94 protein-coding genes and 1 tRNA gene are annotated in these 107,793 nt (G+C 64.6%); 55 read left to right on the top strand and 40 right to left on the bottom strand.

What is annotated here, in order from left to right; genetic code table 11:
* The 4 genes from LAN61_15060 to LAN61_15045 form a co-directional block, all read left to right on the top strand.
* On the top strand, nt 1-1,018 hold a 1,018-nt coding region (locus LAN61_15060), incomplete at its 5' end, for an Hsp70 family protein (GenBank protein ID MBZ5541835.1).
* Between the two features lie 17 nt (nt 1,019-1,035).
* Nucleotides 1,036-1,446 (top strand): 2Fe-2S iron-sulfur cluster binding domain-containing protein, encoded by a 411-nt coding sequence (locus LAN61_15055; protein ID MBZ5541834.1) that lies wholly within the window; start codon nt 1,036-1,038, stop codon nt 1,444-1,446.
* Nucleotides 1,447-1,594: 148 nt separating this feature from the next.
* Nucleotides 1,595-1,813, top strand: coding sequence for a Fe-S cluster assembly protein IscX (gene iscX, locus LAN61_15050; GenBank protein ID MBZ5541833.1), 219 nt, complete (start codon nt 1,595-1,597; stop codon nt 1,811-1,813).
* Between the two features lie 234 nt (nt 1,814-2,047).
* Nucleotides 2,048-2,122: transfer RNA gene (locus tag LAN61_15045), tRNA-Glu, on the top strand.
* Nucleotides 2,123-2,713: 591 nt separating this feature from the next.
* On the opposite strand, the gene LAN61_15040 is transcribed toward LAN61_15045, so the two are convergent.
* From LAN61_15040 to LAN61_15010, 7 genes are all read right to left on the bottom strand, one after another.
* Nucleotides 2,714-3,940 carry a glycosyltransferase gene (locus LAN61_15040; GenBank protein MBZ5541832.1) on the bottom strand — a complete coding sequence of 409 codons (1,227 nt, stop codon included), beginning with the start codon at nt 3,938-3,940 and terminating at the stop codon, nt 2,714-2,716.
* A complete protein-coding gene (locus tag LAN61_15035) occupies nt 3,937-4,596 on the bottom strand; it encodes a DUF5752 family protein (GenBank protein MBZ5541831.1) in 660 nt (219 codons plus the stop codon). Before LAN61_15035 ends, LAN61_15040 begins: the two co-directional genes overlap by 4 nt.
* Nucleotides 4,593-5,393, bottom strand: coding sequence for a trehalose-phosphatase (otsB, locus tag LAN61_15030; GenBank protein MBZ5541830.1), 801 nt, complete (start codon nt 5,391-5,393; stop codon nt 4,593-4,595). The genes LAN61_15035 and otsB overlap by 4 nt, the downstream gene beginning before the upstream one ends.
* Before the next feature lie 38 nt (nt 5,394-5,431).
* Entirely contained in the window at nt 5,432-7,684 is a 2,253-nt protein-coding gene (locus LAN61_15025) for a trehalose-6-phosphate synthase (GenBank protein ID MBZ5541829.1), read from the bottom strand.
* A gap of 129 nt (nt 7,685-7,813) precedes the next feature.
* Complete coding sequence (locus LAN61_15020; protein MBZ5541828.1) at nt 7,814-8,161, bottom strand: hypothetical protein; 348 nt, start codon at nt 8,159-8,161, stop codon at nt 7,814-7,816.
* Between the two features lie 85 nt (nt 8,162-8,246).
* Nucleotides 8,247-8,711, bottom strand: a complete 465-nt coding sequence (locus tag LAN61_15015; protein ID MBZ5541827.1) for a transposase — start codon at nt 8,709-8,711, stop codon at nt 8,247-8,249.
* A 39-nt stretch (nt 8,712-8,750) separates the two neighbouring features.
* Entirely contained in the window at nt 8,751-9,173 is a 423-nt protein-coding gene (locus LAN61_15010; GenBank protein MBZ5541826.1) for a transposase, read from the bottom strand.
* Between the two features lie 212 nt (nt 9,174-9,385).
* Here LAN61_15010 and LAN61_15005 point away from each other — a divergent pair, with 212 nt between their 5' ends.
* Nucleotides 9,386-9,733, top strand: a complete 348-nt coding sequence (locus tag LAN61_15005; protein ID MBZ5541825.1) for a cupin domain-containing protein — start codon at nt 9,386-9,388, stop codon at nt 9,731-9,733.
* A gap of 245 nt (nt 9,734-9,978) precedes the next feature.
* The gene (locus LAN61_15000) at nt 9,979-10,683 is read left to right on the top strand and encodes a hypothetical protein (GenBank protein MBZ5541824.1); all 705 of its coding nucleotides are present in this window, start codon (nt 9,979-9,981) and stop codon (nt 10,681-10,683) included.
* 32 nt (nt 10,684-10,715) lie between these two features.
* Here the strand turns inward: LAN61_15000 and LAN61_14995 are convergent, their stop codons facing one another.
* On the bottom strand, nt 10,716-11,582 hold the full coding sequence (locus LAN61_14995; GenBank protein MBZ5541823.1) for a maleylpyruvate isomerase N-terminal domain-containing protein: 867 nt from the start codon (nt 11,580-11,582) through the stop codon (nt 10,716-10,718).
* Nucleotides 11,583-11,671: 89 nt separating this feature from the next.
* Between LAN61_14995 and LAN61_14990 the strand changes: the two genes are divergently transcribed.
* The 6 genes from LAN61_14990 to LAN61_14965 all read left to right on the top strand — a co-directional run bounded on the left by LAN61_14990 (nt 11,672) and on the right by LAN61_14965 (nt 16,859).
* Nucleotides 11,672-12,304, top strand: a complete 633-nt coding sequence (locus LAN61_14990) for an HD domain-containing protein (GenBank protein ID MBZ5541822.1) — start codon at nt 11,672-11,674, stop codon at nt 12,302-12,304.
* Between the two features lie 204 nt (nt 12,305-12,508).
* A complete protein-coding gene (locus LAN61_14985) occupies nt 12,509-13,138 on the top strand; it encodes a DUF488 domain-containing protein (protein MBZ5541821.1) in 630 nt (209 codons plus the stop codon).
* Between the two features lie 11 nt (nt 13,139-13,149).
* Nucleotides 13,150-13,647: a DUF488 domain-containing protein gene (locus LAN61_14980; protein ID MBZ5541820.1), complete on the top strand. Its 498-nt coding sequence runs from the start codon at nt 13,150-13,152 to the stop codon at nt 13,645-13,647.
* Between the two features lies 1 nt (nt 13,648).
* The gene (locus LAN61_14975; GenBank protein ID MBZ5541819.1) at nt 13,649-14,362 is read left to right on the top strand and encodes a hypothetical protein; all 714 of its coding nucleotides are present in this window, start codon (nt 13,649-13,651) and stop codon (nt 14,360-14,362) included.
* On the top strand, nt 14,362-15,666 hold the full coding sequence (locus LAN61_14970; GenBank protein ID MBZ5541818.1) for a hypothetical protein: 1,305 nt from the start codon (nt 14,362-14,364) through the stop codon (nt 15,664-15,666). The genes LAN61_14975 and LAN61_14970 overlap by 1 nt, the downstream gene beginning before the upstream one ends.
* Nucleotides 15,663-16,859, top strand: a complete 1,197-nt coding sequence (locus tag LAN61_14965; GenBank protein ID MBZ5541817.1) for a M20/M25/M40 family metallo-hydrolase — start codon at nt 15,663-15,665, stop codon at nt 16,857-16,859. Before LAN61_14970 ends, LAN61_14965 begins: the two co-directional genes overlap by 4 nt.
* Before the next feature lie 25 nt (nt 16,860-16,884).
* On the opposite strand, the gene LAN61_14960 is transcribed toward LAN61_14965, so the two are convergent.
* The 4 genes from LAN61_14960 to LAN61_14945 form a co-directional block, all read right to left on the bottom strand.
* Complete coding sequence (locus LAN61_14960) at nt 16,885-17,745, bottom strand: class I SAM-dependent methyltransferase (protein ID MBZ5541816.1); 861 nt, start codon at nt 17,743-17,745, stop codon at nt 16,885-16,887.
* A 152-nt stretch (nt 17,746-17,897) separates the two neighbouring features.
* On the bottom strand, nt 17,898-19,121 hold the full coding sequence (locus LAN61_14955; GenBank protein ID MBZ5541815.1) for a matrixin family metalloprotease: 1,224 nt from the start codon (nt 19,119-19,121) through the stop codon (nt 17,898-17,900).
* 13 nt (nt 19,122-19,134) lie between these two features.
* Nucleotides 19,135-19,698, bottom strand: a complete 564-nt coding sequence (locus LAN61_14950) for a hypothetical protein (GenBank protein MBZ5541814.1) — start codon at nt 19,696-19,698, stop codon at nt 19,135-19,137.
* Nucleotide 19,699: 1 nt separating this feature from the next.
* Nucleotides 19,700-21,868: a hypothetical protein gene (locus LAN61_14945; protein MBZ5541813.1), complete on the bottom strand. Its 2,169-nt coding sequence runs from the start codon at nt 21,866-21,868 to the stop codon at nt 19,700-19,702.
* A 490-nt stretch (nt 21,869-22,358) separates the two neighbouring features.
* Between LAN61_14945 and LAN61_14940 the strand changes: the two genes are divergently transcribed.
* Nucleotides 22,359-22,763: a hypothetical protein gene (locus tag LAN61_14940; protein ID MBZ5541812.1), complete on the top strand. Its 405-nt coding sequence runs from the start codon at nt 22,359-22,361 to the stop codon at nt 22,761-22,763.
* A 53-nt stretch (nt 22,764-22,816) separates the two neighbouring features.
* Here LAN61_14940 and LAN61_14935 read toward each other — a convergent pair whose 3' ends face one another.
* Nucleotides 22,817-23,770, bottom strand: coding sequence for a TIGR01777 family oxidoreductase (locus LAN61_14935; protein MBZ5541811.1), 954 nt, complete (start codon nt 23,768-23,770; stop codon nt 22,817-22,819).
* A gap of 159 nt (nt 23,771-23,929) precedes the next feature.
* On the opposite strand from LAN61_14935, the gene LAN61_14930 reads away from it, so the two are divergent.
* The 4 genes from LAN61_14930 (at nt 23,930) to LAN61_14915 (ending at nt 26,581) form a co-directional block, all read left to right on the top strand.
* On the top strand, nt 23,930-24,175 hold the full coding sequence (locus LAN61_14930; protein MBZ5541810.1) for a MoaD/ThiS family protein: 246 nt from the start codon (nt 23,930-23,932) through the stop codon (nt 24,173-24,175).
* A 31-nt stretch (nt 24,176-24,206) separates the two neighbouring features.
* Nucleotides 24,207-24,683: a molybdenum cofactor biosynthesis protein MoaE gene (locus LAN61_14925; protein MBZ5541809.1), complete on the top strand. Its 477-nt coding sequence runs from the start codon at nt 24,207-24,209 to the stop codon at nt 24,681-24,683.
* Entirely contained in the window at nt 24,684-25,658 is a 975-nt protein-coding gene (locus LAN61_14920; GenBank protein ID MBZ5541808.1) for a VWA domain-containing protein, read from the top strand. It begins immediately after the preceding gene.
* A gap of 116 nt (nt 25,659-25,774) precedes the next feature.
* Complete coding sequence (locus LAN61_14915) at nt 25,775-26,581, top strand: inositol monophosphatase (GenBank protein MBZ5541807.1); 807 nt, start codon at nt 25,775-25,777, stop codon at nt 26,579-26,581.
* 36 nt (nt 26,582-26,617) lie between these two features.
* Here LAN61_14915 and LAN61_14910 read toward each other — a convergent pair whose 3' ends face one another.
* Together LAN61_14910 and LAN61_14905 are read right to left on the bottom strand one after the other, a co-directional pair.
* Complete coding sequence (locus tag LAN61_14910) at nt 26,618-27,751, bottom strand: MBL fold metallo-hydrolase (GenBank protein MBZ5541806.1); 1,134 nt, start codon at nt 27,749-27,751, stop codon at nt 26,618-26,620.
* Nucleotides 27,752-27,969: 218 nt separating this feature from the next.
* A complete protein-coding gene (locus tag LAN61_14905; GenBank protein MBZ5541805.1) occupies nt 27,970-29,022 on the bottom strand; it encodes a PilZ domain-containing protein in 1,053 nt (350 codons plus the stop codon).
* 193 nt (nt 29,023-29,215) lie between these two features.
* Here LAN61_14905 and LAN61_14900 point away from each other — a divergent pair, with 193 nt between their 5' ends.
* The 6 genes from LAN61_14900 (at nt 29,216) to LAN61_14875 (ending at nt 35,680) form a co-directional block, all read left to right on the top strand.
* The gene (locus LAN61_14900) at nt 29,216-30,526 is read left to right on the top strand and encodes a thymidine phosphorylase (protein MBZ5541804.1); all 1,311 of its coding nucleotides are present in this window, start codon (nt 29,216-29,218) and stop codon (nt 30,524-30,526) included.
* 50 nt (nt 30,527-30,576) lie between these two features.
* Nucleotides 30,577-31,809 (top strand): NupC/NupG family nucleoside CNT transporter, encoded by a 1,233-nt coding sequence (locus LAN61_14895; GenBank protein MBZ5541803.1) that lies wholly within the window; start codon nt 30,577-30,579, stop codon nt 31,807-31,809.
* A complete protein-coding gene (locus tag LAN61_14890; GenBank protein ID MBZ5541802.1) occupies nt 31,806-32,663 on the top strand; it encodes a purine-nucleoside phosphorylase in 858 nt (285 codons plus the stop codon). Before LAN61_14895 ends, LAN61_14890 begins: the two co-directional genes overlap by 4 nt.
* The gene (cdd, locus tag LAN61_14885) at nt 32,660-33,052 is read left to right on the top strand and encodes a cytidine deaminase (GenBank protein MBZ5541801.1); all 393 of its coding nucleotides are present in this window, start codon (nt 32,660-32,662) and stop codon (nt 33,050-33,052) included. Before LAN61_14890 ends, cdd begins: the two co-directional genes overlap by 4 nt.
* Nucleotides 33,053-33,198: 146 nt before the next feature.
* Entirely contained in the window at nt 33,199-34,605 is a 1,407-nt protein-coding gene (locus tag LAN61_14880; GenBank protein ID MBZ5541800.1) for an amidohydrolase, read from the top strand.
* A 157-nt stretch (nt 34,606-34,762) separates the two neighbouring features.
* Nucleotides 34,763-35,680: a M23 family metallopeptidase gene (locus LAN61_14875; GenBank protein MBZ5541799.1), complete on the top strand. Its 918-nt coding sequence runs from the start codon at nt 34,763-34,765 to the stop codon at nt 35,678-35,680.
* 141 nt (nt 35,681-35,821) lie between these two features.
* On the opposite strand, the gene LAN61_14870 is transcribed toward LAN61_14875, so the two are convergent.
* The 8 genes from LAN61_14870 to LAN61_14835 all read right to left on the bottom strand — a co-directional run bounded on the left by LAN61_14870 (nt 35,822) and on the right by LAN61_14835 (nt 45,811).
* Nucleotides 35,822-36,220: a hypothetical protein gene (locus tag LAN61_14870; protein MBZ5541798.1), complete on the bottom strand. Its 399-nt coding sequence runs from the start codon at nt 36,218-36,220 to the stop codon at nt 35,822-35,824.
* A gap of 144 nt (nt 36,221-36,364) precedes the next feature.
* Nucleotides 36,365-38,599: a DPP IV N-terminal domain-containing protein gene (locus LAN61_14865; GenBank protein ID MBZ5541797.1), complete on the bottom strand. Its 2,235-nt coding sequence runs from the start codon at nt 38,597-38,599 to the stop codon at nt 36,365-36,367.
* Between the two features lie 109 nt (nt 38,600-38,708).
* Nucleotides 38,709-39,287: a hypothetical protein gene (locus tag LAN61_14860; GenBank protein ID MBZ5541796.1), complete on the bottom strand. Its 579-nt coding sequence runs from the start codon at nt 39,285-39,287 to the stop codon at nt 38,709-38,711.
* Nucleotides 39,288-39,426: 139 nt separating this feature from the next.
* Nucleotides 39,427-40,371 (bottom strand): TerC family protein, encoded by a 945-nt coding sequence (locus LAN61_14855; protein ID MBZ5541795.1) that lies wholly within the window; start codon nt 40,369-40,371, stop codon nt 39,427-39,429.
* Nucleotides 40,372-40,428: 57 nt separating this feature from the next.
* Nucleotides 40,429-41,295 (bottom strand): hypothetical protein, encoded by an 867-nt coding sequence (locus LAN61_14850; protein MBZ5541794.1) that lies wholly within the window; start codon nt 41,293-41,295, stop codon nt 40,429-40,431.
* Between the two features lie 158 nt (nt 41,296-41,453).
* Complete coding sequence (locus LAN61_14845) at nt 41,454-42,656, bottom strand: efflux RND transporter periplasmic adaptor subunit (protein ID MBZ5541793.1); 1,203 nt, start codon at nt 42,654-42,656, stop codon at nt 41,454-41,456.
* A gap of 1 nt (nt 42,657) precedes the next feature.
* Nucleotides 42,658-45,021 carry an ABC transporter permease gene (locus LAN61_14840; GenBank protein MBZ5541792.1) on the bottom strand — a complete coding sequence of 788 codons (2,364 nt, stop codon included), beginning with the start codon at nt 45,019-45,021 and terminating at the stop codon, nt 42,658-42,660.
* Between the two features lie 7 nt (nt 45,022-45,028).
* Nucleotides 45,029-45,811 (bottom strand): ABC transporter ATP-binding protein, encoded by a 783-nt coding sequence (locus tag LAN61_14835; GenBank protein ID MBZ5541791.1) that lies wholly within the window; start codon nt 45,809-45,811, stop codon nt 45,029-45,031.
* A gap of 193 nt (nt 45,812-46,004) precedes the next feature.
* Here LAN61_14835 and LAN61_14830 point away from each other — a divergent pair, with 193 nt between their 5' ends.
* Nucleotides 46,005-46,475 carry a DUF1203 domain-containing protein gene (locus tag LAN61_14830; protein MBZ5541790.1) on the top strand — a complete coding sequence of 157 codons (471 nt, stop codon included), beginning with the start codon at nt 46,005-46,007 and terminating at the stop codon, nt 46,473-46,475.
* 54 nt (nt 46,476-46,529) lie between these two features.
* Here LAN61_14830 and LAN61_14825 read toward each other — a convergent pair whose 3' ends face one another.
* Nucleotides 46,530-47,678, bottom strand: coding sequence for an energy transducer TonB (locus LAN61_14825; protein ID MBZ5541789.1), 1,149 nt, complete (start codon nt 47,676-47,678; stop codon nt 46,530-46,532).
* Between the two features lie 314 nt (nt 47,679-47,992).
* Between LAN61_14825 and ileS the strand changes: the two genes are divergently transcribed.
* From ileS to LAN61_14805, 4 genes are all read left to right on the top strand, one after another.
* Nucleotides 47,993-50,845 (top strand): isoleucine--tRNA ligase, encoded by a 2,853-nt coding sequence (ileS, locus tag LAN61_14820; protein MBZ5541788.1) that lies wholly within the window; start codon nt 47,993-47,995, stop codon nt 50,843-50,845.
* A 134-nt stretch (nt 50,846-50,979) separates the two neighbouring features.
* Nucleotides 50,980-51,495, top strand: a complete 516-nt coding sequence (lspA, locus tag LAN61_14815; protein MBZ5541787.1) for a signal peptidase II — start codon at nt 50,980-50,982, stop codon at nt 51,493-51,495.
* Nucleotides 51,492-52,481, top strand: coding sequence for an RluA family pseudouridine synthase (locus LAN61_14810; GenBank protein MBZ5541786.1), 990 nt, complete (start codon nt 51,492-51,494; stop codon nt 52,479-52,481). Before lspA ends, LAN61_14810 begins: the two co-directional genes overlap by 4 nt.
* A 44-nt stretch (nt 52,482-52,525) precedes the next feature.
* Nucleotides 52,526-53,578: a VWA domain-containing protein gene (locus tag LAN61_14805; protein MBZ5541785.1), complete on the top strand. Its 1,053-nt coding sequence runs from the start codon at nt 52,526-52,528 to the stop codon at nt 53,576-53,578.
* 218 nt (nt 53,579-53,796) lie between these two features.
* Here the strand turns inward: LAN61_14805 and LAN61_14800 are convergent, their stop codons facing one another.
* Nucleotides 53,797-54,759, bottom strand: coding sequence for a VWA domain-containing protein (locus LAN61_14800; GenBank protein MBZ5541784.1), 963 nt, complete (start codon nt 54,757-54,759; stop codon nt 53,797-53,799).
* A 130-nt stretch (nt 54,760-54,889) separates the two neighbouring features.
* On the opposite strand from LAN61_14800, the gene LAN61_14795 reads away from it, so the two are divergent.
* A complete protein-coding gene (locus tag LAN61_14795) occupies nt 54,890-55,978 on the top strand; it encodes a VWA domain-containing protein (GenBank protein MBZ5541783.1) in 1,089 nt (362 codons plus the stop codon).
* A 313-nt stretch (nt 55,979-56,291) separates the two neighbouring features.
* Here LAN61_14795 and LAN61_14790 read toward each other — a convergent pair whose 3' ends face one another.
* From LAN61_14790 to LAN61_14775, 4 genes are all read right to left on the bottom strand, one after another.
* Nucleotides 56,292-56,675 (bottom strand): metallopeptidase family protein, encoded by a 384-nt coding sequence (locus tag LAN61_14790; protein ID MBZ5541782.1) that lies wholly within the window; start codon nt 56,673-56,675, stop codon nt 56,292-56,294.
* 16 nt (nt 56,676-56,691) lie between these two features.
* Complete coding sequence (locus LAN61_14785) at nt 56,692-59,685, bottom strand: ATP-dependent helicase (GenBank protein ID MBZ5541781.1); 2,994 nt, start codon at nt 59,683-59,685, stop codon at nt 56,692-56,694.
* A gap of 205 nt (nt 59,686-59,890) precedes the next feature.
* Complete coding sequence (locus tag LAN61_14780; GenBank protein ID MBZ5541780.1) at nt 59,891-60,115, bottom strand: 2-phospho-L-lactate guanylyltransferase; 225 nt, start codon at nt 60,113-60,115, stop codon at nt 59,891-59,893.
* An 80-nt stretch (nt 60,116-60,195) separates the two neighbouring features.
* A complete protein-coding gene (locus tag LAN61_14775; GenBank protein ID MBZ5541779.1) occupies nt 60,196-60,744 on the bottom strand; it encodes a DUF1572 domain-containing protein in 549 nt (182 codons plus the stop codon).
* Between the two features lie 194 nt (nt 60,745-60,938).
* Between LAN61_14775 and LAN61_14770 the strand changes: the two genes are divergently transcribed.
* The 7 genes from LAN61_14770 to recA all read left to right on the top strand — a co-directional run bounded on the left by LAN61_14770 (nt 60,939) and on the right by recA (nt 68,032).
* Nucleotides 60,939-61,475: a DinB family protein gene (locus LAN61_14770; protein ID MBZ5541778.1), complete on the top strand. Its 537-nt coding sequence runs from the start codon at nt 60,939-60,941 to the stop codon at nt 61,473-61,475.
* Nucleotides 61,476-61,584: 109 nt separating this feature from the next.
* A complete protein-coding gene (locus tag LAN61_14765) occupies nt 61,585-62,769 on the top strand; it encodes an acetyl-CoA C-acetyltransferase (GenBank protein ID MBZ5541777.1) in 1,185 nt (394 codons plus the stop codon).
* Between the two features lie 85 nt (nt 62,770-62,854).
* Nucleotides 62,855-63,496 carry a DUF2007 domain-containing protein gene (locus LAN61_14760; GenBank protein MBZ5541776.1) on the top strand — a complete coding sequence of 214 codons (642 nt, stop codon included), beginning with the start codon at nt 62,855-62,857 and terminating at the stop codon, nt 63,494-63,496.
* A 63-nt stretch (nt 63,497-63,559) separates the two neighbouring features.
* Nucleotides 63,560-64,432, top strand: a complete 873-nt coding sequence (locus LAN61_14755) for a 3-hydroxybutyryl-CoA dehydrogenase (protein MBZ5541775.1) — start codon at nt 63,560-63,562, stop codon at nt 64,430-64,432.
* Entirely contained in the window at nt 64,429-66,255 is a 1,827-nt protein-coding gene (locus LAN61_14750) for a hypothetical protein (protein ID MBZ5541774.1), read from the top strand. Before LAN61_14755 ends, LAN61_14750 begins: the two co-directional genes overlap by 4 nt.
* 246 nt (nt 66,256-66,501) lie before the next feature.
* Nucleotides 66,502-66,693 carry a hypothetical protein gene (locus LAN61_14745; GenBank protein MBZ5541773.1) on the top strand — a complete coding sequence of 64 codons (192 nt, stop codon included), beginning with the start codon at nt 66,502-66,504 and terminating at the stop codon, nt 66,691-66,693.
* A gap of 217 nt (nt 66,694-66,910) precedes the next feature.
* Nucleotides 66,911-68,032, top strand: a complete 1,122-nt coding sequence (gene recA, locus LAN61_14740) for a recombinase RecA (GenBank protein MBZ5541772.1) — start codon at nt 66,911-66,913, stop codon at nt 68,030-68,032.
* 20 nt (nt 68,033-68,052) lie between these two features.
* Here recA and LAN61_14735 read toward each other — a convergent pair whose 3' ends face one another.
* A complete protein-coding gene (locus tag LAN61_14735; GenBank protein ID MBZ5541771.1) occupies nt 68,053-68,223 on the bottom strand; it encodes a hypothetical protein in 171 nt (56 codons plus the stop codon).
* A 159-nt stretch (nt 68,224-68,382) separates the two neighbouring features.
* Here LAN61_14735 and LAN61_14730 point away from each other — a divergent pair, with 159 nt between their 5' ends.
* The 3 genes from LAN61_14730 to LAN61_14720 all read left to right on the top strand — a co-directional run bounded on the left by LAN61_14730 (nt 68,383) and on the right by LAN61_14720 (nt 72,269).
* Nucleotides 68,383-69,471 (top strand): penicillin-binding protein, encoded by a 1,089-nt coding sequence (locus tag LAN61_14730; protein ID MBZ5541770.1) that lies wholly within the window; start codon nt 68,383-68,385, stop codon nt 69,469-69,471.
* Between the two features lie 250 nt (nt 69,472-69,721).
* Nucleotides 69,722-71,017, top strand: coding sequence for a M23 family metallopeptidase (locus LAN61_14725; GenBank protein ID MBZ5541769.1), 1,296 nt, complete (start codon nt 69,722-69,724; stop codon nt 71,015-71,017).
* A gap of 229 nt (nt 71,018-71,246) precedes the next feature.
* The gene (locus LAN61_14720; GenBank protein MBZ5541768.1) at nt 71,247-72,269 is read left to right on the top strand and encodes a c-type cytochrome; all 1,023 of its coding nucleotides are present in this window, start codon (nt 71,247-71,249) and stop codon (nt 72,267-72,269) included.
* Between the two features lie 177 nt (nt 72,270-72,446).
* Here the strand turns inward: LAN61_14720 and LAN61_14715 are convergent, their stop codons facing one another.
* Nucleotides 72,447-73,475: a 2-oxoacid:ferredoxin oxidoreductase subunit beta gene (locus LAN61_14715; GenBank protein MBZ5541767.1), complete on the bottom strand. Its 1,029-nt coding sequence runs from the start codon at nt 73,473-73,475 to the stop codon at nt 72,447-72,449.
* Nucleotides 73,476-73,585: 110 nt separating this feature from the next.
* The gene (locus LAN61_14710) at nt 73,586-75,445 is read right to left on the bottom strand and encodes a 2-oxoacid:acceptor oxidoreductase subunit alpha (protein MBZ5541766.1); all 1,860 of its coding nucleotides are present in this window, start codon (nt 75,443-75,445) and stop codon (nt 73,586-73,588) included.
* 312 nt (nt 75,446-75,757) lie between these two features.
* Here LAN61_14710 and lexA point away from each other — a divergent pair, with 312 nt between their 5' ends.
* The 4 genes from lexA (at nt 75,758) to LAN61_14690 (ending at nt 84,321) form a co-directional block, all read left to right on the top strand.
* Nucleotides 75,758-76,381 (top strand): transcriptional repressor LexA, encoded by a 624-nt coding sequence (gene lexA, locus LAN61_14705; protein MBZ5541765.1) that lies wholly within the window; start codon nt 75,758-75,760, stop codon nt 76,379-76,381.
* A gap of 211 nt (nt 76,382-76,592) precedes the next feature.
* On the top strand, nt 76,593-80,051 hold the full coding sequence (locus tag LAN61_14700) for a pyruvate carboxylase (GenBank protein MBZ5541764.1): 3,459 nt from the start codon (nt 76,593-76,595) through the stop codon (nt 80,049-80,051).
* 292 nt (nt 80,052-80,343) lie between these two features.
* Nucleotides 80,344-80,790 (top strand): polymer-forming cytoskeletal protein, encoded by a 447-nt coding sequence (locus LAN61_14695; protein MBZ5541763.1) that lies wholly within the window; start codon nt 80,344-80,346, stop codon nt 80,788-80,790.
* A gap of 204 nt (nt 80,791-80,994) precedes the next feature.
* Nucleotides 80,995-84,321, top strand: a complete 3,327-nt coding sequence (locus LAN61_14690) for an IPT/TIG domain-containing protein (protein ID MBZ5541762.1) — start codon at nt 80,995-80,997, stop codon at nt 84,319-84,321.
* Nucleotides 84,322-84,343: 22 nt separating this feature from the next.
* Here the strand turns inward: LAN61_14690 and LAN61_14685 are convergent, their stop codons facing one another.
* The 7 genes from LAN61_14685 to LAN61_14655 all read right to left on the bottom strand — a co-directional run bounded on the left by LAN61_14685 (nt 84,344) and on the right by LAN61_14655 (nt 92,537).
* Nucleotides 84,344-84,778, bottom strand: a complete 435-nt coding sequence (locus LAN61_14685) for a DUF6526 family protein (GenBank protein ID MBZ5541761.1) — start codon at nt 84,776-84,778, stop codon at nt 84,344-84,346.
* Nucleotides 84,779-84,807: 29 nt separating this feature from the next.
* Nucleotides 84,808-86,121, bottom strand: coding sequence for an amidohydrolase family protein (locus LAN61_14680; protein ID MBZ5541760.1), 1,314 nt, complete (start codon nt 86,119-86,121; stop codon nt 84,808-84,810).
* A 160-nt stretch (nt 86,122-86,281) separates the two neighbouring features.
* On the bottom strand, nt 86,282-87,604 hold the full coding sequence (locus tag LAN61_14675) for a 4-hydroxybutyrate--acetyl-CoA CoA transferase (GenBank protein MBZ5541759.1): 1,323 nt from the start codon (nt 87,602-87,604) through the stop codon (nt 86,282-86,284).
* Between the two features lie 30 nt (nt 87,605-87,634).
* The gene (locus LAN61_14670) at nt 87,635-89,353 is read right to left on the bottom strand and encodes a SpoIIE family protein phosphatase (GenBank protein MBZ5541758.1); all 1,719 of its coding nucleotides are present in this window, start codon (nt 89,351-89,353) and stop codon (nt 87,635-87,637) included.
* Between the two features lie 31 nt (nt 89,354-89,384).
* On the bottom strand, nt 89,385-90,260 hold the full coding sequence (locus LAN61_14665; GenBank protein ID MBZ5541757.1) for an aminotransferase class IV: 876 nt from the start codon (nt 90,258-90,260) through the stop codon (nt 89,385-89,387).
* 956 nt (nt 90,261-91,216) lie between these two features.
* Nucleotides 91,217-91,375 (bottom strand): hypothetical protein, encoded by a 159-nt coding sequence (locus LAN61_14660; protein ID MBZ5541756.1) that lies wholly within the window; start codon nt 91,373-91,375, stop codon nt 91,217-91,219.
* A gap of 655 nt (nt 91,376-92,030) precedes the next feature.
* On the bottom strand, nt 92,031-92,537 hold the full coding sequence (locus tag LAN61_14655; protein ID MBZ5541755.1) for a GIY-YIG nuclease family protein: 507 nt from the start codon (nt 92,535-92,537) through the stop codon (nt 92,031-92,033).
* Nucleotides 92,538-92,968: 431 nt separating this feature from the next.
* Here LAN61_14655 and rplM point away from each other — a divergent pair, with 431 nt between their 5' ends.
* From rplM to frr, 6 genes are all read left to right on the top strand, one after another.
* Nucleotides 92,969-93,418 (top strand): 50S ribosomal protein L13, encoded by a 450-nt coding sequence (gene rplM, locus LAN61_14650; GenBank protein MBZ5541754.1) that lies wholly within the window; start codon nt 92,969-92,971, stop codon nt 93,416-93,418.
* Nucleotides 93,419-93,537: 119 nt separating this feature from the next.
* A complete protein-coding gene (gene rpsI, locus LAN61_14645; protein ID MBZ5541753.1) occupies nt 93,538-93,954 on the top strand; it encodes a 30S ribosomal protein S9 in 417 nt (138 codons plus the stop codon).
* A gap of 155 nt (nt 93,955-94,109) precedes the next feature.
* Nucleotides 94,110-95,003 carry a 30S ribosomal protein S2 gene (gene rpsB / locus LAN61_14640; GenBank protein ID MBZ5541752.1) on the top strand — a complete coding sequence of 298 codons (894 nt, stop codon included), beginning with the start codon at nt 94,110-94,112 and terminating at the stop codon, nt 95,001-95,003.
* A gap of 166 nt (nt 95,004-95,169) precedes the next feature.
* Nucleotides 95,170-95,811 (top strand): translation elongation factor Ts, encoded by a 642-nt coding sequence (tsf, locus tag LAN61_14635; protein MBZ5541751.1) that lies wholly within the window; start codon nt 95,170-95,172, stop codon nt 95,809-95,811.
* A gap of 279 nt (nt 95,812-96,090) precedes the next feature.
* Entirely contained in the window at nt 96,091-96,798 is a 708-nt protein-coding gene (gene pyrH / locus LAN61_14630) for a UMP kinase (protein ID MBZ5541750.1), read from the top strand.
* A gap of 35 nt (nt 96,799-96,833) precedes the next feature.
* Complete coding sequence (gene frr, locus LAN61_14625; GenBank protein MBZ5541749.1) at nt 96,834-97,409, top strand: ribosome recycling factor; 576 nt, start codon at nt 96,834-96,836, stop codon at nt 97,407-97,409.
* Nucleotides 97,410-97,510: 101 nt separating this feature from the next.
* Here frr and LAN61_14620 read toward each other — a convergent pair whose 3' ends face one another.
* The gene (locus tag LAN61_14620; protein MBZ5541748.1) at nt 97,511-99,490 is read right to left on the bottom strand and encodes a DUF3857 domain-containing protein; all 1,980 of its coding nucleotides are present in this window, start codon (nt 99,488-99,490) and stop codon (nt 97,511-97,513) included.
* Nucleotides 99,491-99,688: 198 nt separating this feature from the next.
* Here LAN61_14620 and LAN61_14615 point away from each other — a divergent pair, with 198 nt between their 5' ends.
* The 6 genes from LAN61_14615 to tuf all read left to right on the top strand — a co-directional run.
* Nucleotides 99,689-101,218, top strand: a complete 1,530-nt coding sequence (locus tag LAN61_14615) for a M28 family peptidase (GenBank protein ID MBZ5541747.1) — start codon at nt 99,689-99,691, stop codon at nt 101,216-101,218.
* A gap of 165 nt (nt 101,219-101,383) precedes the next feature.
* Nucleotides 101,384-102,727: an amidohydrolase family protein gene (locus LAN61_14610; GenBank protein ID MBZ5541746.1), complete on the top strand. Its 1,344-nt coding sequence runs from the start codon at nt 101,384-101,386 to the stop codon at nt 102,725-102,727.
* Between the two features lie 599 nt (nt 102,728-103,326).
* Nucleotides 103,327-103,710: a 30S ribosomal protein S12 gene (rpsL, locus tag LAN61_14605; protein ID MBZ5541745.1), complete on the top strand. Its 384-nt coding sequence runs from the start codon at nt 103,327-103,329 to the stop codon at nt 103,708-103,710.
* A gap of 27 nt (nt 103,711-103,737) precedes the next feature.
* Nucleotides 103,738-104,208, top strand: coding sequence for a 30S ribosomal protein S7 (rpsG, locus tag LAN61_14600; protein ID MBZ5541744.1), 471 nt, complete (start codon nt 103,738-103,740; stop codon nt 104,206-104,208).
* Between the two features lie 90 nt (nt 104,209-104,298).
* A complete protein-coding gene (gene fusA / locus LAN61_14595; protein ID MBZ5541743.1) occupies nt 104,299-106,563 on the top strand; it encodes an elongation factor G in 2,265 nt (754 codons plus the stop codon).
* 52 nt (nt 106,564-106,615) lie between these two features.
* A partial coding sequence (gene tuf / locus LAN61_14590; GenBank protein MBZ5541742.1) for an elongation factor Tu occupies nt 106,616-107,793 on the top strand: 1,178 nt, incomplete at its 3' end.

The raw sequence follows: 107,793 nt of genomic DNA, 5'->3' as shown, positions 1-107,793 counted from the left end.
GGATAAGGCCACGCTGCGCTTCCCGCTGGCGGGCGGCGCCGTCTATGCCCGGGAATTCACGCGCGCGGCGCTCGATGCGCTCATCGCGCCGGTGGTGGAGCGCACCATGAAGCCCGTGCGCCAGGCGCTGGCCGACGCGCAGCTGCAGCCCACGGAGATGGACGAAGTGGTGCTGGTGGGCGGCACCACGCGCACGCCGCTGATTCGCAGCACGGTCGAGAAATTCTTTGGCCGCAAGCCGCACGTCGAACTGAACCCCGACGAAGTGGTGGCGCTCGGTGCGGCCGTGCAGGCGGACATCCTGGCGCGCGGGGTGAAGAACATGCTGCTGCTGGATGTTGCTCCGCTTTCGCTGGGCATCGAGACGTACGGCGGCGCGGTGGCCAAGATCATCCCGCGCAATTCGACGATTCCGGCGAGCGCGCAGGAACTCTACACCACCGGGGTGGACAACCAGACAGGGATCGACATTCACGTGGTGCAGGGCGAGCGCGAGATGGCCAAGGATTGCCGCTCGCTGGCGCGCTTTACGCTGAAGGTGCCGCCGGCGCCGGCGGGGCTGCCGCGCATCGAGGTGAAATTCCTGATCGACGCCAACGGCATCCTGCAGGTGGCCGCGAAAGATCTGCGCACCGGCGAGCAGCACACGGTGGAAGTGCAGCCGAGCTACGGGCTGAACGACGCCGAGGTCGAGCGCATGCTGGAGGAGTCCATCGAGTATGCGGAGCAGGATTTTGCGGAGCGCCAACTGATCGAAGCGCGCACCGAGGCGGAATCGATCTTGACCGCCACGGCCAAGGCGCTGGCCGCGGTTCCAGCCGCGCAGCTCGCCGGCGGCGAGCGCGAAAAGATTGACGCGAGTGTCGCGGCGCTGCAGGCCGCGGCCGCGGGCAGCGATTACAAGCTGGTGCGCGCGCGCATTGACGAGCTGAACCAGGCGACCACGCACCTGGCCGAGCTGATGATGAACAGCGCGCTTTCGACGGCCCTCGAAGGCCGGCGCCTGGCAGAGGTTTGAGGGCAGAGGAGAATCACATGGGCGGCAGCAACCCCTATATTGACGAAGTCAAATACAAAACCGCCACGAAGAAATACAAGGTTACGTTTCTTCCCAGCGGCAAGACGGTCGAGGTCGATCCGGCGCAGTTCCCTTACGGCCACAACGGGATTCCGGGAAGCATCCTGGACATCGCCGAGGGCTTCAAGATGGGCCTGGACCACGCCTGTGGCGGGGTGTGCGCCTGCTCCACTTGCCACGTCATCGTGCAGCAGGGCATGGAGACGTGCAACGAAGCTACCGACGCCGAACTCGACCAGCTCGACGAAGCGCCCGGGATCACGCCGAAGTCGCGCCTGGGCTGCCAGTGCGTACCCGACGGGACAACGGATATCACCGTGGAGATTCCGGAGTGGAACAAGAACTACGCGAAAGAATTGGATCACTGAGAGGACGCGATTTGTGACGGGGGAAGTCAAAAGTTGACAGTTGAAAGTCGACAGTAAACCCTACTGCTGGGCGTAGCTTTACAAGCTGTTGACTGTCGAACCCGCGGGCTTTCACGCGTCACGAGTCCACTTCTTGCAGGAGCCAGGCATGCCGGCGACATTCGGTTGGGACAAGATAGAAGACATCGCCATCGCGCTGGCGGACAAGTTTCCGGAGACCGACCCGCTGACCGTGCGCTTCACCGACCTGCACAAGTGGGTGTGCGAGCTGCCCGGCTTTGCGGGCGACCCGCAGGCCTCCAACGAAGCCAAGCTGGAAGCGGTGCAGATGGCCTGGCGTGAGGAGTATCAGGACCGGCAGGGGTAAGGGAAACTCGAAACTCGAAACTCGAAACTCGAAACTCGAAACTCGAAACTCGAAACTCGAAACTCGAAACTCGAAACTCGAAACTCGAAACTCGAAACTCGTCTCCTCTCGCAGGGTGTGTTTGTTAAGGGATTTCGCGTTTCGAATTTCGTCTTTTTCTTCCCGTCACCCCAGGCCGCTTTGACCAATCCTCCGTTTTCTCCTATTCTAGTAAGGTTACGGCCTCACAGCGGTGGCGCTATGGTGCAACGGTTAGCACGCGGCCCTTTCAAGGCTGAAATACGGGTTCGATTCCCGTTAGCGCTACCAACTCTTCTTTGTTGACCGGATTCGTCTCTAACTGCAGAAAAAGCAAGCTGGTTTCAGCGGTTCGATAAGTTCTGTCCCTATGCTGAACACCACGCGAAAAAAACTTGCTGCAATGTTTGTCGCTGTTCCAAAGACAACTCAGCCCAGAACCGAGGAGCATTCAGAAGTAAGGACTGGCCAAGGCTGACGACGGCTCGGCTGAAAGTTGTCGCGGATATGTCACCATTCCAGCCGTATCGGAATGTTTTCCAGTGCTTATTGGTGTGCGAAAAGGGAAGGATTTGTAGCTGCTAATAGACATTCCGGACGGGCGGGGTATGCTGCGTATGTCCCGGTTTGACAATCATCGGGCGGTTAGCAGCAAGTTGAGACGAGCGGAGGCATTTGGGCGCTGTATCAATCAACCTCGCCCCAGTGGGTAGATGGATAATAAGAGACTGCTTCCTGCGTTCGCGATTCGCAGTGAGGCGTTGTCTATGAAAACGTTACTCTGTACTTTCAACGCTACCAATCTCTTCGTTCGATATAAGTTCCCCAGGACCTTTCCGCGCGATATGTCTGGAAAAACTACGGTAGATCTGTAACCAGACATTACTTACGCAAGAGGCTCAAGAAGAGGACGATGTAGTTCTTGAGATTGTGCGTGATGAGGAAGTTTTCCTTGACATGCTGGTGGCCGTGCTCCCCGAGTTTCGCGGCGATTTCCGGATGCGACAACAGATAACGTATTTGATAGGCCGTGCCTTCCACGGAATGCGCGAGGAGGCCGGTGTGTTTATGGATGATCTGCGTGGGGATGCCGCCGACGGCTGAGGCGACGACAGGTTTCTTCTTCCAGAGCGCTTCGGTGACGGTGAGGCCAAAACCTTCGCGGAGACTTTTTTGGATGACGATAGTGGAGGCGCGCTGGAGGGCGTTGACTTCGAGCGGGGCCCAGGCGTGAAGTTCGAGGACGTGAATGTCGGGGTCGTTGCCGGCCTCGTGGAGGACTTCTTTTAGGACGGCGGAGCCTTCGGGGTCGTCGGAGGCGCTGCCCCCGGCGAGGACAAGCTGGCAATCGAAATAGCGCTTGACGATGCGATAGGCGCGAATGACGCCCACAGGGTCTTTGAGGCGATCGAAGCGGGAGATTTGGGTGAGGATGACCCGGCGGGGATCGATGTTGTAGCGCTCGAGAACGCCAGATACGAAAGTGGGATCGAGATCGCGATTCTTGTCGGAGAGAGGATCGATGGCGGGATAGAACAGATATTGCGGAATGGGAAGGTGCCGGGAAAACTCGGGCGAAGAGAAGATGGCGCCGTCATAGTGCGAGACGAACCTTTCGAGAAAAGTCCAGACAGCGTGATGAGGGTGGGAAAGATCGATGTGGCAGCGCCAGATCCAATGACCCGAGCCGCTCCGGCGCGCATCAATGAGCGCGGCGGGTTGCGGGTCGTGGATGACGGTGAATTCTGCGTCCAAGGAGAGGCGCGCACGATTTCGTTCGTTGTAGGCGAGAAAGATTTCGAAGTCTTTGGCGCAAGGATGATAAGAGCCGCCGTGCAAGGCGTTGTGGAAGGATTTGGTGACTTCGAAGAAATCTTCGCCGCCGGTCATGACATCCCAGCGAATGGGGAGTTCGAGCTCCTGTGCGAGAGGCACGAGGCGGTTGAGAATTTCCGCGACGCCGCCGCCGACGGCGGTGGAATTGACCATCTGGACCCTACGGCCCTTGAGCGGAGCGGCGAGAGCGCGGAGCTCATCGATTTCCCCGGCGCCGAGAAGCGCGGCGTAGGCATCCAGGGGGATACGCAGTGCAACGGGCGCTTCGATCATGGTTTCCTCTGTTCCCGATCGATGAGGCGGAACATTTTGCTGCGCACGGTGTCGAGCGTGTTGGTGTAGATGTCGATGCGATTGAAACTCGAGGCGAGAGTGGAAAGGCCGAGACCGCCATTCAGCCAAAGCGAAAAATCGTTGGTCTGGAGGTGCAGGCGAAGGCGAGAGGAAATGAAATGAAAGTAGAAAGCGGCGTGGCTGAGGCGTTCGAGACCGTAGCGGAATTGTTCGAGCGTGGCGGCTTTGTAGCGGAGAGGCGCGGTCACCTCGACGCTTTCGCAGAAGTAGAAAGGTTCGAGGGCGGATTGCGCGGCGAACTGCGGATGCTCGGCGCAGTAATCCCGGACGAGACGGCAGAGATCGCTGCGGAGGGCGGCGATAGAGACGTAGTCACGGATGTCGAGGGCGGCGAGCTGCTCGGCGAGCGGGTCGCGGTTCGCAGCGGCAAGCACCCACTGGGCGAAATCATTCGAAAAACCTTCCGTCAGGAAGTGGTGGGCACCGAGAGTTTGATAGGTGTGATGAAAGATGGAGTTGTCGCTGCAATGTTCGAGTCCGGAGAGCAGCTCGGAGAGCGTGCAGGCGGACTGGTTGCCGATACGTGTGAGATAAGCAACGGTGAAGAATTCGAAAGGTGTTTCGGCAATGTTCATGAAAGAGCAGCCTCCAATCGTTTGAGTGCGGCGGTGACTTCCGCGGAATTGCGAAGGAAATAGCGGGCGGACGTCGCGCGAGGCGAACCGACGTGGACGGAGACGCCATGGGGGATGGCGGCGAAGGCGGGTTCGTCGGAGAGATCATCGCCGAAATAGATGACCAAAGCGCGGCGGAAGGTTGGCTGAGCGAGAAGATCACGCACGGCGCGGCCTTTGCCTTGATTCGAGCGCGGAACAATTTCAAAGTCGCGACAGTTTTCGAAAATGTGCAGGTGGTCAAGGAATGGCCGAAGGAGCACGCGAAGGGTGCGGCGAAGATTGCGCCGCAATGCTTGAGCCGTGTCGGGAAGATGGATGGAAAGACTATGGCGCTTGTCTTCGATCCAGACGCCGGGAGACGCCGAAAGAAGATTTCTGAGCGTGTTGTGGGCACAGCGCAGGGCAGTGGTCGCTTGAATGGGAAGCTGCACTTTACCATCATGTTCCCAGCCATAAAGGCCCAGATATCGGATGCCGCGAATGCCGATGAACCGCTGGAGTTCAGCGCGGCGGCGACCGCTGATGACGATGAGAGAGAGACGAGGGTGAGGGGCGAGGCGCCGTAGGAGTCCGCGTGTCGCGGCCCGCAGCCGAACTTGCCCGGGACGCGGAGCGATGGGGACCAAGGTGCCATCAAAATCGAGGAACAGGACGATATGGGAAGCTTCGCGAATCGGAGGAGCGAGAATAGGCCACTGAGAAAAAAGATGAGTGACGCGGCCAGAGGAGAGATGTCCTGAGGCTGATTCGACCAAGTCTCCAGGTTGTATGAGGAATCGGCGTTGGGCGGGGTTCATGGCACTTCGGCGCGCTCCGGAGTATCAATGCGAATTTCGGTCAGGTCAGAGAGGAGATTTGCGGCCCAACGATAGACGTTGTGTTTCCGGACGCCGCGGCGCATGCGCTGCATCCGGGCAGTCTGTTCCTCATCCGGCATTTCCAGGGCGCGGCAAACGGTCAGAGCCAGGTGTTGCACATCATAGGGATTGACGAGGAGCGCGTCGGAGAGTTCATTCGCGGCGCCGGCGAAAGTGCTGAGGATTAAAACGCCACGCTCGTCGTCGCGCGCGGCGACAAATTCTTTGGCGACGAGGTTCATGCCGTCGTGGAGCGATGTGACGAGGCACACCGAAGCGGCATGATAAAAGCGCGCAATTTCCTCGTGTGAATGGTGGCGCTTCAATAGCACGATGGGCTTCCAGAGGGCGGTTTGGAAGCGGGCGTTGATGCGATCGGCTTCCGCGGAGACTTCCTCAAGATAATGGTGGTAACGGTCGATGTGGGTGCGGCTAGGTGCGCCGATCTGAACGAAAGTGAAGCGGTTCAGGTAGACGGGAAACAGTTCGAGGAATCTCTCGATGCCGCGGAAGCGCTCGAGAATGCCTTTGGTGTAATCAACACGGTCTACGCCGAGGCCGAGGAGAGAGGCTTCGACGCCGAGCTCGGCGAATAGATCGGCACGCTCCTTGCCCGGGGAGCGCAGCGGGACTCGCGTCTGACTGCTGTCAGGAAACGCGACGCTGATGGGATAGGGACGCACGCGAGTGACATGGCCCTGGCGGTTGACGGCGAAGCGGTCCCATTCGGTGAGAGCTTCCAAGGCGTGCTCGACGGTTTCCAGGAAATTGTTGCAGTGCGACTGAATGTGAAAGCCGATGAGGTCCGCGCCGAGAAGACCGTCAACAAGCTCGCGCTGCCAGGGACAAATGCCGAAGACTTCGGGATTGGGCCAGGGAATGTGCCAGAAAATGGCGACGCGGGCATCGGGGCGAGCTTCCTTGACCATGCGCGGCAGCAGAGCAAAGTGATAGTCCTGCGCCAGAAGTATCGGTGATTCGGTGCCCTGCATTTCCTGGAGGATGGTGTCGGCGAAGTGGCGATTGACTTCCTGGTAGCGCTCCCAATCCTGCGGGCGGAAGACCGGGCGGGTGTGCGCGATGTGGCAGAGCGGCCAGAGGCCTTCATTGGAAAAGCCGGCATAGTAGCCGCGCTCCTCTTCGGGGGTGAGCCAGACGCGGCGCAGCGTGTAACTCGGATGATCGGGCGGCACACGGAGACGGTCGTGCGCGTCCACGACTGCGCGGTCGGCGCTGCCCGAGCCGTGGGCAACCCAAGTGCCGTCGCACGCCAGGAGGACGGGTTCGAGCGCGGTGACCAGCCCACTCGCCGGGACGATGACTTCGATGGATTTTTTTCCGTTGAAGGTGTGGATGTACGGCTGGCGATTGGAAACCACAAAAAGGGGCGTGCCCTGCAGCTTGGCGCGGAAGCTGACGCGCAGGCGCTCGGCGGTCCATAGAGAAACATGGGAGTCGCGCAGGCGGGCTTCTTCTTCGGCGACGGCGCGGGCAGAGGTGAGATCGTTGGCGAGGTGCGTGACCTCTTGATTGAACTGAGCAAAGATTTCGCTCTGCGAAAGAGCCGGAGGAGCATGCGGCTGGCCGGTGCGAAGGATGCTGAGCCATTTTGCAGTTCGCGCGAGCGGGGCAATGAAATTCCAGCGGACGAGGAGAAGAGCGAGTCCGGCGATGAGCAGAGTCTGAACGCCGGCATTCACCAGTGAATCGCGAAGCGTGTGGGAGACCTGGGCATCGATGTAAGCAGTGTCATTGACGAGCGCCAGTGCCCCCACGATTTCTCCAGCCCGATGTAGCGGCAGAGCGTAGATCTGGAACGGAGCGTCGCCGATGACGACATAGTCCTCGGTGGCCGCATCTTGTTGGACGGCGTGCGCTGCGGTGGCCGGGCAGGTGCGGAGCAGCGCGGCGAGGCCGGAAGTCATGGCTAGAGCAGTGCCAGCCGTGTCATAGACGGCGATACCTTTGAATTGATCGTGCTTGCCGAACCGCTCCACGAGACGCTGCATATACCTTTCATTGTTTTTTTCATTCGCGCGTTCGAAGAGAGGCTCGATGTTTGTCTGCAGGCTTTCTGCAAGAACTTGGGAGCGTCGCGAGAGATCCCGGCGTAGATTGCGGCGCTCTGTGCGGACCTGATAACCAGCGAACAGCAGAGAGACAGCGGACACGCTGATAATGAGGGGCAGGATCATTTTCAGAGTCGTGCGCATCAGTCGCCTCGCGGTTCAAAAAATATCGCGCAGGGAGGCTGGATGCGTCGAGCGCGAATGGGTTCAGAAGGATTCGGCTAGCAAGAGAAAAATGAGCCGTTGCAATTAATGTTCGTGAAGAGATGCCACCGGCTGAACGACAACGTGCAGGGCAACGTTTTTACCATTGTCCGACGCGCGGTATTCGACCGTTGCTTGCGCACCGACTGTAAGCTTCCCTTCGAGTTTGGTGTTGTCATCAATGAGGAATTGCATGGGTTCGGCGTCTTGTGATTTCTTCACATCATTGGTGAGCGAGGCAACTCCAATCGCGGAGAGTTTTCCCGTGACTGTGGGATTTGACGATGCGAGGCCGCTGAGCAAAGGGCGGGTGTTCACGGGTAGCGACCACACAGCGACGGTAAAGCAGAGTACAAAGAGGGTGGCCAGCGAAAGAACTGTTCGGAGTCGCATAGAACTCTCCTGTGAGTTTTTTCGGCCAGGATAGAAAGAATGAGGCACATCAAGAGCCAAAGTCAACAGAAAAAGGCAGATCATTCTAAAAGTTATCTGGCTCTGTTGACATCCTCAGGAAAGGATAGCGATGCCTCAAGCGATACAGATTGAAACTCAGTCCGAGCCGCAGGGCTTGGCGCATCTGCATCCGCAGCGAGCGACCCGGTGCGCGAGCCGAGAGCTTGCGCTTCACCGAAGAGAACAGGGTTTCGATCAGGGCGCGGCGCCGGTAGAGCTTTCGCGGAAACGCCCGCCGCATCTCGGCACGCACTCCACGCACGCGCCACGTTTTCTTTCCGCGCTTGGCGGGGATCACCCTCCGCGCCCCGAGATGCTGCCGGATATACGTGCGATTTCTCCCGCTGTCGAACTCGGCGTCGGCCAGGACCAGCCCGATGCGCGTTTGCTCGGAAGCCGCTTCGACGACGGCGGGCAAATTCGCGCAGTCGTTGCACGGACCGCGTCGCGCGATCTGCGACAACAAGAACTGTTGATCCAGATCCGCCACGACCACCCACTTCAGCCAGTGGCGCCACGACAGCGGTTTTTACCCGTGATGATGCATGCGCCGCACAAAGAACGTGCTGACCGCTCCCTGCGCCAAGCCCGTCGCGTCCACGGCCACGCGAGCCCGCCTGCGCCCCCGGCATCGCGAACCGCGCAACCGGCGCACCGCCTCGCCGACCGCTCGATCGATGGTCTGGTCGTCGAGACGCTTCAGGAAGCGATACAGAGTCGTGAAATCGGGCACACTCACGAGCCCCAACGTCTGACGCAATTCGCGGTGCCCGCCCAATCGCACCTGGGCTTCGCGAAAGGTCCAGTCCTCGTAGCGCATCAGACAGAGGACGGCCAGCAACTGCGGCTGCGTGAATTGGCGCCTGCTGAAACGGCTGCGGTAACGCGGAAGCACCGCCTTGGAGACTTGCAGGGCGATGCGAGCAAAAGGCAGGAGTCCGACTTCGGCCATCGCGCCTCCTGCCTCCGTAGCAAACAACAAACTCGACCCGTCGGCTCCTGCGAATTTTCATAGTTGTCACGAGGATGTCAACAGAGCCAGATGGCTTCTAGGCCACCAACTTTTCCCGTTTTCATCCTCTGACTCCCGGTACGCTTCCGGGAAGCGCCTATTTTCAGATCGCTCGTGATACCGTCAGAGAGTCGCAGCGGAGGCGGTTAAAGATGAGTTCACCAAATGCACCAAGCAAGGGCGAGATGCCCGCGGCGGAAGCGGTTTCGCTGGCGGAGCTGGTGGCGTATCAAGATGGAGCAGTGGTCAGCCGGACGCTGGTGAAGCGCGCCACAGGGACCGTTACGCTGTTCGCTTTCGACGAGGGCCAGGGTCTCAGCGAGCATACCGCACCGTTCGACGCGCTGGCGCATGTCTTAGAGGGCGAAGTGGAAATCGTGATTTCCGGCAAACCGCTGATGGCGAGAGCCGGAGAAGCGGTCCTCATGCCGGCAAATCAACCGCACTCGCTGAAGGCGCTCACCCGATTCAAAATGCTGCTGACGATGATTCGCTCGTAGCCCGATGAAGTTGATCTGGGAGGCCCCAGTCCCTACCTAACCTACGTGTCCCGTTTTGCAGGGGGAGCACGAGAAATGCGGACTCGCTTCCTGAGTGTGCGCATTCCAGAGTGTTGTAGAAGCGGGTAAAGCGGGTGTACGATGCGGGGCTTAAGTAAATCATTCGTACAAGTTCCAAACGAGGCATTCCGAATCTCTTGAGCGTTCGGCGCATCCTAAGGCCCTCGACAATCAGGTGCGTTGTCATGGGTGTGTTCCTTGCCATCTATGCACGCCCGATTGGCGTTCTTCTTTATACGAAGTGGGAGGTTCGCAATGCGGCCGAGTTATGGGTTGTGCCGACGCCGCTGCCCGTCGTCGCGACCGAGCCATCCAAAGGAAGGACATTCTCCTATTTCGGATACGAATTCGAATCGCCATGGACCGACGTGAAGCGAGAAAGAAAATTTGAGTCGGTCGCCACGCTCAACTTCTCAGGCGGGCAATTCGTTACGATTTTTGACTCAGCGCAAAGTGCCAATGAACTGGATCTAATGAAGCAGAGCTCGACGAAGCGTGGAGTGGAGCTCCGGGCTGTGCTTGGTGACGAGGCTGTGCGTTCAAGATATGCACTGCGTTCCTGGATGTGGAACCTTACCCCCGGAGACTTACGGTTGCTTTCCTCCAGGCAGGAAATGGTGAGCAACTCGGTTTTCCTCACCCTGAAGCAAATATGGATGACGGGGATCAAAGGTGGTTTGTATTCCTTCGAGACCAGCCGGTTTCGAGGCTTCCAAAAGGGCGGTCCGGCACAAGACGATGTGGTCAACATTGAGGCATTCGATGCGCAGGATCGTAAAATTGAGATTTTGATCGGGGCGGAACGCGGCTCGAAAAACAGACCTTCCCAAGCAGATATCAATACCATCCTCTATTCACTACGTCCGGTTTCCACGACCCAAGCGAAATAGGCACCTGGCATCTGGTCCCCAACCCAATTTCACTAATGACTTTTCGGCGTGGCCATGACGGCGACGGCCTGGAAGAGCGGAGCAGTGAGGCGCGCGTCGCCGCGCGTCTGCACGGCGCGGCGCGCTTCGGCGGGGAGGCTGTTGGTGAAGAGGCGCCAGGCGAGATCTGGCGGGATGGCGGCTTCGGCGGCGAGGGAAGCCGGCTCCGTATTTGTGAGCTGCCACGCGGCGGCGCGGCGGAGGAGAAGCCAGGCGCCGCCGGCCTCGCCGGTCACGGTCACTTTCACGGTTGTGCCTTCCGGAGCGTCCACCTGCGCATACGTCCGCGGCAGCGCGCGCATGAAGGTATCCAGCACGGGATAGTAGAGCTCGCGGGTCAGGATGTCCGAGGCCGTGGAGCTGCCCGGGCGCGCCACCGCCAGGCGGATCTGCTGCTGGTGGTGCCAGCGCTCGGTGTACTCGCGGGCGATATCGAACCAGTTGAGCGATTCGCTCTCGCCGGCCCAGGCCACGGAGAACGGCGCCTTGGCGAAGGGATCGAGCGCAGCGAAGTGCGCGCAGACCTCGCGGCTGGTGATCTCCATCCAATCGGTGAGCAGGCGCGGGCTGATGCGCCGGGCGGCGCGCACCCAATCGGCATTCAAGCGGTCGAGAAAGCGCACCAGGCCCTCGTAGCTGTTCGCGTTCTCCGGCGCCTCGCCGAAAAATGCGTCGCGGGCCATAGACAGGCGGCGCAGGTTAGTATCCAGCAGGTGCGCGGCGATGTCCTTCACGGTCCAGCCGGGGCAGAGGGTCGCGCGGCGCCAGTCTTCGGGAGAAAGCGCGCGCAGCAACTCGATGAGGCGGGCTTCCACCTGCGGGTAGACCTGGGTCACCACGATGGGTTCCGCTGCATTCATAATTCGCTGCCGAGCATACAATAATTTGCGTTTCGTTCCGCCGTCCTCGTCTTCGTTCCCGTGGCATACTAGTATACGTATCAGCGCATATGTCCACGCCGAAAAAAAGAGCGCGCCGCACGCCGCCAAAGAAAGCGCCGCACGCGCCCGCCCTGACCTCCCGCTTCATCCGCGCGCTGGGCTACGCCGCGCGCATCCACGCCCGGCAGACGCGCAAGGGCAAGGAACACCCCTACGTCGGGCATCTCCTGGCCGTGGCTTCCATTGTGATCCAGTATGGCGGCGACGAGAACGCGGTCATCGCCGCGCTGCTGCACGACGCCGTGGAGGATCAGGGCGGCCTGCCGCGGTTGCGCGAGATTCGCCGCAAGTTCGGGACGCGCGTGGCGCGCATCGTCGCGGGCTGCACGGACACCGACGAAACCTTCCGCCCGCCGTGGCGCGAACGCAAGGAGCGCTACATCCGCCGCGTGCGCCGGGAATCGCCCGAGGTCCGCCTGGTTTCCGCCGCCGACAAGCTTTCCAACGTACGCGAGATTCTCGCCGACCATCGCCTGCTCGGCGACGCGGTCTTCGAGCGCTTTCACGGGCGCAAAGAAGGCACGCTGTGGTACTACCGCGCTCTGGTCGAGGAGTTCCGCGCCGCCGGAGTGACGCCGCTCGTCGAGGAGCTCGACCGCGTGGTCTCCGCGCTGGAACGCCGCGCCCGCCCTGCCGACTGACAGGTTGTTGCTGTTAGAAAAATGCATTGAACTCTGTCATACCTCGAAACTCGAAACTCGAAACTCGAAACTCGAAACTCGAAACTCGAAACTCGTTCTTCCTCATTAGGCGCTTTCGAATTTCGTCTCGTTCCCCCTGTCTTTGAAGACCGCCCTTGTTCCTGGCCGCAGAATTCGGCAGAATACGCCCGCTGGCTTCCCGTGATGCCCCCGTCACAATCCGGCGCTTTCTTCACCGTTGGTCACTCGAATCTGGAGGCCGAGGCGCTCCTCGCCGCCTTGCAGCGCCATTCCATTGGCATCCTTGGCGATGTCCGCAGCCGCCCTGCCAGTTCGCGTTTTCCCCAGTTCAACCGCGAATTCTTAGAGGAAGCGCTGGCCTCCGCCGGCATCCGCTACGAATTTCTCGGGGAGGAGCTGGGGGGCCGCCCCGGCGACCCCCGCGCGTACCGCTCTGACGGTCTCGTGGACTATGCGAAGCGCCGCAACTCCGCGGAGTTTCGCAGCGGCCTCGACCGCGGCCTCGCCCTCGCGCACGGAGGCAATATCGCCCTGCTGTGCGCGGAGGAAGACCCCCTGGAATGCCATCGCTTTCTGCTCATCTGCCCCGCGCTGGTGGCCGCCGGAGTTGCGCCGCAGCACATCCGCCGCGGCGGTGCGCTCGAATCGCAGCGCGAAGCGGAAGATCGCCTCCTCGCCCTGCACGGTTTTGCGGATGTGACCAGTGACGCGCTCTTCACTTCCGGCCGCGACGCCGCCCTCGAGGACGCCCTGCGCCTCCAGTCCGAGAAATATGCCTTCCGGGTTTCGCCCGAAGCGCTGGAATCTTTCTAGCCGCCATGCACATCCTACTCTGCACCATCGGCTTCGCGGGCAAGACGGCCGAGGAGTTTTTTTCCTTGCTGCAGGCGGCCGGCGTGAAACAAGTACTCGACATACGCCAGCACCGCGGCGGCCAGCTTTCGGGCTTCGCCAAGCATCCCGATCTGGCCTACTTTCTGGAGCGCCTCGCCGGCATCTCCTATAAGCACCAGGTGCTGCTCGCGCCCACGCCGGAGCTGTTGAAGACCTATCGCACCACGAAGGACTGGAACTGCTACGAAGCCGCCTTTCTTGCGTTGCTGAAAGAACGTGACGTGCCGCATTCTCTCGAGATGCCACCGCCCGATGCGCCCATGGCTCTGCTGTGTTCCGAACCGGGTCCCGAGAAATGCCACCGCCGCATCGCTGCTGATTGTTTGGCTGAATGGTGGCGCGGGCAGGGTCACTCCGTCGAAGTGCGCCATCTCGTCTCCGAAAAATACAAGCCTCCCCGCAAGAAACGCCCGCCCCGGAGCGCCTAGCGTGACGAAACTCCTCATTACGGAAATCACCCGGATGGGGCCGGCGTTTTGTATCATCGGCCTCGCGCGCGAAGCCGAAAAAATCCATTCCCTGCGGCCTCTGCCGCCGCGCGGCAAAGGATGGGCGTATTTTCCGCATCGCCGCGGCGACATTCTCGAAGGCAGTCTCCTGAGCCTTCCCGCGCCTCCGCCACACGTCGAGGACCGGACTTCCACAAGAGGGCTGCAGAAAGTTGGGGAAGTAGCGGAGGCGGAAATTGTCCCCTACCTGCGCAAAGCGGAAACTGCGCGTTCCCTCGCCGAACTATTCGGCTGCAAAATCCGCGAGAGCCGGCGCGGCGCGGGCTTGTACGCCGCGCCAGCCGAGGCGCAGCGCTCGATCTGCGGCTGCGAAACGCAGAACGTGCGGCTCGAGCTCTGCGGCAACGAGTTGCGCGCCTCGCTCGTTCTTCCTTCGGGTGAGGCGCTCCGCGATCTGCCCATGGTGGATCGTGACTGGAACGAGTTCATGGAAGCCGCGCTCGCCGAGCATCGCGGCGCCAACCGCCATGCCCGCCTCGAACGCTTCTTCAACTCCCGTTTTCACAACAAAGTCATCTGCTGCCCGCATCACTATATTCGCCTGGGCCTCACGCGGCCTTTCCATGACCGTTGCTGGGTGATGTTGGATACACTATTTCCTTTGCCCAGCCGGGAATGGCTCGAGGAGTTTTGATGCCCAAGACCATGGATGCCAGCCGCGCACGCCGCTTGATCGAAAGCTGTCTGCGCAGGGAGCTTGCCCCGGACGCAGCTCTTCCACGCGAAAACGTGGATCTCGTGGAAGAAGGCGTTCTCGATTCCATGGCCTGGGTGAGTTTCCTCCGCGCCCTCGAATCGTCCACCGGTGCACCCGACCTGGGCGCGCTGTTGATGGGCAGGCCGTCGAGCATCGAAAGCATCCTGGCGGCCATCGCCGCGTCGGATGGGCCAGCAGTTGCCGAACTTCCAGTGAAAACCGCTGTGATCGCGAGCGACCCCGTAGAAGGAGGCTTTCTCATCAGTTCTGGCACGGCTTTTGGGTCGCGGACCGTTCCTTCCGAGGTGGTGGACCGGGAATTCGGGATGCCTGTTGGCAAGCTGCGGAAGCGCGCGGGGATCGAGTCCATTGCGCGGGCGGGGGAAGGCGAGAGCGAGCTGACGCTGGGGGCGCAGGCGGCGCAGCAGGCGCTGCGCATAGCGGGTTGCGGCGCGGGGAAAATCGACTGGATCCTGGCCACCAGCGAGACGCAGCACTCCTATCCTTCGCTCGGCGCGCAGTTGCACTCGCGGCTGCTGGCACGGGAAAACTGCGGCGCATTGGATATCGGCGGCGCCTGCCTCGGGCTGCTCAACGCTATGGCCGCGGCGCGGGCTTATCTTGCCGCGGGGCTGGCCCGGACGATTCTGGTGGTCTCCGCCGACGTGCACAGCCGCATTCTCGCGCCGGGGCGCGTGGTTGGCGAATTCGGCGGGCTTTTCGGCGATGGCGCCAGCGCGTTTCTCCTGCAGGCACGTGCCGCCGGAGAGAACGCCTACCGGCTGGGGGAATTCCAGTTCGGCTGCGCCGGGCAATATGCGGCGGCCATTCGCGTGGCGCCCGCCGATGCCGGCGCACCGGGCGGAACGCTGGATGTGCAGTTCGATGGAGAGGCGCTCTCCCGCGCGGCCGTCTCGCGCATGGAAAAAGTGTTGCGCGCCGCCGCCCTGCGCAGCGGCTTTGCGCTGGCCGAGGCCGCGGGCTTTGCCACGCACCAGCCCAACCCGCGGCTGGTCGAGCTACTCGCGCGGCATCTCGGCGTGCCCGCGGGGAAATTCCCGCTGATCGCCAGAACCTGCGGAAATCTTGGATCGTCCACCTGTGGCGCGGCGTTGCATGCGGCGCTCGCCGCGCAGGCCTCGGTTCCGGCCGCGGAGCGCCAGCCCGTGTTCCTGGCTTCCCTCGGTCCAGGGCTGCTCTTCGGCGGCGGCTGGGTCGAGCCGGTCGCGAGCGGGGCATGAGCGCGCCGCACGAAATCGACCGCGCGCTGCTGGACGCGCTGCTGCGCGATCTGGTGGCCATCGATTCCGTCAATTCCACGCTGGTTCCGGGGGCCCAAGGCGAAAAAGCGGCCGCGGAATTTTTCTGCGCATTTTTGCGCCAGCAGGGAATTCAAGCGGAACTCGCGGAAGCCGCGCCCGGCCGCCCCAACGTCACCGCCTGGCTCGGTCCGCAGGCCCCGGCCGGGGCCGGCGGCAAACCGCGCGCCGGGTTGGCGATCCTGGCGCACATGGACACCGTCGGCGCGGGGGACATGCCCGAGGCGTTCACGCCCCGGGAGAAGGAAGGACGGCTCTACGGGCGCGGGGCGCTGGACATCAAGAGCGGCGTGGCAGCGATGGCCGCCGCGGCGGTGGCCATTGCGCGCAGCGGCCAAGCTCTGGCCCAGCCGCTCTTTTTCGCCGCCGTGGTGGATGAAGAGTGCAACAGCCTGGGGACCGCGGCACTTCTCGAGCATGTCACTGCCGGCTGCGCCGTGGTTCTCGAGCCCACCGATCTGCAGTTGGTCGTCGCGCACAAGGGCTACGCGTGGTTCGAAGTGACCACGCAGGGGCGCGCCGCGCACGGCAGCATGCCCGGCGAAGGCCGCGACGCCATCCGCGCGATGGGCCGCGTTCTGCGGGCCCTCGATGAGGTGGAAGCGCGCCTGCGTCTTCCGCCGCCGCACCCGCTGCTCGGCCAGGCCTCGCTGCACGCTTCGTTGATCGCCGGCGGGCAGGAGCTATCCAGCTATCCCGCGGAGTGCCGCCTGAAATACGAGCGCAGGCTCCTGCCGGGGGAGACGGAGCAGTCCGCGCGGGAAGAGCTGGAGCGGTGTCTCGCGGAGCTGCGCGCCGGCAATCCCGAGTTTGCGGCCACCGTCCGGCCACTCGGCGCGCGCCCCGCGTACGAAATTTCGCCAGAAGCGCCCATCGCGCGCGCCGCGGCCGCGGCCATCCGTGCGGTCACGGGCAGTGTGCGCCTGGCGGGCATGGCTCCCTGGACGGACACCGCGCTGCTGGCCGCGGCAGGCATCCCGGGAGTTGTCTTCGGTCCCGCGGGCCGGGGCCTGCATGGACGGGAAGAGTACGTGGAGCTCGCTTCGGTGGAAATCTGCGCGCGGGTCCTGGCCGAGCTGATCGCTGCGGTCTGTTCCGCGCCGGGCGCGGCGTAAAGGGGATGGCGCGAAGCGCGGCCCTTCAGGCCGCGCCGGTGGCGGAGATCAGCGTGGCCGTCAAGCCGATCTTTTCGCCGTCGTGGAAGCGGCGCAGGCCTTCCAGAACTTCGTGCATCACTTCCGGAGTTTTTTCCGGAGGAAGGGCCGCGACCAGCTTCTTGAACGGAGCTGCGCGCTCGCGGATGGACTCCCAGGCCTCTTCCGCGGGGCCCGGCCAGGGCCAGGCCACGTGGTTTTTGGCCGTGCGCACATTGCGGATTCCCGCCGCGGTGAGCGTCGCGGTGAGATGCGCCTGGTCGGCGAAGCGGAACACACCCGGCGCATCCGGAGGGGCCGGCGGCATCTGCACATGTTTCAGGAACGGTCCGAGGGTGAGGGAGAAGAGGGGGTTTTCCTCGAAGGCGCCCCAGACGACGAAGGAAACGCGCCCGGCGGGCTTCAGCACACGGCGAATTTCCGCCAGCGCCTTCTGGACCTCGGGGAAGAACATCAGGCCGAAGCGGCAAGTGACGCGGTCGAATTCACCGGCCTGGAAGGGCAGGTGCTCCGCGTCCGCCACCTGAAACTCCATCTGGGAGAGTCCCTGCGCGCGCGCGTTTTCGCGGGCCGCTTCGAGCATCTCCGGCACCAGGTCGGTGGCCACCACGCGCCCTGCGGATCCCACGGCCTTCGCCAGGCTGAGCGAGGGCTCGCCCGTGCCGCTGGCCAGATCCAGCACGTGCATCCCGGGCTGCAACTCCGCCCCCTGCACGACCAGTTGCGTGGCCGCGTGCGACTGCACGACGGACTTGTGATTCCACTTTTTCCAAAGCGGCGCGGCGCCGGTCCATTCCTGGCGCACGGTCTCTTTGATATCGGCGGGGTTGTTCGGTCGGGTGCTCATTTTCGCGCTCTCCAGACTTTACTGCGCTGCCAATCCCGGGAGGAACGACCGAATTCGGACACGTTGTCCGGAAATTCCGAGGCGAACTCCCTAGAAAAACATTTTACACCTTGGGGATTTCTCGTGCGGCATATTTGGGCGGGTTCCCGCGCTCAAGGAGATGTCCGGATGCGGGTGGTGAATTCGATATCCACCGGGGGCACGACGCACGCCGCCGCGGAGGGCCAGCCCGGGTCGGTCGAGACGTTGCGGCACAGCGCGCCCAGGGCATTGCTGACCGCCGAGGGATCCACGGCTCCGTTGAGCGGCTCCGCGTAGACCTGATAGCTTTGTGCCGCGCCCACCGCGAGGCGGTCGAAGCGATAGCTGCCGTCGAATTGCGGCGGCCCCGCTCCGCTGCAGCTCCACCCGCCCAGGACGCCGGCGATCACCGCGCCGCTGGAGGCATCCACGGCCACCACGTGCGCGCCGAAGATGCCGGTGACGCCCGCGGGCGCCGCGGGCAGGGCGAGGGCATTGGCCGGGAGAACGCGTCCGGTGATGCTCCCGATGTGTGTGGTGTCGCCCGCGCTGGGATACAGGACGCGCAGGCCGGTGCGGTCGTCTTCGCCGAGCGGCGCGTCCGGCTGCTGCGCGGTGGGGCGCGCTCCGGTGTAGTTGCCGGGCGCGGGCGCGAAAGGATTCATCATCGCGCTCCAGACGGCGGAATGGCTGAAGCCGAAAAGGTGCCCCAGTTCGTGCGTCAGCACCGATTCCAGGTCATACGCGGCGGGCGCAGCGGCGAGCGCCTGCGGCGTGGCGAAGGTGATGCGCGAATCTCCCGGATTGAAATAGAGGTCCGCGTCCAGAATTTCCCCCAGCTCCGTCGCCGGCGCGCCGCTGCCCACCTGCGCGCCGATGTGGTCCGCGGTGAGCACGCGCGTGAAGGCCAGCACGCCCGGAGTGAACGCGGCGTCGCTCTGGTCGAAGCAGATGGAGTTGAGGCCGTCCGCGGCGCAGATGTTTGCCGAGGCCGCGCGCACGAGCGGGGCGAGCACGGCGGGCTGCAGCGCGCTCCCCGAAACGCCCGTCCACACGTTCAGCGATTGCTGGATAGCCTGCTCGATTTCATTGAGCCGCCCGGACGTGGATTGGTCCTGCGTCAGGATGGTTAGCGGGTTCGTTCCCAGGATTGTGCTCCACTGCACCGTGAGGCTTCCCGCGGCCGTCAGTTGATGCGCCGGGATGGGGCACGCGGAGCTGCCCGCCACGCTGGGGGAGAGCCGCAGGTCGGGCACGACCTGGTTGAAGGCATAGCCCCGAGCCGTCTGCGCCGAAAACAGAGTCAGGCACAGCGCCAGGGCGCCCGCGGTGAATCTGTAAAGGCAACGCTGCATCTGTGCATACCTCCTATCGCGCTTCGGCCACGGCCCGCCGCAGCCGTTCGCGGAATTCCGCCAGCGGCACCCGCCGGAAACCTGCGCTGCGAAACTCGCGCCTTTGCGGGTCGAAGACGGGCATCGCCGCGGATTCCTGCGTGACCGTCTCCTGCCTGGTCCGCGGATTCTTCGCGATGCGAAACGTGCCCTGGGCCCAGCCCAGCACGCGGTAGGGCTCGCCCGCAGGCGCCCACAGAAAGAGGTAGACCTCTTCGCCCGGACGGAAGCGCGGAGCGCCGTCCACGTGCGCCTGCAGCCCGCCGACCCGGCCGCCCGGGGTGCGCACCGTGATCTGCCGCGGCAGCGTCCCTTTCTCCGCTTCCAGCACGGCGAAGCGCGTGTCCGTCCAGATCACGCCCTGCTCCCAGCGGCTCTCCGTCGCGAGGCAGCGCAGGCGCGCCACCGCCGCGGCCTGCTGCGCCAGCGCGCCGAAGGGCAGCCGGATGAAGGTCGTGGCGTTGGCCACCAGGGCGATGAGCAGCAGCCCGCCCAGAAACAGGATCCACAGAAAGCGGCGACGTTGCGCAAAGTTCATTTCACTCGACCTCCAGGGCGCCGCTGGCCGCGGTCTCGTCCAGATTGGTGTTTTGGATGAAGAGCGTGCGCGCGCCCGGCAGCGTGGTGCTCGCGAGCTGCAGCGTCAGGTGGATAATCCCCAGTCCCGCCGGCTGCTTGGCGATGACCAGGACGTCGCCCGGCCCGGAGACCGTGTAGGTCATGCTGGTGTCCAGGCCGCTCTCTGAAAACAGACAGATATCCACGGCGGCGGTTCCCGACGCGGGGCGCAGCAGCGCGACGGGATTTCCGCCGAGCGTGCAGGAGTTGTTGGCCGTCGAAAACAGGCCCAGCGCCGCCACGTTCAGGTCCACGCTGGCGCCGGGCGAGGAAACCCCCGCCGTGGTGGGCTGCACCACCACGAGGTCTTTTCCGCCGGCCTGCGGTGCGGCGGCCGTCAGCGCGATCACTTCCGCGCTGCCCGGCGCCGCCAGAACCACCAGCGAGACGCTGTTCGAGAGCGAGCCGTCCGGATTCCTGACCTGCACTGCCAGCGTGCCCGCCGCGGCCACGTCCGCGGGGGCCACCGCCGCGGTGCATTCCAGCGCCGAGTTGCACGTAGTGGTGCGCGCTGCTCCGCCAAGGAGCAGCGTCGAACCCGGCCCCGGACTCGCCGCGACAAACCCGCTGCCCTCCGTTTTCAGCGTGAATCCCGCCGTACCCCCGGCATAGATGCTCGCCGGGAGGAGCCCCAGAATGGCCGGGCCGGACGTCAAAGTGACGTTGGCCGTACCCGTCTGCGCAGTGTCCTCGGAACTGACGGCCACCACTTGCAGGGTGTTCGGCGACGGCGCGCTGACCGGCGCGGTATAGATGCCGTTGGCGTTGATCGTTCCGCAGGGCGCTCCGGCGCCGCCGCAGGCCGCGCCCTGCACTTGCCAGACGACGTTTTGGTTGTCCGTGCCCAGAACGCTGGCGGCGAATGCCTGCGCCGCCGCGGGCGCGAGCGTCACGCTGGCCGGCGCGACGGTCACCAGGATGTGGGCGATGATGGTGATCTGCGCCGCGGCGTTCTTGGTGGGATCGGCCTGGCTGACCGCCTGCACGGTCACCGGATTGGGCAGGGGCAGAGCGCCGGGCGCGAGGTAGTCCACCTGGGCGTTGCTGCTGGTGGTCACGGCCTGGCAGGGGTTTGAGCCGGCCACGCAGATTTGTCCCACGCCGGCGTTACCGCCGGCCACGCCGTTGACGTTCCAGGTGACGGTGGCATTCGCCGTTCCCCCGACCGTCACGCTCAGCGTGAGGCGGTGGTTTATCGCCCGCGTGGCGGAGGCAGGCGAGACGCCGACCGATACCACGGCTGTAATGGTCACCGTGGCCTGGACCTTTCGCGCGGGATCGGCCGCGGGGGTCACGGTGATGACCACGCTCGCCGGATTCGGCTGCGTGGCCGGCGCGGTGTACGTGGCCGAGGCGGTGGTAGCGCCGCCCGCGGACGAAGCGCTGCCGGTGCTGGTCAGGGTGCCGCAGGCGCTCCCCGTGCAGCCCGCCCCGGAGAGCGACCAACTCAGCACCGAATCCGGGTTCGAGCCGGAGACCGGCTGCAGCGTGGCCGTGAGGCTGGCCGTTCCGCCCGCGGGCTCGCTCGCCGGCGCCGCAATTGTCAGAATGAAGCTGCTGGTTATGTTGATTGTCGCCGTGGCCTGTTTGGAACTGTCCGCGGCGCTCCGCGCGGTGACGGTGACGCTTGGCGAGGAGGGCAGGATCGCTGGCGCCGTGTAGTTGCCGCTGCCATCCACCGCGCCGCAGGCCGCCGGACATGCCGCTCCGCTGAGGCTCCAGCGCACCGCGGTGTCCGGATGGCCGCTGCTTGCGAGCGTGGCGTGAAAACTCTGCACCGCGCCCAGCTCCACGCTGGCCGCGCCCGGCGCGAGGCTGAGGGCAATGTCGCTGGTGACGGTGACTTGCGCTGCGGCGTACCGGGTGCTATCGGCATGGCTGGTGGCACGCACCTCTACCGTGGCGGGAGACGGCAGATCGGCCGGGGCGGTGTACAGCCCGGCGGCGGAGATCGTTCCCAGGGTGGCATTACCTCCGGCCACGCCGTTCACCGTCCAGGAGACGGCGGCGTCGGTTGTGCCGCTGACCGTGGCCGTGAACGCTTGCGTGTTGCCCAAGAGGATGGAGGCACTCCCGGGCGTCAGGTTCACCGTTACCGCCGGGGGCGGAGAAGGGGGAGGTGAAGGCGGCGGGGGCGCTACAGGGCTTGCGCCTCCCCCGCCGCAGCCCAGCGTGCACGCACTCGCCGTGAGGAGAACAAGAAATCCGTGTGCGGCAACGATTCGTTTGCGATGCTCGGAGAGGGGCGGCATGCCCGCAAGAAAAGCAGGCGAAGGGCCAGCGAACGTCGAAGAATGGTTTTTGGCCGCAGGGCTCCATTGGAGGAGCCATGACTTATCTCTAAGCAACTGTGGAACAAAGAGTTATGGGAGATGTCTGGCTGTATTCTTGCAAACCGCAGTAAGCTTAGCGCGAATTCTCGTGGCCGAGTATGGCAGTGGAAAGTTTCGTTTTGGCACTGCACCAGGATGGCTCATTCCCACTTCGGAATTCCTTTATTGATTCTTCCATCTCCGACTACCTGCAAATCTTCGCTGGCCATCCATTGACAGACTCCACCGCACACCGAATAATCCGCCCATGCCTCGCCCCGACGCTGCCCGCCGCGTAAAAGCGTATTCCGCGGCGACCGGCTATGTCTTCCAATACTACTTTTTCGAAGTGGAGCGCGTGTGCCGCGGAGCCAAGTCCGGCACCGAATACTGCTATATGATCTCCGCCGATCGCAAAGCCACCTTCCCCCTGCGCATCTTCGTAGATGGCGCCGCGGTGGAAGCGTGGAAGAAGCGCGCCGGCCACGCCCTCACGGGGACCGAAGAGTACGCGGTGGCCAAGCTGCGTCTCTTCCAGGCCTTCGACGAGGACGAATCCCTTGCCGCACCTCCGGCCGGCGATAGAGCCGGCAGAGGGGCGCAGCTCTTTGTGGATGAGTCCAACCTCGACGTCCTGCTCGAGCGTCTCGACCCCGACCGCCCGAAGAGTTGAAAAGTAGAACGGTCGAACAGTTAAACCGTGCAATCGAAGGAGAGCCCTGCCGTTCAATCCGCGGCGAGGACGGCGGCGAGCGCCGCGCGCAGTTCCGGATGGCGGAAGCGATAGCCGCACTGCTCGAGCTTTTGCGGCAGCACGCGCTGGCTGGAGAGCAGCAGCGCGCCGGCCATCTCGCCCAGCGTCAGGCGCAGAGCCAGCGCCGGCACGGGAAAGATCGCCGGGCGATGCAGGGCCCGCGCCAGCGCCTGGGTGAACTCAGCGTTGCGCACCGGTTGAGGCGCCACCGCGTTCACGGCGCCGCTCAGCGGCATGCGGCTCAGCACGCTTCCCGCCGGGGCCTCCTCCAGCGCGAAGCGGAAGATGCCCACGACGTCTTCCAGCGTCACCCAGGGCATCCACTGCCGCCCGGAGCCGAACCGCCCGCCCACGCCCAAGCGGAAGGGCAGCAGCATCTTCGCCAGCGCCCCGCCATGCCTGGCCAGCACCATGCCCAGGCGCGCGCGCACCACGCGGATCCCCAGAACTTCCGCCTTCACCGCTTCCCCTTCCCACTGCTGTCCGATGCCCGCCAGGAAATCCGTGCCCGCGGGACTCTCCTCCGTGAGCACTTCCTCCCCGCGGTCGCCGTAGTAGCCGGTCGCCGAAGCGCACACCAGCACCCGCGGCCGCACGCTCATCTTCGCGAGCGCATTCACCAGCGCCCGCGTCGTCTCCACCCGGCTCGAACGCAGCAGCTCTTTCCGCCCCGCCGTCCAGCGTCCTTCCGCAATCGGCGCCCCCGCCAGATGCACTACCGCGTCGGCGCCGACGGCCGCTCCGCCCATCTCGCCCGTCGCAGGATTCCACGCCACATCGAAGCCGGTTCCGGCAGCGGCGCCCTTTTCGCTGGCCGTCCGGCTCCCCGGGCGCAGCAGCCGGCAGACCGTATGCCCGTCGCGCGCCAGCGCCTTGCCCAGCGCGGTCCCCACCAGCCCGCTCGCTCCCGTCACCAGAATCTTCATCGTTGATTTCCTCGTGGCCCGCGCGAAAGGGAAGTGGTCCCTCTCGAAACCTACGACCCCCTTCGCCTGCGGTCAAGCACAAACCGGCAATTCCGCCGGCCGTCTTTCTGGCAGTGGCCCGCAGCGCTCCCGGCAGGTTAGAATCATCCGGAAGGCTTTATGCAGATACGCGTACTCTTCTTCGGCCGCCTCAAGGAGATCGTGGGACGCGCGGAGGACTCCGTGAACATGGTCGAAGGCGCACGCATCGAAGATCTCTTTACCCGCTATCGCCAGCTCCACCCCGAGCTCGCCCCTTACCGGCCTTCTCTGGTTGCCTCGCGCAACCAGGAATTCGCCCCCTGGAGCGCGCCGCTGGCCTCCGGTGACGAAGTCGCCTTCCTTCCTCCCGTGAGTGGAGGCTGATAAGCATCCCGCCATGACGCCGCCCAGCCCCATGAGCAACGCCCAGGACCTCATCCGGCTCGTCCGCGAGCCCATCGAGCCGCTGGCTCTCATCGCCCACGTGCGCGCCCCCGGCGACGGGGCCGTGGCCACCTTCGACGGCTGCGTGCGCAACAACTCCCGCGGGCGCGCCACGCTCTATCTCGAATACGAGGGCTACGAGGCCATGGCCCTGGCCAAGATGCGCGAGATCGCCGCCGAGATGCACTCCCGCTTGGCCATCGACCGCGTGGCCATCGTGCACCGCCTGGGAAAGCTGGAGATCGGCGAGACCAGCGTCTTCATTGCCGTCAGTGCTCCGCACCGCGGCCCGGCCTTCGAGGCCTGCCGCTTGGCCATCGACACCCTCAAGAAAACCGTGCCCATCTGGAAAAAGGAGTTCTTCGCGGACGGCGCCGTCTGGGCCGACGGCGAAATGCCTCCCACCCCCCCGGCAACCCCGCCGCCTCCGCCGGAGTCTCACTCCTAGATGCGACTCCCGTCCCGGCGTTTTCCATTTTTCTTCGGCCTGCTGCTCCTCGCGGCCGCGGCCACGCTTCTTCCCTTGTCTCTCCTGCGCGGCGCCGAGCCCCGCGCGGCGCGGGGCCGCGCCGACGCAGCCTTGCAGCAGGAACGAGGCCGCATCCGCGTGCAGGTCGACCTGGTCAACGTCCTCGTCAGCGTCTCCGACGCCCGTCACCGCCCGGTGCCCGATCTGACCCGCGGCGCCTTTGTCATCGAAGAAGAGGGCGTGCCGCAGAAGATCGAGGTCTTCGAATCCGAAACCCAGCAGCCCCTCGATCTCGTTTTGATGATCGATTCCAGCCTCAGCGCGCAGAAGGAGATGGCTGCCGAGCGCGAAGCCGCTGCGCGCTTCATCCGCCAGGTCCTGCGCACGAGCGACCAAATGGCCCTCTACGAATTTGACGAAACGGTCACGCAGCTGGTGCCCTTCACCAACGACGTGGCGCGATTGCAGAGCGCCGTCCGCCGCGTCTCCGAGGGCGCCGGCACCTCAATCTATGACGCCGTGCTGCTCGGCGCCCGGGCCCTCGAGCGCCGCGGCGACGAGCGCCGCCGCGTCATCATCCTGGTCACCGACGCCGGGGAAACTACCAGCCACTCCGATTTCGACACCGCGCGCAAGGAGGCCGTGCGCTCCGGCGCGCTCCTCTACACCATCGTCATCCGCTCCATCCGGGGCGAGAGCGGCCGCAATACCGCCGGCGAACACGCCCTGGAGACCATTACCGACACCACCGGCGGCGCCCTGTTTTTTCCGGATTCCTCGCAGGACCTCGACGCCATCTTCGAGCGCATCGACCGCGAGCTGCGCACCCAGTACCGCCTGGCCTACTACCCGAAGCCGCGCGGCCCCGCCGGCTCCTTCCGCACCATCGAAGTCAAAGTCCAGGGCGACTACGAAGTCCGGCACCGCAAAGGCTATTTCACCGCACCGGAATAGCGCGAGGGCGAAGCCATTGCCGCGGAACTGTTCTTCTTTGCTGCAGATGGTAAAGTGGAGAAGGGATTCGCGCAGTACGCGGAGTAAGAAGCAGACGCTGTTCCCGAGCATCCGACATGTCTAAGAACTATCTCGAAGCCGCCGTCGAAATCGCCCGGGAAGCCGGGAAGGTCCTGCGCGAGGAGTACGCGCGTCCCCCGGACATCGCCTACAAGGGCGATTTTGACCTGGTGACGCAAGCCGACCGGCGCGCCGAGGAGGTCATCGTCACGCGCCTGCACAAATATTTTCCGGAACACGGCATCGCCGCGGAAGAGGGCAGCGGGCGCGAGAGCGCTTCGGAATTCTGCTGGCACGTCGACCCGCTCGACGGCACCACGAATTTCGCCCACGGCTACCCCTGCTTCGCCGTCTCCATTGCCCTCGCGCAGGGCGACGCGCTCCTCGCCGGCGTGGTCTACAACCCCATCTACGACGAACTCTTCGCCGCCGCGCGCGGCGCAGGCGCCACCTTCAACGGCCAACCCATGCGCGTTTCCAAGAACGCCACCCTGGCCACCAGCCTGCTCTGCACGGGCTTTCCCAACCACAAGCGCCAGGCCCATCCCAACATCCACTACTACTGGGATTTCACGCTGCGCTCCCACGGCGTGCGCCGCGACGGCTCCGCCGCGCTCGATCTGGCCTGCGTGGCCGCCGGGCGCTTCGACGCGTTCTGGGAGTTCGGCCTGAAGCCCTGGGACACCGCTGCCGGAGTGCTGCTCGTCGAAGAGGCCGGCGGAAAGATCAGCGACCTCGCCGGGGAGCCCTACCGCCTCGGCGGCCGCTCCATCCTCGCCAGCAATACCCTGGTGCACGCCGAAATGCAGCGCGTCGCCGCCGACATCGCCCGCCGCTACCCCGCGGCCCCGCTCCAGCGCTGACCCGCGTTCCCTGCGGGCGAAAGCAGGCCATCCCGGTCAGGCTTTTTTGCCCTGCCACTCCTCGTACAGCTTGGTGATCGCCGGGCCGATGGTGAAGCCCCACGCAAAAATCCCCAGGCTCTTGAATTTTTCCGGCGGGGTGTAGAGGTGCGCCGCCGCTTCCGCCGGCACCCCCGCCTGGTACAGCTTCTCCGCCTGCTCCGAGAGGTCATCAAAAATGTCGCGCAACTGCTGGATCCCATCCTGCCCGCAAATCTGCCCGTGTCCCGGCACGAAGAGCGTCTCCTTGCTGTAGGACGCGAAGGTCTTCAGCGTCGCGCGCCAGCCGGAAACCGTGGCTTTTTCATCGAAGCACACCGGATACATGCCGTGGAAGAGCAGGTCGCCCGCGTACACCACGTTCTGCTCCGGCACGCTCACGATGATGTCGGTGCCCGAATGCCCCGGGAAACTCTCCAGCACGGCCCGCACTCCGCCCAGGTCCACCGTCAAGGGCAGCTTTGCGGGGTCCAGGGGGTGATTGGGCACCGCCAGCACGGCGTTCTGCAGAATATCGAAAACCGAGCCCATGGTGCGCACGTCGCTCTGCGCATGCTGCCGTTCGGTCTCCGACTTCGCTTCCTTCGCGCGCTTCTCCAGAGGAGCCAGCACCGCCGCACGGTCCGTTCCCTGCAGTGGAATGTAGCTCGAGGCGATCCGGCTGGCTGTCTGGGCGTGTCCCCAGAGCGGGATATTCTGTCCGCCGTAGAAGGCGTTGCCCAGCGAATGGTCGAAGTGATAATGGGTGTTCAGCGCCGCGTGCACCGGAGCCTGGCTCACCATGCGCAGGGCCTCCAACTGGAACGCCGCGCCCGCCGTGCTGGCATAGCCCTCGATCAGCAGCGCCCCGTCCTTCCCCGCGAGGAAGCCGCCGTTGCACATCGTTTGCGCGCCCTTGGACCCGTCGGAGATCGTCGCGTACAGTCCCTCGCCGATCTTGCGCACGGCCGCAAAGCCCTTGTCCACCAGCGGCGCCTGCGCCACCCGCGCATCCGCGGCCAGCGATGCCGCCAGCGCCGGCGTGGGGATCAGCCGCGCCAGCGCGTAGGCCGCCGCGCACCACGATGTCCCGGCCAGAAAAGTCCGCCGCGAAAACGGCTTGGCGCGCTCCCCAAGGGAAAGATCGGTCATGGCTCCTCCGGAAGTTGGCACTGCAAACGAAGTCAGGATTCTAGCAGAGTCGGCGCAGGGAAACGCAAACGGTCCCTCTCCTTGCGCCGTCCACTCACGCGAGCCCTGGTGCAGTCCAGCGGGCACAAGGCCGCCCTATGCCGGATGTTCAGGGCCAGGAGAGGCCCGGGTAGAAAAAAAACGAAAAGAAAATGCCGGAAAGAAGAAATAGCGGGCGCCTAAGGGCAGCCGGAAGCGCCCAGCAGCGCCAGCTGTTGCCGCGCTTCCTTATATTTTTTCGACGCCGCTGTGAGCAGCACCCGGGCCTGGTCGCAATTCTTCGCCACGCCCAAGCCCTGCACATACAGGTCGGCCAACAGCAGTTCCGCGCGCGTATTGCCTTTCTCGACTGCGGCCCACAGCAGCCCCACCGCCTCCGCGGGATTGCCCATCTCTTTTCCCCGGCGCAGAATCTGCTGCGCGGCCGTGACTTCCGCTTCCCCAGCGTCCGCAGGGGCAGGAGCGAAGGGAGGAGCGGGTGCCGCCGCTGCTACGATGCTTCCTGCATTCCCGGACGTGACGGGGGGCGCCACCTTTGCGGGCGGCTTATCGGTAGCGCGCTTGCTGTTTCCGGAGCTCGTGACCAGCGCCGGACGCGCTGCGCGCGCTGATGCTTTCCCCACCGTTGTTCGCAGATCCCTGGCCTTTTCGGCAATCGTTCCGCCGAGCGAGGCGAGTGCCCCGCCGAGCTCGCGGCGGCCCACGAACAGCGCCACTCCCAGTGTCGCCACCAGCGTTACCAGCAGCATGGCGCGGACCGCCCTGGCCACGTTCTCAGGATCGAGCCAGGGGTTGCTCGGCGGCCGGCTCTCCAGCAGAAATTCCGGCACCGCCAAGCGCTCGACTTCATTTCCGCGCGGTTTCTCGACGTCCTCACTTGCGGCCACCCGCGTACCGGCCGGCTGCTGCAGGTATCCCCGGATCTGCCTGCGGGCGGTGTCCGACAACTCCGTGAAGCTGAGCCCGGCGATTCTCCCGGTTTCGTCCGTCCACACCAGTTGGCCGTATCCTTCCACGTGCCGCGTCTCATCCAGGTCGACCCGGAAATGCACGCGGGCGCCTTCCTGAAGCGGGCTCACCGCCTGAAAGCGGATGCCGCCCTCGGAGACATCCAGCACCACGCCCCCGTTTTCCGGCCCCAGCTCCAGGTACAGGAGTTGCTCGCGCCTCGCCTTCTGGCGGCGCTCCCGCTCGGCCGTGATCCCTCCGTTCTTTGCGTCGTGCTGGCTCATGCGTCTCTGTCCGTCGCACCGGGCCAATTTCCCGGCGATGGGAAAAAACAGAACGCAATTTTACCTCTCCTCGCCGTGGAAGTCTCCCCCGCAGCGCGCCGCCTGGACCGCCCGGGAGAGCCGGGGCGCCGGCTCGCTGCGTTGACGCTTCTCCCGCGCAATGCTACCCTCGCGCAGCGTTGCTCCCGTTCTCATGCGTGCCGTCGACCTGATCCGCAAGAAACGCGACTCCGGGGAACATTCCCGCGAAGAGATCGGTTTTCTCATCACCGCCTATACCCGCGGCGAAATCCCCGACTATCAGATGGCCGCCTGGCTCATGGCCGCGTGGCTGCGCGGGTTGTCCCGTGCCGAAACCGCCGCGCTCACCGAAGCCATGTTGCATTCCGGCGAGGTTGTGGACTTCTCCGATCTCCCCGCCGGGAAAGTGGACAAGCATTCCACCGGCGGCGTCGGCGACAAGACCTCGCTCATCCTCGCTCCGATCGTCGCGGCCGGCGGCCTCTACGTGCCCATGATCAGCGGCCGCGGCCTGGGCCACACCGGCGGCACGCTCGACAAACTCGAATCCATTCCGGGCTTCAACGTGAATCTTTCGCTCGCCGACTTCCGCCGCGTCCTCCGCGAATGCGGCATGGCCCTGATCGGCCAGACCGCGGAGATCGCTCCAGCCGACAAAAAAATCTACGCCTTGCGCGACGTCACCGCCACCGTCGAAAATCTCGGCCTCATCTGCGCCTCCATCATGAGCAAGAAGCTTGCCGAGGGCCTGGACGCCTTGGTCCTGGACGTCAAGACCGGCTCCGGCGCTTTTCTGCGCCAGGAAGAAGATTCCGTGCGTCTGGCCGAGCTCATGGTGGAGGCCGGCCGGGGCATGGGCAAAAAAGTCGTGGCCCTCATCACCGATATGAACCAGCCGCTGGGCCGCATGGCCGGCCATTCCGTCGAAGTGATCGAGTCCCTCGAGGTCCTCAGCGGACGGGGCCCCGCCGATCTTCGGGCGCTCAGCCTTGAGCTTTCCGCCTGGATGTTTTTCCTCGGCGAACGCACCCCCAGCCTGGACGAAGGCCGCCGTCTTGCCGAAGAGATGATCGCCAGCGGGAAGGCCAAGGACAAATTCCGGGAGTGCATCCACCGGCAGGGCGGCGACGCGCGCGTCGTGGACGAGCCGGACCGCCTGCCCAAGGCCGCACTCCGCGCACAGATCCCCAGCCCCGCGTCCGGCTACCTGGTGGCCACGAAGTGCGCGCAGTTCGGCACTGCACTGGCCGTGCTCGGCGGCGGCCGCGAGAAGAAAGAAGACTCGATCGACCACGCCGTGGGCCTGGAATTTCACAAGCGCATCGGCGATCGCGTCGCCGCGGGCGACGCCCTGCTCACGATCCATTACAATGACCAGCGCCGCCTGGCCGCGGCGCAGGAACTGCTCGCGGACAGCTGCGAGATCGCCGCGCAACCGCCGCAGGAAATTCCAAAGCTGGTGAAACGCCTGATCGGCGCCTGATTGGCAATGGGCGGGCGAAGGGCCATCGCGTAGCACGCAAAAGGAGCGTCATGGGAAGACTGGCAGGGCTGTTCGGGATCGCCGCAATCCTCGCGCTTGCCTGGCTCTTTTCCACCGACCGCAAGGCCATCCGGCTGAAGACCGTGGCCTGGGGGCTCGGCCTGCAGTTCACCTTCGCCGTTTTCGTCCTGCGCTTCGAGCCGGGACGTCTCCTGTTCCAGAAAGCGGGCGACGCCGTCAACCGCCTGCTGAGCTTCGCCTTCGTGGGCTCGGAGTTCGTCTTCGGCGAACTGGGCCGCAAAGGCTCCTCGCTCGGTTTCTACTTCGCCTTCCAGGTCCTGCCCACGATCATCTTCATCGCCGCCTTCTTCGCCCTGCTCTATCATCTCGGCGTGATGCAGTTGCTCATCCGCGCTGCCGCCTGGGTCATGACCCGGGTCATGGGCGCCAGCGGCGCGGAATCCCTGAACGTCGCCGCCAGCATCTTCATGGGCCAGACCGAAGCCCCGCTCACCATCCGCCCCTTTCTCGAAAAGCTCACCAAGTCCGAGCTCATGTGCGTGATGACCAGCGGCATGGCTCACGTCTCCGGCGGCATCATGGCCGCCTACATCGCCTTCGGCATCGAGCCCAAGCACCTGCTCTCCGCCGTGATCATGACCGCGCCGGGCACGCTGCTCATGTCCAAGATGCTCGTTCCCGAAACCGAGAAGCCGCTCACCGCCGGGCGCGTGGAGATGCCGCCCATGGAAAAGGAAGCCAACTCCCTCGGCGCGCTGGCCCGCGGCACCAGCGACGGCCTGCACCTGGCCATCAACGTCGGCGCCATGCTCATCTCCTTCCTCGCCATGCTGGCCCTCGTCAATTTCCTCATCGGCGGCGCGCACACCTGGCTCGCCGGCCACGGCATGGCCTGGTTCCCCGCGAGCCTGCAGCAGATCTTCGGCTGGGTCTTTGCGCCCGTGGCCTGGCTCATCGGCATCCCCTGGCACGAGGCCGCGGCCATCGGCAATCTGCTGGGCACGCGCATGGTGGTCAACGAACTGGTGGCCTTCCAGCAGCTCAGCACGATGCGCGGCGCGCTTGATCCGCGCTCCTTCACCATCGCCACCTTCGCCCTCTGCGGCTTTGCCAACTTCAGCTCCATCGGCATCCAGATCGGCGGCATTGGCGCCCTGGCACCCGGCCAGCGCGGGCAGCTCGCCCGCTTCGGCATTCGCGCCATGCTTGCCGGAACCATGGCCAATCTCCTCTCCGCCGCCATCGTGGGGATGCTGCTGTGAGCGCGAAGAGAGCAGCCGCGAGCCGGGAGTTTGCGCGCGCCGAACGCGCCGCGAAGTTCATTCGTTCCAAGACCAGACTCCGCCCGAAAATCGCGCTGGTCCTCGGCTCCGGCCTGGGCGCATTCGCCGGCGAATTCGAGCGCGCGGTGAAAATCCCCTACGCCAAGATCCCGCATTTTCCGCGCTCCACGGCCATCGGGCATGCCGGACAGCTCGTCCTCGGCACCTTTGCGGGCCTGGCCGTCGCGGCAATGCAAGGGCGCGTGCATCTCTACGAAGGCTACTCGGCGAAAGAGGTGGCCTTTCCGGTGCGCGTCTTTGCGCGCCTGGGGGTGCGCGCGGTGATTCTCACCAACGCCGCCGGCGGCATCAACCGGGAGTTTTCACAGGGCTGCCTGGTCACTCTCAAGGACCACATCAACCTGCAGGGCGTGAACCCCCTCTCCGGCCTCAACGACGAGCGCTTCGGTCCGCGCTTTCCGGACATGTCCCACGCTTACGACCGCGAATTCCGCCGGTTCGCCGCTGAGGAAGAGAAACGTCTCGGCTTGCCGCAGCATGAAGGCGTCTATGTGGCGCTTGCCGGCCCCAATTATGAAACTCCCGCGGAGATCCGTTTCTTCCGCACCATTGGCGGGGATCTTGTCGGCATGTCCACCGTGCCGGAAGTGCTTGCCGCGCGCCACGCCGGCCTGCGCGTCCTGGGCATCTCCTGCGTCACGAACATGGCTGCGGGCATTCTGGACCAGCCCATCAACCACGAAGAAGTCCTGGAAACCGGCGAACGCGTGAAGGGCCAGTTCATCGCCCTGCTGAAGGCCCTGCTCCCGCGCATCGCGGAGGCCGTCGCATGAGCGCCTTCGATACCTTGATCGCCGCGGCCCGCGCCGCCCGCGAAAATGCCTACGCCCCCTACTCCAATTTCCGCGTTGGCGCCGCCTTGCGCGCCTCTTCCGGCCGCATCTTTGGCGGCTGCAACGTGGAAAACGCCTCCTATGGCCTCACCGTCTGCGCGGAGCGCGTGGCCATCTTCAAGGCCATCTCTGAAGGGGAGCGTGGCTTTGACGCCATCGCCGTGGTCACCGACGCCGAAAAGCTCACGCCGCCCTGCGGGGCCTGCCGCCAGTTGATCTGGGAATTCTGCGGCGACGTCCCGGTGGTCCTCGCCAACCTCCAAGGCGCCGTCGAAGTCCACCAGATGCGCGAACTCTTTCCCAGGCCCTTCGACGCTTCCAATCTATAGGTCGCCGGTGTAAGACTGCGGCAGGGGAGCGGCTGGGATTTTTCGGGCCGGCTTTGCCGGCCCCCAGGATGACACGCCTGAAATCGGGCTTGGGCATGACAAGGAGGGAGGACGTGAACAGAGGAGTGGCAACAATTGTTCTGGCGATGTTCGTTTTTTGCGCGGGAGGCGTCCGCGCGCAGACGGCGGAAAAGCAGCCCGCGCCGCCGAAGAAGCTGAAGCGCGCCGACCTGATCGTCTCCGGCGGCACCCTCGTCACCATGGATGCCTCCCGCCGCCTGATCGAGGACGGCGCCATCGTGGTGAAAGGCGACACCATCCTCGCGGTCGGCCCGCGCGCGGAGATCGAGGCGCGCTACACCGCCTCGCGCCGCATCAACGCCCTCGGCAAGCTCGTCCTCCCCGGCCTCATCAACGGCCACACCCACGTGCCCATGACGCTCTTCCGCGGCTTGAAGGACGACGTCACGCTCCAGGAATGGCTGACCAAATTTATCTTTCCCGCGGAAGCCAAAAATGTCACCGAGGAGTTCGTGCGCTGGGGTACGCGCCTCGCCGCCCTGGAGATGATCCGCAGCGGCACCACCACCTTCGCCGACATGTACTACTTCGAGGACGCCATCGCCGAAGAGACCAAGGCTGCCGGCATGCGCGCCATCCTCGGGGAAACCCTGATCGAATTTCCCGCTCCGGACAACAAGACCCCCGCCGAGACCCTCGCCTACACCGAAAAATTCCTGAAGCGCTGGCAGGGCGATCCGCTGATCCACGCCGCCGTAGCGCCGCATGCGATCTATACGAACTCGGAGCAGACCCTGCGCGACTCCGCGGCCCTGGCCCGCAAATATCACGCCCCCATCCTTATTCACCTCGCCGAAACCAAAAAGGAGCTCGAGGACAGCCGCGCCCAAAACGGCGCCACCCCCGTTGCTTATCTCGACCGCATCGGCCTGCTCGGCCCCGACGTCCTCGCCGCGCACTGCATCTGGGTGGACGAAGCCGATCGCAAGCTGCTGGCCGCGCGCCAGGCCGGCTGCGTGCACAATCCTTCAAGCAACATGATGCTGGCCAGCGGCGTTTCGCCCATCCCCGAAATGCGCGCCGCCGGAGTACGCGTGGGCCTCGGCACGGACGGCCCCGCCGGCAGCAACAACGACTTCAACCTCATGGAAGAGATGGACCTCGCCGCCAAGCTCCAGAAAATCTCCAAGATGGATCCGCAGGCGCTCGGTGCGATGGCCGCGCTGGAAATGGCCACGATCGAAGGGGCGCGGGCGCTGCACATGGAAAAGGAGATCGGTTCGCTCGAACCCGGCAAGAAGGCCGACCTCATCGTCATCGGCCTGGACGCGCCGCACGCCGTGCCCATGTATGACGTCTACTCGCAGATCGTCTACGCCCTGAAGGCCAGCGACGTGGAGACCGTGGTCATCGCCGGCCGCACCGTCCTGCAGGCCGGCCGCGTCCTCACCTTGCACGAAAGCGAAGTCATTGCCAAGGCCCGCGAATACGGTAAGAAAGTGGCCGCCTCACTGCAGGAAACAGGGAAGTAGAAAGGACAAAAAGAACGACATGGCTGGGCGCGAACCCGTGCGAATTCCATCGCGTGAAGGTGAGGATTGGGCACGGGAGGAATGTGCACCCTGCCGCCCGCCTCCATTGTGTGGTTACATGGGAGTGCGACGGAGTGAAATGCGAATCGAGATTTCCTTGCGAACAGCGGCAACACGATTTTTCCAGACGATTGCCGCCGGGTGTGCGTTGTTCTTGGTGCTGCCGCTGCTGGCGCTGGCGGCCCCGGCGATCCAGTGCGCTCCGGGCGTGCAGCTGCGCCTGAGCGCGCCGCTATCGACCCAGGGGAGCTTGTTGCTGGTCGAGGTGCGCAGCGCCAAGCCGCTGGCCGAGCTGAAAGGCGAGTGGGGCGGGCGCGCCGTGCCGTTCTGGCGAGAGGATGGGCCGCGCGACCTGCGCCGCGCACTCCTGGGCGTGGACCTCGAGAAGCCGGCGGGGGCCTATGCGCTGACGCTGACGGCGCAAACGCAGCGCGGCGCGGCGGTGAGCTGCCGCGCGCTGGTGCGGGTGAAGGCCGGGCGCTTCGCCACCGAGCGCCTGACCGTGCAGAAACAGTTCGTGGAGCCCAGCCCCGAAGAGCTCAAGCGCGCCCAGGAAGAACTCCAGCGCCTGCGCGAGCTCTTCGACCAGGTCACTCCCGAGCGCCTGTGGCAGGGCGGCTTCCGCGTCCCGCTCGACGGCGTCACCACCGGCGGCAACTTCGGCCGCCGCCGCATCCTCAACGGCCATCCCGGCTCGCCGCACAGCGGCGTGGATTTTCCGGCGGCGGCCGGCACGCCCGTGCATGCGGCGCAGCGCGGCCGCGTGGTCCTGGCCGAGCCGCTCTTCTTCTCCGGCAATACCGTGGTCATAGACCACGGCCTGGGGATTTACACTTTCTACGGCCATCTGGAATCACTCGCCGTCACCGCCGGTGAAGCAGTGGAGGCGGGCGCGCTGCTGGGGAAAGTAGGCGCCACGGGGCGTGTCACCGGACCGCACCTGCACTGGGGCCTGACCGTCAGCCGCGCCCGGGTCGACGCCCTGCAGATCGTCAAGTTGCTTGGGAAAAAATGAGCGAGCGGCAAAGAATGGATTTGCCATCGCGCAGGAGTGACGCACAAAACGCAGGGGCATGCGATTGCGCGCCCCTGCGGGAGAATACGCCGGCAAGTCGCGGCCGTTAGCGGCGAGATCCCCCGCTTCGAGGACTGCTTCTTACTTCCCCGTGTACTCCGGCGGGACCTCTTCTTCGGGCAACTCTTCCGCCTCCGCTTCCCCTTCTTTCCTCGGAAGCACCGTGGCATCTGCGTCCGGAACGTTCTCCACGGCGCTCACCATTTCGGCCTCCCGGTCCTGGCCCTCTTCCACCAGCTCTTCCACGCTCTCGGAATTGCCAATCTGCAAGCGGGAGAGTCCCTGGATATCGCCGGACTGGCCGCCCGAACGTGCTCCCAGCCCCCTCAGCTCGACCGCCGCGATTTCCACGGCCTCGTTCATGCCGCGGAGGGGCTTCTTGCGGACCGGCTTTTTGCGGACCGGCTTTTTGCGGCGTGCCGCTTTCGCGTGAAGGCTCTGCTTTTTGTTGTTTTTGCGGATCGTCTTTTTTCTTGGCATGCGGGTCGTCCATCGCCGGTATTGAGGAAGGGTAGCTCCGGCTAAAGAAAGTTTACCACTTTTCGCCGTTTGTCAACGCCCGCAGGTCTGTCCCCCACCCGCTCCGGCCGGCGCTGGCCGAGGGCAGACCGGCCCCTCGGCTTTTCAGAGATTGTCGAGGAAGAACTGCGTGACGCGGCGGAAGAGCACGATGCGCGCCGGGGGATCGCTGACCGGGTGACCGCGCCCGGGGAAGAGCGCCACCTCCACGTACTTGCCCTTGGCGATCAGTTCGTTGACGAGCGAAAGCGTATTCGCCACATGCACGTTGTCATCGCTCGTGCCGTGGGCGATGAGCAGCTTGCCCTTCAGCCCCTCCACATGGCTGATCGGCGAGGAGTCGCGGTAGCCCTCGGGGTTGTCCTGCGGCCGGGCCATGTAGCGCTCGGTGTAGATGGTGTCGTACTGCCGCCAGGCGGTCACCGGCCCGCCCGCGAAGCCCGCCTTGAAATCGTCGCCGGCCTCGAACAGGGCGTGCAGCGTCATGTGTCCGCCGTAGCTCCAGCCCCAGATGCCGATGCGCCCTGCGTCCACGTAGGGCAGCGAGCGCAGATAGGCCGCGCCGTCGCGCTGGTCGGAGAGCTCCTGCTTACCCAGGTGCAGGTGAATCGGCGTTTCGAAGGCGTGCCCGCGCCCGGCCGAGCCGCGGTTATCCACCGCAAAAATAATGTAGCCCTTCTGGGCCATCATCTGATGCCACAGAAAATTGTTGCCGCCCCAGGCGTTCAGTACCACCTGCGCGCGCGGCCCCCCGTAGGTGTAGACGAGGACCGGATACTTGCGCGCGGGATTGAACTCCGGCGGCTTGATCATCATGGCGTTGAGCTGCGCTCCGTCGCGCGCCGTGACCGTGAGGAATTCCACCGGCGAAAGCCTGTACTCCGCCAGCTCGGCTACCTTGTTTTCGTTGAGCGCAGCCACGAGCGAGCCGTCGGCGCGCAGCAGTTCCTGCCGCGGCGGCGCCTGGGTGTTCGAGTAGGTGTCCACGAAGCTGCGCCCGTCCGGCGCGAAGTTCACCGCGTGCGTGCCCTCTTCGCGGGTGACCCGCGCAAAATCCGTTCCATCCAGCCCCACGCGATAGAGATGCCGCTCCAGCGGGCTCTTTTCCGTGGCGGTGAAGTAGACCAGCCCCTTCGCTTCATCCACCGATTCGATCTGCCGGACCTCCCACTCCCCGCGGGTCAATTGCGCGAGCTGCGTGCCGTTCGTCTGGTACAGATAGAGGTGGCGGTAGCCGCTGCGCTCGCTCGACCACAGGAAGCGCTTGCCATCGCGCAGGAAATTCAGATCGTCGCTGATATTGATCCAGCAGGCATCCTTCTCCGTGAGCACGGCCTGGGTCTGCCCCGTGGCCGCGTCGGCGAAGAGCAACTCCAGCGCATTCTGCGCGCGGTTGAGCCGCTGGATCGCCAGGCGCTTGGAATCCGGCAGCCAGTTCACCCGCGCCAGGTAGATGTCCGTCTCCTTGCCGGTGTCCATCCGGCGCGCCGCGCCGCCCGCGATGCCGGCCACGTACACGTGTACGATGGGGTTGGCGCCGCCCGCCTTGGGATAGCGCATGTACGCCGTCGCGCCAGTGTAGGAGGTGAAGTCCTGGAGGGGGTAACGCGTTACCGGGCGCTCGTCCATTTCGAAATAGGCGATGGCGGAGGAGTCCGGCGCCCACCAGTACGCGGTTTTGTTCTCCAGTTCCTCGGGATAGACCCAGTCCAGCTCGCCCTTGCGCAGGTCCTCCGTGCCGCCGGTGGTGAACGCCCGCGTTTCCCCGCTGGCCACGTTCACCAGCCACAGGTTGTGCTCGCGCAGGAAACTCACCCAGCGCCCGTCGGGCGAAATCTTGGCGTCCGCGATGGCTTCTTTGCCGGTGACCAGGCTGCGCGCGCTCTGTGTCTTCAGGTCGTACCAGGCCAGCGACGTGGCCCCGGCGAAGAGCAGGGCATCGCCACGCGGCGCCCACTGCTCGCTCGCGGGAGCGCGCCGCCCCAGTCCGGTGGCCTGCGTTGGCTGCGCGGGATCCGCCGGCAGCAGGGAGGAAAGTTTTTCCGCGGAGAGCAGCAGGCTGCGCGCGCCTGTCGCCGCGTCCGTCACCCACAGCTCGGTCGCCTCCCCATCCCCCTGGAAATAGGCCAGACGCTGGCCGTCGGGACTCCACGCCAGCCCGCGCAGCAGCCGCCCGCCCAGACTGGGCTGCCCGTAGATGCGCTCCACGGTGAGCGCCTTGCCCGCCGCCGGCGCCGCCGCCGTCTGCGCGACCGCCGGCCGCGCCACCAGCGCTGGCACGCCCAACAGCGCGCACAAGACTACCCACCCAATCCTCCCGCCAATTCTCTGGGAAGCCATGCGACCCTCCTGGGATGTCATCCGTCGTGGTCCTTTGTATTGCGGGAGAACTCCGTAGCGCACCGGGATCGAGCTCGCTGGAACTGAACTCCGCGCCGCTCGCCCCTCCTCACGTCTTTTCCGGCGCCTCGTACAGCTCGATGAGCACGCGGCCGTTCTCGATCGTCGGCGCCAGAAAAAAATTGATCCGCGTTCCGTTCGCCCCGGGCCGCGTTTCCGGATAGACCGGCGGCACGCTGTAGCGCTCCTTCACGATGCGCGTCGCGCGCTCCACGTCTTCCGTGCGGTACTCCACCTGCTGGATGCCTTCGCCCAGTTTCGCCAGATAGCGCGCCACGGCTCCGCTGCCGGCCGGGTCCCGCGTCGTCAGGATGTCCAGGGAGATTCCGCCGTCGAAGTGCAGCTCGAATTCCCGGGCGTCCTGTTCCGCCGGCACCTCGGCCTGCCGCGGCGAGCCGTTGGCCGCGCTGATCCGCGCAAACGTTTCCGGCGTCACGGCGATTCCCACGGTGATCTGCGGCGTGGCTCCGCCGAGCAGCCGCGCCAGTTCCGCATCGCTGCGCCAGCGCCGCACCACCGGCTCGGACAGCGCGCGGCCCGCCTCGTACAGTTCGGCGGCGGCGGCGGCGCGAGCGGAAGCATCCGGTGCGGCAAGTGCAGCAATGGAAGCGGCGAGAGGGTTGGCCATGGTTCGGGAAAACATTCTACCGTGAATTTTCGTTTTGTGGCGCCGCGCGGAATTCATCCTGGCACGGGAGCCCGGCATTCTGCTTTTTAGTTCCTCGCCGCGAACTGCCGCAGCAGCAGGCCGCAACAGCCGCCGTCCTTTACCCTTTTTGCGCGGGAGCATCCGCCTTGCGGGGCGGGCGCAGCAGCGACGCCAGCAGCGCCGCCAGCAGAATTCCCCCGACGATGGCCAGCGAGAGGTGCACGGGAATGTGCACCCACGGCTCCGCGATCATCTTGCTTCCGATGAACAGCAGCACCAGCGCCAGCCCCGTGCTGAGATAGGAGAAATAGTCCAGCACCCCCGCCAGCAGGAAATAGAGCGCGCGCAGACCCAGGATGGCGAAAACGTTGGAGGTGAAGACGATGAACGGGTCGCGCGTGATCCCGAAGACCGCCGGGATGGAGTCCAGCGCGAAGGTTACGTCGGCGGTCTCGATCACCAGCAGCACCAGGAACAGCGGAGTGGCCAGCCAGCGCCCGCCCTCGCGGATGAAAAAGCTTGCGTCGTGGTACTTCTCGGCCACGCGCAGGTGCCTCTTCGCGAACCGAAAGATGATGTTCTGCTCCGGGTGCGCTTCTTTTTCCCGCGCCACCAGCATGTGCAGCCCCGCGTAGAGCAGAAACCCGCCGAACAGATAGGTGATCCACGCGAAGCGCGCCAGCAGCGCCACGCCCGCCGCGATCATCACCCCGCGCATCACCAGCGCACCCAGGATGCCCCAGCCCAGGATGCGATGCTGGTAGCGCGCGTCCACCCGGAACGTCCGGAAGACGATCAGGAAGACGAACAGGTTGTCCACGCTCAGCGATTTCTCGATGACGTAGCCGGTGAAATATTCCAGCGCGGGCTGTGTCCCGTACCAGCGCAGAATCCCCAGCCCGAAGAGCACGGAGATGGCGACCCACACCAGGCTCCAGGCCGCCGCCTCGCGCCAGCGCACCGGGTGTGCATTGCGGTGAAAGACGCCCAGATCCAGGGCCACCGCCAGCAGTACGAAGAGCAGGAATGCGAACCAGTGCCAGGGAGTGCCGATTCCCGCCATCGCTGCTGTGCCGGTCAGAGCTGCCAGGAGTGCCATGAAGAGTGGATGCGCCGGGAATTACGGCGTGGCCGCGTGCGCTTCCGTGCCATTCAGGTTGCTGAGTTCGGCGTGCGTGGTCTGTCCGGCGTTCACCCGCACCGCAACGTCCCAGCGCAGGCGCACGTCGCCCGCGGCGGCGTCCAGCCCCAGCGTGCTCAGCCAGTAGTCGCCCGCCGGGAGGCCGCTGAGGGCGGCCCGGCCATCGAGATCCGTATCGGCCTTGGCCGCCAGATAGCCGGTCTGGGCAAGCTCCGGAATCCGGCGCTCGAGCCGGCGGCGGTGTTCGCTGCGAATCTGGTTCCACTGCTGCGCCGGGTTGACCCCATCGAGATACGCTTCCATACCGCCGAGCGTCTGCAGGTTCGTGGTAATGAATTTGCGCAGCGCCGCCAGATACTCCTCGTGGAGCACTTTGTAGCGCTCGGGGTCCGCGGTCTTGTCGGTTTCCTTGAATTTCGGCCGCGGCAAGCCCTGGGTCACTCCGCCGCTGTTGGAGCGCAGGTAGGCTTCCAGAAATTCCGGGATGGCAATGATGTCATCCGCGGTGAGCATGTCGTCGATCTCGGAGGAGGTGAGATCCATGGCCTCGTGCTTCTTCAGCCACTCCTTCAGCTTCGCGGAGACCTTCAGCCCGTCGATAAACTGTTCGCGCGTCGGCAAGGGATCGGCCGCCTCGGCCTCCCGCGCGATTTCCGCGTAGCTCTTGCGCAGCAGATAAAACGTGAACTGCCGCACCGGCTCGGGCCGCGCTCCCGTCGGCGTGATCCGCGCCTGAAATTCAAGCGCGCCCGTGCCGCCTGGCGCCGCCTGCGCCCGCGCTCCTGGCGCCAGCGCGGCCAACGCCAGCCCCAGAAAAAACCCAGAGAACTTCATTGGAATACGCATCGAGCTCATCCTAGCAGATGCCGGGCACACAGCAGTAGGACTCTTGCGCCCGCTGTTTCTTGATCCCGCCGCCCGCTCCTGGTTCGTCGGAGCGTGGCGCCTGCCCTGAGCCCGCCGAAGGACCGCCGCGCCCGTCTTTCTTCTTCCCCCGCGGCCACTCAGCGATTTCCACGGGGCAGGGAACTCAGCGCTCGCACGCGCACGCCGTCGCGCACCTGGTTCGGCGGATGCGCGATGATCTCCGCGCCGTCTTCGATCCCGAGCAACACTTCCACTTCCGTCTCGCTGCGGTGTCCGATCTCGATCCTGCGCAGCCGCGCCCGCCCGCTTTCGACCGTGAACGCGCTCCATGTCTCGCCCTTCCGGAACACGGCGCTCGCTGGAACCTTCAACACGCCTTCGCCCGCCCACACCACAATCCGCGCTTCCACCCGGTACGCGTCACCCAGCGGTCCCGGGGCTTCCACGAAATCGCCGATCACGTGCACCCGCTTCTCCTCCACCCCCAGCGCCGAGATCTTCGTGAACCCCGCCGGCTCCACCAGGCGCACTTTCGCGCGCAGAGGGTGCTCCCCGCCCCAACCTTCCAGCAGCATCTCCGCACCCGGCGCGATTTTCACCGCATCCGTGGAGAGCACGTCCACCACCACCTCGATCTTCTTTGGATCCCCCAGCACCAGCAGCGGCATTCCCGCGCCCACCACGCGCTCGCTCTCTTCCGTGATATGCAGCACTCGCCCGGCCACCGGCGAGCGCACCGCGACCGGTTTCCGCCTGTCGCCCTGCGTTTCCAGCCCCACCAGCCCGGCGCGCGCCACTTTGATTTCCGCCGCCGCCACCTGCACGGCATATTGCGCCGCCTTCAGCTCTTCGGCCGTGGAACGCTCTGCGGTGCGCACCTGATCCAGCGCCTGCTTGGAGATCACGCCGTTGCGCGCCAGTTGTTCGCCGCGCTGCCGTTCCGTCTGCGCCATATCGTAATCGGCGCGGGCGTGCGCCAGCCGCGCTTCCGCCTGTCGCTGCGCTGCCTCCGCGGCCGCCACCCGTGCCAGCACTTCTTCCCGCTCGCGCTGGCTGAGCGGCGAAGGCTCGATCGTCGCCACCACCTGGTCTTGCTTTACCGCGTCGCCTTCTTCCAGCTGGATGCGCAGCAGCCGCCCCGGAACCGGCGCGGCCACCACGAAGCGATCTTGCGCGCGCGTCTCACCCTCTTCATCCACGGTCACCCGCAGCGCTCCGCGCTCCGCCCGCGCCGTTTCCACGGGCACCGCCGCGGGCCACAGCGCGTAAACCAGGAGCGCCGCCAGCGCCGGCGCGACCAGCCACGCATACGATTTCCGCCGTTTCTTGGGAAAGGGCACGCTATTCCCTCGTCTTCAGCACCGCGATCAGGTCCATGCGCCGCAGCCGCCGGAAGATCAGCAGCCCGGTCAGCGCCGAGGCCGCCGCCACCACGAAAAACGACACCGCGTAGGTCCGCCCGCTGATTACCAGCGGCATCCGGTACAGCTCCGTCTGCATCGCCGCCGTCAGCAGCGCGCAGAACCCATAGCCAAACAAAAACCCCGCCGGCACCGCCAGCAGCGCCAGAAGGCCCTGCTCGCCCAGCAGCATCCAGCCGATCTCCCGCTGCGTGAACCCCAGCACGCGCAGCGACCCCAGTTCCTGCCCGCGTTCGGAGAGCGCTATCCGCGCGCCATTGTAGACCATGCCCACCGCAATTACCGATGCAAACAATACCAGTGCGCCCGTGGAGATACGCAGGCTCTCGGCGATGGTCGCGTAAAAGCTTTGCAGCATTGCTTCCCGCACCGCCACCCCGCTCACCGCCGGCGTCTGCTTCAGCAGCGCGTACAGCCGCGGCGCGGCACGCGCGTCCACCGCCAGGTAGGCTCCGGAAAGCGTATCCCCCTCGCGCAGCATGCGGTTCAGCGCGCGCTTGTCCATATACGCGGAGACTCCGATCAGTTCGTCCACGGTTCCGGCCACGCGCACGCTGCGCACCGGCCGCTTGCCTTCCAGCACTTCGATGGTCAGCTCATCCCCCGGCCGCACCCCGAGAATTTCCGCCAGCTTCGCCGAGAGCACCACGCCTTCCGGAGGCAGCTGCACGGTTTCCAGCCGCCGGTTCACCAGCCGCCGCAGCTCCCCGCCGGGGTCCAGGCCCAGGATTCCCACGCGCCGCGTGCGGTGCTCGTGGCGCAGCCGCGCCGGTACCATGCGGAAAGGTTCGCTGCGCAGCACCCCGGGCAGGTGCTCGATATCGTGCCGCGCCGTGGCTCCCTGCTCGGTGGCAAACGTCAGCGTGACGTCGTCCCGCTGCGCCGTCTGAAATTCCACGCGCACCAGATAATCAATCGCGTCGTAAAAATAGAACCCCACGATCAGGATGGCTACCGCCAGCGACATTCCCAGCACCGTCAGCCCCGCCTTCCACGGCCGCCGCTCCAGGTTGCGTAGGATCATCCGCGTGTAGATCGTGAAATATTCCTGCAGCCCCAGGCGCTCCGCCAGCCCCGCGCGGAACTCCGGAGGCGATTCCGGGCGCATCGCTTCCGCCGGGGGCAGGGCCGCCGCGGCGCGCACCGCCGTCAGCGCGCCCAGCGCCGCCGCAGCGCTGCTCAGCGCAATGGCCATCAGCAGCAGCCCGCCCCCGGCCACGAAGTGCAGCTCTGGAAAACGGAAATAGCCGGCATATAGCCGCGCCAGCCCGCGTCCCAGCCAGATGCCCAGAGGCACGCCTCCCGCTGTTCCCACCAGCACGGCCGCCAGCGCGAACTGCAGGTAATGCACGCCGATCGCGGCATTGCCATAGCCGAACGCCTTCAGCAGCCCCACCGCATTACGCTGCGTGCTCACCAGCCGCGTCAGCACCACATGAATCAGAAACGCCGCCACCCCCAGGAAAATGGTGGGCACGAAAATCCCCGTCACCCGGTCCTGCGCCAGTTCGTCGCTCAGAAAGCGGTGCGAGATCTGGTCTGCCCGCCCGTAGGCCCCCAGCCCGCCGTAGGGCTCGAGCAGGGAATCGAGCCGCGTCAAAACTTCCGCTTCGCTCGCTCCCGGCGCCAGCGTCAGCGCCACGTCGTTGAACGCACCCTCCATCTGGAACGGCGGCCCCAGCGCCTCCCGGCTCATCCACAGCACGCCGAAGCGCCGGTTGTCCGGGAATACTTCCGCGCCGCGTATCTCGTAAACGTATTCCGGCGACAGCACGATCCCCGCGAGGTACAGCCGCTCCCAGCGCCCGTTGATCACCGCCCCCAGCGTGTCGCCGGGCTTCAGCCCGTTGGCATTTGCGAAAGCCTCGCTCGCCAGCACTTCGTTGCCCGCGCCCGGTTCGATCCAGCGCCCCTCGCGCAGGCACAGCGCATTCAACAGCGGCTCGCGCCGTTCCGGGATGGAGACCAGCCGCCCCAGCGCCGGCTCCGCCAGCCCCGGCACGTCCAGCGTCACCTCCTCCACCACCCGCGTCTCCACCGTGGCCACTCCGGGGATCTGGGCCACCCGCGCGGCCAGCGCCCGCGGCGCGCGCTTCACTTGCACGAAAACGTCGGCGAAGTGATACCGCGCGTAGTAGCCGCTCTGCGCCGTGGTGAGCGATTCGTAGGCCCCGCGCATCGTCACGTAGGTGGCGATGCCGCACGCCGCCACCGCGGCGATCGTCAGCACCTGGCTGCGCAGATGCCACAGGTCGCGCACCAGCTTTTTCTGCAGCGCCGTCATGACCGCCTCACCACGCCAGCTCCGCCGGCGTAGCCTTCTTCTCGTTGCGCCGGATCTCCACGATGCGCCCGCTGCTGATGCGGATCACGCGGTCGGCCATCGCCGCGATGGCGGCGTTGTGCGTGATCACCACGGTGATCGTGTGCAACTCGCGGTTCACGCGCTCCAGCACGTCCAGCACCAGCTTGCCCGTGGCGTAGTCCAGCGCCCCGGTGGGCTCGTCGCACAGCAGTACCTCCGGCCGCTTCACCACTGCCCGCGCAATGGCCACGCGCTGCTGTTCCCCGCCGGAAAGCTGCGCCGGAAAGTGCTGCAACCGGTCGCCCAACCCCACCATCCGCAGACACTCTTCCGGGTCCATCGGGTTTTCCGCGATCTCCGTCACCAGCGCCGTGTTCTCCAGCGCCGTCAGGCTCGGTATCAGGTTGTAGAACTGGAAGACGAAGCCGACGTGTTCGCGCCGGTAGCGCGTCAGCTCCTCGGTGTCCGCGGTGGTGAGATTGTGGTCGCGGTAGAAGACTTCGCCGCTGCTCGGCACGTCCAGTCCGCCCAGGATATTCAGCAGTGTCGATTTCCCGCTCCCCGACGGCCCCAGCAGCACCACGAACTCCCCGGGATAAAGGTCCAGGTCCACGCCGCACAGCGCCGGCACTTCCACTTCGCCCATGCGGTAGATCTTGGTGATCCCGTGTACGTGAAAGACGGAATCGGCGCTCTTTTCTTCGGGAGAGTTGACCGCTTCGCGGTCACAGAAAGAGTCGTTGCGGCGGGCTTTGTGCAGGAAGGCCATGACCAGCGACTGCCCTTCGGTCCCGACCATGGTACCGCAGAAGACTCCCGGGCTGCGCTCTCCGAATTTGGGAGCAGATTCCGGATAGAACGAATACCGCCTGTGCTTCATGCTTGGCCTGGCCGGCCATGCCGAGCGGCGGCCGAGAGTTCCAAGATCAGGCGAGGGGTGCAACATGAGTTCATTCCGAGTTGTGGCCATTCCGACAAGAACGGTGAACGCCGTGCGTACGACGCTGCGCTCGCCCGGTTATGGGCACCCAGCGCATACCGAGACAGCCAGCGGACACGGGCCGTGCCGGCATTGCCTGCGCACATTCACTGTCGGTGTTGACCGCCGAATTCTGTTTACCTATGACCCTTTCGAAGAGATCGAGCGTCTTCCCCTGCCGGGGCCTGTTTTCATACATGCCGAAGCCTGCGACCGTTATCCAGAGGATGCCGGCTTTCCGGAGGACCTGCGCTCGCATCCGCTGACGCTCAACGCCTATGGCCGCGGCCGGCGGCTTCTGGCGCGGGAGTTCGTGACGGATGGCAGGCTCGAAGGGGTTGTCGAAGAGCTATTCACACGTGTGGATGTGGATTACATTCAGGTTCGTGACACAGAGGCGGGATGCTACGACTTCCGGATTGAGCGTGAGGATCGTCCGATGACCGGCCGATGATTGGCAACCGCAGTTCTTACTACTGGTTGCGTGAGAGATTCGATCCGAAGAGTGTTAGAAGAGCCGGAAGGTGACTTCGATCGGTACGATCACCGGCACGGGTTTGCCGCTCGGTCCCACGGCCGGCTTGAAGCGCCAGCCCTTCACGGCCTTGATCGCTTCTTCTTCCAGGCCCAGTCCGGGGCCCTTCACGACGGTGATGTTCGTGGCCCGGCCGTCCGCGGTGATGATCACCTGCAGCACGACGGAGCCCATATACTTGGCCTTGCGCGCCTCTTCCGAATACTGCGGGTCCGGGCAATACAGGCACACGGGAATCCCGACGCCGTTCACTCCGGCGCGAAACGCTCCGCCGCCCGTGCCGCCGCCCGAGCCGGGGCCCAGCCCCCCGCCTTCACCCGAGCCGATCCCGCCGCCTTCTCCCGTCCCGATACCGCTGCCCCCGCCCGGCCCATTCGAGAGATTCACCGTGGCCGCCAGCGGATCCCCGTAATTCGAGAGCACCGGATTCGCCACCTTCAATTCCGGCGGTCCCAGCAACGCAGGGTCCATCGGCAGCTTGGGATGCGGGTTCTTGATTGTCGCCGAGGGTGGCGTGAACTGCGTCATGGCAAAGCGCGGCGCCTTGCCCTTCGTCGGCGGCAGGTGCGAGCGGTCGCCTCCGCCACCGCCACCGCCGGCCTTGTTTGCGCCCGCGGGCAGCTTCGAAATGTAGGGAGAGATGTCCAGCGGCGTGACATCAAATTTCGTGTTGGCCTGCGTGGTTTCCGGCATCATGTTGCCGACGATCGGCACCAGCAGCAGCAGGATCACCGCGACGTGCAGCCCGATGGAAATCGCCTGGGTGCGCCCGAAATTCTCGTCCTTTGACCAGATGTCCTTGACCTTGACCGGCTGGCTGGTCACCTTCAGCGGCGGCAACTGCGGCGGGAAGAACGCTTCCTTCACCCGCTGTCCGAAGCTGCCGAAACCCGAGCCCCAGTTCACTTCCAGCCGGCTCGTGCCCGCCGTCCGCGGCAGCGCCGGCTTGCTGCTCAGAAAATCCTTGAGATTCTCGAAGACCCCGCCACCGAAGCTCATCTGCCGGAAGGGTGTGCCCGCGCGCGCCGGCCCTAGCTTCGCCGGACGCTCCAGCAGGAAATCGCGGAAATTGGACCAGAAGTTGTCGAGGATCAGATGGGCGGGCGGTCCGAACCGAGGCACCGCCGACGCCGGCACGGGACCATTCGTCGCGTTCGACGCGCCCGGCGAGGACACTTTCGGCCTCTTTAGATCCGGCGGCAACAGATTGGTAAAAGATTCCGGCACCGTTCTCCCTCAGTTAGACGCGCCAAGCCCCATTCGAGTGCTTGTAATTTCTTTCGATTCGCCCCAGCCGTGCTGGGTTGCACGAGCGAATCGGCTGACACCAGCCAAAGATCATTGTAACATACGCATTTACACTGCTGACCGATGTGCCCACCGTATCACTGGACCTGGGTACGGGTGACGAAGGGACTGAGAAAACACTGACGCCGATGGCCGACCCGCTCGAACTGAAAAAGACGATCAACCTGCCCAGGACCGACTTCCCCATGAAGGCCGGCCTGCCCCTCAACGAACCCAGGCAGCTGGCCGCCTGGCAGCAGGTCCATCTCTACGAGCAGATCCTTGCCGCCCGCAAGGACCGCCCCCTCTTCGTCCTGCACGACGGCCCCCCTTATCCCACCGGCACCATTCATCTCGGCACCGGTCTGAACAAGATCCTCAAGGACATGATCGTCAAGTCCAAGAACATGGCCGGCTTCCAGGCCCCCTACATCCCCGGCTGGGATTGCCACGGCCTGCCCATCGAGACCCAGGTGGAAAAGGAGCTCGGGGGCAAAGGAAAGGTTGCTCCGGCGGAATTCCGGCGCCTCTGCCGGGAATACGCCACGCGCTACGTCGATCAGCACCGCCGCGACTTCAAGCGCCTCGGCGTCTTCGGACGCTGGGAAGAACCCTACTTGACCATGAGCAATCAGTACGAGGCCACCATCGCCGGGGCCTTCCTCGACTTCATCGAAAAGGGCTACGTCTATCGCGGCCGCAAACCCGTTTACTGGTGCATCCACGACCGCACGGCGCTCGCCGAAGCCGAAGTCGAATACGAAGATCACGTCAGCCCCTCCGTGTGGGTGAAATTCGCTGTCGTCGACGGCCGCAAGGGCGGCACCGAAGCCATCGGCAAGGAAGTCAGCGCCATCATCTGGACCACTACCCCCTGGACGCTGCCCCACAACCGCGGTCTGGCCTTTCATCCCGATTTTGAATACGCCATCGTCGAGACCGAGCGCGGCGTCTTCCTCCTCGCCGCCGAGCGCGTTGCCGCTTTTCAGATCGAATGCGGCATTCGGGAAGCCAGGGTTCGCGCCACTTACAAGGGCCGCGACCTCGAAGGCGTGCATTTTCAGCATCCCTTCCTCCCCCTCGAGGTTCCCGGCGTTCTCGCCGACTACGTCACCCTCGATCAGGGCAGCGGCATCGTGCACACCGCGCCGGGCCACGGCGCCGACGACTTCTTCACCGGCCAGCGCTACGGCCTGGAGACTCACGCCCCGCTCGACGACCAGGGCGTCTTCCTCGAAGGCCTCCCCGAGTACAAGGGCAAGGATGTCTTCGCCGCCAACCCCGTTATCGTCAAGCTTCTCGGCGCGCGCGGCGCGCTGCTCGGCCATGCCGAGTACAAGCACAGCTACCCGCACTGCTGGCGCTGCCACAATCCCGTCATCTTCCGCGCCACCGAGCAGTGGTTCATCAAGATGGACCAGGCCGCGCACGGCTCTTCCAAAACCTTGCGCCAGGAAGCCCTCGAAGAGATCCATCGCGTCAAGTGGATCCCCTCCTGGGGCGAAGAGCGCATCCACGAGATGATCGCCGAGCGCCCCGACTGGTGCGTCTCCCGCCAGCGTTTCTGGGGCGTGCCCATCATCGTTTTCTTCTGCGCAGCCTGCGGCAAGCAGCTCGCGGATTTTGCCGCCCTGCGCAACGTCGTAAAGTGGTTCGAAAAAGAGGGCGCCGACGCCTGGTACCGCCACTCGCCGGAAGAGCTGCTCCCCGCCGGAACCACATGTTCCTGCGGCGCCGCCCAATGGAAAAAAGAGAACGACATCCTCGACGTGTGGTTCGATTCCGGCTCCTCGCACCTCGCCGTGCTTACCGGCAAGGGCGAATGGCCCGCCGACGTCTATCTCGAAGGCCCCGACCAGTATCGCGGCTGGTTCCACAGCTCGCTGCTCATCGGCGTCGGCGTCAAGCACCATTCGCCCTACCGCCAGGTGGTCACCCACGGCTGGACCCTCGACGAGCACGGCCGCCCCATGTCCAAATCCCTCGGCAATGTCGTCCTCCCCAGCGAGATCTGCGAGAAGTGGGGCGCCGACCTGCTGCGCCTGTGGGTCGCCTCCCAGGAATACCAGTCCGACGTGAAGATGTCCGACCGCGTCATGACCCAGCTCTCCGAGGCCTACCGCAAGATCCGCAACACCTTCCGCTTCGCTCTCGGCAATCTCGGAGGCTTCGATCCCTCGCGCGATGCTCTCCCCAACGAGCAGCTCGAGGAGATCGACCGCTGGATGCTCGAGCGCACCGCCGAGCTGGTCCAGAAGTGCCGCGAGTGGTACGACGCCTACGAATTCCACCGCGTCTATCACGCCATCCACGACTACTGCGTCGTGGACCTCAGCGCCTTCTATTTCGACGTCCTCAAGGACCGCCTGTACACCAAGGCCCCCCGGAGCGCTTCGCGGCGTTCCGCGCAGACCGCCATCTACAAGATCGCCAGCGCCCTCACGCGCCTGCTCACCCCCATCCTCGTCTTCACTGCTGAGGAGATCTGGCAATATCTGCCCAAGCAGCCCGGCGAACCCTCGAGCGTGCACATCGCCCTCTTCCCGGAAGCGGCCGCGCTGGCCTCCGGCATCAGCAAGGAAGCCGCCGAGAAGTGGGCGCAACTCGCGCGCGCCCGCGCCGCGGTGCTCGTCGCCCTCGAACAGGCCCGCGCCGCCAAGCAGATCGGCGGGTCGCTGGAAGCCAAAGTGATCCTGCACGCCGCAGGCGAAGCCGCCGCGCTGCAAAAGTTGCTCGAGGAAAAGCACGCGGAGCTCCCGGCGCTGTTCATCGTCTCCCAGGCCGTGGTCGCCGCCGCCGCGCCCGAGGGCGCGGCCGCGAGCGAACTGCTCCCTGCCCTGGCCATCAAGATCGAGCGCGCCGACGGCAAAAAATGCGAGCGCTGCTGGAACTACTCAACGCACGTGGGCGAGAACGCCCGCTACCCGGCCGTCTGCGAGCGCTGCACCGAAGCCCTCGCCGAAATCGAGGGACAGGGACCCGCAAGCGTAGCGGTAACCTGACATACTGACTTGCGCTACAACGCACCATCATTGGAGTGCCACGGCCCATCGCCCATGACTGAATTGACCCTCCATCGCCTCAGTGTCATTCCGAGCGAAGCGAGGAATCTGCTTTTCTCTTCCCCGAGAATCTCATGACGTTTACTTCCCGCCTCCGCTGGCTCTGGCTCACCCTCGCGGTGGTTCTCGCCGACCGCGCCACCAAGGCCTGGTTCGAGACCCAGACGCCCGAAGGCTACCGCCACGAGCTTTTCCCCCACTTTGTCTATCTCGTGCACAGCCGCAATCCCGGCATCGCCTTCGGCATGTTCTCCGGCACCGCCTCGCCCTGGCTGCGCGTCGCCCTCATCGCCGGCTCCCTCGTGGTCATTGGCGCGCTCGCCTGGTTTCTCGTCGCCGACCGCAGCAGCGGCCGCCTCTCCGCCGCGGGCCTGGCATTGCTCCTCGGCGGCGCCACCGGCAACCTCACCGACCGCATTGTCCATGGCGCGGTCACCGACTTCCTCGAAGTCTGGCTGGGCACCTATCACTGGCCCGCCTTCAACGTCGCCGATTCCGCCATCACCATCGGCGCCGCCCTGGTCCTCCTCGACGCCTTCTTCGGCGGCAGACGCCCCGCACCGGAAACCGCGCGGAAACATCCCGGATGAAAAAGCAATTCCTCGTCGCCTCCGAAGACGCGGGCCTCCGCCTCGACCGCTACCTTGCCGCCCGCATCCCAGAGCTCAGCCGCACCCGCATCCAGGAGCTGATTGAAGCCGGCCTGGTCCGTGTCAACGGCGCTCCCGCCAAAGGCGCTCTGCGCCTGCGCGGCGCCGAGCGCGTGGAGATCGAACCACAGCCCCGCCCCGTCCCGCACGCCGCGCCAGAATCCATCCCCCTCGAAATCCTTTACGAAGACGACGATCTGCTCGTGGTCAACAAGCCCGCGGGCATGATCGTGCACGCCGGCGCCGGCCACCCCAGCGGCACCCTCGTCAACGCCCTCCTCGGCCGCGGCCAGGCCCTCTCCAAGGGCGGCGGCATCCTTCGCCCGGGCATCGTCCATCGTCTCGACAAGGACACCTCCGGCGCCATCATTGTCGCCAAAAACGATTTCGCCCACGCCCGCCTCAGCGACATCTTCCAGCGCCGCGAAATCTCCAAGACCTACGTGGCCCTCGTCGAGGGCCAGCTCTCCCAGGAGCACGGCCGCATCGAGATGGCCATCGGCCGCGACCTCCGCCAGCGCACGCGCATGAGCGCCCGCAAGAAGACCGCCGGCCGCTCCCGCGAGGCCCGCACCGACTGGCGCGTCCTGGCCCGCGTCGGCGGCTGCACTCTAGTCGAAGTGCAACTGCACACGGGCAGAACGCATCAGATTCGGGTACACTTCTCCGCGCTGCGCCATCCCGTCGTGGGGGACACGCTGTACGGCGCGGAGCGCTGCGAGCATGTCGGCAAGACGGAGCTGCCCGCGCTGGGCCGCAATTTCCTGCACGCCGCGCGCCTGGTCTTCGCGCATCCGCGCACCGGCGAGACCCTCGACGTGCGCGCCCCGCTGCCGGAAGCGCTGCGCGGCTATCTGCGGCAGCTCGCCGCGGCCGCCGGCGAAGACCCGCGGCGGCTGGACGCACAACTGGACGCCGCGCATTGACGCTTCGTCCGCCGCGTCTCTATACTTTTCAGGTGCACAGGAACATGATGCGACGCAAAGCCCTTCCCCTGCTTCTCCTCGCGGCTCTCCTCACTGCGGCGGGCACTTCCGCCCAGCAGCCGACTCCGCCGCCTCCTCCGCCGCAGGAGCCCGCGCCGCAGCGCTCCGCCCAGGCCATCACTCGCGAGATCAACCTCGTCGACGTCCTCTTTACGGTCCTCAACCGCCGCAACAAGCTCGTCGCCGACCTCGACAAGGACAGCTTCCGCGTTTTCGACGACGGCAAGCCCCAGGACATCCGCTACTTCAGCCGCCAGACCGATCTGCCACTGCGCATCGGCATGCTGCTCGACACCTCCAACAGCATCCGCGAGCGCATCCAGTTTGAAAAGGACGCCGCCGTCGGCTTCCTCTACAACGTCCTGCGCCGCGGCAAGGACCAGTCCTTCGTCATGACCTTCGACGACCGCCCCTACGTCCTGCAGGGCTTCACCGAGGACGCCGGGCGGCTGCGCGACGAAATCATGAAGATGAAGGCCGGTGGCGGCACCGCCGTCTACGACGCCATCTACGCAGCCTGCAGCAACGAACTCAGCCACCCCCCGCGCCCCCCCGGCGACCAGCCCGACGTCGTCCGCCGCGTCATGATCCTCATCAGCGACGGCGAGGACAATCTCTCCGAACATACCCGCGCCGAAGCCATCGAAATGGCCCAGCGCACCAGCGTGGTCATCTATACCATCAGCACCAGCACGCAGTGGGTCTCCCTCAGCCAGACCGACCCCTCCAAGACCGGCGATCGCAAGTTTGCCAAGACCGACGGCGACAAAATCCTCGAGGATATCGCCGAAGAGACCGGCGGCCGCGCCTTCTTCCCCTATCACGTCGACGATCTCGACCAGTCCTTCCAGGATATCGGCGACGAGCTCCGCAACCAGTATTCGCTCGCCTACAACCCCACCAACTACGTGGCCAACGGCAAGTATCACAAGATCAAAATCGAGGTGGTGGACCGCAAGGGCCTACAGGTCCGCGCTCGCCGCGGCTACTACGCCCGCGTGATCGACACCACTCCCGGCAGGCCCGCCGCAAAATAGCGGCAGGCTTGTTTCGCCGGGATCGCCGGACCATTCGCTTGTTTTTTGGGAAATCCGCGGCCGCGCGCTTCAGGAAGGTTTTGTGCCGCCGCCCGCAAATTAACTCGGCGCCGCGGGGAGGGCGGCAACTCGTGGTTTCGCTCTCTGCGGCATCAGCCGCAATTCATCCCGTTGCTGCAATATCAGCCTAGGTAGGGGCGCAGTTTGCGGTGCCGCTCCTAGCTCTTCGGCGCGTAATATCCCTTGCGCGCCAGCACCTTCAGGTCTTTGCTGCTCATCTCGATCTTGATCTTGCGGTACTTCCCGTCATGGTTGGTGTTGCTCGGGTAGTAGCCCAGCGTGTACTGGCTGCGCAATTCTTCCGAAATCTGATCGAACGCCTCTTCCAGCCGCTTCTCGCTGTACACGTCGATCAGCCGTCCGCCCGTCTCTTCCGTGATCTTCTTCGCGATTCCCGCGCCGGTCGGATAACCCGGATCGTGCACCAGCAGAATGTGGATGACCGTATCCGTGCGCTGCGCCGCTTCGATGGCTTCCTCCACGCGCAGCTTGCTCCCCTCGTCGAACGCGTCGGTGATGATCACCAGCGCCTTGCGCCCCGCTTCCGTGGCCAGCTTGTCCGTGCATGCCAGGTACACCGCGTCATAGAAATGCGTACCCCCGGTCTGGCTTTGCGGGATCGGCCCGGGGTTGATGCCCCCGCCGCTCGGCGCGTTGATCCGGGCCCGCTGGATCCCGCGCTCCAGTTGCCCGCGGTCGTCGGTAAAGTCCGAGAGCAGGTCCACGTCCGTGTCAAAGCTGATCTCCATGGCCAGGTCGCCCTTGCGCAGCACCCGGTTCAAAAATCGCGACGCCGCTTCCTGCTCCGCGCCCAGCCGGTTGCTTTCGCTGCCGCTGGTGTCGATCAGCAGCCCCAGGGTCACCGGCAACGCCGTTTCCCGGGAGAAGAACGCGATCTTCTCTTCCTTGTTGTCCTCGAAGACCCGGAAATTGTCCTGTTTCAGGTCCGTCACGATGCGCTTGTTCTTGTCCCGCACCGTCGCAAACACGTTGACCAGGTTCACCTGTGTGCGGATCACCGGCGCCTGCGCGATGGGCTCCTGCGCCCCCGCGGTCCAGGCCAGCAGTCCTCCCCCGAGAGACAGCATCGCGATCCACATCCAGTTCTTTGCCCTGTGCATTGTATAATCGCCTCGAAAGGGAGCGTTTCTCCGGAGACATCGCCATCCACCGTCCCCGGCATCTTAGGATGCAGCTCGTGCCCGGGAAGATGCGTCACCCGGATCGCGCGGAACGTCGGACCTCACAACCATGAATTGTACACGCAAAACTCGCACCGCCGTCTGCAGCCTCGCCTTCCTGTTGTGCATTCTGCTCCTGCTCCCGGGACCTTTCCTGGCGGCCCAGACCCAGACTTCCCCGCCGCGCCCCGCCCCGGCGAGCCCGCCTCCCCCGCAGCAGGAGGATGTGCAGACGCGCATCCGCGTTACTACCAGCCTCGTCGTCGTCCCGGTCATCGTCAAGGACGCCGCAGGCCGTATCGTCCCCGATTTGACCCGCGACGAATTTCGGGTCTTGGAGGACGACGTCGAACAGCACATTGACGTCTTCTCAAGCGACCCCTTCCCGCTCTCTGTCGTCATCCTGATTGACAACGACCTCGAGAACCGCGTCGCCGAACAGGTCGCCGCCACGCTCCCCACGCTGGCCGCGGGCTTCAGCCGCAATGACGAGGTCTGCGTCGCCCGCTTCGACCAGTTTTTCTACCCGGGCAAGGGCTTCACCTCGGATCCCGACGTCCTCCTCACCCAGCTCCAGCGCGTCACCGTCAGAAGCTCCCCTGCTCCCGCTCCCGCCGGCGGGCCTCTCGGTTCCGGCCCCAAGATCAACGGTATCCCCGCGCCCGGCGCTTCGCAGATTCCGCCTTCGGCCAGGATCCTCAAGGGCCAGCCCACCAAGGCCGTGGACGACGCCGTCTATGCCGCCGCCCAGTTGCTCAAGGACCGCGGCCGCGACCGCCGCAAGCTCATCTTCCTCATCTCCGACGGCGTCAATTCCAAGCACAACTCCATGAGCTTCGACGACACGGTGCGCTCCCTGCTCACCGCGGGCATCTCCGTCTATGGCGTTGGCGTCGGCAACGCTTTCTTCAACCGCCGCCTTACCACGCTTTCGAAATTCGCCCATGCCACCGGCGGCGACGTTTTCTACGCGGCGCAGCGCGAGGAGATGGAGCGCCTGTACTCCGCCGTTTCCGAAGAGGCCCGCAACCAGTACACCCTCGCCTACACCCCTCGCGGCACCGACCGCTCCCTCGACTACCACTCCATCGAAATCCGCGTGAAGCGCCCCGGCCTCTCCATTCTCGCTCGCGACGGTTATTTTGTCGGTTTGCCATAGCGTGCCGGGCCCTTCTGCAGTAATATCCTGGACGCGGCAGGACGATGCCCGCATCGCAACTGCGGGGCGCGCGCCGCGTTCGCCCGCGGATCGCCGCATGCATCTGGAAGGAGGTTCACGATGAAGAACAAACCCAAGAGGGAAGCAAAGAAACAGCCCAAGAAAAAGGGCAAGTAAGTATCGTTCTCGGGATCCTCAGGGCGCTGGCAGCCGCACCGTCAGCGCCCTTTTCCTTTTCGCCGGCTGCGGAAAAACTCAACCCCGGCATTTCGAGGCGCCCGGGGCGCAGAAAAATCTCTCCCGCTAGCAATGCCTAGACATCCTTCAGTTGGGCCTCGTCCATCCCGAAATAATGCCCCAGTTCGTGGAGGACTGTCTGCCTGACCTCGTGACGGATTTCGGCTTCATTGGAGCAGACCTCCTCGATGTTCTTCTGGTAGAGGACGATGCGGTCTGGCCCAGCGGATGGGTCAAACACACTCCTCTTGGTAGCTGGGACGCCTTGATAGATTCCTAAGACCACACGAGCAGTCTTCTCGAAGCCAGCCTTCTGAGCACTCCCGCGTGTTTTTCTCGATGATCGTTTGGGTGGTCGGTTTTCGACTAGAACAGCGAGGTTATGTATCCGTTTACGAAACTCCGCCGGAAGTGCCTCCAGTACTTCCTCCACGAGCTTGACGAAGCATTCCCGATCCATCTTTGCCGCCTCACCGCTATGGCCTTTTTTGCAACTCCTGGACTTTTTGGCTTTCCTCCTGCGCCGGACAGATCGTCCGGTACGCGCAGCTCCGGCACTGGAACCCCAGCTTCGCCGGAAACTCCCCCGCGCGGATATCCGCCGCGACTTCTTGGACGATGCGCACCGCCTCGTCCAGTTGCTTCGCGTCCCGCGAGGTCACCTGCTTTTCGTTCGTCAGCAGGTAATGAAACGTCAGGTCCACCGGGTTCAGCTCCAGAATCTCCCGCGCCGCCAGCGCATAGATGCTCAACTGCAGGTCCTTGCGCGCTGCGGCGTCCGGTTTCGGCTTGCCCGTCTTGTAATCCACGATCTCCACGTCCCGCCCGCCCAAGGAATTGATCTGGTCGATTCGCCCCGTGATCACGATGTTGTTGTCCAGCGGCAGCTCGAAGCTCTTTTCCTGTTCCAGCACCTGCGGCGGCTCCGCCAACAGCGCCGCGTGAAACACCCGCAGCTGCTCGAGGCCATCCTTCTTGTATTCGCCTTCCTGGTAGTCGTCCTCGAAGCCCGCCGAGGTCCACTCGGTTTCGAAAATGTGCGCCACCTCTTCGAACGGCAGGCGGTTGCCCTTGCGCAGTTCCCCCACGAAACGCTTGATCGTCGTGTGCATCACGCTGCCGAAGCTCATCGCCGCCCGCGGCCCTTCCGGCAGCTGCCAGAATTTCGAAAAGAGATAGCGCTGCGGGCAGGAGCGGTAGGAATCGATCGCCGAGGCGCTCAGTTGCAGCGGCATCGGCGCCGGCGGATGAAAACTTTCCGCCCACGTCCCGATCCGCGAAAATAACCGCGGCGGCGCTCCCGAAGCAGGGAAGAGCGAACCCGGGCCCGCGGCCTCCGCGGATGCAGCCTCTGCTTCCGCCGCCGGCGGCACATTCGGCGCGCTCTGCGTCACGTCCCGCTTCTTGATCGGCGCCTCCATCAGGAAATCATCGAGAAACGGCGAGCGCTTGGACTTCTTGTCCGTCAGCGTCGTCAGCGTCAGCCGGTCCCGTGCCCGCGTCAGCGCCACATAGAATAGCCGCCGCTCCTCCTGGATGTGGAAATCGCCCTGCGGCCGCTCCTCTTTGATGAGCGCTTCCGGAAACTCAAACACGTGCGAGCGCGGCCGCACCGGAAACGCCCCCGCGTTCATCCGCAGAATGAACACGTGCGGAAACTCCAGCCCCTTGGCCCCGTGCACGGTCATCAGCCGCACCGCGTCCCGCGGCCCTTCTTCCGCCAGGCTGATCGTCCCGCCGGCCTGCTCGTAGAAGTCCAGATATTCCAGAAATTCCGGCAGCGAACGCGTCTCGCTCTTCGGCTCCCACTCCTTCAGGAAGCTCACCATCTGCTCCACGTACCGCCGGTCCTCTTCCGGAACGCGCTCCGCCAGCTCCAGCCAGTCCAGCAGCTCGCCCAGGATCTCCCGGGCCGTCTTCCGCCGCATCGTCTTGCGCTGCGCCGAGAGAAACTCCAGCAGCCCGCTCGTGTCCGGCTGCGCCGCGCCGAATGTCAGCTCCGCCTGCGGCGCCTGCAGCACGTCGTAGAGCGGCGTGCCGCGCTTCTTCGCCGCGCGTTCCGTCAGCCGCATCAGCCCCGTGGCGTCCAGACCCCACGCGGGCGCGGCCAGCACCCGCGCGCAGGAAATGTCGTCGTAGGGCCGCGCCACCAGCCGCAGGTAGGCCAGGACGTCGCGCACCAGCCCGTGCTTCAGGATCGACAGCTTGGCGATGAAAAACGGAATTCCCGCGCGCCGCAGTTCGGCCACCAGCGCGTCGCGGTGCGCATGCTGCCGGTAGAGAATCGCGAACTCCCGCCAGCGGTGCCCCGCGCCGTGCAGCCGCTGCAGCTCCCCGCGCACCCAGCGTGCTTCGTCCGCGGCCGTCCCCAGCTCCACGATGCGGATCTTCTCGCCCTCGCCCCGCGCCGTGCTCAGCACCTTCTTCGGAAAATCCTCGCTCACCTCGTTCTGCGTGATCACCTGCGTCGCCACCCGCAGAATCTTGGCCATCGACCGGTAGTTTTCCGTCAGCGTTACCCGCCACGGCCCGGAATCCGCTCCGCGCCGCCACCCCGCAAAGCGCTCCAGAAAAATCGTGAAGCTTCCGAACGACGCCCCGCGAAAGCGGTAGATGGCCTGGTCGTTGTCGCCCACCACCAGGATATTGCGCGGTTCCGCCGCCAGCAGATAGAGCAGCTCCAGCTGCGCGATGTTGGTGTCCTGGAATTCGTCCACCAGGATGTGCTGGTAGCGCTGCTGCAGCCGCGCGCGCAGCGCCGCATCGCTGCGCAGCCGCGTCGCCGTCTCCGCCAGCAGCGCCCCGAACGTCAGCCGGTTCTTTTCCCGCAGCAGCTCCTCGCTGGTGCGGTAGGCGCGCGCGATCTCCTGTTGCAGCGCCGCCTGCTCGCCCCGCTCCTTGCAGGTCTCCTCGTCCAGCGTGGCCCGCTCGGCTTCCAGTTGCGCGGCCAGCGCGTCGGCGTAGCGCTGGTACTCCGCGCTGCTCACTAGCTCGTCCTGGCAGCGCGAGAAGAATTCCACGAAGTCGCTCAAAAATTGACCGGGATCCGCCAGCCGCCGGAATTTCTCCAGCCGCAGCCGCGCCAGGTTTCGCCGCAGCAGGATCCAGTGGTCCACCTGGTCCAGCAGCACGCGTTCCGGCTCCAGCTCCGCCAGCAGCTCTTTGCAGAAGGAATGGAACGTCGCCAGCGTCACGCTCTCGGCGCGCTCTCCCGCCGCGGCCACCACGCGGTGCTTCATCTCTGCCGCGGCCTTGTCCGTGAACGTCAGCCCCAGTATGTTTTCCCCGCCCAGCTCGGGATTGGAGGCCAGCAGATGCCGGATCCGCTCGGTGATGACCTTGGTCTTGCCCGTGCCCGCACCGGCGATCACCAGCAGCGGCCCCTCGCTGTGCGTTACTGCGCGCTGCTGCGCCTCATTCAGCCCGGCCAGCGGATCGTCCTGTGGTCCCAGATCAAAGAGTGTTGCCATCAATAGAGAGCGTACCGGACTTCACACCATTGGGAAAGCGGGAGAGTGTGTTTCAGGAGATCGATTCGAGGAGGGCTTCGCGGGAAACGCCTTTATGAGTGGCAACTGATTTGAGAATGGCATGGAGTGTTCCAATTCGGAGTGCCTGGTGCGCGGGGATTGCAATGCGCTGAGCGGTGGGCTGGTCCGTTTCTAGGAGGGAGTTTCATCCGATGGCGAGCACTTCGTCGCGCACAAGATGCAGCCGGATCGTTTGAGGAGCAGGCCGGTCAAAAAAATAGGCCTGAACTGCTTCCTTCACGTTGGCGCGCAGTTCGTTCCAGGTGTCTCCTTGTGTGATGATGGCTTCGGTGAGACATTCCGCCGTAAAGCCGCCGTCGCTGTCCTGCGTGATTTCGAAAACGAGTTCGCTCTGCTGATTCGTCGCCATATGCCCTCGATCGGCTCCTCGATAGCCAAGAGCCTAGCACGCGTAGGAAACAACGGCAATTCAGCTATCACGGCGGCTCCTTAGCGCTGCGAAGTCTTCCCGGAGGCGACGTTCGCGTTGAACTCCGCCGATTTCCTGCGCGGCACGGTCAGTGCCGTCCAGCCCCCGCCCGCGAAGTGCTTCCCCAGGTACACGATCTGTCCCACGTGGTACGCGTAATGCGCGATTTGCCGCTGGACCGCCTGCAGCACGGAATGCGGCTCGGTGCGGATCAGCACCCGCCGCGTCAGATCGGCATCCGTCAGCGGCTCCAGCGCCGCAAACACTTGCTTCCAACCCGCCTCCCACAGCGCCAGCAGCTCCGCGCGCGTCTTCGGCGGCGCTTCAAACTCCGTGTCCCGGTTGCGGTCGGGCTTCTCGCCGTCGGTGGTCAGAAAATCCGTCCACCGCGAGCGCATGTTCCCCGCCAGGTGCTTCACCGTGATGGCGATGGAATTGGACTCCGCGTCCAGCGCGGCAAACAGCCCTTCCTCCGGGCACTGCTCCATCGCCCGCTCGCCCAGCCGCTTGTAATAGCGGAACAGGTCGAGTGCATCCTTCAAATACGAGGTCGTGAATTCGTGTGCCATGCCGGGATTGTCCCGCCATGGGCCGCCACAGGCAAGGGGATAGGGGTTTTGGGGTTGCAAAGAGTATTTGCTTTTTGTTCGCCTTGATGCTACTGTTTGTCGCGCCGTTTCCCCGCGGTTTTCCGTTGACCGCTCTGCGGTCACAGAGATAGAGGAAGCCTTAGCAGCCATCCGCATCGAAAGGAGCAGCAGTCATGACTATCGGCCAAATGATGCTCGGTGAATACGACCAGGAAATGCAGAACACGCGCAAAACCCTCGAGCGCGTCCCTGACGACAGATGGAATTGGAAGCCCCACGATAAGTCCGGCACCCTCGGCTGGCTCGCCGGCCACATCGCGACCATGCCCGGGTGGGCCACCGTCACCCTCAATACGGAGCAGCTCGATTATGCCCCGGTGGGCGGTCCTGCTTACGTGCCTCCCAAAACGGATTCTCGCAAAGAGCTTCTCGCTGTCTTCGATAAACAATGCGCCGAGGGGCGCGCCGCCCTCGCTTCTGCCAGCGATCAGGACATGATGAAACCTTGGACTCTTCTCGCTGGTGGAAAGACGATCTTCACCTTGCCCAAGGTCGCCGTTCTCCGCGGCATGGTGATGAACCATCTAATCCATCATCGCGCCCAGCTCACCGTCTACTTCCGCCTGCTGAATATTCCGGTGCCCGCGCTCTATGGCCCCAGCGCCGACGAAGGCCAGATGGGCTCAGCCGAAGCTGCTGCCGCAAACTAAACCCGTTCTCTGGGGGGCGGTCTTCCCACCGCCCCCAAAATTCTTTCCGGCGTCTTCTCCTCCTTTGCATCGCTGTATAATCGAGTGCGTCGCTCCCCGGAGGCTCACCATGGAAAATCCCGTTATTCTTTCCGCCGTCCGCACGGCCATCGGTAAATTCCAGGGCGGCCTCGCCGGCTTTTCCGCCCCCGAGCTCGGCGGCAAGGTTGTCGCCGAAGCTATCCGCCGCGCCGGCATTGACGCGAAGCTAGTGGACGAAGCCATTCTCGGCAACGTCGTGCAGGCCGGCCTCGGCCAGAATCCCGCGCGCCAGGCCGCCCTCAAAGGCGGCTGCGATCCCCGCGTCGCCGCCATGACCATTAATAAGGTCTGCGGCTCCGGCCTCAAGGCCGTAGCCCTCGCCGCGCAGGCCGTGCAGACCGGGGAATCCGAACTCCTCGTCGCCGGCGGCATGGAGTCCATGTCCAACTGCCCCTACTTGCTTCCCCAGGCGCGCACCGGCTACCGTCTTGGTGACGGCAAGATCATCGATTCCATGATCAACGACGGCCTGTGGGACGCTTACGAAAACTTCCACATGGGCATGACCGGCGAACTCGTCGCCGAAAAATATTCCATCACCCGCGAGGAGCAGGACCGCTTCGCTTTCGAAAGCCACCAGAAGGCCGTGCGCGCCCGCAAAGAGGGCCTCTTCACCTCGCAGATCCTGCCCATCGAGATCCCCCAGAAGAAGGGCGCTCCCCTCGTCGTCCAGCACGACGAATCGCCCCGCGAGGACACTTCCGTGGAAGCCCTCGCCCGGCTCAAGCCCGCTTTCAAAAAAGACGGCACGGTCACCGCCGGCAACGCCCCCAGCACCAACGACGGCGCCGCCGCCCTGGTGGTCACCAGCGAGCGCAAGGCCGCGCAGCTCGGCAAACAGCCCATCGCCCGCATCGTCGCCCAGGCCGTCAGCGGCCTCGAGCCCAAGTGGGTCATGATGGCTCCGGTGGACGCCGTGGAAAAACTCCTCGCCAAGACCGGTTGGAACCGCGACAAGGACGTGGACCTCTTCGAGCTGAATGAGGCCTTCTCCGTCGCCGCTCTCGCCGTCACCCGCCAACTCAAGCTGAATTCCGCAAAGGTCAACGTCAACGGCGGAGCGGTGGCCCTCGGCCACCCCATCGGCGCTTCCGGCGCGCGCATCCTCGTCACCCTGCTCTACGAGCTGCAGCGCCGCAACCTCCAGCGCGGCGTCGCCGCTCTCTGCCTCGGCGGCGGCAATGCCGTGGCCCTGGCCATCGAGCGCTTTTGAACTGTCGGGTAGCGCTGTAGCACGGGGCGACAGCCCCGCGGCTTTTCTCTTGAATCCTTCCCAGGGGCGAGGAACGAAGCAAACTATGAACTACTGCCCGCTATGCGATGCCGAATACGCCGCCGGCTACGGCCGCTGTACGATGTGCGGCGTCGAGCTGGTGCCCGAGGCCCTACGCGGCCGCCCGCTCCATGAAAAAGAGCGCAAGGAGCGCATCGACATGGTCTGGAAAAGCGGCGATCCCGTGGCCGTTAGCCAGGCTATTGCCGCTCTGCGCGAAGCCGGCATCCCGCACCACGTGAAGGCCACCCAGGACCATTTTGTTTTTGAGCTAGGCATGCCGCGGCCGAAATACGAGGTGCGCGTCTTCCGCTCCGATGCGCAACGCGCGCGCGAACTGCTCGAGCCCATCTATCAGTCTTCGCCTTTCGCCTTCAGGGAACCGGGGGAGGAAGAGGAACAAGAAACAAGGGAAGCAGAAGAGGCCGAAAAAATAGAAGAACGCCGCGCGGCTGGGTGGAACCCCCAACAAGCCACCGCGGAGATTTGGAGCGGCGAGGACGTCGGCCTCGCCCGGATCCTCGAAGATTGCCTGCGCGAAAATCGCATCGGCGTCCGCCGTGAAGGCGCCGAGCCCGGCACGCTGCGCCTCTTCGTCATGCCCGCCGACGAACCTGCCGCCCGCGAAATCCTCCGCGAAGTCCGCGAAGGCACGCCGCCTCGGTGAGGCGTGCCCGCCTGTAGTAAACTGCCCTCCATCCAAATGGAAAGCGTAGTTCGGAGGATTGCTATGACCGTGGACGCAATCAAAACCGTTGCCGTGCTGGGCGCAGGCACCATGGGCAACGGCATCGCGCATGTCTTTGCCCGCGCGGGCTTCTCCGTGATCCTGCGCGACGTCGAGCCCCGCTTCCTCGACCGCGGCCTGGAAACCATCGGCAAGAATCTCGACCGCGAGATCAAGAAGGGCAAGCTCGCCGAAGCCGACCGCGCCGCCGTCCTCGCCCGCCTCCAGCCGGTCACCGACATGCAGGCCATCGCCGCCGCCGATTTCGTGGTCGAAGCCGTCCCGGAAAAGCTGGAGATCAAGCGCGCCGTCCTGCAGGAGGCCGACGGGATCCTCCGCCCGGACGCCATCCTCGCCAGCAACACCTCCTCCATCGCCATCACCACCCTCGCCGCGCTCACCGGGCGCCCCGACCGCTTCGTGGGCATGCACTTCATGAACCCCGTGCCGGTGATGGTGCTCGTCGAAGTTATCCGCGCGCTGCAGACCTCGGACGCCACCTTCGACACCACCCTGCGCCTCGCCGAAAGGCTCGGCAAGAAGCCGGTTGCCGTCAACGACGCGCCCGGCTTCGTCTCCAACCGCGTGCTCATGCCGCTCATCAACGAAGCCGCCTACGCCGTCCTGGAAGGCGTGGCCACCGTCGAAGCCGTGGACGCCGTGATGAAGATGGGCATGAACCATCCCATGGGTCCGCTGGAGCTGGCCGATTTTATCGGCCTCGACGTCTGCGTGGATATCCTGCACGTCCTGCAGGACGGCCTAGGCGATCCCAAATACCGCGCCTGCCCGCTGCTGAAAAAATATGTCGCCGCCGGCTGGCTGGGCCGTAAATCCGGCCGCGGCTTTTACAGCTATTCCCAGGAGAAGCCATGACGCTTTCCATGCTCCCCGCACTTTTTCGCGCGCGCCGTTTCTCTGGTTGTCTCCTGGCTGCTGCCGCGCTGGGCCTCGCGGGCGTAGCGCTGGCGCAGCAAGGCGCGCCCGCCGGCGCCGAGAAAATCTATTCGCGCGCGGGCCATCGCTGGTTTGAAGATCTGGCGCCGGGCGCCGCCATCTCCAGCGACGGGAAGTGGGCGCTTCTTTCCCGCGCCGGGGGCGTGGACCTCATCTCCCTGGTCACCAAGAAGGAGGACGCCGCGCGGCTGCGCGGCCCGCTGGCCAGCGTCTCCCAGGCCTTCTTCTGCGGCGAGGAACTGCTGCGCATGGGCCAGCACGGCGCTCTCGAGGGCTGGTACGCCATGATCGAAAACAAGGGCCTCGACCGCGTCATGTTCAAGCCCGATGCCATTCCCGTTTGCTCTGCGGACGGAAAGACTTCGGCCTATTTTCGCTCCAACGTCGCCGATGCCGGGCTGTGGGTCGGCGGTTGGAAGGAAAGAAAACACATCGCCGTCCCCGGCGTGATCACCGGCGCGGTCTTTGCGCCCGATGCGCAGAGCCTCTACGCCATGGTGCGCCAGGCTGGCGGCTCGACTTCGCTGGTGCAGGTGCCTGTCGGTATGGGCAAGGTCGTGCCGCTCGCGCAGGGGCTGGATGCGGACCCCCGGCTGAGCCCGCTCAGCCTTTCGCCCGATGGCGGGCGGCTCTATCTCTCGCTCGTTGGCGAGAAGGCGCCGGAGGCCGCCGCGCGCCAGAATCCGGACGCCGAGCGCTGGCTGGACATCTACGAATTCAATCTCAGCAGCAAACGGTTGAAAAAACTGGTCTCTTCGGACGGGGACAAGACCGCTCCCGTCGAGGCCGCGGGCAATCTGTACTGGGCGCAGAACACCATTCACGATTCCATCGTGGCCCTCCCCATTGCCGGAGGCCCGGCCCATGAAGTGCTCCCCGGTGCCGAGCTCCCCGCCTGGAGCCGCGACTCCCGCCAGATCGGCTTTTTCTTCGGGCAATGGCGCCGCGCGGACTGGGCCCTCGATCTGGACGCCGGCGCGGTCAGCGTGGACGCCGAAGCGCACGCCACTTCGCCGCGCAGCGTGGTCATCGCCGGTAATCACGAGGATTTTCCTCCGGAGTGGTCGCCGGACGGGAAGTGGATCGCCTTCCACTCCCACCGTGCGCCGCAGCCCGTGGCCTACTACGACGCCCCCGGCGCCAGCGACGACATCTGGCTCAAGCGCGCCGGCGATCCGCAGGCGCCCGAAATACGCCTCACCGATTTCGGCTGGGAGACGGGCTCCCCCAGTTGGTCTCCCGACGGCCGCCGCCTGGTCTTTCCCTCGTGGGAAAAGGGCGGCAAGCCCGGCGTCTATCGCCTGTGGATCACCACCATCAACCCGGAAACCGGCAGCGTCCTCAGCAGCGCGAAGCTGCCTCTCCCGGCGGAGGTGCACAGTGCCGAGTGGCCCATGTGGTCGCCCAAGGGCGAGGAGATCGCCGTCGAGGACGAATCCGCCCCCGGCGAGCGCGCCATCTGGATTCTCGCCGCTGATGGCAGCCAAGCGCAGCGCCTCGTCACCTACAAAAGCGACACCTACAGCGGCCTGGACTGGACTCCCGACGCCCAGACCATCCTCTTTAGCGCCCTCCAGGATGGCCGCATGCAGCTCTTCGCCATCCCGCGTGCCGGCGGCACGCCCAAAAAACTCAGCGCCGCCGCCGCCAACCTCCTGCACCCGCGCGTCTCCCCCGACGGCCGTTGGATCGCCGCCACGCGCCTCGAAACCCGCCAGGAAATCTGGCGCAAGAAATTGTAGGTGTTTCCCAGTACCTCGACGCTGTCATCCTGTCACCCGATTAGGTTGACCGATCGAAGATTCCGACTCCTGTCGGAAAGGATCTCAACGTATAGTTTTTGCAAGGTGCCCTCAAAGGAAGACTAGGGCGGGAAGAGGCGCCTGCAGGGGAAGGGGCCCGGCGATGGCGAATATTAGGCGAAAATAGTGTTTGCCTTTTGTTCGCCTTTGGGATACCTTCTCCCCGATGTTGCTGGCAGGTGCCCCATGCGTGGTTTGCTCCTTTGCGGTGAACGGCAGAGACTGGAAGAAGAGCTGGTGGAAACCCGGACGCGCGGGCGGAATTTGTCGCGCTTGCGGCAACTGACGTCGCCGGAGCGGGCCGCGTGGGAGCAGCGGGAGCGTGCGGCGCAGGCCCGGCTGCGCGACCACGAGACGCAGCATGGCTGTCAGCGGTAGTATGGGTATCTCTAACTAGCAGCGATTTGCAGCAGCAGGGCAGAGCAAGACGCGGCTGCAGAGCCAGAAAGGGATGGCGCGATGGTGAACCGAGTGGTAAGCTGCACGCCTAGCCACGTCCCCAAAGGGTCTCGCGTTGTTCCCGGCGCGGCGCCCCGGCCTGCGGCCCCCAAGGTCCCGGTTACACGATTCCTACTTTCCTCTTCCGAGGTGTGAAATGGCAGACGAGAAATCGAAAATGCTGGACGCGGCGATCGCGCAGATCGAAAAGTCCTTCGGCAAGGGCTCGATCATGCGCCTTGGCAGCCGCGATGTACTGGTGCCCGTGAGCGTCATCCCCACCGGATGCCTCTCGCTGGACGCCGCGCTGGGCGTGGGCGGCTTTCCGCGCGGGCGGGTCATCGAGGTTTACGGCCCGGAATCGGGCGGTAAGACCACCATGACGCTGCACGTCATCGCCGAAGCGCAGAAGCTGGGCGGGCAGGCGGCCTTCATCGACGCCGAGCACGCGCTGGACCCCGTCTATGCGCGCAAGCTGGGCGTGGACGTGGACAACCTCTTGGTGTCGCAGCCGGATAACGGTGAGCAGGCGCTGGAAATTGCGGAAACGCTGATCCGCTCGGGCGGGGTGGACGTCGTCGTCGTGGACTCCGTGGCCGCCCTGGTGCCCAAGGCCGAGCTGGAAGGCGAAATGGGCGATCCGCAGATGGGCTTGCAGGCCCGCCTGATGTCCCAGGCCCTGCGCAAGCTCACCGGCATCGTTTCCAAGTCCAGGACCTGCCTGATCTTCATCAACCAGATCCGCGAAAAGATCGGCGTCATGTTCGGCAATCCGGAAACCACCACGGGCGGCCGCGCGCTGAAGTTCTACGCCTCCATCCGCCTGGATATCCGCCGCATTCAGGCCATCAAGGAAGGGGACAAAGTCGTCGGGTCGCGCACCCGCGGCAAGGTGGTGAAGAACAAGGTCGCCGCGCCGTTCCGCGAGGCCGAATTCGACATCCTCTACGGAGAAGGCATCTCGCGCGAAGGCGACCTGCTGGACCTGGGCGTGGATAAAGGCCTCGTCGAAAAGAGCGGCACGTGGCTCAGCTACGGCAGTGAGCGCATGGGCCAGGGCCGTGAGAATGCGCGCATTTTCCTCAAGGAAAATCCAGACATTCGCGCCAAGCTGGAAGCTGCGCTGCGCAAGAAGATGGAAATCCCCACGCCGGGAACTGTGAACGGCGCCTCGGCTCCCGCGGCAACTCCGGCCGCGGCGCCGGCGCCGAATGACCGGGCTATGGGCGCGGCAGCTTCTGCGGCGAAGGGCAGGCCAGTGAACGGGCCTACGCGCTAAGAAGTTGAAGCGTTGAAGCGTTAAAGACTGGAAAGGCCGGAAAAGGTCTGGGGGCAAGCCGCGCGACGGCGCCCCAGACCTTTTTTCCGTTCTCGCTCCATGCTTTCAGCCTTTTCAACTTTTGAACTTTTCAACCATCCAATTTTCTTCTTCCCCTCCAGACCTGCCCCTTTGGACAGAGTTGATTTCACAACACATATCCACGTACTAGAGTGCTTGGCCTATTGCCTATCCCCGTGCGCTTCCCTACAATCGCTGTTGCCTCGGCCGCTGGCATGCCATGCGGCAGGGGCCATTTCGGGGGCGTGGAAGTGGGGACTATGAAGCGGGCAGCCAGGATATCGCGAAACGTGTTGGCCATATTGTTGGCGTGGGCCTGTGCTGTTCCGGCAGTCGCCGCCCCAGCGGCGGCCGGCGGCAAGGCGGGCGTGCGAGCATCGCGGCGGAGCAAGGGCCATGCGGCGTCGCGGTTCCGCGGCGTGCCCACCTTTGCCGATTCCACCAGTGAAGACATTGCGGCTTACGACGACCCGGTCATCCGCCAGGCAGCCGTCGAGGCCCTGGGCCGCTACAACGGCACGGTGGTGGCCGTGGATCCCAATACCGGGCGCATCCTGAGCATCGTCAACCAGAAGTTGGCCTTCTCCAACGGCACGATTCCGTGCTCGACCATCAAGCCCACGATCGCCGTCGCCGCGCTCGAAGAGGACGTCATCACCCGCGACACCATGCTCAAGGTCGGGCGGCGCAAGTACATGAATCTCACCGAGGCCATGGCCCATTCCAATAACCAATTTTTTGAAGAGCTGGGCCGGCGCATGGGCTTCGCAACCGTGTCCCGCTACGCCAAGCTCCTGGGGCTCGGCGAGCTCTCCGGCTACAACATGCCGGAGGAGCATCCCGGCCTTCTCCCGGCGATAGCGCCGGCGCACGGCGGGGTGGCGCGCATGTCCAGCTTCGGCGAAGGCATCCAGATGACGCCGCTGCAGCTCGCCTCGCTGGCCTCCGCGGTGGCCAACGGCGGAACTCTCTACTATCTGCAGTACCCGCGCACGGAAGAAGAGCGCGCGAATTTCGCGCCCCGCGTGAAGCGCCAGCTGGATATCGCCCCGCTGCTGCCGCCGATCCGCGAAGGCATGCTCGCGGCGGTGCTCTACGGCACGGGCAAGGCCAGTTTCGACCAGGGCGGCGACGAACTGGCGCTGGGCAAGACCGGCACGTGCAACGACCAGAAATCGCGGGTGGGCTGGTTTGTATCCTACGCCGACGAAGCGCGGCCGAAAATTGCGCTGGTGGTTCTCCTGCGCGGCAGCAGCCACCGCGTCATGGGCCCCACGGCCGCGGTGGTTGCCGGGCGGATCTACCGCAAGCTGCGCGAGCAGAACTATTTTGCCGAGGTGCCGCACCGCAACGAGTGGATCGGCGCGTCCGGCAACTGACTCTCTGTTCCTTGCTTCGTTCCCGGCGGGGCTATGCGCATCCTATCTCGCCTGCTCCTTGCCGTATCGTTCTCCACACCTCCGCCCGTTTCTCCCTTTGACTCCGGTTCCTGCTTGAGACAAAAGAGGGGTGCAGGGTAAGCTGAGAAGCGCTTTGTCCGGGTGTTCTCTCCCAGGAAGCATCGGGGACCGGGCGCGCGGCGCGGTGGGGCCAAAAGCTGCAGGGGCAGCGAGTAACTTGGGGGAAAGCGTGAATCGTCGTTTTGGCGTGGTGCTCCTGGTGCTGTGCAGCGCCGGGATGGGTGTGCTGGGTTACGTATTTCGCCAGCGGCTGGTGGCCACGGAGGCCTTTCAGCACGAAGTGCAACTGACGCAGAAAGAGGCCGCGTGGGCCCGGCAGCAGAGCGTGCTGCCGACGGGGAAGAAAGTTCCCGCGGGCGCGAATTTCATGGCCGCGCTGGAGAAGTTCGGCCTGAGCGCCGAAGAGGCGGCCGGCGCTTCCGCGGCGGCTCAGCGGGCCTTCAATCTGCGGCAGATGCGCGCGGGAAACATGATCACCGTGGGGCGTTCGGTGGATGGCGGGCTGCGCACCATCGAATACCGCATCGACCCGGAGCGGCTGCTGCGCATCGTGCCCGCGCCGGCGGACGGCAGCTTTTCCGCGGAAGTGCGGACGATTGCCGCAAAGACGGAGATCGTGGTGGTGAGCGGGCAGGTGGACGATTCACTGTTCAACGCCGTGGAGCGCGCGGGCGAAACGGCGGACCTGGCCATGCGTCTGGCGGAGATCTTCGGGTACGACCTCGATTTCTACACCGACCCGCGGCGCGGCGACACCTTCCGCGTGGTGCTGGAGAAGAAGAAATACGCCGGGGGGCAGACCGCGGGCTACGGAAAGATTTTCGTCGCGGAATACGACAACGGCGGGCATCCCTACCAGGCATTGCTCTTCCACGACTCCAGCGGCCGGCCCGCGTATTACGCGGCCAACGGCAATTCGCTACAGAAGGCCTTTTTGCGCTCGCCGCTGAAGTTCGGCGCGCGCATCACCTCGCATTTCAGCTACGCGCGCTTTCATCCCATCCTGAAGATCCGCCGCCCGCATCTGGGCATTGACTACGGCGCGCCGGTGGGCACGCCGGTGCAGACCATCGGTAGCGGGCGGGTGCTCTTTGCCGGGCGCAAGGGCGGGGAGGGCAACCTGGTGCAGATTACGCACGCCAACGGCTACGAAACCATGTACCTGCACCTCTCCAGGATGTTCGTGCGCACGGGCGAGCACGTGGAGATCGGCAAGGTCATCGGGCTGGTCGGCAGCACCGGGCTTTCCACCGGGCCGCATCTCGATTTCCGCTTTCTGCAGCGCGGCAAGTACAAGAACTTCGAGCACCTCGGCCTGCCGCCCGCCGATCCCGTCTCCAAGCGCAACCGGCCCGAATTTGAGACCGTCCGCGACAAATGGCTGCCCTTGCTGAAAAATCCGGCGCTGCTGCAGGCCAGCGTGGTGCAGGGTGAGTTGGCAGCGGTCCCGGCGCACGGCAAGTGAGAAAAGGCAGACAGGAAAGGGCGGGCTGAACGTCCGCCCGAATACAGGCGAGAAGCAGAAAGAAGAATTGTCCGGGCGCCGAGACGTAAGAGGTCGAGGCGCCCGTATTTTTTTGATGCCGGGCGGGAGAAAACTCGCATTCGCGAAGGGCCGTGGTATCTTGCGGTCTGCAAATCGTGGAAACTGTCCGGCAGTTGGGAAGAAGAAACTATTTTTCCTAGGAGAATCCATGCCCAAGCTGGTGAAAATTGCGGCCTATGCGCTAGTCGTGCCGCTGGGGCTGGCGGCCGCGGGCATCACGGCGACGATTGGCTGGCGGCCCCTTCTCGGGCCGAGAGCACGTCCGCTCACGAACCGGAAATTCGAAGCCACGCCGGAGCGGCTGCAGCGCGGCGCGTATTTCGTGGAGCATGTTGCCGCGTGCATGCACTGCCACTCGCCGCGCGACTGGAGCAAACGTGGCGCGCCGGTGATCGAGGAGATGAAGGGTGCGGGAACGTTATTTCCGCTCAAAGGCTTGCCGGGACGCTTGGTCGCGCCGAACCTAACCCCCGATCCGGAAACCGGCGCGGGCACCTGGAGCGATGATCAATTGGCGCGCGCCATCCGCGAAGGCGTCGGCCATGACGGCCGGGCCCTCTTTCCGCTAATGCCCTACGAGCGCTTCCGCGAGATGTCGGATGAAGACCTGGCATCGGTGATCGTCTATCTCCGCTCCTTGCCGCCTGTGCGCAACCCTCTGCCGAAATCGGAGATCATCTTCCCGGTGAAATATCTGATCCGCAATGTGCCGCAGCCGGTGCTGCAGCCCGTCTCCGCACCGGGACCCAACGCCGGGGTGCTCAGCCGCGGAAGGTATCAAACGCAGATGGCGAGCTGCATCGGATGCCACACGCCGCAGGATGAGCACGGTCAGCCGATTCCCGGCCTGGAATTTGGCGGAGGCTTCATCCTCGAGGGGCCGTGGGGCCGTGTGGCCAGTGCCAACATCACCTCCGATCCGGCGGGAATTTCCTATTACACAAGGGAAATGTTTATCCAGACAATTCGAACCGGGACGGTCGGCGGCGTGCGTGAGCTGGCTCCCGTCATGCCATGGCATGTCTTCCGGGGAATGACCGACGAGGACCTGTCGCTGATCTTCACCTACCTGCAATCGGTGAAGCCCGTGCATCATAGTGTAGACAACACGGAGCAGCCGACGTATTGCCGGCTATGCCGCAAGATGCATGGGCTGGGAGAGAGAAACTGAGGCGCGGCGCCGCATCCGCGGAGATTGGAGTCCAGCGGGAGAACCTCTTCGGCAGGTTCAAGGCAAGCAGGCCCGCTTTCACAGGCAAGAAATAAGACGGGCGCCAAAACCTTTGCGGTCGCGGCGCCCGAAGTGTTTTCGGATGCCGGGCTGAAGCCCGGCGCTATACGGACTGCCCTACTTGACTTCCCAGGTGTCCCCGGCGCGGAAGAGCTTGCCCAGATCGCCGCGGCCCTTCTTGGCGATGACTTCCTTGATCTGGTCGTTCATCACGTCTTCGTAGCGCGGCAGGTCGTCCCAGGCGCGCAGCACGCCGATGGGCGTGGGGAAGCCCGGGCGGTGCTCCATGTGCGAGAGCAGGAAGGCGTAGGACGCGCGGTGGTGATGGGCGTCGTGGACGATGAGGTCCTTCTCCGTGTACTTGTCGCCCAGTTGCACGACTTCGATGTCCCCGTCGGGCAGTCGGCGGATGCCCTTGTCGCGGTTCTTGCCGAAGATGAGCGGCTTGCCGTGCTCGAGCTGGATGACGTGCTCGCTGCGCGCGTCCTTCTCGGTGATGCCTTCCCAGGCGCCGTTGTTGAAAATGTTGCAGTTCTGCAGGATCTCGATGAACGCCGAGCCGCGATGCACCGCGGCATGCTTCAGGGTCTCCTTCAGGTGCGCCTGGAAAACGTCCACGGACCGCGCCACGAACGTGGCTTCCGAGCCGATGGCCAGCGAAATCGGATTGAAGGGCCGGTCGGGCGAGCCGTAAGGCGTGGACTTGGTGATCTTGTGGTATTCCGAGGTCGGCGAATATTGGCCCTTGGTCAGGCCGTAAATGCGGTTGTTGAAGAGCAGGACCTTGATGCCCACGTTGCGGCGCAGCATGTGAATGGTGTGATTGCCGCCGATGGCCAGGGCATCGCCGTCACCGGTGGCCACCCACACGTCCAGATCCGGGCGCACGGCCTTGATGCCCGTGGCCACGGCCGGGGCGCGGCCGTGAATGGAATGGAAGCCGTAGGTGTTCATGTAGTAGGGGAAGCGGCTGGAGCAACCGATGCCGCTGACCACCACGAACTTCTCCCGGGGAATGCCCAGCTCCGGGAAGACGGACTGCACGGCGGAAAGAATGGCGTAGTCGCCGCAGCCGGGGCACCAGCGGACTTCCTGGTCGGTCTGAAAATCTTTTTTCGTGAGATGCGGTAGAGCGGCCGTGGTCATGATCGAGTCTCCCTGATTCGTTCCGTGTGCTGCTGCCATTCCGGAGCCCGGCGCGATTCCTCGCGGAGTTTGCCCCGCCCCTGACGCGGCTCGGAATGGCGAAACTGTTGTTAGGCGCCGATTACTTCTTCGATCTTCACTTCCAGCTCGTTCTGCTTGAACGGGCGGCCCTGGATCTTGTTCATGCCGATGGCGTCCACCAGATACTTGGCGCGCAAGACCCACAGCAGTTGGCCCATGTTCAGCTCCGGAACGAGCACTTTCTTGTAGCGCTTCATCACATCCCCGAGGTTCTTCGGCAGCGGGTTCAGGTGCCGCAGATGCACGTGGCCGATGCGCCGGCCCTTGGCGCGCTGCGGCATGAGCGCCGCGGTGATCGAGCCGCACGTCGAGCCCCAGCCGATGATCAGCAGGTCGCCGTCGGGATCCCCCGCGGGAACGGCGTCGGGAATGTCCTGGACGATGCCCGCGACTTTGGCCGCGCGGATGCGCACCATGTTCTCGTGGTTGAGCGGCTCGTAGTTGATGTTGCCGCTGCCGTCTTTTTTCTCCAGGCCCCCGATGCGGTGTTCCAGGCCGGGCGTGCCCGGCACGGCCCAGGGGCGCGCCAGGGTTTGCGGGTCGCGCTTGTAGGGCTGATACGTTTCCGGATTCGTGGCGAAGCTCACCGGGATGGCCGGAATGTCCTGGAGCTCCGGGATGCGCCAGGGCTCCGAGCCGTTAGCCAGGTAGCCGTCGGTGAGCACAATCACCGGCACCATGTACTTGAGGGCGATGCGGCACGCTTCCACGGCGACCCAGAAGCAGTCGGCCGGAGTGGAAGCCGCCAGAACCGGAATGGGCGCCTCGGAGTTGCGTCCGAAGAGCGCCTGCAACAGGTCGGCCTGCTCGGTTTTGGTCGGCAGGCCCGTGGAAGGGCCGCCACGCTGCACGTCCACGATCACCATGGGCAGCTCGGTCATCACGGCGAGCCCCATCGCTTCGGTCTTGAGGGCCATGCCCGGGCCGGAAGTCGTGGTCAGGGCCAGCGCGCCGGCGTAAGAGGCCCCGATGGTCGAAGTCATGGCCGCGATTTCGTCTTCGGCCTGGAACGTCATCACCCCGAAATTCTTGTATTGCGAAAGCTCGTGCAGGATGTCCGAGGCCGGAGTGATCGGGTAGGAGCCCAGGAAAAGCGTTAGGCCGGATTTTTGCGCGGCGGTGACGAAACCCAGGGCCAGGGCCTGGTTGCCGCTCAGGCTGCGGTAGAAGCCCTTCTCCAGCTTGGCCGGAGGAATTTCGTAGCTGACCTGGAAGGCTTCGGTGGCTTCGCAGTAGCTGTAGCCGGCCTTGAGGGCCAGCTTGTTGGCTTCCGCGATCAGCGGCTTCTTGCTGAACTTGTCGTCGATCCAGCGGAAGGTCGGATCCATGGAGCGGTTGTAAAGCCAATAGCACATGCCCAGGGCGAAGAAGTTCTTGCAGCGGTCCATGGCCTTGGCGTCGATGCCCAGATGCTGCAGCGCGGCGCGCGTCAGGCGCTGGGCTTCTACGGAGAAGAGGCGGTACTTGTCCAGGGAATGATCCTCGAGGGGATTGCTGGTCATCTGCGCCTTGCGCAGGTCGCCTTCCTTGAAGGCGTCGCTGTTGACGATGAGGATCCCGTTGGGCTTGAGGTCGGCCTGGTTCATTTTCAGCGCGGCGGGATTCATGGCGATGAGCACATCCACGGCATCGCCCGGCGTGTACACCTCGCTCGAGGAAAAATGCAGCTGGTAGCCGCTGACCCCGGGGAGGGTGCCCGCAGGGGCGCGGATCTCCGCGGGGTAGTCCGGAAAGGTGGCGATGTCGTTGCCGTACAGCGCGACGGTGTTGGTGAACTGGCTGCCGGTGATCTGCATGCCGTCGCCGGAGTCCCCGGCAAAGCGGATGACCGCCTGTTCGATGACTTCGCGCTTGCCTTTGGTGAGAGGTGTTTCCGCGAGAGTGGACATGGTGACGCGTGACCCCGTTGGTTGCTGATGTCTCCCCGCATGCGGCGTGAGGAGTTGCGGCGCCCGGGCTTCGCGGCGAGCAGGTGCTTCGAGAGCGAAGTACCAGGAGCCCGCAAACAAAAATAATAGCACAACCGGGCGCGTGGCGCGGCGTTGTGTCCAAAACAGGAAGCCGCGCGGAAAAAAAGCGGGCGAAGAACGGCGCACAAACTCTTTGCTTGACGTTCGCTTTGTGTTCGCCTAGAGTAAAAGGCGAAAGTGTGCCGCGCGCCGCTTCCGCAGCGGGCGCCTAGGCGCAGGAGGAGACGAGCGATGGCTCTGACCAAGCGGCAGAAGGAAGTGCTCGATTTTCTGGTGTCCTTCGAAACCAGGCACGGCTACTCGCCGAGTTTCGAGGAGATCGGCAAGGGCCTGAAACTGACCTCCCTGGCCACCGTGCACAAGCACATCAGCACCCTGGAGAAGAAGGGTTTCATCCGCCGCGGCTACAACCAGAGCCGCTCAATCGAGATCGTGCAACTGCCGAAGCCGGTGAAGGAACAGGTGCTGGACCGCCGCGTGCAGGAGCTGCCCCTGGTCGGGCGCATCGCCGCGGGGCGGCCGCTGGAAGCGCTCGAGGATCGCGAGACGATTTCCCTGGGGGATTTTGCGCGCGGGGCCACCACCTTTGTGCTGCAGGTCAAGGGCAACTCGATGATCGAGGACCACATCCTGGACGGGGATTACGTGGTCTGCGAGCAGACCCAGGTGGCCAATGCCGGCGATATCGTGGTGGCGCTGGTGGGCGGGGAAGAGGCCACGCTGAAGCGCTTCTACCGCGAGGGTGCGGGGAAGATCCGCCTGCAGCCGGCGAATTCGGAGATGGCCCCCATCGTCGTGCCCGCCAGCGACGTGAAGATTCAGGGCCGCGTGGTGAGCGTGCTGCGCAAGTACTGAAGAACAGTAAAGATTCTAAGAGTTTTTCTATTTCCGGAATCACTCTCCGCATTTCTTGCCTGGATTTTTCTCCTTTGTTTTTCTTCCTTCCGCCATAGTCGATGAAATTTCCTGCTGGATTAGATTGGAAAAACGCCGTTGGGCGCGGCGGACATTCGTGAAACAATGTAGAATTCTGCGCTAAGCCGCTTTCCTCGCCGGGGTCACGGGAATGAAGAAGAACAAGCCGATCCATAAACTCCTTGCTGCCAACCGCAGCGAAATCGCCATCCGCATTTTCCGCGCCGCCAACGAGTTGGGGCTGCGCACGGTGGGCATTTATTCGCAGGAAGACCGCCTGGGGCTGCACCGCATGAAAGCCGACGAGGCCTACCAGGTGGGCGCGGGCAAAGGCCCGGTGGAAGCCTACCTGGATATCGCCGGGATCGTGGCTCTGGCCAAGGAGAAGGGCGTCGACGCCATTCATCCGGGCTACGGATTTCTGGCGGAAAACCCGGCCTTCGCGCGGGCCTGCGAAAAGGCCGGCATCACCTTCATCGGGCCGGCGCCCGAGCTGTTGGAGTTGCTGGGGGACAAGACGGCCGCGCGGCGGCTGGCGGCATCGGCGGGCGTGCCGGTGCTGCCCGGAACGGAAAAGCCGGTGGAATCGGGCGCGGAGGCGCAGCGCATCGCCGCGGAGATCGGTTATCCGGTGATCGTCAAGGCGGCCATGGGCGGGGGCGGGCGCGGGATGCGCGTGGTGCGCGACGCGGCGCAGCTGGAAGCGCGGTTGGAGGAAGCGCGGTTGGAAGCGCGCTCGGCGTTCGGCGATGCCTCGGTGTTTCTGGAAAAATATCTGCCCCGGGCGCGGCACATCGAAGTGCAGATCCTGGCGGACCACCACGGGAACCTGTTGCACCTCCACGAGCGCGACTGCTCCGTGCAGCGGCGGCACCAGAAGGTAGTGGAAGTGGCGCCGGCGCCGAACCTGCCGGCGCGGGTGCGCGAAGAATTGTGCGCAGCGGCGGTGCGCCTGGCGCGCAAGGCCAAATACCGCAACGCCGGCACGGTCGAGTTCCTCTACGACGTGGACGCCGCGAAGTGGTACTTCATCGAGGTGAATCCGCGCATCCAGGTGGAGCATACGGTCACGGAGATGGTCACCGGCATCGACCTGGTCCGCGCGCAGATCCTGGTGGCCCAGGGCTATGCGCTCCATGAAGCGCCGCTTTCCTTGCCGCAGCAGGAGAAGGTGCCGCTGTACGGCTCGGCGCTGCAATGCCGCGTGACCACCGAAGACCCGGAAAAGAATTTCGCCCCGGACTACGGCAAGATTTCTACTTACCGCTCGCCGGCCGGGTTCGGCATTCGCCTGGACGGCGGCACGGCCTATGCCGGAGCGGTGCTCGCGGCGCACTATGACTCGCTGCTGGTGAAGGTCACCGCCTGGGGTGCGAATCTCCCGGAAGCCTGCCAGCGCATGGACCGCGCGCTGCGCGAATTCCGCATCCGCGGGGTGAAGACCAACATCCTGTTCGTGGAAAACGTGGTGAACCATCCGCGCTTCCGCGCCGGCGAGGTCACCACCTCGTTTCTGGACGAATCCCCGGAACTCTTCCGTCTGCCCAACCGCAGCGACCGCGCCACCAAGCTGCTGCTCTATCTGGGCGACGTGATTCTGAACGGCAATCCCGAAGTGAAGGGGAAGAAGCCGGCCGAAGTCCTGGAAACGGCGGTGGTCCCCGCGGCGCCGGGAATCGCCCCGCCGGCGGGAACGCGCCAGTTGCTGCAGAAGCTGGGGCCGGAAAAGTTCGCGGCCTGGGCGCGCAAAGAGAAGCGGCTGCTCGTGACGGACACCACGTTTCGCGACGCGCACCAGTCCCTGCTGGCCACCCGGGTGCGCACGCACGACTTGCTGTTGACGGCCGGCGCCGTGGCGCAGCGCCTGCCCAATCTCTTCAGCCTGGAGATGTGGGGCGGGGCGACCTTCGACACTTCCCTGCGCTTCCTGCACGAGGATCCCTGGCAGCGCCTGCGCGAACTGCGCCGGCGCGTGCCCAACATCTGCTTTCAGATGCTGCTGCGCGGCGCCAACGCGGTGGGCTACGCGTCGTACCCGGACAACTTGATCGTGGAATTCGTGCGCGAGGCCCACACCCAGGGCATCGACATCTTCCGCATTTTCGATTCCCTGAACTCCATCGACAACATGCGCGTGGCCATCGACGCCGTGCTGGAGACCGGCGCAGTGTGCGAGCCGGCCATCTGCTACACCGGCGACATCCTGGACGCGGGGCGCCCGAAGTATTCCCTGAAATATTATGTGACCATGGCCAGGCAGCTGGAAAAACTGGGCGCGCATTTTCTGGCCATCAAGGACATGGCCGGGCTGTGCAAGCCGTATGCCGCGTTTCAACTGGTGAAGGCCCTGCGTGAAGAGATCGGTCTGCCTGTGCATTTCCACACCCACGACACCAGCGGCCTGAACGCGGCCTCGGTGCTCAAGGCCGCGGAGGGCGGCGTGGACGTGGCGGATGCCGCGCTAGCGGCGGTGAGCGGAGGCACCAGCCAGCCGAATCTCAATTCCATCGCGGAAGCCCTGCGGCACACGCCGCGCGACACGCGCCTGGACATGGAGACCCTGAACGAGTGCTCGGACTACTGGGAGACGGTGCGCACGTATTACGCGCCGTTCGACTCCGGCCCCAAGGCGGGCTCGGCGCGCCTCTACCAGCACGAAATTCCCGGCGGGCAGTACACCAATCTGCGCGAGCAGGCCGTGGCCATGGGCCTGGGGCACCGCTGGCGCGAAGTCGAGAAGACGTACGCGGAAGTGAACCAGCTTTTCGGGGACATCGTGAAGGTCACCCCGTCGAGCAAGGTCGTGGGCGACATGACCCTGTTTCTGATGGCCAAGGAAATGCGCCCCGAGGACGTGCTGCGTCTCGAGGAGAAGCACGACCTGGCCTTGCCGAACTCTGTGGTGGAGATGTTCGCGGGAGTGCTGGGCGTGCCGCCGGGCGGCTGGCCAAAGAAGCTGCAGAAAATCATCCTGCGCGGCGCGCCGCCCATTGCCGGGCGGCCCAGCGCCAGCCTGGAGCCGGTGAAGCTGGACGACGAGCAAAGCGCGCTGGTGAAAAAGACCGGGCACGCAGTGCGCCGCGACGATCTCCTGAGCTATCTGCTATACCCGGAAGTGTTCCTCAAATATGACAAGTTCCGCGAAACCTATGCGGACGTGAGCGTGCTGCCCACGCCGGCTTTTTTTTACGGTTTGCAGCCGGGCCAGGAAATCACCGTGGAGATCGAGCCGGGAAAGACGCTCATCGTGAAATTCCTGACGGCCGGTGATGCCCATCCGGACGGCACGCGCACGCTGTTTTTCGAGATGAACGGGCAGCCGCGCGAGGTGCAGGTCCGCGACCGCGCGCTGCGCGTGGCCGAGCGCGTACATCCCAAGGCCGACCCCGCGGAGCCGGGGCAGGTGGCCGCGCCGACGGCGGGCGTAGTCAGCGCCATTGTAGTGCAGGCCAATCAGACCGTGGAGCGCGGCGCCAAGCTTCTCACGCTGGAGGCCATGAAAATGCAATCGAACCTTTATGCGCCCATCGCCGGGCGCATCGTGAAGCTTCTGGTCGTGCCGGGGCAGCAGGTCGAAGCGAAAGATCTTCTGCTGATCATCGCCCCCTGAGAACCATGCTCCGCGAAACGTCCTGGACCGAGGACAGCGAAAGGACTGGCCCTTTGGCTAGTTACTCACAGGAACGCCGCGTGCACACCTGGTTTGCGGCGCGCCCGTCAGAGGAATAAAGTTCTTCACACCCCAGCCAGAAACCAGTTTGGGTGTGCAATCTCGGGGAGGATCGATGTGGGGTAACAAGAAACCGGATACGCCGCATGAGGCGCAGCCGGGAGCACGAATTCCGCAGAATCAACAGACACCGCCGAAACCCGGTCCGGCGGCTTGGGAGGATACAAAGACAATGAGTACAGATGCGATGCGTCCAACGGGCGCGACTCCGGACCGTGCGACCGCGCGGCTCGGGGCCGGCCTGCATGTGAAAGGTGAAATCAGCGGTAACGAGGATCTGCATATCGACGGCACGGTGGAAGGATTGATCCACCTCGAGGAGCGCAAGCTCACCGTGGGGGCCTCCGCCAAGCTGACTGCGGACATTATTGCCCGCGAGGTGGTGGTCTATGGCAGCGTGAAGGGAAATCTGCAGGCCAAGGACCGCATCGAGATCAAGAAGGATGGATCGGTGAATGGCGACCTGACTACGGCGCGCATCATGATCGAAGATGGCGCCTACTTCAAAGGCTCGATCGAAATCGACAAGAGCGCGGAGAAAGATAAGGATAAGGATAAGAACTCTTTCGCCCGCGCGGTCGGGGCTCCGGCCACGGTCACCGCACCCAAGAGTCTGTAGTCTTTTCCGGGAACGGCGCGGAGACCGTCTTCGCGCCGTTTTTCTTTTCGCTTTATCTTCCCGTTGACCGGAATATTACCCATCTTGACAAGTGCTTCTGTTTTCGCTATCTCTCCTGTCGCTTTCCTTTCGGATTAGAGATTTTGCGCCGCTGGCCGGGTGTCCCCGCCGGCAAAGCGGCGCCAGCAGGCGTGGGGTTGCCCCATGGGCCGCGTTCGGCGCTTCTTCTCCATACTGTTTTTCCTGGCCGCCTTCGGCGGAAGCACGGGCTGTGGCGGCGGGGGTAGCTCCGCGGGCCAGCAGGTTGTACCGCCAACTCCATCCGCCCCGGATTTCTCGCTGACCATCTCGCCGAATTCCCTGGCTCTGACCGGCGGCACAACGAGCGCTCCCGCCACCCTATCCGTGGGCGCGCTCCATGGGTTTTCGGGAAATGTGCAGGTGACGCTGAGCGGCTTGCCGGCGGGGCTGCCGTCGAGTCCGGTCAGCCCCTTCAGCGTGCCGGGCGGGGGATCGCAATCCGTGGTCTTCGGCGCCGTGCAGCCCCTGGCTGCGGGAAGCTACACCGTGACGGCGCAGGCCTCCACCGGGTCTCTCTCGCATTCCGCCAGCCTCAGCATCACCGTGCAGGCCGCTCCGCCGCCGCCCGCCCTGCCGCGCACCAACTTTGCGCGCACCGACTCCGTTCCTTCCGGCGACGATCCGCCGGGGGAATTGCACCGGCGGCGCATCGTCTACGATGCGGGCCGCCAGCATATCTTTGTCGCCAATCCCGCCATGAACCGGGTGGAAGTTCTCTCCAGCACGGATGCCACGCGGGTGGCGCAGATCGCCGTGCCGGACGCGAGCAGCGTGGACCTCAGCGCGGACGGCGCCACGCTATGGGTGGGTTCCGGTGTGCAAGAGATCACCGTGGTGGATGCGGCAGCGCTGCAGGTGCGCGCGCGCTACCCGGTGGCGGGCCTCCCGGGGACATCCAACGCCATTTTCAATTTGCCCATGGAAGTGGTGGCCCTCGCCGGCGGCAAGGGGCTAGTGCGCCTGCGGCGGCCGGATGCGCTGGCGGCGCTGCCGGCCCTGTGGGATCCGGCGACAAACAGTTTTACGGATGTGACGAGCCGCGCCCCGGCCGTCTTTCAGAACGGCGCCGGTGTGCTGGCGCGCAGCGGGGATCACACCAAAGTGCTGGCCGCGGCTGGCGACACGAGCGGTAGCGTGGCGTTGTTGGATGCCAGTGCGAATGTGGCGGTGGGGCCGGTCACGCTGGGAACGGGCAGCATCGAGCTGGCGGCGGCCAACGGCGACGCCAGCCGGTTCGCGGTGCTCCTGGTGAACGGCGGTGTGGCACAGGTGCTGCTGCTCGACGGTACACTGCAGGTGCTGGCTGCGCGGGCGGCGCCCGGCGCACACGGCCTGGTCTTTTCGCGCGACGGCAGCGCGCTCTATGTCAGCGAGAATGCCGACCTGCCACCCGTGATTACCGTGCTGAGCAGCCAGGATCTCTCTGTGCTCGGACAGGCGCCGGACCTCCGCATCGGGGGAGAACGCTCGGAGATTGAGGAGGCGGACGAGACGGCGCAGATATTTGGCATCGCCAACCGCGGCGTGAGCTTTCTCGATGCCGCCAATCCCGGAACGCTCCCCTCCACCGCGCCGGTCTTGGCCGCGGTGCCCGCTCTGGCTCCGCCGGAAGGGCCGGCGGCGGGGGGCACGGCAACCACTCTCGCGGGGCAGAACTTCGAGGCTTCCGCGCAGATGCGCTTCGCCGCGCAGCCCGGCTTGAGCGTGAACGTCGCCGGCGCGACGCAAATGCAGGCTACTTCGCCGCCGAGCGCGGGGAGCGGTCCGGTGAACGTCGCCGCCTATTTCCCGAGCGGGTGGCTGGCCCTGGCGCCCGCGGCGTTCAGCTACGGCCCGCAGATTCTCGAGGTGCTGCCCAACGCGGGGAAAAAGCCGGGCGGCGACACCGTGCAGATCTACGGTCACGGATTTGGCGCCGATGCGGCCGGCATCAGCGTGACGTTCGGCGGGGCCGGCGCCACGGTGCAGAAAGTCGAGGACGTGACCGCGCTTCTCTCGTCCGGCAGCGTGGGCGCGGACTATGCCTTTCCCATCGAGCGCCTCACGGTGACCACGCCCGCAGGCACGGCGGGGAAAGCCGATGTGGTGGTACGCGCGCCGGCGGGCAATGTGACGGCGGCGAAGGCCTGGCAGTTTCTGCAGGACGTGCAGACCTACGCCAAGGCCGGCCTGTACAAATTTCTGCTCTACGACCGCCCGCGACAGCTCGTCTATCTCAGCAATAACGACCATGTGGACGTCTTCGATCTCGCGGCCAAACAATTTCGCGCCGCGGAACTTACGCCGTCGTGCGGCGCACCGTCCACGGCGGGTCTGCGCGGGCTGGCGCTGACCCCCGACGGCACGAAACTCGTGGTGGCCGATTTCGGCTCGCAGGCCGTGGATCTCCTGAATCTCGATGCGCCGGGCAGTTGCGTGCAGGTGACCAGCACGGTCGTGCCCGTCGGCGGCGTGGCGGGTTTCACGCTTTCCGGGCCGGCGCGCGTGGCGGCAACCAGCACGCAGGCCGTCTTCGTGGGTTTGAGCGGAGAGGCCGGATCGGCGGGGGCCTGCACGGGCTGCTTGAAGATGATCGATCTGACGGCCAATCCGCCGGCGGTGCTGGCAGGGCCGCAACCGGCGGCGAGTATCGCGCCCGGTGCGCCGTTGCTGCAGGCCGCGAAGAATGGCGACCGCGTGTTTCTCGCGTTTGGAGCGGTGCCGGGCGGGCCGGTGGCGGTGTGGGATGCGGCCACGCCCGGCCAGTTTACAGCGACGCCGGGGAACGAACTGGCCGCGGATTTGGGTGCGGCAGCGGATGGAACGATTCTTGCTACGCGCAACAGTGGCGCGGCGGAAATTCGTGGCGTGGACCTCGCGGTGCTCTCCGCTCCGTCCGCCGCGGAACTCGAACAGATACCGGGGCGCGTGCTGGTGCCGGGGTTGGCGCTGCATCCCAGCGGAGCGCTCCTCTACCAGCCGTTTCTGACGGGCGCGCCGGGCAGCGCGGGGGTGCGCGGCGGAGTGGACATCCTGGACGCGCACAGCGGCCAGCTGCGGCTGCGCGTCTTCCTTCCCAATCCGCTGCTGACGGCAGCTGATGGTTTGCGCGGCAGTTTCTTTGCTACGGATGAGAACGGGCAGAGATTGTTTGCCCTCACCTCGGCGGACAACACCGCGCAGAACGCCGGACTGACTGTGGTGCAGCTGGCGAACGTGCCGCTGGGGATCGGGTCCCTGGCGCCGGCAACGGGGCCGGCGGCGGGCGGGACGCAGATCACGCTGCGCGGCAGCGGCTTCCAGAGCGGGGTGCAAGTGACCATCGGCGGCGCGGCGGCCGGCGTCACGCTGGTGGATCGGAACACGCTCACGGTGACCACCCCGGCGCTGCAGGCCGGGCCGCAGCTGGTCGTGGTGACCAATGCGGACGGCGAGAGCGTGTCGCTCGACGCGGCCTTCACGGCGAATTGAAACCCTTCTGCAGGACTATCGGTCAGGCCCGAAGGTGGTCAGGTTTCCAGCTCTTGATGAGCTGCTTGATGGTTTTGCGGTCGCTGAGTTTCTCGTCGAGGACCTTGCGGGCCAGCGCGGGAAGTTCGGCGTCGCTGGCAAAGCGCAGGGAAACGAACTGGTCGCGGGTGAATTCGCCGCTGCGCGCCTGGAGATCGGCGGGGAGCAGGCGCTCGTAGCGCAGGCGCTCCTCCAGGCGGATGACGCGGTCCTGCACGGTGAGCGCGAACAGGCGCGCGCAGAAGAAGAGCACCACGAGGGCCGCGGCCAGCAGCACCCGCATCACACTCTCGAAGGAGAGACCCGTCCTTACCAGGTGGTAGATGGCCCACCCGAGATTGACCGCGAAAACGGGCATCGCGAAGTAGTGAAACGCGGGAACCATCTTGGTGTGATTCGCATAATTCTGTTCGCTCATGAACTTTCCTCCTGAAATTGCAACGTCCGCTATTTCCCGAAATCGTTCTTGAACACTTCGCCGTTCTTCATGACGAAGCGGACTTTTTGCAGCTCGGCGATGTTCTGGAGCGGATTGCCGGCCACGGCGATGACGTCGGCGTAGGCGCCGGGGGCCAGGACGCCGAGATCCCCCTTGCTGTCCAGCATTTCCGCAGCGCGGGAAGTGGCCGATTGGATGGCCTCCATGGGACTCATCCCCAGCTTCACCATGTACTCGAATTCGCGGGCCATGGGCTCGCTCCACGGCAGGCCGCCGGTGTCCGTGCCGAAGACGATTTTGAGATTGGCCTTCAGCGCCTTGCGGAAGGAAGTTTCGTGGAGCGCGACCCGGGCGCGGTCGCGCACCCCGGCGGCGGTGTTCGCCGGGGCCCAGTCGGAGTAGTAGGCCCCGATGGTCGGGCAATACCAGGTGCCCTGGCGGGCCATCTGCGCGATCTGCGCGTCGCTGATTTCCAGCCCGTGTTCCAGCGAGTCGCAGCCGCCATCCAGCGCGCGCTGCAGGCCGATGCCGTTGTAGGCGTGGCAGGCGACTTTCTTGCCCCAGCCGTGCGTTTCATCCACGACCGCTTGGAGTTCCTCGAGCGTCAGCGTGGGCTGCGCGACAAGATGCCCGTCCTTGTCGGCCCACGAGCGGTGCGTCATGTACACCTTGATCCAGTCGGCGCCGTGTTCCAGTTGCTGGCGCGCGGCCTTCCGCGCCTCCACGGGGCCGTCGATCAGCTGCGCGCCCTTGGGCATGTCCAGTTCGGGAGCGTAGCCTTCCAGGTTGTAACCCCCGGTGGTGGAGATGGCTCGGGTGGAGACGAACAGCCGCGGGCCGGGGATATAGCCCGCCTCGATGGCCTGCTTGATGCCCACGTCGCCGTAACCGGCGCCTTCGGTTTCCACGTCGCGCAGGGTGGTGAAGCCCTGCTCCAGCGCGCGGCGCACGGAGACCGTGGCCCGCGCCGCGCGCAGCGCCAGGCCCTGGCGGAGGATGTTGGCGTCGTAGCCGCCCTGTGCGGGGTCTTCGCCCTGCAGGAAGATGTGCGTGTGCGAATCGATCAAGCCGGGGAGAACCGTGGCGGAGGAGAGGTCGATGATTTGCGTGCCTTGCGGGATGGCCGCGCCGCCGTCGGTGATTTTTTCGATGCGCTTGCCGCGCAGGAAAATGAGCTGATTCTTGCGCGGGGCGTCGCTCGTGCCGTCGATGAGCGTGCCGGCGCGCAGGACGGTGAAGGGCGGCGCGCTGGACTGGGCGCGGGCCAGGCTGGCGCAGAAGAGCAAGGCGCTAAGCAGAACTGTGCAGCGTGAACGTGACATGGGTTCCTCCGCGATCAACAGATGCGTGAGAGCACACTTGTACCGTGTGTGGGGAGGGATTGCAAGGCGGCAGGCAAGGCCCCAGAAAGATGGGCCTGGCCCGCCCTTCTCCGTAACGCGCCTTGCGGCATCTCGCGCCCATTCCCGTGAGAAATTCGCGCTAGATCAAGTTGATGCGCTTGGCGTGCGCGGTGAGCTCCTCGCGGAAGTTGGGGTGGGCGATGCTGATGAGGGCCAGGGCGCGGTCGCGGGTCGAGCGCCCGCGCAGGTTGACGCAGCCGTATTCGGTGACGATGTGCTCCACGTCCATGCGCGTGTCCGTGGCCATCTGCACGTGCGGAACGATGCAGGAGATGGTGTCGCTTTTGGCGGCGGATTTGAGCGCGATGAACGATTTGCCGCCGCGCGACAGCGAAGCGCCCTTCACGAAATCGAACTGGCCCCCGGCGCCGCTGTACTGGTGGCCGTTTATGAATTCGGCGTTGACCTGCCCGTAGAGGTCGATCTCGATGGCCGTGTTGACGGAAATGAGGTTGTCATGTGCGGCGATGATGCGCAGATCGTTCACGTAGGACACCGCGTAGCTCTCCAGGGAGGGGTTGTCGTTCATGAAGGCGTACATTTCGGCATTGCCCAGGGCGATGGTGAAGACGTGTTTGCGCGGATGCAGCGTTTTCTTGCGGCCATTGATCACCCCGCGCTGAATGAGGTCCACGAACGGCGGGCTGAAGAGCTCGCTGTGGATGCCCAGATCGTTGTGGTTGTGCAGAAAACGCGCAACGGCGGTGGGCAGATTGCCGATACCGAACTGCAGGGTGCCGCCGTCGTGGATCATGGCGGCGATCGTCTTGCCGATGGTCAGGGAATCTTCATCGGGTTCGCGCAGGGGAAATTCGGGCAGGGGCACGTGGTTTTCGACGATGGCGTGAACCTCGGAGACGTGCACGGCGGAATCCCCGAAGACGCGGGGCATGTAGCGGTTGACCTCGACGATGACGCGGTCGCAGTGGCGGATGACCGTGGAGGCGTAGTCGTTGTTGGTGCCCAGGCTGAAATGGCCGGAGGCATCCATCGGGGAGACGGTGATGACGAAGGTGTTGACGCGGATGGCTTCGGTGAGGGCCCGCGGAATCTGGCTGAAGTTGCAGGGAATGTAGGAGATATATTTGCGGCCTTCGGCGATCCCGCGATTGATCATTTCGCGGTCGGGCTCGCCGATGAAGAAGTTGCGGGCTTCGATCTTGTCCAAAATGTCGGGCTGGATGAGCGTGTCGGCTAGAGGCTTCAGGGACTGCTGGTAGACAAGATGCAAATCCTGGAGAGAACCGCAGCGGACGCGGTCGGCGACGGCGCGGGCCAGGGCCGCGGGTGCGCCGACGCCCAGAGCCACGCAGAGGACGCTGCCGTCGGCGATCAAGGCGGCGCCGGCTTCGGGGGTGATGAGTTTATGAACGTATTGCGACTGCGGGGTTGCAGCGGACATGCGGCACCTTCTCTTTGCGGCGGATGTTTCTCAGGCCGAAGCGGCCTGAACGCCCTGGTCGTCGCTCAGGGCATGTGCGGCGCGGTAACGAACCAGGAGAAGGGTCAGGTCGTCGGCTTGATGCGCGCCGCGGGAGAAATTTTCCACGGACTCCAGAATCGATTTTTGAATCTGCTCGAGAGGAACGTCCTGCTGGCCGGTAAGAACCTCCTGGAGGCGCGGGACGCCGTACATGTCGTCGTCGGGATCCATGGCCTCGGTGACGCCGTCGCTGAAGAGGACCAGGGTGTCGTTGGGCTCGAGCTTGACGCGGGCGGTGACATATTCGGCTTCGGGAACGAGGCCCACGGGGAAGGAGCCTTCGGTGAAGGGGGCTTCGGCGCGGCCGCTGCGGATGAGGATGGGGGATGGGTGACCCGCGTTGATGAATTCGAGATTGCCGTTGCGGTCGAGGATGGCGAAGAACAGGGTGGCGTAGCGGCCCACCTCGGCGTGCTCGCAGAGGAAGCGGTTGACGTGATTGATAACGCGCGCGGGATCGGTGCCCAGGCTCATGCCGGAGAGCGCGCCCTGCAGCATGGTGGTGAGCAGGGCCGCGCCGAGGCCTTTGCCGGAAACGTCGGCGATGAGAAAGGCGGTGCGCTCGTCGCTGAGGGGGAAGACGTCGAAGTAGTCGCCGCCCACGGAGAGGCAGGGAAAATTGCAGCCGGTCACGGCAAAATGAGGGTGAAGCGGGAAATTGCGCGGGAGCAGGGCCTGCTGAATGTCGCGGGCGATGTTGATCTCCTGCTCCATGCGCTGGCGTTCGCGTTCGCGCTCGACAAGGCGGGCGTTGTCCAGAATGCTGGCGGCCTCCACGGAGAGGGCGTCTAGGATCTGGCGGTCAAGTTTGGAGAAGGCCGCGGGGCGGCGGGAGTCGAGATAGACGACGCCCAGAAAAGTGTCCTGGCGTGGGGCGACGGCGGAGTCCGCGGTGTTGCGGCGCATCAGAGCGTACAGAGGGATGACCACCACGGAGCGCAAGCCCTGCGTGACAATGCTTTGCGCGGCCTGCAGATCAATGTTGGCCTGCGCGAGATCCTCGGTGATCACCGCGGCCTGCTGGTCCAGGGCCATGCGCAGAGCGGTCTGGCTGGGCGTGATGCCCTCGATAGGAAGGCGGCTGCCGCCGCTGCGGCGGGCCAGGCGCACGCGCAGCTTGCCGCTCTCGTCGGGGACCAGGAGCACGCCGCGGTCGGCATTGGTGACGGAAACGGCGTGATCGAGCATGGTGCCCAGGACGGAATCCAGGGGCAATTGCGAGTGCAGCAGGGAAGTTGCTTCCAGGAGGAGATTGAGCTGGCGCAGGCTGCCGCCAGAGGGATTGTCGCTGGAGGAGATATGTTCAATGCGCGTGAGCAGGGCCGGCAGCTCTTCCTCGCCGGCCGAAGAACGGAAGAAAAGCTGATAGGAGTCGTCGAGGCCGAAGGTGATGGTGTCGCCGGCGGTGAGCGGGCGGCTTTCGATTTTTTCGCCGTTGACGAACATGCCGCGGCGCTGCCCGCGATCCTCGACGTGGAAGCGCCCGCCCTCGAAGACAATCGCCGCGCACTGCCGGGAGATGCGGCGGTCGGAGAGCTGCAGATGGTTGCCGGTTTCGCCGCCGCGGCCAATGAGGAAGGGGCTCTGGGTAATGCGTACGAAGCGGCGTGCGCCGTCCGGGGATATCACCTCGAGAGCCGCTTCGGGAATGATCTGCGTGTCGGCCATCAGTGCGCCTTGCGGAGGGATTCTAGCATGACTAGGAACGGGCGGCGGAGGCGATGCGGCGGTTGACGTATTCGGCGACGTGGTCATCGAAGGCCTGGCGGAGGCGGAGGGTGGCGGGGCCGGGAGCGGCGGCGATGGGATGCCCGGCGATTTCGCTGGCGCTGATCAGGTTGCGGTTGGTGGAGGAGATGAAGACTTCGTCGGCGGAGTAGAGATCCTCGGGGTGCAGGGCCTGCTCGACGATGGGGATGCCCGCTTCGGGCGCGATCTCAAAGAGGATGGCGCGGGTTACGCCTTCCAGGCAGCCGGAACTGAGCGGCGGCGTATGGATCTTGCCGCCTTTGACGGCGAAGATATTGGCGGCGGTGCATTCGGCGACTTCGCCGCGTTCGTTGAGCAGGACCACTTCGTCGAAGCCTTCGCGCTGGGCTTCGGCGACGGACCAGACATTGTTGAGCCAGGAGATGCTCTTGACACCGGCGAGAGGCGAGGCCGCGTGGCGGCCATGCGGGCGCAGCGCGAGGCGCACGGGCTCGCGGTATTCGGGGAGCGGCGCGGTGTAGATGAGCAGGTCCACCTGGGGGGCCTTTTCGTCGCTCTGCCAGAAGCCGACCTGATTGTAGACGAGATAGATGCGCGCGCAGCCTTCGCTGACCTTGTTGGCGCGGATCACGTCCTGGAGATGCAAGCGGACTTTGACGGAGGGGTAGGGCATGGGCAGGCGGATGAGCGCGGCATCCTTTTCGAGGCGGCGCCAGTGGCGCTCGTAGGCGAAAGCCTCGCCGCGCACGATGCGCAGGGTGGTGAAGAGGCCCCAGCCGCAGAGGAGCCCCGCCTGTCCGGGCGAGAGCCGAACTTTTTCGATGGGCAGCAGGCTTTCGTTATGAAAGATGTGGCGATGAATCACGCGGACCTCGCTGAAAGAACGTCGGTTGCGCCCCATTGTATCCGAAAACCGGCGCGGGGGAAGAAGCGGTAAGGAGTGATGTGCTGAGTGGCGAGTGACAAGTGGCGAGTGGCGAGCGGGAGTTCCGAAGCGGGGACGTACCCCCCACCCCCCGTGTTTTTAGCAAAGAGTGCGCAAGAGATTGATTTATTGGAAGTTGCGTTGCGCTGTGTGCGAATCAGTGCAAAAGAGTGCGCAAGAGCATGAAACGAAAGAAGTTTAAGTCGTGTAGATTTCCGTTGGTACGAAAGAGTGCGGAAGTGGTGATTCTGGAGGGGTTGCGGGAGGGAGAAGGAGTGTTGCGGGGCGAGCGGTGGCACGGACAAGGGGCGAGGTCCTGTCTCCTCCGCGCTGAAAAGCAAAAACACTATAACGCAGAATGTACTCAAAGTCTATATGGATTAGTGATATTTCGAATGGTGCGGCGGGGCGGGGTCGAGGATGGGGAGAACAGCAAAAAGCCCCCCCCCTCATGCCCCATAGACCCAACCGGGGCGCAAAAAACGCGCTTCGCAGGAATGGGCACTCCAACCTTGCCGGGTCATTTAAGCTTGAGCCACCCGCCGAATTTCTTGTCGGAAGGGTGCGAAGCGCTCTGGCAGTCCCGGAAAATCTACTCATTAGAATCATCTTCCTCCGCAGTCGAGTTCATCAAATCTTCTGTCGAGAGGCCAGATAAGAAATCTTGAACTGCAATCGTGCTAATTCTTGCGCGAAGATAGTCGCTCATGCAAGGGAGAGATTGGGTACTCTGTTTTAGGTTGCCGTTTTGACGATTGCACCTCGTCCTTTTTTAATAAACGAGCCTCCAGCATTTGAGCTTTAGTCGTCTTGGTTGTCAGTATCTCTGTCGTATAAGCATCAATAACAGCTTCTCCAATTCTTATACTTCCTGTTGCAGTACAAATTGGTACTCGCTAAATATGATAACGATCATCTACTTCGGGTAGTCCAAGAGAGGTAACGTTAGAAAGTTCTATTTCAGAAAGCCACGAAATTGCGATCTCTTTTGCCTGCGCTACCGTAGTAACCAAATAATTCCTTTTTTCTGCCACGAGCGGTTTGGTTCTTGCCATGTACGCAAAGGTCTCCTGATTCAATTTCTGAAGCCTGAATTATATCATTGTAGTGCATCCTACTAATCTAGATAGTCAGCGGCGCGTGTCAACGACTTTGAGACTGGCAGTCATGGAATTTAGTGAGTTTTTTTCATCTGCGTTGGACGGTTTGCGTCGAGGAAGAGAGATTTCTCACGTTCGTTCGGTCCCGCAAAACCGTCCGGGATGCAAGAAGCGCAAATGACGGGCAAAGGCAAGAGACGAGACCGGAGGCGGGCTTCCTGGTTAAGAACGCCGGGACGCAGATGAGAGGCTAAGAGAAAAGCAGATTCCTCACTCCGTTCGGAATGACATGGGTGTAGGGAGGCACATCTTTCCCAGTCCGCACGGGCTGGGCTAACGTTTGGCGCGGCCCGCGACAGCATCCGGGATGCAGATGAGAGTCTAAGAGAAAAGCAGATTCCTCACTTCGTTCGGAATGACATGGGTGCCTTGCCGTCCGCCCTGCTGTCGCCCTTGCTGTCCGGTGTGACGCGCGACGATGGATTTGGTGGCCATGAGAGGCTAAGAGAAAAGCAGATTCCTCACTTCGTTCGGAATGACATGGTGCGTTGCTGTCCGCCGTGCGGTCGCCTTTGCTGTCCGGTGTGACGCGCGACGATGGATTTGGTGGCTAGGAGAGTCTAAGAGAAAAGCAGATTCCTAACTTCGTTCGGAATGACATGGGTGCCTTGCTGTCCGCCTTGCGGTCGCTTTTGCTGTCCGGGTTGCCGTGCGCGGTGTGATGCGCGATGCCGTCCGCCCCGTCCTTTGAGTTGTCATCCCGAATCCGTTCGTCCGGGTCTGCCGAACGGGTGAGGGATCTGCTTTGAAGCTTCTGACTTTTATATGCGTGCGGAAGTCGGGCAGCGAGGTCTTCCCAAACCGGGTTTCCCTGCTCGATCAGATGGATTTTCTTTTCGCGGCGCCAGCCTTTGATTTCCTTCTCGCGGGCGATGGCGTCATTGATGTGAGCGAAAAGTTCGACGTGGACAAGCCGGAAGACGCGATAACGGGTGGTGAAGCCTGGGATAACGCCTTGGCGGTGTTCGGTCATTCGGCGCTCGAGGTCGTTGGTTACGCCGGTGTAGAGCGAGCGGGAGCGGCTGGCGAGGATGTAGACGGAAAAGGTGTGTTCCATGTTAAAGCCCCAAAAACAGATCCCTCACGTTCGTTCGGGATGACAAACGCCGGAGGGGTGTTCGGGATGACAAACGCCGGAGGAGTGTTTCCCGGATTTTGCACCGGTGTGTGCTTTTGGTCGTTTGTGTTTGGCCACGAAGCGCTCCCGCGAAATGACGGAAGTTCCGCCCGGCGAGATTCTACCCGAGCGTTATCTCTAATGCCAGTTGGCACTTGCTGAAGGGGCGTCTCAGGGACAGGAGTGGCCGGACGGCGAAGGTGATAGCGTCCCGGCCGGGGCGGGATAAATGGCGCCGCCGCTAGCAGAGCAGCTACTTGCGCGAATGCGGGGCCGAATGTCTGCGAGCGGAGTGCAAGTGCGTTGACAGGAAGGGATACATACACTAAGATTGCTGTTTGTCTCTACTGGGAAAGGTGTGACTGAGCGCAATGAGGACGTACGTAGCCAAGGGAGCAGAGGCGGAAGCGCTGAAAGTGGGCGCGAACTGGTTTGTGGTGGACGCCACGAACGTGGTGCTGGGGCGGCTGGCGACGAAGGTGGCGCGGCTGCTGATCGGGAAGGATAAGGCGAGCTTTACGCCGTATCTGGACTCGGGCGACCACGTGGTGGTGATCAACGCGGACAAGATCCGCATGACCGGGAACAAGGTCGAGCAGAAGATGTATTACAGCCACAGCGGGTATCCGGGAGGGCTGAAGGAAGTGCCGGCGAAGAGGCTGCGTCCGGTGAAGGCCGACTGGATGGTGCGCGAAGCGATTCTGGGCATGCTGCCGAAGAACAAGCTGCGGGCGCGGCGGGCCAAGAAGCTGCGCGTGTACCGCGACGCGAGCGGGCTGGCGAAGCACGCCGGGCAGAAGCCGCAGCCGCTGGCGGTATAAAGGGGCCGCAAGGGGCCCGCGAATTTTTCCGCACGTAGTGGTTTTCTTCCCGAGAAGGAAATCCCGCGAGCGCGTTGACCGCTCTGCGGTCACAGATAGAAATGGCGTGAGGAGGAGTTGTGAGTGCATCGGCAGCGCCCCTTGGGGGCGTGAAATGGTTTCTGGGGACGGGCCGCCGCAAGGAATCGGTGGCGCGCGTGTTCCTGCGTCCGGGTACCGGGAAGTTCACGGTGAACGGAAAGACGCCGGAAGTGTATTTCCCGAATCACGCTTGGAAGCACGCGGCGACGGAACCGCTGAAGTTCACCAGCCTGCAGGACCAGGTGGACGTGATGGTGACGGCGAACGGCGGGGGCGTGGGCGGGCAGTCCGGAGCGGTGCGCATGGGGCTGTCGCGCGCGCTGATCCGGTTCAATCCGGAGCTGCAGCCGGCGCTGCGCAAAAACGGATTTTTGACGCGCGACTCGCGGATGAAGGAGCGCAAGAAGTACGGGCAGAAGGGCGCGCGGAAGCGCTTCCAGTTCACCAAGCGCTAAGCGGGTTTTGACGAGCTCTGGCGGGGCGGCGCAAGCGGCCCCGCCAAGATCACGGCCGGCAAGGAGCCGGCAAGAGGCCGTTCGAGTGCGGCGGTGTTTGCGCCGCAGGGCAAACGGCTATCCACTAAGGAGGAACATTGGCAGTTGAAATTACGATGAAAGAGTTGCTGGAGGCCGGAGTACATTTCGGTCACCAGACCCGCCGCTGGAACCCCAAGATGAAGGAATTCATTTTCGGCGAGCGCAACGGCATCCACATCATTGACCTGCAGAAAACCCTCAAGATGTTCCGCGAAGCGAGCCGCTTCGTGAGCGAAATGACCGGACAAGGCCGGACCATTCTATTTGTAGGCACCAAGCGCCAGGCCCAGGAAGCGGTCGCCGAAGAGGCGAAGCGCTGCGGAGCGTTCTTCGTGAACCACCGCTGGCTGGGCGGGACGCTGACCAACTGGGCGACGCTGCAGAAGTCCATCAAGCGGCTGAAGCTGCTGAAGGCCATGATCGAAGACGGGCGCATGGACCAGTTGTCGAAGAAAGAGCGGGCGCGGCTGGAACGCGAGATGAAGAGCCTGTTCCAGAATCTCGAAGGCATCGAGAACATGACGCAGATCCCCGATGCGATGTTCGTGATCGATTCCAACGCGGAAGAGATCGCGGTGAAGGAAGCGCGGCGGATGGGCGTGCCGGTGGTGTCCGTGGTGGACACCAACTGCGACCCCGACCTGGTGGACTGGATCATCCCAGGGAACGACGACGCGCTGCGCGCGATTCGCCTGTTCACCTCGAAGATTTCCGAGTCGGTGATCGAAGGCCACGCCGCCTACCAGCAGACGCAGGTGGCGGAGCAGAAGGCCGCGGAAGACCAGGCCCTGGCCGAGCAGGTGGAATACGTGGACACGAGCGCCTACGAGCAGTACGAGAAGCAGGAAGGCGACTTCGTGGAAGGCGCCCCCGTGGAAGGGGCCGGCGCAGGCGCCGCGGAAGCGCCGGCGGCTGCGGAAGCCGAAGTCCCGGCCGCGGTTCCGACCAGCGAAGAAGTAAAGAGCTAAAGCTTCCGCGCTTTTCCCGGAAAAACCGCGAGGCCCGGCGGCGTTGCAACGAAAAACGCGCCGGGCCGTTTGTATCAACCCGAAAAGCCGGACGTGAAAACCGGGCGCGCGGGCCGATGGCCGCGGCAGGAAGTTTTCAACTCCAGAGATAAAGAGAAGAAGAGGAATGAGCACTCAACCGGAAGCGACGCAAATATCCGCACAGCTGGTGAAAGAGCTGCGCGAGCGCACCAGCGCGGGATTCAGCGATTGCCGGGCGGCCCTGGTGGAAGCCGGTGGAGACCTCGAGAAGGCCATCAGCGTGCTGCGCAAGAAGGGGCAGGCGGCGGCGGCCAAGAAGGCGCAGCGCGAGGCCAGCGAGGGCCTGGTGGGCAGCTACATCCACGCGGGCGGGAAGATCGGCGTGCTGGTGGAAGTGAACTGCGAATCGGATTTCGTGGCGCGCACGGAGGCCTTCCAGCACCTGTGCCACGAGGTGGCCATGCACATCGCGGCGCTGGATCCGCGCTACGTGCGGCGCGAGGAAGTGACGCCGGAGATGCTTGAGAAAGAGCGCGAGATCTACCGCGAGCAGGCGCGGGCCACGGGCAAGCCGGAGGCCATCATCGAGAAGATCGTGTCCGGGAAGATGGAGAAGTTCTACGAAGAGAACTGTCTCTACGAGCAGCATTTCATCAAGGACGAGTCGCTGAGCATCACGGAGCTGATCAACCAGGCGATTGCCAAGCTGGGGGAAAACATTTCGGTGCGGCGGTTCGTGCGCTTCAAGGTGGGCGAGGGCCCGGGCGCGGCGGCGGGCGCGGCGTAGTTCCAGCGGCACCAGCAGAAACCTTTTGCGAGCGCTCCGGCGAGGCCGGGGCGCTCGTTTTGTTTTTGGGGGGAGAGAAGAAGAAGAAGGAAACAACGCAGAGAACGCAGAGACGCAGAAACAGATGCAGCGCAGCCGGGAAGGGCTGCGGCCGTGCGGGCGGGGGGAATCTTTGTTACAATCAACGGGATTTTGCGCGGGTGCGGGCGGTCCGGGATGGGAAAAACCATGAAGACAGCGACGACAGCGGTGCGCAAAGGCGCGCAGAAGGCGGCGCCGATGTACGAGCGGATCGTGCTGAAGCTCTCGGGCGAGTCGCTGCAGGGCCCGCAGGGTTACGGCATTCATGGGGAGACGGTGGCGGCGCTGGCCGGAGAGATTCGCGACGTGGTGGCGCTGGGCGTGCAGGTGGCGATCATGGTTGGCGGGGGAAATATCTTCCGCGGGGGGCGGCAGAAGACCGTGGAGATCGACCGGGCGACGGGCGACTACATGGGCATGCTGGCGACGGTGATCAACGGGCTGGCGCTGCAGGACGCGCTGGAGAAAAAGGGCGTGGTGACGCGGCTGATGAGCGCGATCGAGATGCGCCAGGTGGCCGAGCCGTTCATCCGGCGGCGCGCGGCGCGGCACCTGGAGAAGGGCCGGGTGGTGATCTTCGCGGGGGGCACCGGGAACCCGTATTTTTCGACGGACACGGCGGCAGCGCTGCGGGCGATGGAGATCAAGGCGCAGGTGATCCTGAAGGCCACGCGGGTGGACGGAATCTACGACGCGGACCCCGAGAAGGTGCGCGGGGCCAAATTCTTTCCGAAGATCACCTACCGGGAAGTGCTGACGAAGGGTCTGCAGGTGATGGATTCCACGGCCATCTCGCTATGCATGGATAACCGCATGCCCATCGTAGTGTTCAACATGAACACGCACGGAAACATCAAGCGGGCGGTGCTGGGCGAGCGGGTAGGTTCGACGGTGACGCCGGACTAGGCCGGGGATCGTTCCGAGGACAGGCGGAGTATGCGATGAGCACAATTGCCAGCACGAAAGATGCGATGGCGCAGGCGCGCACGCGGATGGAAAAGGCGGTCGAGGACTTCCGGCATGAGCTGGCTTCGATCCGCACGGGGCGCGCGAATGCGGCGCTGCTGGACAGCGTGCGCGTGGACTACCACGGCACGCCGATGCCCATCAACCAGCTGGGCACCCTGACGGTGCCGGACGCGACGCTGCTGGTGATTTCGCCGTGGGATCCCGGCGCGGTGCCGCTGATCGACAAGGCCATCCGCACCTCGGACCTGGGGCTGAATCCCACGAACGACGGCAAAGTGGTGCGCGTGCCGATTCCCTCGCTGACCGAAGAGCGGCGCAAGGAGTTCGTGAAGCACCTGCACAAGGTGCTGGAGAATCACCGCACGGCGGTGCGCAACATCCGGCGCGACGTCAAGGAAGCCATCGAGAAGCTGGAGAAGGACAAGAAGATCAGCGAAGACGAGAAGAAGCGCGCGCTGGACGAGCTGGAGAAGCTCTCGCACGCGGAAACCAAGAAGATGGAAGATTTTTCGGCGGCGAAAGAAAAAGAAATCCTGGAAATCAAGTAAAGCGCCGGGTTCTCCGGCGGATCGCCTGCATCGAGCGGCGATACATCCAAGCCAAGAACAGAAGAGGGGCGGGCGGCAGTCCGCCTCAACAAAGGAACGAATCAGAGGTGCGGCTTCGCGGCCGCCGGAGGCTTCGGCGCGGCGGGCTTTGTCTTTGGCGCGGGAGTGGCGGGGCGTTCGAGAGTGAAGAGCTGGGATTCGTCGTTCTGGACGGCGCGGGTGAAGGCGGAGTAATCGGCGTTGCGGGCGGCGGGAATTTCGCGGAGGAGGAAGCGCACGCGGCGCGCGGCGCGGAGTATGGAACCCTGCGCGACATAGCTGGAAGTGTAGACGGCGTAGTCGCGGTGCACGGAGGTGCCGGCGGGGGCCTGCGCGAGGGTGCGCGGCGGCAGCCGCAGCGTGGCGCGGGCCTCGATGTCCAGGGGCGTGCCGAGCTCGATGGGCGGCGCGGCGGCGCCCGCGGCCGGGCGCGCGGGGAGTTCCGGCAGACCAACGAGCGGAAGCAGCGCGGGAATGCGCACGGGCTGCTTCGTCCAGTCCACGAAGGCGGGCTGGGCGATCTGGTATTCGAGGGTGAAAGGCTCGCGCGTGGAGGCCGGGTCGGAGGCCGTGACTTCAGCGACCGCGCCGCGGAAACCGTCGGAGTAGGCGAGCAGCTGGGCGAGACCTTTCCACTTCTCGCGCGGGGTCTGGTGAAAGGCCACGCGCAGGAGCAGTTCGTTGTCGCCGCGCAGGGCGTAGTGGACTCTGGCGGAGAGCGTGCCGTCGGCGGCGAGCGTGGCATTCACCGTGACGCGCTGCGAAGCGGCGAACGGCAGTTCCGCGGGAATCGCGGTCCAGCCGCTTGGCGCGGCGTCCGCGGAAGGCTGCGCGCGGAGCAGCAGCGCGGGCTGGCCGCGGAGCGCAGCCGGAATCATGCGGAAGGGGGCGACCTCCACGCTGAGGTCCAGCCAGAACTCACCGGCCGGGCCCGCGGCGGAGAGCAGCAGGTGGGTAAAGAGCGAAGGCCGGGGAAGCTGAGTGGCAGCGGATGCGGGAGCGCCCGTCAGAGCGGGGCGCGAAGAGAGGCCCGCCGCGGCGGCCAGCGCCGCAAAGAGAACTGCTTTGTCTTCCGGGGTGGCATAGCCGGATGCGAGAATTTCCGCGGGAAGACGCGCGCGGAAACCGGTGGAGCCGAGGGGCAGATCGACCGTGGGGATTTTCTGGGCGACAAATTCGTAGATGGCCTGGTAGTTGTCCGCGGGGGCCGCGCCGGAGTGCGTGAGTTCCGCGGCCTTGGAGGCAATTTCGCGGGCGGGTGTGGCGGGCGGCTCGAGAAGCGCGGCGAGGCGCGCGGCAAGCTGCTCCCAGGAGGCGAAGGAGGTGAGGACGACGTCGGGCTCCGCGTCGGGGGATTCTTTGGGCGGCATTTTTTCGGCGCTGGCAGTGCGCTGCCAGCGGTAGACGACGCGGGCGGCGGAGCCTTCGCCGGAGGATTCGGTGGAAGCGGCGGGTGTCGCGGGATTGACGCGCAGCTGAATGGTGCGCCCGGCGGGCAGATCGAGCTCATAGACTTCCTGGGTGATGACGCTGTCGTGCGCAAAGGTGTGCGCGAGGTAGAAGTCGGGAGCCAGCGGCGCGTGCGCGACGCTGGTGATGACGCGGTATTCGAGCACGTCGCCGGGCTGCAGGCCGAGGATGCGCACGGATTTGCGGCGGACGTCCTGGTAAGCGGGAAAGTCGGCGACGGCGGGATTGGGCCGGTCGGTGACGGCGCTGGGCAGGATGTCGGCGACGCCGCCGCTGGCGTGCGTGATGCGCACCAGGGGAATCTCGATCTGTTCGAAGGCGCGGTGGTAGTCGAAGTTGAGGCGCGCAAACTGGCGCGCGCCGGCCTCGGTGTGGAGTCTGGCGCGGGCGTGCACCTCGCGGCGGCTGGAACCGTCGGCGTCGAAACGCACGCGGGTCTCGAGAAGCTCGATGGTGTAGGGCGCGGCGGTGTCTCTGGCGGCGGCCGGAGCTTCGGAGATTTTCTCCGGCGGTTTGCTGGGGGGAGCCTGGGCGCGCAGGGCGGCGGAAGAGGCCAGGAGGAGAATCGCCACCAGGATATGCGCTCCGCGGGTTGACCGCTTCGCGGTTACCCATGCGAAAGTGAGCGGACAAGCGCGTGAGGAAGCCACGAAGGGAGTGTAGGGCGGGAGGCGGGCGAGGTAAAGAAGCGAGGAGGCGGGAGTTGCGGGAGCAGCACGGCGGCGGGCGTGGTAGAGTCTGGCGCACGGAATCCGGGAGAGGAGAGCGGAATGCGAAAACTGGGAGTGCTGGTGGCGGTGCTGCTGGGGGTGCTGGCGTGCGCGCGGGCCGGCGGGAAAGCGGCGGCGAAGGGGCCGGCGGAAGATGGCACGCTGCCGGAGCTGGCGCGGGTGGCGGGCGAGGGGATGATGAACTCGCACGCCTATGACTATCTGACGGAGCTGAGCGACGAGGTCGGCGCGCGCGTGACCGGGACGCCCGGAGCGCAGAAGGGGATCGCGTGGGCCGCGGCCCGGATGAAGGCCATCGGCCTGGAGAACGTGCACACGGAGAAATGGACGATGTGGCGGGGCTGGACGCGCGGCAGCGCGGAAGCGGAACTGCTCGCGCCGGAGCGGCGGAAGCTTATGGTGGATGCGATGGGCTGGACGGGCTCGACGGCCGCGGGCGGGGCCGAGGGCGAGGTGGTGCGGGTGAACATGTTCGCCCTGGATGAAGAGATGAAGAATGCGGCGCAGTGGGCGGGGAAAGTGCTGCTGGTGGTGCAGCAGGGCCCGCGGCCGAAAGACGGAGACAACCTGTTCGCGCGCTTCGGGGATTTCCTGAAGGCGGCGCAGAAGGCCGGGGCGCTCGCGGTGATCGGCGGGCAGGGGGGCTCGAAGGCCGCGGGGATGCACCTGACGCACACGGGAATTCTGGGGTTCGAGGCGGATTTCGAGGTGCCCGTGGTGTCCATGACGGCGGAGGACCAGGGGCAGCTGGAGCGCTATCTGGAGAGCGGGAAGACGGTGCGCGTGCGCATCAACGTGCAGAATACGTTCAGCAAGGGGCCGGTGGAGAGCGCCAACGTAGTAGGCGAGATCCGCGGGCGGGAGCATCCGGAGCAGGTGTTCGTGGTTGGCGCGCACCTGGACTCCTGGGATCTGTCCGAGGGCGCGACGGACAACGGCACGGGTTCGGCGAGCGTGCTGGGCGCGGCGGAAGCGATTGTGCGCGCGGGGCAGCGGCCGCGGCGCACGATCCGCTTCGTGCTGTTCACGGGAGAAGAGCAGGGGCTGCTGGGGTCGTTTGCATATGTGAAGCAGCATCAGGCGGAGATGAGGAATCATCTGGGCGACCTGGTGCTCGATACCGGGCAGGGGCCGGTGGACCGCTTCGAGCTGGGGCGGGACGACCTGGAAGAGGCCTTTGCGCCGTTCGCCAAGGCGGCCGGCATGTTCGGAAGCTTCGCGGTGAACGGAGACTCGATGTTCGGCACGGACACCGGGCCGTTTACGCTGGCGGGCCTGCCGGGAATTCACATGCACCAGAATTCGCCGGACTACAAATACACGCATCATTCGGCGGCGGACGCTCTGGAAGCGGTGAAGCCGGAGGTGCTGGCGCAGAATGCGACGCTGATGGCGCTAACGGCGTACTGGATCGCGGACCGGCCGGAGCGCTTCGCGGAGCCGTGGCCGGCGGAACGCACGGCGAAGATGCTGGTGCGCCAGCATCACGACGCGGAGTTGAAGGCCTTCAAGATCTGGCCGTTCGGCAATCTGGGCGCGGAGGAGAAACAGGAAGCGCCGAAGCAGTAGTCTTCCGCGGTGGCGTGAGAAAAAGACCCGCGGTTTGCGACGAATAAGCCGTCCGGGCTGTTTTGCGCGGCGGGGCCGGGCGCGGGAGTGATCAGAAGTGCGGACGGGGAGGAAGCCAAGATGAAAGCGAAGATCGCGGCAGTTCTGCTGCTGATGGTGGCGGGGATGTCCTGCGCGCGGGCGCAGGAGAAGGCGCAGGACCGGCGGAAGTTTCTCGATCCGAGCACGCCGGTGTCGGACGATCCGCGGCGCGTGCCGGTGGCCCCGGGACCGCGCGGGCCGGAGGGCACGCTGGTGCTGCGCGGGGGCCGGATTTTCGACGGAACCGGAGCGCCGGCGCGGGAAGGGACGCTGGTTATCGAGCGGAACAAAATCGTGAAGATCCTGCCGGCGGGCTCCACGGATTGGCCGCAGGCGGCGCGGGTGCTGGACGTGACGGGCAAGACGGTGCTGCCCGGACTGATTGACCTGCACACGCACCTGACCTACCCGCTGACGGAAGGGGATGCCGGCATCGCGATGAGCGAAGCGGATGCCACCCTGCGCGCGGCGGAGAAGCTGCGCTACTACCTCGAGAGCGGGATCACCAGCGTGCGCGACGTGGGCTCGCAGGGCGAGGTGACGTTCCGGCTGAAGCAGTGGGTGGCGGAGAACCGCCTGGCGGGGCCGCGGGTCTTTCCCGCGGGACAGTTCATCACCGCAGAAGGCGGGCATTCGACGGAGAATACGCCGGACGAGTTGATCCGCATGCAGGGGGCCACGCGGATCGCTTCGGGGCCGGACGACTGGCGGCAGGCGGTGCGCGAGCAGTTCCACAAGGGCGCGGATGTGATCAAGCTGGGAAGCCACTTTACGGCGGAGGAAGTGCAGGCCGCGGTGGACGAGGCCCATGCGCTGGGGTTGAAAGTGGCCGTGGATGCGGAGACGTTCTACATCCAGCGGGCGGTGGTGGCCGGGGCGGACACGATCGAGCATCCGCTGCCGCGCAGCGAGGAAACGATCCAGTTGATGGCCCGGAAGGGCGTGGCGGCGGACCCCACGCTCATCCCCTACCAGATTATTTTCGATGAATGGAACGGCTATTTCGGGTCCACGTCGCGGCGCTTCACGTTTTCGAAGGAAGCGAACCTGGAGATGCTGAAACGCTTGCGACGCGCGGGGATCAAGTGCGGCGTGGGCACGGACCTGATCCTGCACTGGTACCGCTATCTGCCGGGGGCGTACATTGCCGAATTGCAAAACTTTGTGGCGGCGGGATGGAGCGTGCCGGAGGCGCTGGTGGCGGCGACGAAGACCAATGCGGAGATCCTGGATATGGACGACCGGCTGGGAACCTTGCAACCGGGCAAACTGGCGGATGTGTTGGTGGTCGCGGGGAGGCCGGAGGAAAACCTGGAGGACCTGGCGCGGGTGGAGGCGGTCATTCGGGATGGGTACGTGCAGGTGCAGGGCGGGCGGGTGATGACGCCGCGGCACCCGGTGGTGGCCTTGAAGGGGGCGGTGAAATAGGCTTGTTCTTTTTAAGTAATTGAAGGATAATGAGGTTGCCTTAATTCTCAAAATGAGAAGTTGATGGGTTAGCGAGCTCGCCTGAGCGGAAGTCCCTGTGACGCCAAATTGGGAAGGGCGCAGCGCCGGTCGGGGAGAAGTTGACCAGGAATTGCGGCTCAACCAGGGGTAACTGCAAGATTAGTGCGGACTTTTCCACTGGGGTCCAGAGAAACGGATTTGACAGATTGAAATCTTTTCTCTATACTCCTTGTTTTGTTGGGGGTCTTTTGACCCAGTAGTTGGAAGGGAAGATCTTCCGCTCCGGAACAGAGCAAGACGGAATGGAGCAGAAGAGCGGCCGGAATGGGACGCCAGTCCCGCAAAGCCGAGTAAGCCTCTCCGATCCGAACCGGGAGTGAAGTCCTGCCTCTCGGGATGCGTGCGGAGTTTCTTGCTGGTAGATCCGGATACGCAGTACGCCTTTCAGCGACGTGTGCGCTTTCGCACCGGACTGTGTGCCGTGGCGCAGGTGCCGCGAAATTTTGTGCGCGATTGTTGAGCGCACGTGGCCCGGCAGTTTCCGGCTGCGATGCGATCACACATGAAGAGGGAACACTGTGCCGACGTTTTCGCAATTAGTACGGATGGGACGCGAGGCAGTCCGGACGAAGACCAAGTCGCCGGCGTTGATGGGCTGCCCGGAGAAGCGCGGCGTGTGCATCCGCGTGTACACGCAGACGCCGAAAAAGCCGAACTCCGCGCTGCGCAAGGTGGCACGCGTGCGGCTGACCAACAGCGTGGAAGTGACTACGTACATCCCGGGAATCGGCCACAACCTGCAGGAGCACTCGATCGTGCTCGTGCGCGGGGGCCGCGTGAAGGACCTGCCGGGAGTGCGGTATCACATCGTGCGCGGGACGCTGGATGCGGCGGGCGTGGAAAACCGCAAGCAAGCGCGCTCGAAGTACGGCGCCAAGCGGCCGAAGGCCGCGCAGAAGTAACCGCGGAACGAAGGAGCAGGAGAAGAGATGCCACGCAAAGGACAAATCAGCCGCCGGGCGGGCCAGTTGGACCCGGTCTATGGCAGCGACCTGGTGATGAAGTTCATCTGCTCGATGATGTGGGATGGCAAGCGCTCGACGGCGCAGCGCGTGTTTTACGGCGCGATGGACCTGATGGCCAAGAAGACCAACGACGATGCGCTGAAGCTGTTCAAGAAGGCCGTGGAGAACGTGAAGCCGGTGCTGGAAGTGAAGACGCGGCGCGTGGGCGGCGCGAACTACCAGGTGCCGGTGGAAGTGAATCCCTTCCGGCGGCAGTCCCTGGCGATCCGCTGGCTGCTGCAGTATTCGCGCGAGCGCGCGGGCAAGACCATGGTGGACAAGCTGGCCGACGAATTGATTGACGCCGCGAATGCGCGCGGCGGGGCGATGAAGAAGAAAGAGGACGTGCACCGCATGGCGGAAGCGAACAAGGCCTTCGCGCACTACCGCTGGTAGTCGACCGCTTCGCGGTCGCAGAAATAGTTTGGCCGCTTGGCGGCCGCAGAAAGAATTGATTTCCGGGACAAAGGATTTCGCGAACACACAATGAGCCGTCAGTTCAAACTCGAAGATACGCGCAATATCGGCATCATGGCCCACATCGATGCCGGTAAGACGACGTCGACCGAGCGCATCCTGTTCTACACGGGTGTGACCTACAAGATCGGCAGCGTGGACGAAGGCACGGCCACGATGGACTGGATGGAGCAGGAGCGCGAGCGGGGCATCACCATTACCTCCGCGGCGACCACGGCCTCCTGGGACCGCTTCGGCAAGAAGTACCGCGTGAACATCATTGACACGCCGGGCCACGTGGATTTCACCGTGGAAGTGGAGCGTTCGCTGCGCGTGCTGGACGGCGCGGTGTGCGTGTTTGACTCCGTGGCGGGCGTGCAGCCGCAGTCGGAGACGGTGTGGCGCCAGGCGGACAAATACCGCGTGCCGCGCATCTGTTTTGTGAACAAGATGGACCGCATGGGCGCGGACTTCGACCACGTGATCCGCACCATCCGCCAGCGCCTCGGTGCCCACCCGGTTCCCCTGCAGTTCCCCCTCGGCAGAGAAGACAACTTCATCGGCGTCATCGATTTCCTGGAACAGAAAGTGATCGTGTGGCTCGAGGAGACGCTGGGCGCGAAGTTCGAGATTTTCGACGTGGAAAAGCTGTGGGACAAGGCCTTCGTGGATTCCCGTCCGGACGTGGCCGCGGCGCTGAAGGGCTCGGCCATCGACAAAAAGTTCTACGACGAGCACCGCAACAAGACGGTGGAATACATCGCCGAGCACGACGACACGGTCATTGACAAGTATCTGAACGAAGGCGTGCTGACGGTGGATGAGATGCGCGCTTCGGTGCGCCGCTCGACGCTGGCGCTGAAGATCGTGCCGGTGCTGGCGGGTTCGGCGTTCAAGAACAAGGGCATTCAGCCGCTGCTCGATGCGGTGGTGGATTACCTGCCGTCGCCGGTGGATGTGCCGCCGCTCGAGGGCGTGAATCCGGAGAACGACGAAGTGGTGCTGCGCCGCGCAGCCGACGACGCTCCGTTTTCGGCGCTGGCCTTCAAGATCATGTCCGACCCGTTCGTGGGGCACGTGACCTACATCCGGGTGTACTCCGGCGTGTTGAAGTCCGGCAGCTACGTGTACAACTCCGGCAAGCGTACGCGCGAGCGTATCAGCCGCTTGCTGCAGATGCACGCCAACAAGCGCGAAGAAATTGACACCGTGTACGCCGGCGACATCTGCGCCTGCGTGGGCCTGAAGAGCGTCAACACCGGCGACACGCTGTGCGACGAGGAGAAGCAGGTCATCCTCGAGTCCATCGAGTTTCCCGCCCCGGTTATTTCCGTGGCCATCGAGCCGAAGACCAAGGCCGACCAGGACAAGCTGGGCGTGGCCATGCAGCGGCTGGCGCAGGAAGATCCCACCTTCCGGGTGTCTACCGAACCGGACACCGGGCAGACGCTGATCTCCGGCATGGGCGAACTGCACCTGGAAATCATCGTGGACCGCATGCTGCGCGAGTACAACGTGCAGGCCAACGTGGGCCGTCCGCAGGTGGCCTACCGCGAAACGATCCGCAAGAAGTCCACGGCGGAAGGCAAGTACATCAAGCAGACCGGCGGGCGCGGCCAGTACGGGCATTGCAAGATCGAACTGCATCCAATTCCCAGTTCCAGCCACGAGAACATGAAAGAGATGTCCACCGACGAGCTGGACGCGCTGGCCAAGGAAGTGGTTGGCGGGCCGGCTGGAAAATGGAAATTCGACAAGGAACACCGCTTCCTGTTCATCGACAAGGTGATCGGCGGAGCGATTCCGCGCGAATTCATCGCCCCGATCGAAGCGGGCATCCGCGAAGCGCTGGATAACGGCATCCTGGCGGGCTTCCCGACGGTGGACGTCGCCGTGGTCCTGGTGGACGGCAGCTACCACGACGTGGACAGCTCGGAAATGGCCTTCAAGATCGCGGGCTCCATGGCCTACAAGGAAGCCTGCGCGAAGGCTTCGCCGGTGCTGCTCGAGCCGATCATGAAGGTGGAAGTGGTGGTCCCGGAAGAATACATGCCGGCGGTGTTCGGCGACCTGAATGCCCGGCGGTCGGCGATTCAGGGCACGGAAAACCGCGCGGGAGCCAATGTCATCCGCGTGGAAGTGCCGCTGGCCCAGATGTTCGGGTATGCCACCGATTTGCGCAGCCGCACCCAGGGCCGCGCCACGTTTACCATGCACTTTTCGCACTATGCCGAGGCGCCGAGTTCGATCTCCGAAGAGGTGATCGCCAAGGCCACCGGCAAGGCCACGAAGTAAAGATTTCGGAGAACGGCAGAGACCGTATTTGCACTGAGGAGCAGAGGGAGCAATGGCCAAGGAGAAATTCGAGCGCAGCAAGCCGCACGTGAACATAGGGACGATCGGACACATTGATCACGGCAAGACGACGCTGACGGCGGCGATCACCAAGGTGCTGAGCAAGCACAACCCGAAGGTGCAGTTCCGGGCGTTCGATTCGATCGACAACGCGCCGGAAGAGCGGGAGCGGGGGATCACCATTGCGGTGTCGCACGTGGAGTACGAGACGGCGAACCGGCACTACGCGCACATCGACTGCCCGGGGCACGCGGACTACATCAAGAACATGATCACGGGCGCGGCGCAGATGGACGGGGCGATTCTGGTGGTGGCGGCGACGGACGGGCCGATGCCGCAGACGCGGGAGCACATTTTGCTGGCGCGGCAGGTAGGGGTGCCGGCGATCGTGGTGTTTCTGAACAAGTGCGACATGGTGGAGGATCCGGAGCTGCTGGAACTGGTGGAGCTGGAAGTGCGCGAGCTGCTGAAGAGCTACCAGTTTCCGGGGGACAAGATTCCGGTGGTGCGCGGGTCGGCGCTGGGGGCGCTGAACGGGGACGCCAAGTGGGAGAAGGCCATTGACGAGTTGATGGAAGCGGTGGACCAGAACGTGCCGCTGCCGGTGCGGGACATCGACAAGCCGTTTGCGATGCCCATCGAGGACATTTTCTCGATTTCGGGACGCGGGACGGTGGTGACGGGGCGCATCGAGCGGGGCAAGGTGAAGGTGGGCGAGGAAGTGGAGATTGTGGGCTTCCGTCCGACGATGAAGAAGACGGTGACGGGCGTGGAGATGTTCAAGAAGCTGCTGGACGAGGGTCTGGCGGGGGACAACGTGGGCTTGCTGCTGCGCGGGACGGAGAAGGACGAAGTGGAGCGCGGGCAGGTGCTGTGCAAGCCGGGAAGCATCACGCCGCACACCAAGTTCAAGGCGGAAGCGTACGTGCTGACGAAGGAAGAGGGCGGGCGGCACACGCCGTTTTTCACGGGCTACCGGCCGCAGTTCTACTTCCGGACCACGGACGTGACGGGGGACGTAAAGCTGCCGGCGGGAGTGGAGATGGTGATGCCGGGGGACAACATTTCGGCGGAGATCACGCTGATCACGCCGGTGGCGCTGGAGAAGGGGCTGCGCTTCGCCATCCGCGAAGGCGGGCACACCGTCGGCGCCGGCGCGGTCTCGGAGAT

The sequence above is a fragment of the Terriglobia bacterium genome (assembly GCA_020072785.1).
Taxonomy (GTDB): domain Bacteria; phylum Acidobacteriota; class Terriglobia; order Acidiferrales; family UBA7541; genus Acidiferrum.
This window is presented reverse-complemented; position numbering and strand designations above follow the sequence as displayed.

What these genes read in the sequence shown, in the direction of transcription:
- LAN61_14870 (MBZ5541798.1), bottom strand. Translation starts at nt 36,220, where the DNA reads ATGCCAAGAAAAAAGACGATCCGCAAAAACAACAAAAAGCAGAGCCTT.
- LAN61_14770 (MBZ5541778.1), top strand. Translation starts at nt 60,939, where the DNA reads ATGACTATCGGCCAAATGATGCTCGGTGAATACGACCAGGAAATGCAG.
- LAN61_14860 (MBZ5541796.1), bottom strand. Translation starts at nt 39,287, where the DNA reads ATGGCCAACCCTCTCGCCGCTTCCATTGCTGCACTTGCCGCACCGGAT.
- LAN61_15005 (MBZ5541825.1), top strand. Translation starts at nt 9,386, where the DNA reads ATGAGTTCACCAAATGCACCAAGCAAGGGCGAGATGCCCGCGGCGGAA.
- LAN61_14900 (MBZ5541804.1), top strand. Translation starts at nt 29,216, where the DNA reads ATGCGTGCCGTCGACCTGATCCGCAAGAAACGCGACTCCGGGGAACAT.
- LAN61_14925 (MBZ5541809.1), top strand. Translation starts at nt 24,207, where the DNA reads ATGAGCAACGCCCAGGACCTCATCCGGCTCGTCCGCGAGCCCATCGAG.
- LAN61_14615 (MBZ5541747.1), top strand. Translation starts at nt 99,689, where the DNA reads ATGCGAAAACTGGGAGTGCTGGTGGCGGTGCTGCTGGGGGTGCTGGCG.
- LAN61_14920 (MBZ5541808.1), top strand. Translation starts at nt 24,684, where the DNA reads ATGCGACTCCCGTCCCGGCGTTTTCCATTTTTCTTCGGCCTGCTGCTC.
- LAN61_14865 (MBZ5541797.1), bottom strand. Translation starts at nt 38,599, where the DNA reads ATGGCTTCCCAGAGAATTGGCGGGAGGATTGGGTGGGTAGTCTTGTGC.
- lexA (MBZ5541765.1), top strand. Translation starts at nt 75,758, where the DNA reads ATGGCTCTGACCAAGCGGCAGAAGGAAGTGCTCGATTTTCTGGTGTCC.
- LAN61_14715 (MBZ5541767.1), bottom strand. Translation starts at nt 73,475, where the DNA reads ATGACCACGGCCGCTCTACCGCATCTCACGAAAAAAGATTTTCAGACC.
- tsf (MBZ5541751.1), top strand. Translation starts at nt 95,170, where the DNA reads ATGAGCACTCAACCGGAAGCGACGCAAATATCCGCACAGCTGGTGAAA.
- LAN61_14835 (MBZ5541791.1), bottom strand. Translation starts at nt 45,811, where the DNA reads ATGGCCTTCCTGCACAAAGCCCGCCGCAACGACTCTTTCTGTGACCGC.
- LAN61_14895 (MBZ5541803.1), top strand. Translation starts at nt 30,577, where the DNA reads ATGGGAAGACTGGCAGGGCTGTTCGGGATCGCCGCAATCCTCGCGCTT.
- LAN61_14785 (MBZ5541781.1), bottom strand. Translation starts at nt 59,685, where the DNA reads ATGGCAACACTCTTTGATCTGGGACCACAGGACGATCCGCTGGCCGGG.
- LAN61_15055 (MBZ5541834.1), top strand. Translation starts at nt 1,036, where the DNA reads ATGGGCGGCAGCAACCCCTATATTGACGAAGTCAAATACAAAACCGCC.
- LAN61_14750 (MBZ5541774.1), top strand. Translation starts at nt 64,429, where the DNA reads ATGACGCTTTCCATGCTCCCCGCACTTTTTCGCGCGCGCCGTTTCTCT.
- LAN61_14905 (MBZ5541805.1), bottom strand. Translation starts at nt 29,022, where the DNA reads ATGAGCCAGCACGACGCAAAGAACGGAGGGATCACGGCCGAGCGGGAG.
- LAN61_14810 (MBZ5541786.1), top strand. Translation starts at nt 51,492, where the DNA reads ATGAAAAAGCAATTCCTCGTCGCCTCCGAAGACGCGGGCCTCCGCCTC.
- LAN61_14855 (MBZ5541795.1), bottom strand. Translation starts at nt 40,371, where the DNA reads ATGGCGGGAATCGGCACTCCCTGGCACTGGTTCGCATTCCTGCTCTTC.
- LAN61_14950 (MBZ5541814.1), bottom strand. Translation starts at nt 19,698, where the DNA reads ATGAACTTTGCGCAACGTCGCCGCTTTCTGTGGATCCTGTTTCTGGGC.
- lspA (MBZ5541787.1), top strand. Translation starts at nt 50,980, where the DNA reads ATGACGTTTACTTCCCGCCTCCGCTGGCTCTGGCTCACCCTCGCGGTG.
- cdd (MBZ5541801.1), top strand. Translation starts at nt 32,660, where the DNA reads ATGAGCGCCTTCGATACCTTGATCGCCGCGGCCCGCGCCGCCCGCGAA.
- LAN61_14990 (MBZ5541822.1), top strand. Translation starts at nt 11,672, where the DNA reads ATGTCCACGCCGAAAAAAAGAGCGCGCCGCACGCCGCCAAAGAAAGCG.
- LAN61_14955 (MBZ5541815.1), bottom strand. Translation starts at nt 19,121, where the DNA reads ATGCAGCGTTGCCTTTACAGATTCACCGCGGGCGCCCTGGCGCTGTGC.
- iscX (MBZ5541833.1), top strand. Translation starts at nt 1,595, where the DNA reads ATGCCGGCGACATTCGGTTGGGACAAGATAGAAGACATCGCCATCGCG.
- LAN61_14660 (MBZ5541756.1), bottom strand. Translation starts at nt 91,375, where the DNA reads ATGGCAAGAACCAAACCGCTCGTGGCAGAAAAAAGGAATTATTTGGTT.
- LAN61_14805 (MBZ5541785.1), top strand. Translation starts at nt 52,526, where the DNA reads ATGATGCGACGCAAAGCCCTTCCCCTGCTTCTCCTCGCGGCTCTCCTC.
- LAN61_14960 (MBZ5541816.1), bottom strand. Translation starts at nt 17,745, where the DNA reads ATGAGCACCCGACCGAACAACCCCGCCGATATCAAAGAGACCGTGCGC.
- LAN61_14765 (MBZ5541777.1), top strand. Translation starts at nt 61,585, where the DNA reads ATGGAAAATCCCGTTATTCTTTCCGCCGTCCGCACGGCCATCGGTAAA.
- LAN61_14985 (MBZ5541821.1), top strand. Translation starts at nt 12,509, where the DNA reads ATGCCCCCGTCACAATCCGGCGCTTTCTTCACCGTTGGTCACTCGAAT.
- LAN61_14795 (MBZ5541783.1), top strand. Translation starts at nt 54,890, where the DNA reads ATGAATTGTACACGCAAAACTCGCACCGCCGTCTGCAGCCTCGCCTTC.
- LAN61_14940 (MBZ5541812.1), top strand. Translation starts at nt 22,359, where the DNA reads ATGCCTCGCCCCGACGCTGCCCGCCGCGTAAAAGCGTATTCCGCGGCG.
- LAN61_14695 (MBZ5541763.1), top strand. Translation starts at nt 80,344, where the DNA reads ATGAGTACAGATGCGATGCGTCCAACGGGCGCGACTCCGGACCGTGCG.
- LAN61_14760 (MBZ5541776.1), top strand. Translation starts at nt 62,855, where the DNA reads ATGAACTACTGCCCGCTATGCGATGCCGAATACGCCGCCGGCTACGGC.
- LAN61_14780 (MBZ5541780.1), bottom strand. Translation starts at nt 60,115, where the DNA reads ATGGCGACGAATCAGCAGAGCGAACTCGTTTTCGAAATCACGCAGGAC.
- LAN61_14680 (MBZ5541760.1), bottom strand. Translation starts at nt 86,121, where the DNA reads ATGTCACGTTCACGCTGCACAGTTCTGCTTAGCGCCTTGCTCTTCTGC.
- LAN61_14655 (MBZ5541755.1), bottom strand. Translation starts at nt 92,537, where the DNA reads ATGGAACACACCTTTTCCGTCTACATCCTCGCCAGCCGCTCCCGCTCG.
- LAN61_14935 (MBZ5541811.1), bottom strand. Translation starts at nt 23,770, where the DNA reads ATGAAGATTCTGGTGACGGGAGCGAGCGGGCTGGTGGGGACCGCGCTG.
- fusA (MBZ5541743.1), top strand. Translation starts at nt 104,299, where the DNA reads ATGAGCCGTCAGTTCAAACTCGAAGATACGCGCAATATCGGCATCATG.
- LAN61_15000 (MBZ5541824.1), top strand. Translation starts at nt 9,979, where the DNA reads ATGGGTGTGTTCCTTGCCATCTATGCACGCCCGATTGGCGTTCTTCTT.
- LAN61_15020 (MBZ5541828.1), bottom strand. Translation starts at nt 8,161, where the DNA reads ATGCGACTCCGAACAGTTCTTTCGCTGGCCACCCTCTTTGTACTCTGC.
- LAN61_14690 (MBZ5541762.1), top strand. Translation starts at nt 80,995, where the DNA reads ATGGGCCGCGTTCGGCGCTTCTTCTCCATACTGTTTTTCCTGGCCGCC.
- ileS (MBZ5541788.1), top strand. Translation starts at nt 47,993, where the DNA reads ATGGCCGACCCGCTCGAACTGAAAAAGACGATCAACCTGCCCAGGACC.
- recA (MBZ5541772.1), top strand. Translation starts at nt 66,911, where the DNA reads ATGGCAGACGAGAAATCGAAAATGCTGGACGCGGCGATCGCGCAGATC.
- LAN61_14710 (MBZ5541766.1), bottom strand. Translation starts at nt 75,445, where the DNA reads ATGTCCACTCTCGCGGAAACACCTCTCACCAAAGGCAAGCGCGAAGTC.
- LAN61_14670 (MBZ5541758.1), bottom strand. Translation starts at nt 89,353, where the DNA reads ATGGCCGACACGCAGATCATTCCCGAAGCGGCTCTCGAGGTGATATCC.
- LAN61_15035 (MBZ5541831.1), bottom strand. Translation starts at nt 4,596, where the DNA reads ATGAACATTGCCGAAACACCTTTCGAATTCTTCACCGTTGCTTATCTC.
- frr (MBZ5541749.1), top strand. Translation starts at nt 96,834, where the DNA reads ATGAGCACAATTGCCAGCACGAAAGATGCGATGGCGCAGGCGCGCACG.
- LAN61_14685 (MBZ5541761.1), bottom strand. Translation starts at nt 84,778, where the DNA reads ATGAGCGAACAGAATTATGCGAATCACACCAAGATGGTTCCCGCGTTT.
- LAN61_15040 (MBZ5541832.1), bottom strand. Translation starts at nt 3,940, where the DNA reads ATGATCGAAGCGCCCGTTGCACTGCGTATCCCCCTGGATGCCTACGCC.
- pyrH (MBZ5541750.1), top strand. Translation starts at nt 96,091, where the DNA reads ATGTACGAGCGGATCGTGCTGAAGCTCTCGGGCGAGTCGCTGCAGGGC.
- LAN61_15010 (MBZ5541826.1), bottom strand. Translation starts at nt 9,173, where the DNA reads ATGGCCGAAGTCGGACTCCTGCCTTTTGCTCGCATCGCCCTGCAAGTC.
- LAN61_14775 (MBZ5541779.1), bottom strand. Translation starts at nt 60,744, where the DNA reads ATGGCACACGAATTCACGACCTCGTATTTGAAGGATGCACTCGACCTG.
- LAN61_14915 (MBZ5541807.1), top strand. Translation starts at nt 25,775, where the DNA reads ATGTCTAAGAACTATCTCGAAGCCGCCGTCGAAATCGCCCGGGAAGCC.
- LAN61_14610 (MBZ5541746.1), top strand. Translation starts at nt 101,384, where the DNA reads ATGTCCTGCGCGCGGGCGCAGGAGAAGGCGCAGGACCGGCGGAAGTTT.
- LAN61_14755 (MBZ5541775.1), top strand. Translation starts at nt 63,560, where the DNA reads ATGACCGTGGACGCAATCAAAACCGTTGCCGTGCTGGGCGCAGGCACC.
- rpsB (MBZ5541752.1), top strand. Translation starts at nt 94,110, where the DNA reads ATGAAAGAGTTGCTGGAGGCCGGAGTACATTTCGGTCACCAGACCCGC.
- LAN61_14930 (MBZ5541810.1), top strand. Translation starts at nt 23,930, where the DNA reads ATGCAGATACGCGTACTCTTCTTCGGCCGCCTCAAGGAGATCGTGGGA.
- LAN61_14720 (MBZ5541768.1), top strand. Translation starts at nt 71,247, where the DNA reads ATGCCCAAGCTGGTGAAAATTGCGGCCTATGCGCTAGTCGTGCCGCTG.
- LAN61_14790 (MBZ5541782.1), bottom strand. Translation starts at nt 56,675, where the DNA reads ATGGATCGGGAATGCTTCGTCAAGCTCGTGGAGGAAGTACTGGAGGCA.
- LAN61_14850 (MBZ5541794.1), bottom strand. Translation starts at nt 41,295, where the DNA reads ATGCGTATTCCAATGAAGTTCTCTGGGTTTTTTCTGGGGCTGGCGTTG.
- LAN61_14995 (MBZ5541823.1), bottom strand. Translation starts at nt 11,582, where the DNA reads ATGAATGCAGCGGAACCCATCGTGGTGACCCAGGTCTACCCGCAGGTG.
- rplM (MBZ5541754.1), top strand. Translation starts at nt 92,969, where the DNA reads ATGAGGACGTACGTAGCCAAGGGAGCAGAGGCGGAAGCGCTGAAAGTG.
- LAN61_14970 (MBZ5541818.1), top strand. Translation starts at nt 14,362, where the DNA reads ATGCCCAAGACCATGGATGCCAGCCGCGCACGCCGCTTGATCGAAAGC.
- LAN61_14965 (MBZ5541817.1), top strand. Translation starts at nt 15,663, where the DNA reads ATGAGCGCGCCGCACGAAATCGACCGCGCGCTGCTGGACGCGCTGCTG.
- LAN61_14880 (MBZ5541800.1), top strand. Translation starts at nt 33,199, where the DNA reads ATGTTCGTTTTTTGCGCGGGAGGCGTCCGCGCGCAGACGGCGGAAAAG.
- LAN61_14675 (MBZ5541759.1), bottom strand. Translation starts at nt 87,604, where the DNA reads ATGTCCGCTGCAACCCCGCAGTCGCAATACGTTCATAAACTCATCACC.
- rpsG (MBZ5541744.1), top strand. Translation starts at nt 103,738, where the DNA reads ATGCCACGCAAAGGACAAATCAGCCGCCGGGCGGGCCAGTTGGACCCG.
- LAN61_14910 (MBZ5541806.1), bottom strand. Translation starts at nt 27,751, where the DNA reads ATGACCGATCTTTCCCTTGGGGAGCGCGCCAAGCCGTTTTCGCGGCGG.
- LAN61_14745 (MBZ5541773.1), top strand. Translation starts at nt 66,502, where the DNA reads ATGCGTGGTTTGCTCCTTTGCGGTGAACGGCAGAGACTGGAAGAAGAG.
- LAN61_14700 (MBZ5541764.1), top strand. Translation starts at nt 76,593, where the DNA reads ATGAAGAAGAACAAGCCGATCCATAAACTCCTTGCTGCCAACCGCAGC.
- LAN61_14840 (MBZ5541792.1), bottom strand. Translation starts at nt 45,021, where the DNA reads ATGACGGCGCTGCAGAAAAAGCTGGTGCGCGACCTGTGGCATCTGCGC.
- LAN61_14800 (MBZ5541784.1), bottom strand. Translation starts at nt 54,759, where the DNA reads ATGCACAGGGCAAAGAACTGGATGTGGATCGCGATGCTGTCTCTCGGG.